103 protein-coding genes, 1 tRNA gene and 4 pseudogenes (2 of these 108 cut by a window edge) are annotated in these 113757 nt (G+C 63.9%); 55 read left to right on the top strand and 53 right to left on the bottom strand.

Annotated features, from left to right (window positions below; all coding sequences use genetic code 11):
• From M0D43_RS13720 to M0D43_RS13730, 3 genes are all read right to left on the bottom strand, one after another.
• Positions 1–2902: the 5' portion of an efflux RND transporter permease subunit gene (locus M0D43_RS13720; protein WP_252161837.1), read on the bottom strand. The gene continues 239 nt to the left of window position 1, outside the view; only the first 2902 of its 3141 coding nucleotides appear in the window; its start codon is at positions 2900–2902; the stop codon falls past the left edge of the window.
• Positions 2903–3035: 133 nt separating this feature from the next.
• Entirely contained in the window at positions 3036–6284 is a 3249-nt protein-coding gene (locus M0D43_RS13725) for an efflux RND transporter permease subunit (RefSeq protein WP_252161838.1), read from the bottom strand.
• Positions 6285–6376: 92 nt separating this feature from the next.
• On the bottom strand, positions 6377–7621 hold the full coding sequence (locus M0D43_RS13730; RefSeq protein ID WP_252161839.1) for an efflux RND transporter periplasmic adaptor subunit: 1245 nt from the start codon (positions 7619–7621) through the stop codon (positions 6377–6379).
• Positions 7622–7880: 259 nt separating this feature from the next.
• On the opposite strand from M0D43_RS13730, the gene M0D43_RS13735 reads away from it, so the two are divergent.
• The 5 genes from M0D43_RS13735 to M0D43_RS13755 all read left to right on the top strand — a co-directional run bounded on the left by M0D43_RS13735 (position 7881) and on the right by M0D43_RS13755 (position 13834).
• Positions 7881–9197, top strand: coding sequence for a M20 family metallopeptidase (locus M0D43_RS13735; protein WP_260807258.1), 1317 nt, complete (start codon positions 7881–7883; stop codon positions 9195–9197).
• Between the two features lie 173 nt (positions 9198–9370).
• Positions 9371–10186 (top strand): NADPH-dependent 7-cyano-7-deazaguanine reductase QueF, encoded by an 816-nt coding sequence (gene queF / locus M0D43_RS13740; RefSeq protein WP_252161840.1) that lies wholly within the window; start codon positions 9371–9373, stop codon positions 10184–10186.
• A 101-nt stretch (positions 10187–10287) separates the two neighbouring features.
• Positions 10288–10581 (top strand): LysM peptidoglycan-binding domain-containing protein, encoded by a 294-nt coding sequence (locus tag M0D43_RS13745; RefSeq protein ID WP_252161841.1) that lies wholly within the window; start codon positions 10288–10290, stop codon positions 10579–10581.
• Between the two features lie 105 nt (positions 10582–10686).
• Positions 10687–11241 carry a hypothetical protein gene (locus M0D43_RS13750; protein WP_252161842.1) on the top strand — a complete coding sequence of 185 codons (555 nt, stop codon included), beginning with the start codon at positions 10687–10689 and terminating at the stop codon, positions 11239–11241.
• Positions 11242–11602: 361 nt separating this feature from the next.
• A complete protein-coding gene (locus M0D43_RS13755; RefSeq protein ID WP_252161843.1) occupies positions 11603–13834 on the top strand; it encodes an NADP-dependent isocitrate dehydrogenase in 2232 nt (743 codons plus the stop codon).
• A 78-nt stretch (positions 13835–13912) separates the two neighbouring features.
• On the opposite strand, the gene M0D43_RS13760 is transcribed toward M0D43_RS13755, so the two are convergent.
• Positions 13913–14158, bottom strand: a complete 246-nt coding sequence (locus M0D43_RS13760; protein ID WP_252161844.1) for a hypothetical protein — start codon at positions 14156–14158, stop codon at positions 13913–13915.
• A gap of 102 nt (positions 14159–14260) precedes the next feature.
• Between M0D43_RS13760 and M0D43_RS13765 the strand changes: the two genes are divergently transcribed.
• Genes M0D43_RS13765 through M0D43_RS13775 form a run of 3 tightly spaced genes read left to right on the top strand, consistent with a single transcriptional unit; the run spans position 14261 to position 17891 of the window.
• Entirely contained in the window at positions 14261–15223 is a 963-nt protein-coding gene (locus tag M0D43_RS13765) for a LysR substrate-binding domain-containing protein (RefSeq protein ID WP_252161845.1), read from the top strand.
• Positions 15220–16959: a bifunctional isocitrate dehydrogenase kinase/phosphatase gene (gene aceK, locus M0D43_RS13770; protein WP_252161846.1), complete on the top strand. Its 1740-nt coding sequence runs from the start codon at positions 15220–15222 to the stop codon at positions 16957–16959. Before M0D43_RS13765 ends, aceK begins: the two co-directional genes overlap by 4 nt.
• A 59-nt stretch (positions 16960–17018) precedes the next feature.
• Positions 17019–17891, top strand: a complete 873-nt coding sequence (locus M0D43_RS13775; protein WP_252161847.1) for an energy transducer TonB — start codon at positions 17019–17021, stop codon at positions 17889–17891.
• A 243-nt stretch (positions 17892–18134) separates the two neighbouring features.
• Here M0D43_RS13775 and rho read toward each other — a convergent pair whose 3' ends face one another.
• Together rho and trxA are read right to left on the bottom strand one after the other, a co-directional pair.
• The gene (gene rho, locus M0D43_RS13780; RefSeq protein ID WP_252161848.1) at positions 18135–20024 is read right to left on the bottom strand and encodes a transcription termination factor Rho; all 1890 of its coding nucleotides are present in this window, start codon (positions 20022–20024) and stop codon (positions 18135–18137) included.
• 216 nt (positions 20025–20240) lie between these two features.
• Positions 20241–20582 (bottom strand): thioredoxin TrxA, encoded by a 342-nt coding sequence (gene trxA, locus M0D43_RS13785; RefSeq protein WP_046964286.1) that lies wholly within the window; start codon positions 20580–20582, stop codon positions 20241–20243.
• A 198-nt stretch (positions 20583–20780) separates the two neighbouring features.
• Here trxA and rhlB point away from each other — a divergent pair, with 198 nt between their 5' ends.
• The 6 genes from rhlB to rpoH all read left to right on the top strand — a co-directional run bounded on the left by rhlB (position 20781) and on the right by rpoH (position 26857).
• Positions 20781–22502: an ATP-dependent RNA helicase RhlB gene (gene rhlB / locus M0D43_RS13790; RefSeq protein WP_252161849.1), complete on the top strand. Its 1722-nt coding sequence runs from the start codon at positions 20781–20783 to the stop codon at positions 22500–22502.
• Positions 22503–22577: 75 nt separating this feature from the next.
• Positions 22578–23264, top strand: a complete 687-nt coding sequence (gene ftsE, locus M0D43_RS13795) for a cell division ATP-binding protein FtsE (protein ID WP_003484499.1) — start codon at positions 22578–22580, stop codon at positions 23262–23264.
• The gene (gene ftsX / locus M0D43_RS13800; RefSeq protein WP_252161850.1) at positions 23261–24211 is read left to right on the top strand and encodes a permease-like cell division protein FtsX; all 951 of its coding nucleotides are present in this window, start codon (positions 23261–23263) and stop codon (positions 24209–24211) included. The genes ftsE and ftsX overlap by 4 nt, the downstream gene beginning before the upstream one ends.
• Positions 24212–24219: 8 nt before the next feature.
• Entirely contained in the window at positions 24220–25062 is an 843-nt protein-coding gene (locus tag M0D43_RS13805) for a response regulator (protein ID WP_162300956.1), read from the top strand.
• Positions 25059–25784, top strand: a complete 726-nt coding sequence (gene ung / locus M0D43_RS13810; protein ID WP_252161851.1) for a uracil-DNA glycosylase — start codon at positions 25059–25061, stop codon at positions 25782–25784. The genes M0D43_RS13805 and ung overlap by 4 nt, the downstream gene beginning before the upstream one ends.
• Positions 25785–25981: 197 nt before the next feature.
• The gene (gene rpoH / locus M0D43_RS13815) at positions 25982–26857 is read left to right on the top strand and encodes an RNA polymerase sigma factor RpoH (RefSeq protein WP_252161852.1); all 876 of its coding nucleotides are present in this window, start codon (positions 25982–25984) and stop codon (positions 26855–26857) included.
• Positions 26858–27003: 146 nt separating this feature from the next.
• Here rpoH and M0D43_RS13820 read toward each other — a convergent pair whose 3' ends face one another.
• Positions 27004–27618 carry a trimeric intracellular cation channel family protein gene (locus M0D43_RS13820; protein WP_101362348.1) on the bottom strand — a complete coding sequence of 205 codons (615 nt, stop codon included), beginning with the start codon at positions 27616–27618 and terminating at the stop codon, positions 27004–27006.
• A 52-nt stretch (positions 27619–27670) separates the two neighbouring features.
• Positions 27671–28963, bottom strand: coding sequence for an NAD(P)/FAD-dependent oxidoreductase (locus M0D43_RS13825; protein ID WP_260807259.1), 1293 nt, complete (start codon positions 28961–28963; stop codon positions 27671–27673).
• 118 nt (positions 28964–29081) lie between these two features.
• On the opposite strand from M0D43_RS13825, the gene M0D43_RS13830 reads away from it, so the two are divergent.
• Genes M0D43_RS13830 through M0D43_RS13840 form a run of 3 tightly spaced genes read left to right on the top strand, consistent with a single transcriptional unit; the run spans position 29082 to position 31119 of the window.
• Positions 29082–29633 carry a hypothetical protein gene (locus M0D43_RS13830; RefSeq protein WP_252161853.1) on the top strand — a complete coding sequence of 184 codons (552 nt, stop codon included), beginning with the start codon at positions 29082–29084 and terminating at the stop codon, positions 29631–29633.
• Complete coding sequence (locus M0D43_RS13835) at positions 29630–30460, top strand: NYN domain-containing protein (RefSeq protein WP_252161854.1); 831 nt, start codon at positions 29630–29632, stop codon at positions 30458–30460. Before M0D43_RS13830 ends, M0D43_RS13835 begins: the two co-directional genes overlap by 4 nt.
• Positions 30461–30495: 35 nt before the next feature.
• Positions 30496–31119, top strand: coding sequence for a glutathione S-transferase family protein (locus tag M0D43_RS13840; protein ID WP_286365608.1), 624 nt, complete (start codon positions 30496–30498; stop codon positions 31117–31119).
• A gap of 169 nt (positions 31120–31288) precedes the next feature.
• Here the strand turns inward: M0D43_RS13840 and M0D43_RS13845 are convergent, their stop codons facing one another.
• The gene (locus tag M0D43_RS13845; RefSeq protein WP_252161856.1) at positions 31289–33511 is read right to left on the bottom strand and encodes a primosomal protein N'; all 2223 of its coding nucleotides are present in this window, start codon (positions 33509–33511) and stop codon (positions 31289–31291) included.
• Positions 33512–33979: 468 nt separating this feature from the next.
• On the opposite strand from M0D43_RS13845, the gene M0D43_RS13850 reads away from it, so the two are divergent.
• Both M0D43_RS13850 and M0D43_RS13855 read left to right on the top strand, forming a co-directional pair.
• On the top strand, positions 33980–35014 hold the full coding sequence (locus M0D43_RS13850) for a hypothetical protein (RefSeq protein WP_252161857.1): 1035 nt from the start codon (positions 33980–33982) through the stop codon (positions 35012–35014).
• Complete coding sequence (locus M0D43_RS13855; RefSeq protein ID WP_252161858.1) at positions 34998–35600, top strand: DUF3106 domain-containing protein; 603 nt, start codon at positions 34998–35000, stop codon at positions 35598–35600. The genes M0D43_RS13850 and M0D43_RS13855 overlap by 17 nt, the downstream gene beginning before the upstream one ends.
• 290 nt (positions 35601–35890) lie before the next feature.
• Here M0D43_RS13855 and M0D43_RS22190 read toward each other — a convergent pair.
• A pseudogene (locus M0D43_RS22190) lies at positions 35891–36457 on the bottom strand (DUF3667 domain-containing protein); the annotation flags it as partial.
• A gap of 12 nt (positions 36458–36469) precedes the next feature.
• Between M0D43_RS22190 and M0D43_RS13865 the strand changes: the two are divergent.
• On the top strand, positions 36470–37846 hold the full coding sequence (locus M0D43_RS13865) for an MATE family efflux transporter (RefSeq protein ID WP_252161859.1): 1377 nt from the start codon (positions 36470–36472) through the stop codon (positions 37844–37846).
• Positions 37847–37930: 84 nt separating this feature from the next.
• Positions 37931–39832 (top strand): signal peptide peptidase SppA, encoded by a 1902-nt coding sequence (gene sppA / locus M0D43_RS13870; RefSeq protein WP_252161860.1) that lies wholly within the window; start codon positions 37931–37933, stop codon positions 39830–39832.
• 181 nt (positions 39833–40013) lie between these two features.
• Here sppA and M0D43_RS13875 read toward each other — a convergent pair whose 3' ends face one another.
• Positions 40014–40229 carry a hypothetical protein gene (locus M0D43_RS13875; protein WP_101362340.1) on the bottom strand — a complete coding sequence of 72 codons (216 nt, stop codon included), beginning with the start codon at positions 40227–40229 and terminating at the stop codon, positions 40014–40016.
• Positions 40230–40335: 106 nt separating this feature from the next.
• On the opposite strand from M0D43_RS13875, the gene M0D43_RS13880 reads away from it, so the two are divergent.
• Positions 40336–41112 (top strand): SDR family oxidoreductase, encoded by a 777-nt coding sequence (locus tag M0D43_RS13880; protein WP_252161861.1) that lies wholly within the window; start codon positions 40336–40338, stop codon positions 41110–41112.
• Between the two features lie 160 nt (positions 41113–41272).
• Here M0D43_RS13880 and M0D43_RS13885 read toward each other — a convergent pair whose 3' ends face one another.
• The 9 genes from M0D43_RS13885 to M0D43_RS13925 all read right to left on the bottom strand — a co-directional run bounded on the left by M0D43_RS13885 (position 41273) and on the right by M0D43_RS13925 (position 51141).
• Positions 41273–41920 carry a DUF4124 domain-containing protein gene (locus M0D43_RS13885; protein ID WP_260808271.1) on the bottom strand — a complete coding sequence of 216 codons (648 nt, stop codon included), beginning with the start codon at positions 41918–41920 and terminating at the stop codon, positions 41273–41275.
• 23 nt (positions 41921–41943) lie between these two features.
• On the bottom strand, positions 41944–42717 hold the full coding sequence (locus tag M0D43_RS13890) for a DUF4124 domain-containing protein (protein WP_260807260.1): 774 nt from the start codon (positions 42715–42717) through the stop codon (positions 41944–41946).
• Positions 42718–42937: 220 nt separating this feature from the next.
• A complete protein-coding gene (gene tsaC, locus M0D43_RS13895; protein WP_260807261.1) occupies positions 42938–43501 on the bottom strand; it encodes an L-threonylcarbamoyladenylate synthase type 1 TsaC in 564 nt (187 codons plus the stop codon).
• Between the two features lie 10 nt (positions 43502–43511).
• Positions 43512–46004 carry a DNA topoisomerase I gene (locus tag M0D43_RS13900; RefSeq protein WP_260807262.1) on the bottom strand — a complete coding sequence of 831 codons (2493 nt, stop codon included), beginning with the start codon at positions 46002–46004 and terminating at the stop codon, positions 43512–43514.
• Between the two features lie 182 nt (positions 46005–46186).
• A complete protein-coding gene (locus M0D43_RS13905; RefSeq protein ID WP_252161865.1) occupies positions 46187–47464 on the bottom strand; it encodes an RDD family protein in 1278 nt (425 codons plus the stop codon).
• A gap of 41 nt (positions 47465–47505) precedes the next feature.
• Positions 47506–48228, bottom strand: coding sequence for a pilin (locus M0D43_RS13910; RefSeq protein WP_260807264.1), 723 nt, complete (start codon positions 48226–48228; stop codon positions 47506–47508).
• A 40-nt stretch (positions 48229–48268) separates the two neighbouring features.
• On the bottom strand, positions 48269–48742 hold the full coding sequence (locus M0D43_RS13915; RefSeq protein ID WP_003484452.1) for a DUF494 family protein: 474 nt from the start codon (positions 48740–48742) through the stop codon (positions 48269–48271).
• Between the two features lie 42 nt (positions 48743–48784).
• Positions 48785–49933, bottom strand: a complete 1149-nt coding sequence (gene dprA, locus M0D43_RS13920; protein WP_260807265.1) for a DNA-processing protein DprA — start codon at positions 49931–49933, stop codon at positions 48785–48787.
• Positions 49934–50004: 71 nt separating this feature from the next.
• A complete protein-coding gene (locus M0D43_RS13925) occupies positions 50005–51141 on the bottom strand; it encodes a LysM peptidoglycan-binding domain-containing protein (RefSeq protein WP_252161868.1) in 1137 nt (378 codons plus the stop codon).
• Between the two features lie 132 nt (positions 51142–51273).
• On the opposite strand from M0D43_RS13925, the gene def reads away from it, so the two are divergent.
• The 5 genes from def to M0D43_RS13950 all read left to right on the top strand — a co-directional run bounded on the left by def (position 51274) and on the right by M0D43_RS13950 (position 57638).
• Positions 51274–51786, top strand: coding sequence for a peptide deformylase (gene def, locus M0D43_RS13930; RefSeq protein ID WP_252161869.1), 513 nt, complete (start codon positions 51274–51276; stop codon positions 51784–51786).
• 394 nt (positions 51787–52180) lie between these two features.
• Positions 52181–53104, top strand: coding sequence for a methionyl-tRNA formyltransferase (gene fmt / locus M0D43_RS13935; RefSeq protein ID WP_260807266.1), 924 nt, complete (start codon positions 52181–52183; stop codon positions 53102–53104).
• Positions 53104–54414: a 16S rRNA (cytosine(967)-C(5))-methyltransferase RsmB gene (rsmB, locus tag M0D43_RS13940; RefSeq protein WP_252161871.1), complete on the top strand. Its 1311-nt coding sequence runs from the start codon at positions 53104–53106 to the stop codon at positions 54412–54414. The genes fmt and rsmB overlap by 1 nt, the downstream gene beginning before the upstream one ends.
• A gap of 50 nt (positions 54415–54464) precedes the next feature.
• Complete coding sequence (locus M0D43_RS13945) at positions 54465–56186, top strand: ArnT family glycosyltransferase (protein ID WP_252161872.1); 1722 nt, start codon at positions 54465–54467, stop codon at positions 56184–56186.
• Between the two features lie 165 nt (positions 56187–56351).
• A complete protein-coding gene (locus M0D43_RS13950) occupies positions 56352–57638 on the top strand; it encodes an O-antigen ligase family protein (RefSeq protein WP_260807267.1) in 1287 nt (428 codons plus the stop codon).
• Between the two features lie 201 nt (positions 57639–57839).
• Here the strand turns inward: M0D43_RS13950 and M0D43_RS13955 are convergent, their stop codons facing one another.
• Positions 57840–58664, bottom strand: a complete 825-nt coding sequence (locus tag M0D43_RS13955; RefSeq protein WP_260807268.1) for a glycosyltransferase family 2 protein — start codon at positions 58662–58664, stop codon at positions 57840–57842.
• On the opposite strand from M0D43_RS13955, the gene M0D43_RS13960 reads away from it, so the two are divergent.
• Positions 58665–59723: a CDP-glycerol glycerophosphotransferase family protein gene (locus M0D43_RS13960; protein WP_252161875.1), complete on the top strand. Its 1059-nt coding sequence runs from the start codon at positions 58665–58667 to the stop codon at positions 59721–59723.
• A gap of 160 nt (positions 59724–59883) precedes the next feature.
• Here M0D43_RS13960 and M0D43_RS13965 read toward each other — a convergent pair whose 3' ends face one another.
• The 3 genes from M0D43_RS13965 to ribA form a co-directional block, all read right to left on the bottom strand.
• The gene (locus tag M0D43_RS13965; protein WP_252161876.1) at positions 59884–61389 is read right to left on the bottom strand and encodes a PH domain-containing protein; all 1506 of its coding nucleotides are present in this window, start codon (positions 61387–61389) and stop codon (positions 59884–59886) included.
• Positions 61386–61862 carry a PH domain-containing protein gene (locus M0D43_RS13970; RefSeq protein WP_101362507.1) on the bottom strand — a complete coding sequence of 159 codons (477 nt, stop codon included), beginning with the start codon at positions 61860–61862 and terminating at the stop codon, positions 61386–61388. Before M0D43_RS13970 ends, M0D43_RS13965 begins: the two co-directional genes overlap by 4 nt.
• 138 nt (positions 61863–62000) lie before the next feature.
• Complete coding sequence (gene ribA, locus M0D43_RS13975) at positions 62001–63134, bottom strand: GTP cyclohydrolase II RibA (RefSeq protein ID WP_252161877.1); 1134 nt, start codon at positions 63132–63134, stop codon at positions 62001–62003.
• A gap of 244 nt (positions 63135–63378) precedes the next feature.
• Here ribA and M0D43_RS13980 point away from each other — a divergent pair, with 244 nt between their 5' ends.
• Positions 63379–63900 carry a GNAT family N-acetyltransferase gene (locus M0D43_RS13980; protein ID WP_252161878.1) on the top strand — a complete coding sequence of 174 codons (522 nt, stop codon included), beginning with the start codon at positions 63379–63381 and terminating at the stop codon, positions 63898–63900.
• Between the two features lie 48 nt (positions 63901–63948).
• On the opposite strand, the gene M0D43_RS13985 is transcribed toward M0D43_RS13980, so the two are convergent.
• Entirely contained in the window at positions 63949–64965 is a 1017-nt protein-coding gene (locus M0D43_RS13985; RefSeq protein ID WP_252161879.1) for a lauroyl acyltransferase, read from the bottom strand.
• On the opposite strand from M0D43_RS13985, the gene dtd reads away from it, so the two are divergent.
• The 4 genes from dtd to M0D43_RS14005 all read left to right on the top strand — a co-directional run bounded on the left by dtd (position 64964) and on the right by M0D43_RS14005 (position 68424).
• Positions 64964–65404, top strand: coding sequence for a D-aminoacyl-tRNA deacylase (dtd, locus tag M0D43_RS13990; protein ID WP_252161880.1), 441 nt, complete (start codon positions 64964–64966; stop codon positions 65402–65404). The two genes, M0D43_RS13985 and dtd, sit on opposite strands and share 2 nt — an antisense overlap.
• Before the next feature lie 108 nt (positions 65405–65512).
• Positions 65513–67387, top strand: coding sequence for an RNA polymerase sigma factor RpoD (rpoD, locus tag M0D43_RS13995; RefSeq protein ID WP_252161881.1), 1875 nt, complete (start codon positions 65513–65515; stop codon positions 67385–67387).
• A gap of 220 nt (positions 67388–67607) precedes the next feature.
• A complete protein-coding gene (locus M0D43_RS14000) occupies positions 67608–67901 on the top strand; it encodes a hypothetical protein (RefSeq protein ID WP_243391048.1) in 294 nt (97 codons plus the stop codon).
• 447 nt (positions 67902–68348) lie between these two features.
• Positions 68349–68424: transfer RNA gene (locus M0D43_RS14005), tRNA-Ile, on the top strand.
• Between the two features lie 66 nt (positions 68425–68490).
• Here the strand turns inward: M0D43_RS14005 and M0D43_RS14010 are convergent.
• From M0D43_RS14010 to M0D43_RS14070, 13 genes and pseudogenes are all read right to left on the bottom strand, one after another.
• Positions 68491–68724, bottom strand: a complete 234-nt coding sequence (locus M0D43_RS14010; protein WP_252161882.1) for a site-specific integrase — start codon at positions 68722–68724, stop codon at positions 68491–68493.
• A 4-nt stretch (positions 68725–68728) separates the two neighbouring features.
• Positions 68729–69129, bottom strand: a pseudogene (locus M0D43_RS14015) (bifunctional DNA primase/helicase); the annotation flags it as partial.
• 9 nt (positions 69130–69138) lie between these two features.
• The gene (locus M0D43_RS14020; RefSeq protein WP_252161883.1) at positions 69139–69348 is read right to left on the bottom strand and encodes a hypothetical protein; all 210 of its coding nucleotides are present in this window, start codon (positions 69346–69348) and stop codon (positions 69139–69141) included.
• Positions 69345–69623, bottom strand: a complete 279-nt coding sequence (locus tag M0D43_RS14025; protein ID WP_252161884.1) for a hypothetical protein — start codon at positions 69621–69623, stop codon at positions 69345–69347. The genes M0D43_RS14020 and M0D43_RS14025 overlap by 4 nt, the downstream gene beginning before the upstream one ends.
• A gap of 895 nt (positions 69624–70518) precedes the next feature.
• Entirely contained in the window at positions 70519–71019 is a 501-nt protein-coding gene (locus tag M0D43_RS14030) for a hypothetical protein (RefSeq protein ID WP_252161885.1), read from the bottom strand.
• Positions 71013–71456 carry a hypothetical protein gene (locus M0D43_RS14035; protein ID WP_252161886.1) on the bottom strand — a complete coding sequence of 148 codons (444 nt, stop codon included), beginning with the start codon at positions 71454–71456 and terminating at the stop codon, positions 71013–71015. Before M0D43_RS14035 ends, M0D43_RS14030 begins: the two co-directional genes overlap by 7 nt.
• Positions 71457–71866: 410 nt before the next feature.
• The gene (locus M0D43_RS14040; protein ID WP_252161887.1) at positions 71867–72322 is read right to left on the bottom strand and encodes a hypothetical protein; all 456 of its coding nucleotides are present in this window, start codon (positions 72320–72322) and stop codon (positions 71867–71869) included.
• A 120-nt stretch (positions 72323–72442) separates the two neighbouring features.
• Entirely contained in the window at positions 72443–73636 is a 1194-nt protein-coding gene (locus tag M0D43_RS14045) for a HEPN-associated N-terminal domain-containing protein (RefSeq protein WP_260807270.1), read from the bottom strand.
• 133 nt (positions 73637–73769) lie between these two features.
• On the bottom strand, positions 73770–75833 hold the full coding sequence (locus tag M0D43_RS14050) for an XVIPCD domain-containing protein (RefSeq protein WP_260807271.1): 2064 nt from the start codon (positions 75831–75833) through the stop codon (positions 73770–73772).
• On the bottom strand, positions 75752–76597 hold the full coding sequence (locus M0D43_RS14055) for an AHH domain-containing protein (protein WP_260807272.1): 846 nt from the start codon (positions 76595–76597) through the stop codon (positions 75752–75754). Before M0D43_RS14055 ends, M0D43_RS14050 begins: the two co-directional genes overlap by 82 nt.
• A 44-nt stretch (positions 76598–76641) precedes the next feature.
• A complete protein-coding gene (locus M0D43_RS14060; protein WP_260807273.1) occupies positions 76642–77304 on the bottom strand; it encodes an imm11 family protein in 663 nt (220 codons plus the stop codon).
• 691 nt (positions 77305–77995) lie between these two features.
• Entirely contained in the window at positions 77996–79027 is a 1032-nt protein-coding gene (locus M0D43_RS14065; RefSeq protein ID WP_260807274.1) for a DUF4238 domain-containing protein, read from the bottom strand.
• Between the two features lie 280 nt (positions 79028–79307).
• Entirely contained in the window at positions 79308–79694 is a 387-nt protein-coding gene (locus M0D43_RS14070; protein WP_260808316.1) for a hypothetical protein, read from the bottom strand.
• Here M0D43_RS14070 and M0D43_RS14075 point away from each other — a divergent pair.
• The 7 genes from M0D43_RS14075 to map all read left to right on the top strand — a co-directional run bounded on the left by M0D43_RS14075 (position 79626) and on the right by map (position 83476).
• A complete protein-coding gene (locus M0D43_RS14075; protein WP_260807275.1) occupies positions 79626–79997 on the top strand; it encodes a cysteine hydrolase family protein in 372 nt (123 codons plus the stop codon). The two genes, M0D43_RS14070 and M0D43_RS14075, sit on opposite strands and share 69 nt — an antisense overlap.
• Positions 79998–80115: 118 nt before the next feature.
• Complete coding sequence (locus tag M0D43_RS14080; protein ID WP_252161890.1) at positions 80116–80565, top strand: DUF2946 family protein; 450 nt, start codon at positions 80116–80118, stop codon at positions 80563–80565.
• Positions 80566–80636: 71 nt separating this feature from the next.
• Positions 80637–80852 carry a hypothetical protein gene (locus M0D43_RS14085; RefSeq protein WP_260807277.1) on the top strand — a complete coding sequence of 72 codons (216 nt, stop codon included), beginning with the start codon at positions 80637–80639 and terminating at the stop codon, positions 80850–80852.
• Positions 80853–80896: 44 nt separating this feature from the next.
• Positions 80897–81499, top strand: coding sequence for an SCO family protein (locus tag M0D43_RS14090; protein ID WP_260807278.1), 603 nt, complete (start codon positions 80897–80899; stop codon positions 81497–81499).
• A gap of 99 nt (positions 81500–81598) precedes the next feature.
• Positions 81599–82141: a copper chaperone PCu(A)C gene (locus tag M0D43_RS14095; RefSeq protein ID WP_252161893.1), complete on the top strand. Its 543-nt coding sequence runs from the start codon at positions 81599–81601 to the stop codon at positions 82139–82141.
• A gap of 349 nt (positions 82142–82490) precedes the next feature.
• On the top strand, positions 82491–82703 hold the full coding sequence (locus M0D43_RS14100) for a ParD-like family protein (protein ID WP_252161894.1): 213 nt from the start codon (positions 82491–82493) through the stop codon (positions 82701–82703).
• Positions 82652–83476 (top strand): type I methionyl aminopeptidase, encoded by an 825-nt coding sequence (gene map, locus M0D43_RS14105; protein ID WP_260808273.1) that lies wholly within the window; start codon positions 82652–82654, stop codon positions 83474–83476. The genes M0D43_RS14100 and map overlap by 52 nt, the downstream gene beginning before the upstream one ends.
• A gap of 30 nt (positions 83477–83506) precedes the next feature.
• Here map and M0D43_RS14110 read toward each other — a convergent pair whose 3' ends face one another.
• Positions 83507–84052, bottom strand: coding sequence for a hypothetical protein (locus tag M0D43_RS14110; protein ID WP_252161896.1), 546 nt, complete (start codon positions 84050–84052; stop codon positions 83507–83509).
• A 268-nt stretch (positions 84053–84320) separates the two neighbouring features.
• On the opposite strand from M0D43_RS14110, the gene M0D43_RS14115 reads away from it, so the two are divergent.
• Together M0D43_RS14115 and M0D43_RS14120 are read left to right on the top strand one after the other, a co-directional pair.
• Positions 84321–86078 (top strand): chloride channel protein, encoded by a 1758-nt coding sequence (locus M0D43_RS14115; protein ID WP_252165067.1) that lies wholly within the window; start codon positions 84321–84323, stop codon positions 86076–86078.
• 265 nt (positions 86079–86343) lie between these two features.
• Positions 86344–87821: pseudogene (locus tag M0D43_RS14120) on the top strand (SulP family inorganic anion transporter).
• Here the strand turns inward: M0D43_RS14120 and M0D43_RS14125 are convergent.
• The gene (locus M0D43_RS14125) at positions 87774–88019 is read right to left on the bottom strand and encodes a hypothetical protein (RefSeq protein WP_252161897.1); all 246 of its coding nucleotides are present in this window, start codon (positions 88017–88019) and stop codon (positions 87774–87776) included. The pseudogene M0D43_RS14120 and the gene M0D43_RS14125 sit on opposite strands and share 48 nt — an antisense overlap.
• A gap of 197 nt (positions 88020–88216) precedes the next feature.
• Here M0D43_RS14125 and M0D43_RS14130 point away from each other — a divergent pair, with 197 nt between their 5' ends.
• The 3 genes from M0D43_RS14130 to M0D43_RS14140 all read left to right on the top strand — a co-directional run bounded on the left by M0D43_RS14130 (position 88217) and on the right by M0D43_RS14140 (position 89310).
• On the top strand, positions 88217–88399 hold the full coding sequence (locus tag M0D43_RS14130; RefSeq protein WP_252161898.1) for a hypothetical protein: 183 nt from the start codon (positions 88217–88219) through the stop codon (positions 88397–88399).
• A 272-nt stretch (positions 88400–88671) separates the two neighbouring features.
• Positions 88672–88902 carry a DUF1653 domain-containing protein gene (locus M0D43_RS14135; protein ID WP_252165068.1) on the top strand — a complete coding sequence of 77 codons (231 nt, stop codon included), beginning with the start codon at positions 88672–88674 and terminating at the stop codon, positions 88900–88902.
• A gap of 54 nt (positions 88903–88956) precedes the next feature.
• Entirely contained in the window at positions 88957–89310 is a 354-nt protein-coding gene (locus M0D43_RS14140; RefSeq protein ID WP_252161899.1) for a hypothetical protein, read from the top strand.
• A 57-nt stretch (positions 89311–89367) separates the two neighbouring features.
• Here the strand turns inward: M0D43_RS14140 and M0D43_RS14145 are convergent, their stop codons facing one another.
• Entirely contained in the window at positions 89368–90105 is a 738-nt protein-coding gene (locus tag M0D43_RS14145) for a DNA/RNA non-specific endonuclease (RefSeq protein ID WP_252161900.1), read from the bottom strand.
• 470 nt (positions 90106–90575) lie between these two features.
• A complete protein-coding gene (locus tag M0D43_RS14150; protein ID WP_252161901.1) occupies positions 90576–90977 on the bottom strand; it encodes a Rid family hydrolase in 402 nt (133 codons plus the stop codon).
• A gap of 113 nt (positions 90978–91090) precedes the next feature.
• Between M0D43_RS14150 and M0D43_RS14155 the strand changes: the two genes are divergently transcribed.
• Complete coding sequence (locus M0D43_RS14155) at positions 91091–92029, top strand: LysR family transcriptional regulator (RefSeq protein WP_252161902.1); 939 nt, start codon at positions 91091–91093, stop codon at positions 92027–92029.
• Positions 92030–92049: 20 nt separating this feature from the next.
• Here the strand turns inward: M0D43_RS14155 and M0D43_RS14160 are convergent.
• Positions 92050–93899, bottom strand: a pseudogene (locus M0D43_RS14160) (M14 family metallopeptidase).
• 251 nt (positions 93900–94150) lie between these two features.
• On the opposite strand from M0D43_RS14160, the gene M0D43_RS14165 reads away from it, so the two are divergent.
• From M0D43_RS14165 to M0D43_RS14180, 4 genes are all read left to right on the top strand, one after another.
• Positions 94151–94873, top strand: coding sequence for an ABC transporter ATP-binding protein (locus tag M0D43_RS14165; protein ID WP_252161903.1), 723 nt, complete (start codon positions 94151–94153; stop codon positions 94871–94873).
• A gap of 10 nt (positions 94874–94883) precedes the next feature.
• Complete coding sequence (locus tag M0D43_RS14170) at positions 94884–96320, top strand: ABC transporter permease (RefSeq protein WP_252161904.1); 1437 nt, start codon at positions 94884–94886, stop codon at positions 96318–96320.
• Positions 96320–97588 carry a DUF3526 domain-containing protein gene (locus tag M0D43_RS14175; protein ID WP_252161905.1) on the top strand — a complete coding sequence of 423 codons (1269 nt, stop codon included), beginning with the start codon at positions 96320–96322 and terminating at the stop codon, positions 97586–97588. The genes M0D43_RS14170 and M0D43_RS14175 overlap by 1 nt, the downstream gene beginning before the upstream one ends.
• Before the next feature lie 80 nt (positions 97589–97668).
• A complete protein-coding gene (locus M0D43_RS14180; protein WP_252161906.1) occupies positions 97669–99810 on the top strand; it encodes a TonB-dependent siderophore receptor in 2142 nt (713 codons plus the stop codon).
• Between the two features lie 374 nt (positions 99811–100184).
• Here the strand turns inward: M0D43_RS14180 and M0D43_RS14185 are convergent, their stop codons facing one another.
• The 4 genes from M0D43_RS14185 to M0D43_RS14200 are packed head-to-tail and all read right to left on the bottom strand — an operon-like array spanning position 100185 to position 104923.
• On the bottom strand, positions 100185–100850 hold the full coding sequence (locus M0D43_RS14185) for a DUF2894 domain-containing protein (protein WP_252161907.1): 666 nt from the start codon (positions 100848–100850) through the stop codon (positions 100185–100187).
• Positions 100847–101521: an OmpA family protein gene (locus M0D43_RS14190; protein WP_252161908.1), complete on the bottom strand. Its 675-nt coding sequence runs from the start codon at positions 101519–101521 to the stop codon at positions 100847–100849. Before M0D43_RS14190 ends, M0D43_RS14185 begins: the two co-directional genes overlap by 4 nt.
• Positions 101518–104175 carry a DUF802 domain-containing protein gene (locus M0D43_RS14195; protein WP_252161909.1) on the bottom strand — a complete coding sequence of 886 codons (2658 nt, stop codon included), beginning with the start codon at positions 104173–104175 and terminating at the stop codon, positions 101518–101520. Before M0D43_RS14195 ends, M0D43_RS14190 begins: the two co-directional genes overlap by 4 nt.
• A gap of 10 nt (positions 104176–104185) precedes the next feature.
• A complete protein-coding gene (locus M0D43_RS14200; RefSeq protein ID WP_252161910.1) occupies positions 104186–104923 on the bottom strand; it encodes a DUF3348 domain-containing protein in 738 nt (245 codons plus the stop codon).
• A gap of 337 nt (positions 104924–105260) precedes the next feature.
• On the opposite strand from M0D43_RS14200, the gene M0D43_RS14205 reads away from it, so the two are divergent.
• On the top strand, positions 105261–105518 hold the full coding sequence (locus M0D43_RS14205; protein WP_252161911.1) for a hypothetical protein: 258 nt from the start codon (positions 105261–105263) through the stop codon (positions 105516–105518).
• A 375-nt stretch (positions 105519–105893) separates the two neighbouring features.
• Here the strand turns inward: M0D43_RS14205 and M0D43_RS14210 are convergent, their stop codons facing one another.
• Together M0D43_RS14210 and M0D43_RS14215 are read right to left on the bottom strand one after the other, a co-directional pair.
• On the bottom strand, positions 105894–106115 hold the full coding sequence (locus tag M0D43_RS14210) for a hypothetical protein (protein ID WP_252161912.1): 222 nt from the start codon (positions 106113–106115) through the stop codon (positions 105894–105896).
• A gap of 9 nt (positions 106116–106124) precedes the next feature.
• Positions 106125–106481, bottom strand: a complete 357-nt coding sequence (locus M0D43_RS14215) for a YkgJ family cysteine cluster protein (RefSeq protein ID WP_313905078.1) — start codon at positions 106479–106481, stop codon at positions 106125–106127.
• Positions 106482–106797: 316 nt separating this feature from the next.
• On the opposite strand from M0D43_RS14215, the gene M0D43_RS14220 reads away from it, so the two are divergent.
• On the top strand, positions 106798–106998 hold the full coding sequence (locus M0D43_RS14220; RefSeq protein WP_252165170.1) for a hypothetical protein: 201 nt from the start codon (positions 106798–106800) through the stop codon (positions 106996–106998).
• A gap of 92 nt (positions 106999–107090) precedes the next feature.
• Here the strand turns inward: M0D43_RS14220 and M0D43_RS14225 are convergent, their stop codons facing one another.
• On the bottom strand, positions 107091–108254 hold the full coding sequence (locus M0D43_RS14225; RefSeq protein WP_252161913.1) for a zinc-dependent alcohol dehydrogenase: 1164 nt from the start codon (positions 108252–108254) through the stop codon (positions 107091–107093).
• Between the two features lie 269 nt (positions 108255–108523).
• Here M0D43_RS14225 and M0D43_RS14230 point away from each other — a divergent pair, with 269 nt between their 5' ends.
• The gene (locus M0D43_RS14230; RefSeq protein WP_260807282.1) at positions 108524–109138 is read left to right on the top strand and encodes a DUF4142 domain-containing protein; all 615 of its coding nucleotides are present in this window, start codon (positions 108524–108526) and stop codon (positions 109136–109138) included.
• Between the two features lie 392 nt (positions 109139–109530).
• On the opposite strand, the gene M0D43_RS14235 is transcribed toward M0D43_RS14230, so the two are convergent.
• The gene (locus tag M0D43_RS14235; RefSeq protein ID WP_260808275.1) at positions 109531–110397 is read right to left on the bottom strand and encodes an SDR family oxidoreductase; all 867 of its coding nucleotides are present in this window, start codon (positions 110395–110397) and stop codon (positions 109531–109533) included.
• A 226-nt stretch (positions 110398–110623) separates the two neighbouring features.
• Between M0D43_RS14235 and M0D43_RS14240 the strand changes: the two genes are divergently transcribed.
• A complete protein-coding gene (locus M0D43_RS14240) occupies positions 110624–111265 on the top strand; it encodes a DUF6766 family protein (protein ID WP_260807283.1) in 642 nt (213 codons plus the stop codon).
• Between the two features lie 172 nt (positions 111266–111437).
• Positions 111438–111623: a hypothetical protein gene (locus M0D43_RS14245; protein ID WP_260807284.1), complete on the top strand. Its 186-nt coding sequence runs from the start codon at positions 111438–111440 to the stop codon at positions 111621–111623.
• Positions 111624–111711: 88 nt separating this feature from the next.
• On the opposite strand, the gene cydB is transcribed toward M0D43_RS14245, so the two are convergent.
• Together cydB and M0D43_RS14255 are read right to left on the bottom strand one after the other, a co-directional pair.
• On the bottom strand, positions 111712–112734 hold the full coding sequence (cydB, locus tag M0D43_RS14250) for a cytochrome d ubiquinol oxidase subunit II (protein ID WP_260807285.1): 1023 nt from the start codon (positions 112732–112734) through the stop codon (positions 111712–111714).
• Positions 112725–113757, bottom strand: the 3' portion of a protein-coding gene (locus M0D43_RS14255; RefSeq protein WP_260807286.1) for a cytochrome ubiquinol oxidase subunit I. 377 nt of this gene lie beyond the right edge of the window; 1033 of the gene's 1410 nt are visible here — the last part of the coding sequence; its start codon lies beyond the right edge, outside the window; its stop codon occupies positions 112725–112727. Before M0D43_RS14255 ends, cydB begins: the two co-directional genes overlap by 10 nt.

The following is a 113757-nucleotide window of genomic DNA, read 5'->3' on the forward strand; positions in this document are numbered from 1 at the left end:
TCGCCACCATCGTGGTCATCATGATCGGGCGGAAGCGCACGATCGACGCCTCGCGTGCGGCCGCGCGCGCATCCATGCCGTGCACGCGCTGCGCCACCAGCGCGAAGTCGATCATCATGATGGCGTTCTTCTTGACGATGCCGATCAGCAGCACCAGCGCGATCATCGAGATCACCGACAGTTCGGTATTGGTGATGAACAACGCCAGCAGCGCGCCGACACCGGCAGCTGGCAAGGTGGACAGGATGGTGACCGGGTGGATCAGGCTCTCGTAGAGCATGCCCAGCACGATGTAGACGGTGAGCACCGCCGCCAGCAGCAGAATGCCCATCGAATTGGGGCTGAGCTGCACGTTGAAACTGTCGTCACCACTGAGGCGGATGCCGTCGGGCATGCGCAAGCCGTCCACAGTGGATTTGATGATCAGATCCGCCTCGCCGGTGCTGACGCCCGGCGCCAGGTTGTAGCTCAGATCCATCGTGGCGTACTGGTTTTCATGAATGATCTGCGGCGGCGCCAGGCCCGGGACCTGAGTGGCGACGGCGGTGATCGGCACCATTTGCCCTGCACGGTTGGGCACGAAGATCTGGTCCAGCGCCTTGGGCGTGGCCGTCTGCGACGGCAGGGCATTGACCACCACGCTGTACTGATTGAGATCGGAATAGATGGTGGAAATGGAGCGCTGGCCGAACGCGCCATACAGCGCGCCATCGATGGCGCCGACCGTAATGCCCAGACGCGCGGCCTTGGCGCGGTCGATCACGATGTTCTGGCGCAGGCCCGAGGTATCCACATCGGTGCCGACATCGCGCAGGCGTGGGTTCTTTTTCAACGCCGCCTGCAGTTTGGGCAGCCATTCCTGCAATTGCGCCAGGTCGTTGCCCTGCAGCGAGACGCGGTATTGGGCGCCCTGGCTGGTGCCGCCGCCGCCGTCGCTGGGCAGGTCCTGGATCGCACGCAGGCGCAGGTCAAGATCCGGGTAACGGTCGGCCTTGGCGCTCAGACGTGCAACCACGTCCGCGGTGGTGTCACGACGGCCTTCATCGCGCTTTTTCAGCTGGATATTGAACGATGCGCTGGAGCCCTGACGGCCGGAGCCCAGGCGTGCGCCGACGGTTTTCACCGCCGGATCGGCCATCAGCATGTCGGTGATGCGGCGCTGGCGGCTGACCATGTCGGCGAACGACACCGTGGCGCTGGAATTGGCGCGGCCCCAGATCAGGCCGGTGTCCTGTGCGGGAAACGAGCCCTTTTTGACCGCACTACCCAGAAAGATGGTGGCGGCGATCAGCAACAACGGCGTCAACGACAGCAGCAGCGCGTGGCGTAGCGAGAAATCCAGCGCCACCGTGTACACACGCAACATGCGCTCGTGCATGCGGTCCAGCCAGGCGCCGAAACGGCTCGGTTTTTCCAGCTCGCTGTGCGCCGACAGGAAGCGGCTGCATAGCGCAGGCGTCAAGGTCAGCGACACCAGCATCGAGAACACGATCGCCGCCACCAAGGTCACGGTGAACTCGCGGAAGAACGCACCGACCATGCCGCTGGCGAACAGCATCGGGATAAACACTGCCACCAGCGAGGCCGTGATGGAGACGATGGTAAAGCCGATCTCGCGCGCACCGGTTAACGCCGCTTCCATGCGCGACATGCCTTCGTCGAGATGGCGCATGACGTTTTCGATCACGACGATCGCATCGTCGACCACGAAGCCAATGGCGATCACCAACGCCAGCAGGCTGAGGTTGTTCAAGGTGAAGCCGAGCACGTACATCACCAGCGCCGAGCCAGCCAGCGACAGCGGCACGGTGATCGCCGCGATCAGCGTCGGCGCCAGGCGGCGCAGGAACAGCGCCATGGTCAGGATCACCATCACCAGACTGATCATCAGCGTGGCCTGCACCTCGTGCAGCGAGGCGCGGATGGTGGGGGTGCGGTCGAAGTAGGGCGTGAGCGTGGTGCCGGGTTGTAGGTAGCTGCGCAGCTCGGGAATCTGCGCCTTCACCTGGTCCACGGTTTCGACGATATTGGCGCCGGCGCGGGTAAAGGCATACATCACCACCGCCGGTTTGCCGTTGAACCAGGCGGCTTGATAGGCATCCTGCTGACCGTCGTAGACGGTGGCCACATCGCCCAGCCGGACGATGCGTCCGTTGGACTGCGTGGCGATCGCCAGCTGCGCAAAATCGGCGGCCTTGGACACCGAATCGTTGGCGATGATGGCCATGGTGGTGTTGCCGTCGGACAGGAATCCGGTCGGCGAGGTGACATTGGCTGCGCGCACCGCATTGCGCAGATTGTCCGGGGTCAGGCCTAGCGCGTTGAGCGCGCGCAGGTCCACATCTACGCGCACCGCAGGCGTGGAGGCACCGGCGATGTCCACCGAGCTGATGCCGGTGATCTGGCGTAGCCGCTGTGCAAGCAGCGAGTCGGCCACGTTGTAGAGTTCATCGGCCGATTGCGTGTCCGAGGTCAACGCGATGGCGATCACCGGGTCGTCGTTCGGGTTGGCCTTGGAGTACATCGGCGTACTGAGTCCGGAGGGCAGGTCCGACTGCGATGCATTGATCGCGGTCTGGATGTCCTGCGCGGCCGAATCGATATTGCGACTGCTCTGGAACACCAGCACGACCAGGCTGCTGCTCTCCGAACTGGACGAGCGCATGCGGTCGATCCCGGGCAATTGGCCCAGGTGACGTTCCAGCGGTGCGGTGACCGTGGAGGCCATGGTGCTGGCGTCGGCACCGGATTGGGTGGCGTGCACGAAGATGATCGGAATCTGGATGTTCGGCAACGACGCCACGCCCAGCCGCAGGTAGCACATCAATCCAATCACGAACAAACCGATCGCCAGCAACGAGGTGCCGATCGGGCGCTTGATGAAGGGCGCGGAGATGTTCATGAGGTGACTGCCGGGAATCGTGAATCGGGATTCGGGAATCGGGAAAGGCAATAGCCAGCGCAGCCGCCATACGCGCGTGCGGGAAGGCGATGCCGCAGGCAGGCAGACCGATCGGCGATGACGCCATCGGTGGTCATGCCGAGCGCTCCGATGCGGATGCCGCAGTGACGCCGTCACGGCGCGCCGCCCGCTGCGCACGCCAGGCACGCAGCCGTTCGCCGCCGCGTTCCATGTACAGATAGATCACCGGGGTGGTGTACAGCGTCACCAACTGCGAGAGCAGCAGGCCGCCGACAATGGCGATGCCGAGCGGGCGGCGCAGTTCCGAGCCGATGCCAGTGCCCAGGGCCAGCGGCAAGGCGCCCAGCATGGCCGCAGCGGTGGTCATCATGATCGGACGGAAGCGCAGCAGGCAGGCGCGCCGGATCGCATCGTGCGCGTTCGCCCCTTCGCGGCGTGCGTCGATGGCGAAGTCGATCATCATGATGGCGTTTTTCTTGACGATGCCGATCAGCAGCACGATGCCGACGATGCCGTCCACCGACAGGCTGAGCCCGCACATCATCAAGGCCAGCAACGCACCGACACCGGCTGGCGGCAGCGTGGAGATGATCGTCAACGGGTGGATGTAGCTTTCGTACAACACGCCCAGCACGATGTAGATCACCACGATCGAGGCCAGCAGCAGCCACACGATGTCGGTCTGGCTGCCGGTGAATTCGGCGGCCTTGCCGACGAACTGCGCATGCACCTGGGTCGGGATCTTGAGCTCTTCGCGCGCTTTTTCGATCGCCGCCACGGCCTGCGACAGCGAATGGCCTGGCGCCAGATTGAACGAGATCGTGACTGCGGGCAGCTGCTGCTGGTGGCTCACCACCAACGGTGTGTTGGTGACCTTGGCTTCGGCCAAAGCGGCCAGCGGAATGATGCTGCCGGCGCCGACCACGATGCCGGTGTTCTGCGCGCCCACACCGGTGGCCGTGGACGAGTTGGACGAGGTCACCTGGCCGAAGCTGGTGGCGTTGGTGCCGGTCAGCGCGCCGCTGCCGTTGCTGGCCACGGCCAGCTGGTTCATCAATGCCGTGCTGCTGCGGAATTCCGGCGCCACTTCCAGCACCACGCGGTACTGATTGAGCTCGGTGAAGATGGTGGAGATCTGGCGCTGGCCGAACGAGTCGTACAGCGTGTCGTCGATGGTCTGCATCGGCACGCCGAGCATGCTGGCCTTGTCGCGGTCGATGTTCAATTCCAGCGCACGCCCCTGGTTGGCCAGGTTGTTGTCCACATCCGCCAGCTCGGGCAGTTGGCGCATCGCCTCGGTCATGCGCCCGGCCCAGGTCGCCAGCTCGCTGCTGTCCACGTCCGAGATCGAGTACTGGTATTCGGTCGCGGCCACACGCGTGTCCAGGGTGACGTCCTGGACCGGCTTGAGGAACAAGGCCACGCCCGGAATGCCGGCCACGGCTTTCTGCAGGCGCGGCAGTACCTCATCCAGACCATCGCGGTCACCGCGCGTCTTCAGCACGATCGACAGCTGGCCCTGGTTGAGGGTGGGGTTCATGGTGCCGGCGCCGATGAAGGCCGCCACGCCGGTCACCGCCGGGTCTTTCCGCAAGGCGGCAGCAACCGCCTGGGTGCGCTGCTCCATCTGCGGGAACGCCACGTTCTGGTCGGCCTGTACCACGCCGGTGATCAGGCCGGTGTCCTGCTCGGGCAGCAAACCCTTGGGGATGACCACATACAGCACCACCGTCAACGCTACCGCGCCGATCGCCACCGCCAGGGTCAGCGGTTGATGGGCAAGCACCCAGTCCAGGCTGCGCTCGTAAGTGCCCACGGTGCGCGTCCACAGATTGCGCTTGCCGGTGGCGGTTGCGCGCTCGTGCGCGTCTTCGCCTTCGGGCAAGGCATCGGGCTTGAGCAGGTAGGCGCACATCATCGGCGTCAGCGTCAGCGACACCAGCATCGAGATCACCACCGCAATCGACAGCACCCACGCAAACTCGTGAAAGAGTCGCCCGGTCACGCCGGGCATCAGCAGCAGCGGCAGGAACACCGCCACCAGCGACACGGTCAGCGACAACACGGTGAAACCGATCTGCTTGGCGCCGATCTCGGCCGCTTCCGGCCCGCTCTTGCCCTGCTCGATGTAGCGCACGATGTTTTCGATCATCACGATCGCATCGTCGACCACGAACCCGGTGGCCACCACCAGCGCCATCAGCGACAGGTTGTCCAGCGACATGCCCGCAAATGCCATCACCGCGAAGGTGCCGGCCAGCGACAGCGGCACCGCCACCGAGGGAATGATGGTGGCCCATAGCCGGCGCAGGAACACGAAGATCACCGCCACCACCAGCGCAATGGTCAGCACCAGGGTGAACTTCACTTCGTGCACCGAGGCGCGGATGGTTTCGGTGCGGTCGGAGAACACCTCCAGATGCACATCGGCCGGCAACACCGACTGCAACTGCGGCAGGATGCTGCGGATCTGCTCCACCGTCTGCACGATGTTGGCGCCCGGCTGGCGGCGGATCTCCAGCAGTACCGCCTGCTTGCCGTCGGCCCAGGCGGCAAGCTGGTCGTTTTCCACGCCATCGACCACGTTGGCCACATCCGCCAGCCGCACCGGGCGGCCATCCTTGTAGCTGATGATGGTGTCGCGGTACTGCGCCGCATCGGTGAGCTGGTCGTTGGTGCCGATGCTGTAGGACTGGGTCTTGCCGTTGAGCGATCCCTTCGGCGCGCTGACGTTGGTCTGGGTCAGCGCGCTGCGCAGCGACTCCATGGTCAGGCCCATGTTGGACAGCTGTGCCGGATTGACCTGGATGCGCACCGCAGGGCGGACGTTGCCGGCGATCGAGACCAGGCCCACACCCGGTACCTGCGACAGACGCTGGGCCAGAATCGCATCCGCGTAGCGGTTGACCTCGCGCAGCGGTAGCGAATCGGAGGTGAGCTTGAGCGTGAGAATCGCCGCGTCGGCCGGGTTGACCCGGTTATAGACCGGCTGGTACGGCAGCGAGGAGGGCAGGGTGGCCTGGCGGATCGCCGCCTGCACATCCTGCGAGGCGATATCGATATCGCGCTCCATCGAGAACTGCAGAATGATGGTGGACAGGCCCGCCGACGAATCGGAGGTCATCATCTGCAGGCCGGAGATCTGCCCGAACTGGCGCTCCAGCGGCGTGGTCACCAATGAGGCCATGGTGGTCGCATTGGCACCGGGGTACTGGGTGGTGACGACCAAGCTGGGGGCGTCGATTTCCGGCAATGCAGAGACCGGCAGTTGACGGTAACCGAGAATGCCTAACAGCAGGACGCCGGCCATCAACAACGAAGTGGCGATCGGGCGGCGGATGAAGATGGTCGAAAAGCCCACGGGGGTGTCCTTGCTGAAGACGTCAAGCGAAGCCGGCGCATGCAGCGCCGACGCACATCGGCGACGGAAGGTCCGTCGCCGGTGGTCGAGGATTAGCGTGGACCGCCGCCACGACGGCCGCCGGTGCCACCCGCACGGCCCTGTTTGTCGTGCGCAGCCTTGAGTTCGGCCTCGGTCGGCTCCGGCGGCGTCTGGCCTGGTTTGAGCGCGCTGACCTTGCTGCCCGGCTTCAGGCGGAACTGGCCTTCGGTCACCACGCGCTCGCCGGGATTGAGGCCCTTGGTCACCTGCACATGGCTGTCGTCCACCTCCACGCCCTGCACCACGGTGCGCATCTGTGCGGTGTTGTCACTGCCCACCACATAGACGTAATCGCCGTCCGGGCCGCGCTGTACCGACTGGGTCGGCACCACGGTGCCGCCGGCGATGGTGCGCAGCTGCAGGCGTACGTTGACGAACTGACCCGGCCACAGCGCGTTGTCGGTATTGCCGAAGATCGCGCGCGCGCCGAAGGTGCCGCTGTCGGCGGAAATGCGGTTGTCGATCACATCCAGCTTGCCGTCGCCGCTGATCACATGCGCATCGCCGCGGTCCAGTGCTGCCACGGACAGTGGCGTCGCCGCCTGGCCGGCGCGCACGGCCTGCAACTCACGCTCGGGCAGGTTGAAGGACACGTAGATCGGGCGGATCTGGGTCAGTGTGACGATGGTGGAGGTGCTGCTGACGATGTTGCCCACGTCCACGCCGCGGATGCCGGCGATGCCGTCGATGGGTGCGGTGATGCGGGTGAACTGCAACTGCACCTGCGCCGAGCGCATCTGCGCATCGTTGGCAGAGACCGCGGCCTCGTACTGGGCAACCTGATTGCGTTGAGTATCCAGGTCTGTGCGCGAGACGTACTGCTTGTAGGCAGGGTCGTTGGAGCGCTGATAGTTGACCCGCGAGGTTGCCAACAGCGCCTGGTTCTGGCGCTTGGCCGCCAACGCCTGGTCGTAGCTGGCCTGCAGCGTGCGTGGATCGATCTGCGCCAGCAGATCGCCCTTCTTCACTTCCTGGCCTTCCTTGAAATTCAGGCTCATGAGCTGGCCGCCGACCTGCGGGCTGACCGTAACTGTATTGAGCGCGGTGACCGTACCCAGCGCGCTGGCATAGACCGGCACATCCTGCGTGGTGGCCGCCACCACTGTGACCGGCACCGGACCGCTGTTTTCGGGGTCGTTGCCGTCCTGTGCGCCTGCACGCTTGCCGTGGTGGCTCTCACCCATCATCCGCATTGCGACGAACACCACGACGAGCACCGCTACAACCAGCAGTGTGATCTTCCAAAAACGCGACATGCGACAACTCCTGAGGGGCGGGCCGGGCGCTTGGGTGCGACCGTGGGGCGGCTGTGCGAAGCATATCGTTGCGTCACACCAATTGAGCGTTACTGAAGTAACGGCTCGGCCGGCGAAACGACAGCAATGGTCACAGTTGCACCCCGGAAGCAACGCACCATGCCTGCCACGGTTGACCGCCTAGCTGAATCGGGGCCCACTGCAGCCCATCCAGCATGCGCCTGAACTACATTAGGCAACCATCTTCAGAGGATTGCCGATGCGCCCCTCCCGCCTGCTGACCAGCGCGCTGCTGCTCGCCCTGCCCACGCTCGCCGCCGCGCAGACCGCGCAACGGCCCGAAGTTCAGGCCGCCGCTGCCCCGCTGCAGGCCAAGGTGGTGCAATGGCGCCGCGACTTCCACCAGCACCCCGAGCTCTCTAACCGCGAGGAGCGCACCGCCGCCGCCGTGGCCGCGCAGCTGCGCAAACTCGGCCTCAAACCGCGCACCGGTATCGCCCATCACGGCGTGGTGGCCATCATCAAGGGCGGCAAGCCGGGGCCGAAGATCGCCCTGCGTGCGGACATGGACGCGCTGCCGGTGAAGGAGCAGACCGGGCTGCCGTTCGCCTCCAAGGTCACCGCCGAGTACCGCGGCGAGCAGGTCGGTGTGATGCACGCCTGCGGCCACGACGCCCACACCGCCATCCTGCTCGGCGTGGCCGAGGCGCTGGTCGGTATGCGCGATCAGTTACCGGGCGAGGTGATGCTCATCTTCCAGCCCTCCGAAGAAGGCGCGCCCGGTAATGAAGAGGGTGGCGCCTCGCTGATGCTGAAAGAGGGCCTGTTCGTCGACTTCAAGCCGCAGGCGGTATTCGGCCTGCATGTGTTCTCCAGCGTGCAGGCCGGCAAGATCGCCGTGCGCGGGGGGCCACTGATGGCGGCGTCGGACCGCTTCGCAATCAAGATGATCGGTCGACAGACCCATGGCTCGGCACCGTGGAACGGCATCGACCCGATCGTGGCCAGCGCCGACATGATCGGCGCCGCGCAAACAGTGATCAGCCGCCGCGCCAACCTGTCCAAGCAGCCGGCCGTGCTGAGCTTCGGCGCGATCAAGGGCGGCATCCGCTACAACATCATCCCCGACGATGTAGAAATGGTCGGCACCATTCGCACCTTCGACGAGGGCATGCGCCAGCAGATCTTTGCCGATCTCAAGAATGTGGCCGAACACACCGCTGCTGCGCATGGGGCCAAGGTCGAGGCGCAGGTGCCGGATCAGCCAGGCAACCCCGCCACCGTCAACGACCCGTCACTGACTGCCAAGATGCTCCCCAGCCTGCAGGCCGTGGTGGGCGCCGACAATGTCTACGAGCCGCCGTTGCAGATGGGCGCCGAAGACTTTTCGTTCTACGCCCAGCAGGTGCCGTCGATGTTCTTCTTCGTCGGCTCCACCGCCAAGGGCATCGACCCGGCCACCGCGCCCAGCAATCACTCGCCGCAGTTCCTGTTGGACGAGTCGTCGCTCGATGTGGGCTTGCGCGCCCTGTTGCAGGTGTCGCTGGATTACCTGCATCAGGGCGAGGCTGGCTGAATCGGGAATCGGGAATCGGGAATCGGGAATCGTGTGCAGTTGCGCGGGTTCCGCTGAGCGTTGGTGATCGTGTGGGGCGGCGGGTCGCTTGACGGCCCGCTGCTTCTGTTGCCAGCTCGCTCCAGCGTCCGCTATACACCTCACGGCCAGCCCGCTCCGCCTAAGATGGCGCGATGAATACTCCAGAAGAGTCCACCCTCGGTCGTGAGGTTGCCTATCCCAGCGGCTACGACCCGTCGCTGTTGTTTCCGATTCCGCGCTGGGCCGGGCGCGAGGCGATTGGCCTGACCGGCGCCTTGCCCTTCATCGGGCACGATCGCTGGCACGCCTACGAGCTGAGCTGGCTCGATGCGCAAGGCAAGCCCTGCGTGGCGACGGCCACCCTGCATGTGCCATGCGACTCGCCGTCGCTGATCGAATCCAAATCGCTCAAGCTGTATCTCAATTCGCTCAACGCTACCCGCTTCAACAGCGCCGAAGCGGTGCGTACGCGCATCGCCACCGATCTGTCGACGCGTGCCGGTGCCGATGTGGCGGTGGAGTTCGGCCTGCCGCCGATCGACGCGGTGGGTGAGGGCGAATCGATCGACGCACTCGACGTCAGCATCGACGATTACGGCCCACCGAATGCCGCGTACCTTTCCGCACAGGCGCAGCCAGTGGTGGAAGAAGTGCTGACCTCGGCCTTGCTCAAATCCAATTGCCCGGTCACCGGTCAGCCGGATTGGGCCAGCGTCACGCTGCGTTACCGCGGCGCACCGATCGACCGCGAAGGGCTGTTGCGCTATCTGGTGAGTTTTCGTGACCACGCCGAATTTCACGAGCAATGCGTCGAGCGTATTTTCAACGACGTACTGACGCGGTGCGCACCGGAGTGGTTGGTAGTAGAAGCACGCTATACACGTCGTGGCGGCCTGGACATTAATCCGCTGCGCAGCTCGCCGAGCGTTCCGAGGTCGCTGTCGATTTTTCGCGACCTGCGTCAGTAAGCCTACGCATACGGGATCGCGCCGGCTTCACGGCGGCGCGATCCACGCTTAACGGCACCCCGCGCACCCTGCTGCTACCGCGATGCACAGGGGTTGCAGCAATGAGTGTCGACAAGAAAGCAGATTTTTCCAACGTCACCTCTTCGGTCGACAGTACCGCCGATGTCACGCCTGCACCGGATTTTTCCAACGTGCGTACCAGTGTAGAAAGCACTGCCAAGCTCGTCGAAGAATCGGTCACCGTCCAGGCCGGCGATAGCCTGTCCAGTATTGCCAAACGCCACCTGGGCGACGGCAATCTATGGCCACGTATTTTCGAAGCCAACCGCGAAACGCTGAAAGATCCGGACAAAATTTTTCCGGGCCAGGTCCTGCGTCTTCCTGCCAACTCATGAAAGCAGCTGGTTTCTAAGAGCTAGTGCTTGCCGATTACCCATTGTCTAAACCCACAAAACATCCAAACACCAAGTGCGGGTGTTTCGTTATCGGAGAACTTATTCATGTCCACTAAGTGCGTTTCCAGCAGCCTCGTTATCGCGTTGGCCGGCGTCCTGGCATTGTCCGGTTGCAGCAAGAAGACCGATGACAGCGTGTCCAAGGACCCAACCTCCGGCGCCCCCACCGAAGCAATGCCCGGCCCGGCAGCCACACCGCCGGCCAGCGATCAGGCGGGGCAGAGCAGCACGACTGGCGCAGCCAGCACCGATGGCGGCGCTGCAATGGGTGGCGCGGTGACGGTTTCCAGCGTGGTCGTCGGCACGAAGGCCGCAGCTGATAAAACGGTCACTCCATCGTCCAACGTTGGCACCAAGGACACCATCATCGTGTCGGTCAAGACCGATGGCAGTGCCAGCAATGTTGCCGTGTCGGCCAAGCTGACCTATCAGGATGGTCAAGTGGCAGGCGAGCAGAACGCCACGTTGAACACGACCGGCGCTGATACCACCAACCTCAGCTTCAGCAAGCCAGATGGTTGGCCGGCCGGCACCTACACCGCGCAGGTGATGGTGGACGGCAAGCCCGCAGGCAACCCGCAGACCATCACGGTCAAGTAAGTTTGCGTGACGCAGTGACGACGGTCGATCTTGGCCATGTGCAACCTCACTGCCGTCAGGAAGTAGCGCGATAGTTCATCGAGCCATCCAGGAGGGGCGCGACCATCAGGCTGCGCCCTTCTTGCTGTGTCCCGTATTCGTTACAGCTGCATCCATGTCGATGGGGCGTGTGACGTGACGAAGCATCCGCCTGTGGTCGCTTTACCCGGGCGCGGCTCAGACGCGACAATGCCGTGCTGATCCATCGCCGCATCCAACGTGCTGGCCAACTGGTGTGCCATCAACGACCCCTGTCGCGCGCACCACTGCCATCGTCCGTGAATGCCGGCGCTCCTCCCGACCACAAGAGCCATCGCACCTCATGTCGAAGACACCGAAGATCCTCTACACGCTCACCGACGAAGCACCCTACCTGGCCACGCAGTCGCTGCTGCCGATCATCGATGCCTACACCGATACCGCCGGCATCGTGGTCGAAACGCGCGATATCTCGTTGGCTGGGCGCATCCTTTCGCTGTTTCCCGAGTATCTGAGCGAGGAGCAGAAGATTGCCGACGATCTGGGCGAACTCGGTGAGCTGGCTACCACGCCAGAAGCCAACATCATCAAGCTGCCCAACATCAGCGCCTCGGTGCCCCAGCTCAAGGCTGCGATCAAGGAGTTGCAAGGCCAGGGTTATGCGCTGCCGGCATATCCGGACGAGCCCAAGGATGCAACCGAAAAAGACGTCAAGGCGCGCTACGACAAGGTCAAGGGCAGCGCGGTGAACCCGGTGCTGCGCGAGGGCAATTCCGATCGCCGCGCACCGCTGTCGGTGAAGAATTACGCACGCAAGCACCCGCATCGCATGGGCAAGTGGAGTGGCGATTCCAAGTCGCACGTGTCGCACATGGAGTCTGGCGATTTCTTCGGGAGCGAGCAGTCCACCACCCTGGCCGATGCCGGCACGCTGAAGATCGAATTCGTCGGTGCCGACGGCAGCAGCACCGTGCTGAAAGACAAGGTCGCGGTCAAAGCCGGCGAAATCGTCGATGCCGCCGTGTTGAGCAAGCGCGCGCTGGCCAGCTTCATCGACGCGCAGATTGCCGATGCCAAGGCCCGCGACGTGCTGTTCTCGGTGCATCTGAAAGCCACCATGATGAAGGTCTCCGACCCGGTGCTGTTCGGCGTCGTCGTCGGTGAGTTCTACAAGGACACGCTGAGCAGGCATGCCGATGTGCTCAAGTCGGTCGGCTTCGATCCCAACAACGGTATCGGCGATCTGTACGCCCGCATCGGCACGCTGCCGGAAGCGCAGCAGGCGCAGATCAAGGCCGATATCCAGGCCGAATACGCGCAGCGTCCTGGTCTGGCGATGGTCAATTCGGACAAGGGCATCACCAACCTGCATGTGCCTAGCGACGTGATCGTCGACGCCTCCATGCCGGCGATGATCCGCGACTCCGGCCAGATGTGGAATGCCGCCGGCAAGTTGCAGGACACCAAGGCAGTGATTCCGGACCGCTGCTACGCCGACGTGTATCAGGCGGTGATCGATGACTGCAAGGCGCATGGCGCGTTCGATCCGTCCACCATGGGCTCGGTGCCCAACGTGGGCTTGATGGCGCAGAAAGCCGAGGAATACGGCTCGCACGACAAGACCTTCCAGCTGTCGGCGGCCGGTACCGTCAAGGTCACCGATGCCAACGGCAAGATGGTGTTCGAGCACGCGGTGGAAGCCGGTGATCTGTGGCGCATGTGCCAGGTCAAGGACGCGCCGATCCAGGACTGGGTGAAGCTGGCGGTCGAGCGCGCACGTCTGAGCGACACCCCGGCGGTGTTCTGGCTGGACAAGGCACGCGCGCACGATGCGCAGGTGATTGCCAAGGTCGAGCAGTATCTGAAGGATCACGACACCAACGGTCTGGATATCCGCATCCTGCCGCCGGTGGAGGCCACCACCTTCTCGCTGGAGCGCATCCGCAAGGGCCAGGACACCATCTCGGTCACCGGCAACGTACTGCGCGATTACCTCACCGACCTGTTCCCGATCATGGAGCTGGGCACCAGCGCCAAGATGCTCTCCATCGTGCCGCTGATGGCCGGCGGCGGCCTGTTCGAGACCGGTGCCGGCGGTTCGGCGCCCAAGCACGTGCAGCAGTTCGTCGAAGAGAACTGCCTGCGCTGGGATTCGCTCGGCGAATTCCTGGCCCTGGCCGCGTCGCTGGAGCATCTGGGCAACCGCTATAACAACCCGTCGGCCACGGTGCTGGCCAAGGCGCTGGATGTGGCCAATGGCCAGTTCCTGGACAACAACAAGTCGCCGGCACGCAAGGTCGGTGAACTCGACAACCGCGGCAGCCATTTCTATCTGGCGATGTACTGGGCGCAGGCCCTGGCCGCGCAGACCGAAGACGCCGCATTACAGGCCAAGTTCGCACCGCTGGCCAAGGCGCTGACCGAGAACGAAACCACGATCGTGGCCGAGCTCAACGGTGCACAGGGCAAGCCGGTGGAGATCGGTGGCTACTACCATCCTGATCTGGCCAAGGTCAGCGAAGCGATGCGCCCGAGCAAGACCTTTAATGATGTGCTGGCCATGCTGAAGGCCTGATCCCGCGCACCGCGTGCCGGTGCGTTCAGTCGGTACGCTCGTCAGGGCCCGCCTCGCCAACAGGCGGGCCTTGTCGTTTCAGCGAAAGGGCGACAGTGCGGTCATCGCCCGCACCAAGTGGCGCGCACGCCGCGCCATGCGTTTCTCGGCGCGCCGTCGAGGCGCAGCCTTGCTCGCTTCCGGCCTGCTTTGCGCAGTTTCGGCCGGTTCGGGCGTAGCGTCCGTCGCCACATCCGCCGCGATCTCGGGCTCGGCCAGCTGCCGTGCAAGCGCCGCGTCGGCAATGTGTCCATGCTGGAACAGTAACTCGGTAAAGATGCGCATGATCCTGCTCCCACTTGAGTGGAAGCCACGGTAGGCGCAGGCTTGGCCCTGCAAAAGCGAGGGTTTTGCAAGTCTATGTTGAATTTTATTCAAGGGTGAGCCATGTCGCGTCCGCCGCTCCACGCATTGCAGGGCTTCGTCAGTGCGGTGCGTCTGGGCAATCTGTCGCGCGCTGCCGCGTCGATGCATCTGACCGTCAGCGCGCTCAGCCATCAGGTGCGTGCACTCGAACAGCGCCTGGGCTATCGGTTGTTGCAGCGGCATGCGCGCGGCGTCAGCGCCACGCCGCAGGGGCAGCAATTGCTCGACCGCATCGCGCCGCATCTGGATGCGATTTCCGAGGCGTTCCAGCCGTTCGCTGCGCGCCGCGAAGACACGCTCACACTGAGCATTACACCGTCGATGGCCTCGGCGTGGCTGGTGCCGCGCCTGAGCGATTTTCTGGCAGCCCATCCCACCATCGAGATCAATCTGTTTTCCAGCGAGCGATTGGTGGACTTCGAGCGCCAGCCGCAGGTGGATGCGGCCATGCGCATCGGTGCCGGACAGTGGCCGGGGGTGATCGCCGAACCGTTGTTCGACGAATGGCTGGTGCCGATGGCGAGCCCGGCGCTGATCGCACGCATGGGCGGCATCGATGCGCAGCCGCTGCAGCGATGGCCGCTGCTGGGCGACCCGGATGGCGACTGGCTGCGCTGGTTCGCGACCTTCGGAGGCGAGCCGCCGCGACGGTATGCCGCGGTGCTCGACGAGTCCGAGTCCCATCACCGTGCCGCGCTGGATGGCGTCGGGGTTGCGATGGGGCGGGTGACGCGCGCGCGCCTGTTGCTGGCATCCGGTCAGCTGGTGGCGCTGTCTGCGCAACGGCTCAAGACCACTTGGTCGCATTACCTGGTATACCCGCAGCGTTCGGCCACGCACACCGGCTTTCTTGCGTTTCGCCAGTGGCTCACGGCGCAGGCGCGCGAACATGCCGAGCACGCGCAGCAGGGGATGGCCGCGCCGTCTACCGTGCTGCCGCCCACCACGCGTCGCCGCAAGCGCGCAAGGACACTGCCGCCATGAACCAGCTGCCGTTACCGCCCCAATCCGAACGCCGCGCGCTGGCGATCGCCCACGCCGTGTACGAAGCGTTCGAGGATTACCACGCGCGGTTTTCCGAGATCACCGCACGCGCCAAGCAGCGCTTCGAAATGCGCGACTGGAGCGGCGCGCGCGATGATGCCGTCGCACGTATCGCGCTCTACGATCAGTACATCAGCGAATGCATGCTGCGCCTGCGCGCCGTGCTGCTGGGGCAGGCGCACGATCGCGCGTTGTGGATGCGCGCACGCAGTCATTACGCTGCGTTGCTGGCCGGGTTGATCGATCAGGAGTTGTACAAGACCTTCTACAACACGCTGACGCGGCGTTACTTCGGCACCCACGGCGTGGATGCCGATATCGAATTCATCGCGCTGGATATCGAACCCACCGACGCCATCACCGTGCCGGTGGCGCGGCATACCTACGCCGTGTCGCCAGGTTGGCTGACCGACATGCTGGTACGCGTGCTGGGCGATTACGTATTCGCGGTGCCGTATGCGCACCGCACCCGCTGCGCGGCGGCCATTGCGGTACGTCTACTCGACGATCTTGCGCATTGGGGCGAACACCCGGTGCGCAGCGTCGAATTGCTGGAGACGGTGTTCTATCGCGAACGTCGCGCCTATCTGGTCGGGCGCGTGTTCGGCGAGCACCGGTTTTCGCCGTGCGTCATCGCATTGATCAACGACGATGCCGGCTTGCGCGCCGAAGCGGTGTTGACCAAGCGCAGCGATGTCGCCCAACTGTTCAGCAATTCGCGCAGTTATTTTCAAGCCGACCTCTCGACGGTGGGCGATGCGGTGGTATTCCTGCGCAGCCTGCTGACCCACAAGCCGGTCGATGAGCTGTACACCATGCTGGGCCGCGCCAAGCAGGGCAAGACCGAACGCTATCGCACGTTTTTCAGCCATTTCCAGGCACAGCCGTCTGAGCAGCTGGTGCACGCCGATGGCACGCCCGGCATGGTCATGGTGGTGTTTACGCTGCCCAGCTATCCGCTGGTGTTCAAGCTCATTCGCGACCGTTTCGCCTATCCCAAGACCATGAGCCGCGCGCAGGTGGAGGGCAAGTACGAACTGGTGTTCCAGCTGGATCGCATCGGCCGGCTGCTCGACGCGCAGCCGTATCGTTTCCTGCGCTTTCCCAAATCGCGCTTTTCGCCGGCGCTGCTGCAGGAACTGCAGACCAGCTGCGCGATGAGCCTGAGCGAGGATGGCGAGGATGTCTTGATTGCGCTGTGCTACGTGCAACGGCGCCTGCGTCCGCTCAACTTGTACCTGCGCGAACAACTGCCCGAGGCCGCGCATGCGGCCGCGCTGGACTATGGCCAGGCCATCAAGGACATGGCGCGCAACAACATCTTTCCCGGCGACATGCTGCTGAAGAACTTCGGTATCACCCGTCATCAGCGTGCGGTGTTCTACGACTACGACGAGCTGTGCCTGATCACCGAGTGCACCTTTCGCGACTGGCCCACGCCCACCACCTACGAAGAACAGATGGCCGCCGAACCCTGGTTCCATGTCGGCCCACGCGACGTCTTCCCCGAGCGCTTCGCATTGTTCATGGGGCTGCCGTCCTCGCAACTGGAAGCGGTCAAGCACATCCACCCGGAACTGTTCGACCCGCAGTGGTGGCGCGACCTGCAGGCAAGGCTGCGCGAGGACGATTATCCGGACACGCCGCCCTACGCAGAATCGCGCCGGCTTGCCTAGACCGTTCCGTTTGCAGCGGCAGGCTGGTAAAACGTGCGATCAACCAATGGAGTACGGCAATGCAGTGGAAGCAACGTGTAGGTCTGGGCATCCTCTTCTCGCTGGCAGCGATGGGCGTTGCGCACGCCAAGCCGGACGCTGCGCGTCTGCAGATCGAAGCGAGCATGAATGTCACCGGCGCGTTGACGCTGACGCCAGACGGCACCGTGACGGCGGTGGCGCTCGCCGACGAGGAGCGTTTGCCTGTCGCTGTTCGCGAGCGGATCAAGCATTCGGTGGCGGCGTGGAGGTTCGATCCGGTCAAGGACGACGGCAATGCCTTGCCGGCGCGGCTGCCGATGAGCTTGTTGCTGGTCGCCAAGCCTGCCGACGACAATCAGTACCAGGTGTCGATCCGCAGCGCGCATTTCGGCGGTCAGGCCGAGCAAGGGGATGGCGCACAGGCCAAGGACATGGCGCCGCCGCCGTATCCGGTCAATGCCTTCAGGGGCGGGGCGACCGGCGTGGTCTATCTGCTGCTCAAGATCGGACGCGACGGCAAGGTGGAGGATGTGGTTGCCGAACAGGTCAACCTCACCGCACTGGTCCCCGAGTCCAAGCGTGCGCGCTGGCGCAAGGAATTTGCCGATGCCTCGATGGCCAAGGCGCGCAGCTGGACGTTTACCCCGCCCACGGCCGGGCCCGAGCGCAATGCGCCGTTCTGGGAGATGCGCGTGCCGGTGACATTCGACATCGCCGCGTCCGAGAAGGACCTGGATGCCAAGCAGAAAAAATGGCAGTCGTATCTGCCGGGCCCGCGCCAAAGCGCGTCCTGGCGAGCGCAGGACGAGACGACTGCAGCCACCGACAGCCCGGACGCACTGCCGGGCTCAGGATTGTTTTCCGTACGCGGCGAAGGCGTGCGCCTGATCACGCCGCTGCAGGAAAGCTAAAGGTTCACCCAGGACTCTACCGGCGGAGTCGGATCGTGATGGCGCGTATCGCGCATCCGGTCCGGCAGGGAATCAACAATCCGATGGTCACCTGCACAACGAGCACCCACAGCGCAGTCGATCCGCAACGACCGCAATAGTGCGATCAAACGCGGGCAACCAAGCGCATTGCCTGACGCAAAAGCCGCCCACAAAAAAGCCCCGCAATGCGGGGCTTTTTCGTACCGATAAAGCCGACCGAAATCAGCGCTTCATCGAACTGAAGAACTCGTCGTTGGACTTGGTGGTCTTCATCTTGTCCAGCAGGAATTCCATTGCCGCGATTTCGTCCATCGGGTGCAGCAGCTTGCGCAGGATCCAGATCTTCTGCAGCAGCTCCGGCTCGATCAACAGATCTTCGCGACGCGTGCCCGAGCGGTTGATGTCGATCGCAGGATAAACGCGCTTTTCGGTGATGCGACGGTTCAAATGCACTTCGCTGTTGCCGGTGCCCTTGAACTCTTCGTAGATCACCTCGTCCATCTTGCTGCCGGTCTCGACCAGCGCGGTGGCGATGATGGTCAGCGAGCCGCCTTCCTCCACGTTACGTGCCGCGCCGAAGAAGCGCTTCGGACGGTGCAGCGCGTTGGCGTCCACACCACCGGTAAGCACCTTGCCGGAGCTGGGCACCACGTTGTTGTAGGCACGTGCCAGGCGGGTGATCGAGTCGAGCAGGATCACCACGTCCTTCTTGTGCTCGACCAGGCGCTTGGCCCGTTCGATCACCATCTCGGCGACCTGCACATGGCGCGCAGCCGGCTCGTCGAACGTGGAGGAGATGACCTCGCCGCGCACGGTGCGCTGCATTTCGGTCACCTCTTCCGGGCGCTCGTCGATCAGCAGCACGATCATGTGCACTTCGGGATGATTGGTGGTGATGGCCGTGGCCACCTGCTGCATCATCATCGTCTTACCGGCCTTGGGCGGAGAGACGATCAGTGCGCGCTGACCCTTACCCTGCGGCGCCATCAGATCCAGGATGCGGCCGGTGATGTCCTCGGTGGACCCATCGCCACGTTCCAGACGGAACCGGCGACGCGGGAACAGCGGGGTCAGGTTCTCGAACAGCACCTTGTTCTTGCTGGCTTCCAGCGGCTCGCCGTTGATGGTGTCCACGATCGACAGCGCGAAATAGCGTTCGCCGTCCTTCGGGAAGCGGATGCGGCCGGACAGGTGATCGCCGGTCCGCAGGTTGAAGCGGCGGATCTGGCTGGGCGAGATATAGGTGTCGTCCGGGCCGGCCAGATAGCTGGCTTCTGCGGCACGCAGGAAGCCGAAGCCGTCCGGCAGGATTTCCAGCACGCCATCGGCGGCAACGCCTTCGCCATGACGGGTGAGCACCTTGAGCAGGGCGAAGATGACGTCCTGCTTGCGCGCGCGCGCCACGCCTTCCTGGATGTTGAGCTGGTCGGCGATATCCAGCAGCTTCTGCGCCGGCATCCGCTTGAGATCGCTCAGCGAGTAGACCGGGAAGCCTTCCGGCACGGCCGGATGCGGGCGTGCGATAAACGGTTCGTTGCTGCCATCGGACGATGGCATGCCGCCGCCTTCGTTACCGAAGCGGTCACGCGGGCCGCGGTCGCGGCGGTTGCGGAACCGGTCGCGGCGATTGCCCTGCTGGTTCTGGCCTTGCTGGTTTTGCCCCTGACCTTGACCGCCCTGGCCTTGCTGATTCTGGCCGGCGTTCTGGTTCTGGCCTTGTGCCTGGGCTTGACCCTGCTGCTGGCCTTGTCCCTGGCTCTGGGCCTGATTCTGGTTCTGCTGTTGCTGCGCCTGGTTGAAGCGCTGCTGCTGCGACTGGCCGCCCTCGCGGGACTCGCCGTGGGTGTCGCCGCCGTGGTTGGCGCTGGGGGCCTGACTGGCGTGTGCGCCATCGCTGGACGTCTGCGCTGGTGCCGGATCGGCAGTGCGCGACGGTGCCTGCGGGGCACGAGGTGCTTCGGGTGCGGGGCTGGCGGGCAAGGGCAGATTGGGCTGCTGTGCGCCGCCGTCTTCATTGATGACGGCGGTCTTGCTCACGCGCGGCTTGCGCACGCGCTTCTCGACGGGAGCGTCAACGCTGCTCCCAGTATCGGAGGAAGGATGATCGGACAAGTGCGTGATTCCTCGCTAAGGTGCGAGCGCCCAGCTAGGGGGCGAACTATTGGTAGATGGGAGTCTAGAAGAGTTTCTAGAGGGGTACGGCGGCGCACGAACGTGTGCCGGACCGACTGACACTATCACCGCGGCGCGTGACCGCGCAAGCGTCTTCCGGCGCAGGATTTAACTGCCGGCGCATCATCGGGCGCCCATCGCTGGACGCCCGTCTGCTCAGGCGGCCGCGCCGCCCAGGGTCTTGTCGATCATCTGGGTCAACTGGCCCTTGCCGACCGCCCCGATCTGGCTTGCCTGCACCTGCCCGTCCTTGAACAGCAACAGCATCGGGATCGAGCGCACGTGGTACTTGATGGCCAGCGCGCGGTTCTGGTCCACATTGACCTTGGCGACCTTCAGGCGGCCCTGGTAGGTGTCGGCCAGATCGTCCAGCACCGGTGCGATCATCTTGCACGGGCCACACCACTCGGCCCAGAAATCCACCAGAACCGGTTCGCCGGATTGCAGTACCGCTGTATCGAAGTCGGCATCGCCGACATGTTGAACCTTATCGCTCACGTTGGGTCTCCTGGAAACCAAAACGGCCCACCCGAACGGGCAGGCCGCTACATTGCGTTAAACTGGGGCATTGCGCGACTCAATCAAGTGTTGGTCCTGAAGCCGCGCTGTCCGCCACAAGAGCCGCAGTTTGCGACGCTGTCGGCATCGATGCAAGCCGCGCCCGGGCTGCCCAGGGCGCCTCACGAAGACGGAATAATGAGCGACAAACCGCTAACCGATTTGACTTTTTCCTCGTTCGACCTGCATCCGGCGTTGGTCGCCGGGCTGGAGAGCGCAGGGTTTACCCGCTGTACCCCGATCCAGGCGCTGACCTTGCCGGTCGCGCTGCCGGGCGGCGATGTCGCCGGCCAGGCCCAGACCGGCACCGGCAAGACCCTGGCCTTCCTGGTGGCGGTGATGAATCGCCTGCTGAATCGCCCAGCCCTGGCCGACCGCAAGCCGGAAGACCCGCGCGCGCTGATCCTGGCCCCGACCCGCGAGTTGGCGATCCAGATCCACAAGGACGCAGTGAAGTTCGGCGCCGACCTGGGCCTGCGCTTTGCGCTGGTCTACGGCGGCGTGGACTACGACAAGCAGCGCGAACTGCTGCAGCACGGTGTGGACGTGATCATCGCCACCCCGGGCCGGCTGATCGACTACGTCAAGCAGCACAAGGTGGTGTCGCTGCATGCCTGCGAGATCTGCGTGCTGGACGAAGCCGACCGCATGTTCGACCTGGGCTTCATCAAGGACATCCGCTTCCTGCTACGGCGCATGCCCGAGCGCGGTACCCGCCAGACGCTGCTGTTCTCGGCCACGCTCAGCCACCGCGTGCTGGAGCTGGCCTACGAGCACATGAACGAGCCGGAAAAGCTCGTGGTCGAAACCGAGACCATCACCGCCGCGCGCGTGCGCCAGCGCATCTACTTCCCGTCCGACGAAGAGAAGCAGACGCTGCTGCTGGGCCTGCTGTCGCGCAGCGAAGGCGCGCGCACGATGGTATTCGTCAACACCAAGGCGTTCGTCGAGCGCGTGGCGCGCACCCTGGAGCGCCATGGCTACCGGGTCGGCGTGCTGTCGGGCGACGTGCCGCAGAAGAAGCGCGAGTCGCTGCTCAATCGCTTCCAGAAGGGCCAGCTCGAAATCCTGGTTGCCACCGATGTGGCCGCGCGCGGTCTGCACATCGACGGCGTCAAGTACGTCTACAACTACGATTTGCCGTTCGACGCCGAAGACTACGTGCACCGCATCGGCCGCACCGCGCGTCTGGGCGAGGAAGGTGATGCGATCAGCTTCGCTTGCGAGCGTTATGCGATGAGCCTGCCGGACATCGAGGCCTATATCGAGCAGAAGATCCCGGTCGAGCCGGTGACCTCCGAGCTGTTGACGCCGTTGCCGCGTGCAGCACGCGTGCCGGTGGAAGGCGAAGAGGCCGACGACGACGCTGGCGACAGCGTGGGCACGATCTTCCGCGAAGCGCGCGAGCAGCGTGCTGCCGAAGAACAGCGTCGTGGTGGCGGGCGCAGTGGCCCCGGCGGGTCGCGCAGCGGCAGTGGCGGCGGTCGTCGCGATGGCGGCAGCGCCGGTGCCGATGGCAAGCCGCGTCCGCGCCGTAAGCCGCGGGTGGAAGGGCAAGCGCCTGCAACTGCGGCGCCGACCGAACATCCGGTGGTTGCGGCAGCAGCGGCCCAGGCACCTTCCACCATCGTGGCCGATGCCGAGCGCGCACCACGCAAGCGTCGGCGTCGCCGCAACGGTCGTCCGGTCGAAGGTGCCGAGCCGGCAGTGGCCTCCACGCCGGTTGCCGCGCCTGCCGCGCCGCGCAAGCCCACCCAGGTGGTCGCCAAGCCGGTGCGTGCCGCGACCAAACCGTCGGGCAGCCCGTCGCTGTTGAGCCGGATCGGCCGCCGACTGCGTTCGCTGGTCTCCGGCAACTGACCGTTTGCGGCACTGATCGCATCGCCGCGCATCGGCGATGCGACGCAAGCACTGGCGCTCCGGCATAATCGCTGAATGACCGTTCTGCGTTTCGACAACGTCAGCAAGCACTACGCCGGTGGCCACCAGGCGCTGACCGATGTCAGCTTCGAAGTGGCCGATGGCGAGATGCTGTTCGTGACCGGCCACTCCGGCGCCGGCAAAAGTACCTTGCTGAAACTGATCCACCTCAGCGAACGCCCGAGTCAGGGAGCGGTGCTGCTGGGCGAACGCAACCTGCTCAAGGTGCGTGGCCGGCAGATTCCGTTGCATCGGCGCCAGGTGGGTGCGGTCTATCAGGACCACCGCCTGCTCAACGACCGCAGCATCGCCGAGAACGTGGCGTTGCCGTTGATCCTGCGCGGCACTCGGCGCGCCGAGATCGGCAAGCGCGTGCGCTCGGCACTGGAACGTATCGGTCTGGCCCATCGCGAGAAAGCCCTGCCGTCGCAGTTGTCTGCGGGCGAGCAACAGCGGGTGGGCATCGCGCGTGCCATCGTCGGCGAGCCGCGCCTGCTGGTGGCCGATGAGCCCACTGGTAACCTCGATCCGGCACTGGCCGCAGAAATCATGCAGTTGTTTGCCGAACTTCCTGCGCGCGGCACCAGCGTGCTGGTGGTCAGCCACGACCTCGCCCTGCTAAAGCAGATGCGCAAACGCGTGCTGATTCTGGATCACGGCCGCCTGGTCGACGACATCTCGCCGCAGGACCTGGCCGAATGAGCAAGCCCACCAATACCGAAACCGTCGCGCCGTCGCGATTGGGCGTATGGATCGACCACCATCTGCACAGCATCGCCTTCAGCCTGGGCCGTGCGATGCGCAAGCCGTGGGCGACCTTGTTGACCATCGTGGTGATGGCCTTGGCGCTGGCGTTGCCGTTGGGGCTATCGATCGCGCTGGACAACGTCAAACTGCTGGCCGGCAGCGTGCAGCAGTCGCGCGAAATCAATCTGTTTCTCAAGGTCGAGGTGGCCGCCGATGCGGCGCAGGCGCTAGCCGGCGAGCTGCGTGCGCGCCCGGACGTCGCCAAGGTCACCTTGCGCACGCCCGAGCAGGGTTTGGCCGAGCTGCGCGAGAGCGCCAAGCTCGATGAGGCCGCCGATGCGCTGGGCGATAACCCGCTGCCCACCTTGCTCATCGTCACCCCCGCCGATGCGGCCGACGACGCGCAACTGGCCGGTGCCCTGCAGGCGCTGCCGCAGACCGATCAGGTGCAGCACGATGCGCTGTGGCGTAAGCGCCTGGATGGCTGGTTGCACTTCGGCGAGCGCCTGGTGCAGGTGCTGTCGGCCTTGCTTGGCATCGGTGCGGTGTTGGTGGTTGGGAACACCGTGCGCCTGGACATCCAGTCGCGGCGCGAAGAAATTGGCGTACTGCAGTTGCTCGGTGCCAGCGATGGCTTTATCCGTCGCCCGTTCCTGTATCTGGGGGCGTGGTATGGGCTCGGTGCCGGCGCCGTTGCGCTCGCTCTGATTGCCGCCTCGGGCCTGGCGTTGCGTGCGCCGCTGGCGACATTGGCCGACAGTTACGCCAGTTCTTTTACCCTGCACGGGCTGGATTTGTTGCATTCTGCGATGGTGCTGGTCGGCACACTCGTGCTGGGATGGTTGGGTGCCTGGCTGGTGACCGGCCATTTCCTTCGCCAGACCCGTCCCACCGAGACCTGAGACCTGCCATGCATCCACCAGATCTCAAACACCTGATCAGCGACGCGCCGCGCGTGATGGTGGTCGATGGCTCCAAGCTGGTGCGCAAGCTGATTGCCGACGTGCTCAAGCGCGACCTGCCCAACGTGCAGGTGATCGGCTGTTCCAGCATTGCCGAAGCGCGTGAGGCACTGGAGGCCGGCGCAGTGGATCTGGTGACCACCTCGCTGTCGCTGCCCGATGGCGACGGCCTGACCCTGGCGCGCAGCGTGCGCGAGACTGCCGGGCAGGCGTATGTGCCGGTGATCGTGGTGTCCGGCGATGCGCAGCAGCATCTGGTGGAGCGCCGCTTCACCGAGTACGTCACCGATTATTTCGACAAGGCGTTGGGGCATGAAGCCCTGGCCACATTCATCCGCGGCTACGTGCAGCCCGAGCCGGTGGTGGGTGCAACCGTGCTCTACATCGAAGACAGCCGCGTGGTGGCCGAGGCGACCAAGCGCATGCTCGAGCGGCAGAGCCTGAAGGTGGTGCATGTGCTCACCGCCGAGGATGCCTTCGCGCTGCTCACCGCCGAATCGCTGGGCCGCACCGAGCGCCGCATCGATGTGGTGCTGACCGACGTCACCCTGAAAGGCGAGCTCAACGGCCGCGACGTGGTCGAGCGTATCCGCATCGATTTCGCCTATGGCAAGCGGCGCCTGCCGGTGTTGGTGATGACCGGCGATACCAACCCGCGGAATCAGTCCGAATTGCTGCGCGCCGGTGCCAATGATCTGGTGCAAAAACCGATCGAAGAGCGCCTGCTGGTGACCAAGGTGTTGTTCCAGCTGCGCTTGGCGCGCTTGGAGGATCAGGCTGTCACGCTATGACTGAAGTGGAAGCACGTATCCAGCTGGAACCGTCGTGGAAGGCAAAGGTGGGCGACTGGCTGCTACGCCCGGAGATGCAGGAGTTGTCCGCCTTCCTGCGCCAACGCAAGGCGGCCGGCGCGCGAGTGTTTCCGCCCGGCCCGCAGATCTTCGCCGCTTTCGACGCCACCCCGTTCGAGCAGGTCAAGGTGGTGATTCTGGGCCAGGATCCGTATCACGGCGAAGGCCAGGCGCATGGGCTGTGCTTTTCGGTGCTGCCCGGCGTGCCGGTGCCGCCGTCGCTGCTCAACATCTATAAAGAGATCCAGGACGATCTGGGTATCGCGCGGCCGGATCACGGCTACCTGATGCCCTGGGCGCGCCAGGGTGTGCTGCTGCTCAATGCCGTGCTGACGGTGGAGCAGGGCCGCGCTGGCGCGCATCAGAACAAGGGCTGGGAAGGCTTCACTGATCATGTGGTGGACACCCTCAACCGCGAGCGCGAAGGGCTGGTGTTCCTGCTCTGGGGCAGTTACGCGCAGTCCAAGGGCAAGGTCATCGACCAGGCGCGCCACCGCGTGTTCAAGGCGCCGCATCCCTCGCCGTTGTCGGCGCACCGCGGCTTCCTGGGCTGCCAGCATTTCTCCAAGACCAACGCGCATTTGCAGCGACGCGGGATCAGCCCAATCGACTGGTCGCTGCCGCCGCGCAGTGCGCTGCAGACCACCCTCGCCAGTGCCTGAACAGCGCTGCCGGCAGCCCGTTTCGCAACCAAATTGTCACGGTTTACAGCGGGGCTGGTGGTAATGTAAGGATCGAATTTTGAATGCCGGGCTGTAGAACACCAATGTCTTCAAAAGCTCTAACGTTCTATAAATAGAATTCTGGGAACTCTTTCTATACCCGGCAGTCCAATAGCTCGACTGCTAAGATGGTGCCTATGAACCAGACTACCTCGACTGCCCTTGTGGCAAACAATCTCCCGATTCCCAGTGCGCTCGGTTCGCTGGACGCCTACATCGGTGCCGTGCACCAGATTCCGGTGCTGTCGGTCGATGAGGAACAGGATCTGGCCCGCCGCTTCCGCGACGAGCTGGACCTGGACGCAGCGCGTGAATTGGTCCATTCCCACCTGCGCTTCGTGGTGCATGTGGCCCGCGGCTACAACGGCTACGGCCTGCCGCTGGGCGACCTGATCCAGGAAGGCAATATCGGCCTGATGAAGGCGGTCAAGCGCTTCGACCCTGAGATGGGCGTGCGCCTGGTCAGCTTCGCAGTGCACTGGATCCGTGCCGAAATGCACGAGTTCATTCTGAAGAACTGGCGCATCGTCAAGGTCGCCACGACCAAGGCGCAGCGCAAGCTGTTCTTCAACCTGCGCAAGTCAAAGACCCGCCTGGGCTGGCTCAATGCGTCGGAAGTGACTGCGGTCGCCAAGGACTTGAACGTCTCCGAGCGTGAAGTGATGGAGATGGAATCGCGTCTGTCCGGTCGCGATATCGGTTTCGATGCGTCGTCGGACGAAGACGACGATCACGGCCCGCCGTCGCCGGTCAGCTACCTGGTGGCCAACGAGGAAGATCCGTCGCAGGCCTACGAGCGTCACGACAGCGAAGACAACCAGCTGCAGTTGCTGCGCGAAGGGATGGCCGGTCTGGATACGCGTTCGCGCGACATCGTCAAGCGTCGCTGGCTGGATTCGGATTCGAAGGTAACGCTGCAGGAGCTGGCCGATGAGTACGGTGTGTCGGCCGAGCGTATCCGCCAGATCGAAGCGAACGCGCTGAAGAAGATGAAGGCGCTGTTCGTCGCCTGATCGGTTGCACCAAGCGCGACATGGTGCAAAAAACGGCCCGGTTCTCCGGGCCGTTTGCGTTGCAGGCGTGTAGGATTCAGGTCCTTCTAGACGCTGACGAACTGTCCGAAGCATGCGGCCGGGATCGTCGCTTTGGCCGACGGCGGCTATTCGGGCAGGCGCGCCACCGGCAAATGCCAGCCATAGCGGATGGCCATGAAGCGCAGGCCGAAACACACACCGGCGCCGGTCGCCAGCGACCAGGCTTGCGGCACGCCGAGCACATGGCCGATGGCCACCAGGCCGCCGCCGGCAAGCGCGGCCACCGCATACAGTTCGGCCTGCAACACCACTGGCGTGCGTGCCACCAGCAGGTCGCGCGCGATACCGCCGCCGATACCGCTGAGCATGCCCAGCAGCGTCGCGCTGAGTGGACTGAGGTGATAGTCCAGCGCCTTGCTGGTGCCGTAAACCGCAAACAGCGCCAGCCCGGCCGCGTCGAAGATCTGCACCGGGTTGCGCAGACGCTCCACCGCTGCGTGCCAATAGAACCCGGCAACGCCGGCCAGGCAGGCGACCAGCAGATACTGTGGATGCACCAGCGCGGCCGGTGGGGTGGCGCCGATCAGCACATCGCGCACGATGCCGCCGGACACCGCCGCCGCGCACGACAGCACCAGCACGCCGAACAGATCCAGGCGGTTGCGCACTGCCACAGTCGCGCCGCTCAGGGCAAACACGAAGGTGCCGAGCAGATCCAGCAGGAACAGGACAGTTGCCACGATCAGGTCGTCGAATCAGGCCGCACAGCATCGCGCACGGCCTGCGCCGCTGTCACCCGTCCTTGCTGCTGGGCGGCGGGTCGTCGGTGGCGCCACCGAAGATGATGCGGGCGGCGCGCTGATAGCTCCAGTACGCCATCGCCCAGTTCACCAGCACTACGAAACGGTTGCGGAAGCCGATCAGGAAGTAGACGTGTGCGGCCAGCCAGAACCACCAGGCGACGATGCCGGAGAGCTTGAGTTTGCCGACATGCACGATGGCGGCCATGCGGCCGATGGTCGCCAGGTTGCCGAAGTCCTGATAGCGGAACGCGGCCGCAGTCTGGCCGCGTTGACGTGCGCGGATCGCCTTGGCGATGTGCTTGCCCATTTGCTTGGCCGCCGGCGCCACGCCCGGCACCGGGCGACCGTCCTGCAGCACCGACGCCAGATCGCCGCCGACGAAGATCTCCGGGTGGCCGGGCACGCTCAGGTCCGGCTCCACCAGCACGCGGCCGGCGCGATCCAGCGGCACGCCCAGCGTGCGCGCCAGCGGTGAGGCCGCCACGCCGGCGGCCCATACCACGGTGCGCGCCGGCACGAACGTGTCGCCAAGCTGGTAGCCCAGTGCATCGATATGCGTCACCGGCGTGCCGGTGTGCACTTCCACGCCCAGTCGCTCCAGCTGCTTGCGCGCCTTGTCGGTGAGATCGTGCGGGAACGACGGCAGTACGCGCGGGCCGGCTTCGACCAGGCGCACGCGCGCCTGGCGCGGGTCGATATGACGGAATTCGTTCTTGAGCGTGTGGCGGGCGATCTCGGCCAGGGTGCCGGCGAGCTCGACCCCGGTGGGGCCGCCGCCGACCACTGCAAAGCTCAGCCAGGCCGCGCGGGCGGCGGGGTCGGATTCGGCCTCGGCGCGCTCGAAGGCCAGCAGCAGCTTGCGGCGCAGGACCAGCGCGTCGTAGAGGGTTTTCAGGCCGGGCGCATGCTCGGCCCACTGGTCGTTGCCGAAGTAGGCATGGGTGGCGCCGGTGGCCAGCAGCAGCATGTCGTAGCCGAGCGTCTTGCCATCGGCGAGCAGCACTTGACGACGGGTTGGAACGATTTCGGCCACATCGCCCAGCAGCACTTCGACGTTACGTTGCTCGCGCAGGATGTGCCGCAGCGGTGCGGCAATGTCCGGCGCTGACAGGCCGGCGGTGGCGACCTGATACAGCAGCGGCTGGAACAGATGATGATTCTGACGGTCGATCAGGGTGATGCGGATGTTGGGGTCATCGAGCGCACGGGTCGCCCATAAGCCGGCGAAACCGCCACCAACCACAACAAGATGCAGCGGAGCTTGGGAGGGGGGAGAGGTCATCGTAAGGTCCGATGGATTGCCACGCGGGCTCGACAGCATGCCGCATCGGCAATGAACACGCCGCGTCAGCGCGGCCCTGCTGCGGCATCATGTCGCATCTCCCGCTTCCGGTTACCGCATGTCGTCGCTACCGCCCCCGTTGCTGCCACTGTCGTCTGTGCCGCCCGCTGCGCCGCCGCTGGCTTCATCAGCGCCTGCCGCCAAAAAGTCACTCAGTGGCGTTGCGATCGGGCTGATCGGCGTGGTGACCTGTGTGGTGCTGTTCGGGATGCTGGTGCTCGGCGCACTCATCTGGCTGATGGCGATCGGCTGGTCGTTGTTTGCCGATCAGGCACGTAGCGCGCTGCAGGCCGATGCCGTGGTGCAGGAACATATCGGGCAGATCCGCGACATGCGGGTGGATCTCTATCGCACCAGTCTGACACCGGGTAGTGACGAGTTTGTATTCGATGTGGAAGGCGATCGCGGCACCGGGCGCGTGCATGCCACTTGGATCAGTGACGGCGCAGAACGCGAGATCCTGAGCACGGGTGTGCTCACGCTGCGCGATGGCACCGAGTACACCTTGCCGGCAGAGGCGGACGTCGACGCCGACGAAAGCGACATGGAGACAGACGCCGACGGCCAGACCGATATCAAGACCGAATCTGCTGAATCACTGGAGCAATGAGCATGATCGACAATCCCGACAAACGCATCGCGCTGCTGATCGACGCCGACAACGCGCCTGCCGGCAAGATCGACGTGGTGCTGGCCGAAGTGGCGCGCTACGGCGCGGCCAACGTGCGCCGTGCTTACGGCAACTGGAAGAGCCCGCACCTGAAAGGCTGGGAAGCAGCGTTGCACGATTACGCGATCCGGCCAATCCAGCAATTTGCCTACAGTTCCGGCAAAAATGCCTCGGACATGGCAATGGTGATCGATGCGATGGACCTGTTGTACGCGCGCAATCTGGATGGATTCGCAATCGTCTCCAGCGATGCCGATTTCACGCCGTTGGTCATGCGGCTGCTGACCGACGGCATGAAGGTGTATGGCTTCGGTGAGAAGAAAACACCGGCGCCGTTCGTCAATGCGTGCTCCAAGTTCACCTACGTCGAAGCGCTCGGCGAACAGGATGCTGCTGCCAGCGAGACCGCCGCTGGCCGCAAGGACGCCACCGCATTACGCAGCGATACGCGCCTGGTGCAGATGCTGCGCAACGCGATCGTCAGTGCCTGCGAAGACGATGGCTGGGCACTGCTGAGTGCAGTCGGGAAACAGGTCGCCAACCAGGCCTCGTTCGATCCACGCAACTACGGCTATCGCAAGCTCAGCGATCTGGTGCGCGCGATCGGCTTGTTCGAAATCAAGCAAGACGAACAGGCATTGTGGGTGCGCGACACGCCCAAGGGTGGGCGCGCCACGCCAGTGCAGCCCGCCGCTGCGAAGGCGCAACCGGCAACGGCTGCCAAGCGTCCGGCGCGCGTGCCAGCCAAACCTGCAGCAGAGAGCTGAGCATGACGCAGAACGCACATGTGCCCACCGCAGCGATGCCTGCCATCACGATCTGGGGTCGGCGGAATTCCAGCAATGTGCGCAAGGTGGTGTGGTGCGCCGAAGAAGCCGAGGTGGCCCATACCTCGATCGAAGTGGGTGGCGCGTTCGGTGGCAACGACACGCCTGCGTATCGCGCATTGAATCCGAATGGCGTGGTGCCGACGTTGCAGGATGGCGCGCTGGTGCTGTGGGAATCCAATGCGATCGTGCGCTATCTGGCCGCGCAGTACGCGCCGGCGCTGTATGCGCACTCGCCGGCCGAGCGTGCGCTGGGTGATCGCTGGATGGACTGGACCACCTCCACCTTCGCAGGCGTGTTTCGCGATCTGTTTTGGGGCGTGCTGCGCACCCCGAAGGCCGAGCGCGATCACGCACGCATCGCTGCGGCGCTGACCCGGTCGGGCGAGTTGCTCGCACGCGCGGATGCGGCACTGGCGCAGCAGCCGTATTTATCCGGCGAGCAGTTCGCGATGGGCGATATTCCACTGGGGAGCTTTATCTACGCGTGGTTCGAAATGCCGATCGAGCGTCCCCAATTGCCGCATCTGCACGCATGGTACGAACGCTTGCGCGCGCGGCCGGCGTACCAGCGCGCAGTGATGACGGCATTGACCTGAACCGGCAAACAAAACGTGCTGAGCAGTCGCCGGTAGGAGCGCATTCGTGCGCGAAGGCATTGCAGCTAACGCGGTAACGCTGCATCGCAGGCAAGCGTGCGCCTACAACACGTGAGCACACCGCACACGTGCGCGTGGCGACAGCGCACGGTAGTCAATACGCCGTGCGCTAATACAAATCGATCGGGTCCACGTCCAGCGACCAGCGCACGCGGCGGGCTTGCGGTAGCGCATAGATCGCCGGCAGTTGCGTATCGAGCAGGCGATGCAATGCCGAGCGTTGTTGTGCCGACAACAATAGCTGGGTGCGCTGGAAACCGGCGCGGCGCGGCATCGGTGCCGGCATCGGGCCGTAGCATTCCACTGCGGCCAATGCCGGCGATTGCGGACTGGCGTCGGCGCTGGTCAAACCACGCACCGCCAGCAGGAACTGATTGGCCGCCGCCACATCCTTGGCTTCGGCACGGAACAAGGCCAGGTGCGCGAACGGCGGAAATCCGGCCGCTTCGCGCTGCTGCAGTTCGGCATCGGCAAAGGCGTGGTAGCCGCCGTTGACCAGGGTCTGCAGCAAGGGGTGTTCGGGGTGATGGGTCTGCAGCCAGACCTCGCCCAGGCGATCGGCACGCCCGGCGCGTCCTGCCACCTGGATCAACTGCTGGGAGAGCTTTTCTGCGGCGCGGAAGTCGGCCGAGAACAGCCCTTCGTCGATACCGACCACCACCACCATGGTCAGCCGTGGCAGATCGTGGCCTTTGGCCAGAATCTGCGTGCCGACCAGGATGCCGGCTTCGGTGCCGAGCCGGGCGAGCTGGGTTTCCAATGCGTCTCGGCGCTGGGTGGTGCTGCGGTCGATGCGCACGACCGGGACGTCGGGAAACGCCTCGGTCAGGCGTTCTTCCAGCCGCTCGGTGCCGATGCCCTGCGGCTGCAAGGCCAGGCTGGCGCAGGCCGGGCAGGCCAGCGGGGCCTGCTGGCGCGCACCGCAGTGATGGCACTGCAGGCGCCGGCCGCCGGCATGCACGGTCATCGGGGTCTGGTGCAGCGGCGTGCTGCAGCGCTGGCAGGCCGCAGTCCATCCGCAGTCGTGGCAGAGCAGCACGGGCGCATAGCCGCGGCGGTTCTTGAACACCAGGACCTGTTCGCCGCGCTCCAGGGTCGCGCCGATACCTGCCAGCACCTCCGGCGACAGGCCGTCCTTGAGCGGCCGCTTGCGCACATCGAGCACGCGCACACGCGGCGGGCGCGCCTCGCCGGCGCGCTGCGACAGGCGCAGATGCTGATAGCGGCCGGAGTAGGCATTGTGCAGGCTTTCCAGCGACGGCGTGGCGCTGCCCAGGATCACCGGCACATCCAGCGCCTTGCCGCGTACCAGGGCAAAGTCGCGGGCGTGATAGCGGATGCCGTCCTGCTGCTTGTAACTGCCGTCGTGTTCCTCGTCGATCACGATCAGGCCGGCGTTGGGCAGCGGGGTGAACACGGCCGAACGCGTGCCGACGATCAGCTTGGCTTCGCCACGCCAGGCCGCCGCCCACACCCGCGCCCGTTCGCCGTCGGACAGCCCCGAATGCAGCGCGTGCACCGGCACGCCCAGGCGCGCGCGGAAGCGGCCTAATGTCTGCGGGGTCAGGCCGATCTCCGGTACTAGCACCAGCGCCTGCTTGCCGGCGGCCAGGCAATCGGCGATCGCCTGCAGATAGACCTCAGTTTTGCCGCTGCCGGTGACGCCATCGAGCAGATAGGTGGCAAAACCGCTCTGCGCGCGGATCGCGGCGGCGGCGGCCTGTTGTTCGTCGTTGAGCTGCGGGCCGCTGCCGGGGCGGGGCGGGATGCTGTGGGCCGGCACCGCTACGCGCTCGGCATGGCCGCGCTTGGCCAGACTGCGTGCGGCCTCGCGCCACTGCGGCAGCAGCGGGTCCAGTTGCTCTTCGCCCACGGCACCGGTGAGTAGAAGAGCGGCCAGCAGGGCAGGGCGGCTGCCAGCGCGCAGGCTGGCGGCACCGCTGCGGCCGGCTTCGGTCAGCTGCCAGGCCCAGGCGTGGGTGTCGGCCAGCGGCTCGCCGCGACGCAGGGGGCCGGGCAGGGCGCTGGCCTGGGCCTCGCCGAGCGGGGCGTGGGTGTAGCGCGCCAGCCACTGCAGCGAGCGCGCCATTTCATCGACCAGCAGCGGCGTCTGGTCGCACCAGGCCAGTGCCGGGCGCAGGCCGTCGGCCGCGGACGGCTGGCCGATCTCCACCACCACCCCGACCAACTCGCGCGGCCCAAACGGCACCCGCACCCGGCAGCCAACCCGCCCCGGGTCGGTCAGCGGCGCATCGGCCGGGGGCAGATAGTCGAATAACTGGGGCAGCGGCACCGGCAAGGCGACGCGCAAGATGGCGACGGTCGAAGACATCCGACCAGTCTACCGACCCTGTCCAGAGGCGGGCAGCCGACCCAAACCTGGTCAAATCGGCGCCGGCCCGGCGGACACGTTTCTGTGACGGAAGTGATAAATCCGACGTAAACCTATGTGAGGGTTAAGGAAACAGGTTTATCCACACCGCCTGTGGATAAGGCTGTGAATTAGTCTTGTGCTCCACGCTGTGACGATGGATTCACTAGCCTCTGCAACCTCTTGGACATTTTTTAGCCAACATCCATAAGTTCATAATTTTCAATTACTTAGGCGTGAAACACGATTGCAATAAAGAAAAAACAACAGTTGACAGACGCCTGCGTATCGGCATATCTGCCGCTGTGCACAACCCACGGCAGCGACCGGCTCGGGTTGTGTGAAGGCGAAGCGCGGCCGGGCCGATCTGTCAAGCCATCGGCGGGGGCCAATCGCGTCGGTATCATGCCGGCCGATGCTGGAGTTCTCATGACCGTAGTCCCCGACGCCCCCGTGACCCCTGCCGCGCTATCTGCCTTCTTGCGCGGTGTTGAACGCCGGGGTCTGGTGCTCGCACAGTTGCAATGCGGCGACGTGGCCGCCGCCGAGCGCGCCCTTGCAGCGGCCCTGCGCGCCTTTAGCAGCCAGGCGGCAGGCCGGCCGATGGCTGGCTGGCCAATGCGCTTCTGGAGCTTGCTGGCCACCGCGCCACCGCTGCGACGCGAACCGATGCCGGGCACCTGGCTGCCCCCATTCACCGCGTTGGGCCGAATGCAGACCGCTGATCGCCTGGCCCTGCTGCTGCGGATCGTGGCCGGGCTGGAAGAGGACGCCGCCAGCGAAGTGCAGGGTGTCGAGGCGGCGGACTACCGGCAGTCGCTGGCCCGTGCCTGCCCGCGCGATGCTGCCGGCAACCCGGATGCACAGGCATGGCGGGCCCTGGCCGAGGCAGCGCAAGTGGAACTGCGCGACCTGACCCCGGCCCAGTTGACCCGGCTCAGCCGGCTACGCGATTCGGCCCTGGCCGGGATGTCGCTGCAGACGGCCGTGCCTGCCGCCTCAGCACCGGCGCCGCAGCGTCCGGCCGCTGCACGCACGCGCCCCAGGCGGCAATGGCAGTGGCCGCAGCTCGAGCGTCGCCACGCAGGCATGGCGTTGGGCGTGCTGGCCTTGGCCCTGTTGCTGGCCGTGCTGGGCTGGTGGTGGACCCACCGCCGGCCGGCGCTACCGCCCGAACCCGTCTCGCAGGCACCTGCCGGCGTGCTGCATGTGACCGACGCGGCGCCGGTCCTGGTGGAAGAACTACCCGCGGCCGACCTGCCGGATGCAGTGGCCAAGCCGAGCCTGGACCCGCGCGACCAGACGATGCTGGCCGACCCAGATCTGGAGCTGGCCCGCTCTGCGGACTTCTATGCCTGGTATGCCGCCGGCCACCCGGTGCCGGTCGATGAATCCAGCGCGCATGCCACCGCGGCCGAGCAGTCTTCCGCCCCTCTGGAGACGGTCGATGATGAAACCAACTAACTGGTGCAGCCTGTTGCTCTGCGCGATTGCCGGCGTTGCCGGCGCCCAAACCTTGCCGACACCGCTGGAAGAATCCGCCGCTGCGCCGTCCGCATCCACGGCGGTTGCCGCAGCGCCGAGTACACCCCCGAGCGCTGCGCAGCAACGCGCGCGCTGGGAGGCGATGACGCCCGCGCATCAGGCCGAGTTGCGTGCCCGCTACGCAGCCTGGAAGGGACTGACTGCCACCGATCGCGTGGTGCTGCGTCAGGCGCGCGAGCGCCTGCAGGCTTTGCCTGAGGATCAGCAACGTGCGTTGCGCACGCAGTTCGGCGCGATGGATCGCCTGCATCGCGACGGCTGGCGCCTGGGCTCGCAGGTGGGTGCGTTCTATGCGCAATTGCAGCCGCTGATCGGCTACGTGCCGCCCGCGCAGCGCGACGCCATGCTGGCCGCGCTGCGCAGCCTGGATGCCGGTCAGTTGGAGCAACTGGCGGTGCTGGCACAGCGCACCCCGCCCCAAGAGCGCGACGGTTTACGCGATGCCTTCCTGGCCGAAGCGCCTGCCACGCGCAGCGCGTGGTTGAAGCGGCAACTGGCGCGTTGATCGGCAGCGGCACGATGTCGGCGCTGTCGGCGTACGCGCAATGTTTCCAATTGCGCGCGGTATTGGTTCAAACGGCTGTTGGTGTCAGATAGCGCAGCCACATACTGCGCACCATGTGCACGCCCCCAGCATCCATGCGTCGCGCTGCAACGTGGGTGTTGGCGCCCAGACGCATCCGAATTTGCCCGCATCAAAGACGCGCCAGGCGCGCCACCATCAACAGCGCGGCGGCAACCGTCGCGAACGCGAGATACACCGCGCCCAGGCCGATGTGCTTGGGCACGGTAATGGGCATTGGTGCGTGCAATCCCGGCGTCCACGCTGTCGCGTGCGATGCCGGTCGGCACCACCGTGCGCGTCTGCATCAGCGGGTCGACCAATTGCCTGCGTAGCGCTTCGACCTGCGTCGGCGCGCCTGCATGTACGACATCCTTGGGCACTGCGGTCTGGCGGGTAGCGGGCGCCGCGGCGATATCGCTGTCTGCATCGGAGGTATCACGGCGATGCGCGCGATGAAAAACCTCAATCGGCTCAGCACCAGGAATCGCCGCACCGGCGCGACGTAACGCACGCGTTGGGCGCTCAGAAAACGCAGCGCCAGGCCTCCGGGCACCAGCAACTCGCGCACGGTGCGGAAGATGCGCCCCTCCAGATGCCAGAACGATGGCGCACGCGTGCAACCGTATCCCGCGCTGGCCCGGTGGCCGCCGCCTTCGCGTTTTCTGCCCGCACGCGCTCGGGCGCGCGTCAGGCTCTGCCCGCGTGCACGACAAGGCCGCAGTCGGAAAGTAGGCGTAAGATAGCCAGCCCACGCGACCCGGTGCCAGCGCCTCCCGGCACGGCCGTAGTCCGCGCAGCGATTGGTTTTCATGTCTGCTTCTTCTGCACCCCCGTCCGCGACGCCAGGCTTCGCCTCGGAAGTGCGCACCACCGGCCTGCTTGCGTTGCCGCTGGTGCTCGGCCACGTCTCCACCGGCCTGATCGGTTTTGTCGACAACGTCATCGCTGGCCACCACGGCACCGCCACGCTGGCAGCGGTGACCATCGGCACCTCGTTGTTGTGGTTGCCGATGCTGGTGCCGATCGGCACATTGATCTCATTGACCGCCTCGGTTTCCCAGCTGATGGGCGCCGGCCGCGAGCGCGAGATCGGGCCGCTGTTCCGGCAGGCGCTATGGCTGTCGCTAGGACTGAGTGCATTGATGTTCACGTTTCTGAGCGTGGTGCCGCCGCTACTGCCCACGTTCGGGATTGCGCCGGACATCGTGCCCGGCGCTACCGATTTTCTGCATGCGGTGCGCTGGGGAGTGCCGGCGCTGACGTTTTACTTCTGCATGCGCTACCTCAGCGAGGGCATGCACTGGACGTTGCCGACCATGCTGCTGGGCTTTGGCGGTTTGCTGGTACTGGCACCGCTTGGCTATGCGCTGACCTATGGCAAGTTCGGCTTTGCCGAGCACGGTGCCGAAGGGCTGGGCATGGCCTCGGCCATCACCTTGTGGGTGCAGGCGAGCGTCTTTGCGCTGTACCTGTGGCGCGCGCAGCGCTTTGCGCATCTGCAATTGTTCACCCACCTGGAGGGCCCGCGCTGGCGCGCCATTGGCGAGTTGCTGCGCACCGGCTTGCCGATCGGCATCACCGTGTTGATGGAAGGTGGGTTGTTCATCGTCACCGCGTTGTTGATCGGCCGGCTGGGCTCCACCGAAGCGGCCGCGCACCAGATTGCCATCAATGTCGCGCAACTGTGCTTCATGATCCCGATGGGCGTGGCCGAGGCCACCACCGTGCGCGTTGGCCATGCGGTGGGACGCGGCGACCCGCTGGGTATGCGGCGTGCAGCATGGGCCGGCTATGCCATCGTGCTGGGCACCCAGGCGCTATCGGCCAGCGCATTGCTGGTGGGCCACGATGCCATTGTCGGCGTCTATACCGACGACGTGGCCGTGGCCGCGCTGGCTTCGGTATTGCTGCTGTTTGCCGCCACGTTCCAGTTTCCCGATGGCATCCAGGTGCTCTCTGCCGGCGCGCTGCGCGGGCTCAAGGACACCCGCGTGCCGATGTTCCTGGCGATGTTTTCGTACTGGGGCGTGGGCATGCCGATCGGCGCCGGGCTCGGCCTGGGGCTGGGCTGGGGACCGAAGGGCATGTGGGTCGGCCTGATCCTGGGCCTGACGGTGGCATCGATCCTGATGGGGCTGCGCTTCCGCCAGACCAGCCGCCGGCTGACCGCCACCGCGATACCCTGACTTTCAGCGCATGCCGCGCGCGCTGCGCAGCCGGTATGCTGGGCACCATCGATCTGTATGCAGCGTCTTTCGACGGAGTTTTCCATGAACCACCCCGTGCGTCGCAGTCCCATCGCCAGTTTCTTCGTCGGCCTGTGGGATGTGATGAATTTCACCCGGCGCCTCATTTTCAACCTGGTGTTCTTCGGTTTCCTGTTTTTGCTGCTGCTGTTGTTCGTGGTGGCGCTTGCGCGTGGCGACGGCACCAAGCCGCTGGCTGAGCGCACCACCTTGGTGATCAACCCGGAAGGCACGCTGGTCGAGCAGTTCAGCGCCGACCCGGTGAGCCGGTCGCTGGCCAAGGCAGTGGGCGACAAGAGCGCCGAAGAAGTGCAGCTGCGCGATCTTGTGCGGGTGATCGAGGCGGCCGGCAAGGATCGCAAGATCGAGCGCGTGTTGTTGAATCTGGACAAGTTCCAGCCGTCCGGTTTCGCCTCCCAGCGCGAGGTGGCCGCTGCGCTGCAGAAGTTGCGTGCCTCCGGCAAGCAGATCGTGGCCTTCAGCGAGAGCATGAGCCAGGGCCAGTATCTGCTCGCCGCGCAGGCCAACGAGGTGTATCTGGATCCGATGGGCAGCGTGCTGCTGGAAGGTCTTGGCCGTTATCGCCAGTATTTTCGCGAAGGCCTGCAGGACAAGCTCGGCGTGGACGTGCATCTGTTCCGCGTGGGCGAGTACAAGTCCGCGGCCGAGCCGTACATCCTCGACGCGGCCTCGGCCGATGCCAAGGAAGCTGACCTGTTCTGGATGAACGACGTGTGGCAGCGCTATCTGGCTGACGTTGGCACCGCGCGCAAGCTGAGCCCGGCGCAGCTGACCGCCGGTATCGACACGCTGCCCGAAGGTGTGGCTGCGGCCGGTGGCGACCTTGCCAAGTTCGCGCTGCAGCAGAAGTTGGTGGACGGGCTCAAAACCCGCGAAGAAGTCGATGCATTGCTGGTCAAGCGCGGCGTGGCCGACAGCGATGCCGACAGCGGTTTCCGTAATATCGGTTTCAACGACTATCTGAGCCAGTTGCAGGCACAGGGTTCGCCGATGGACAGCCGCCCGCAGGTGGCCGTGGTGGTGGCGACCGGGGAAATCAGCGGCGGTGAACAGCCGGCAGGACGCATCGGTGGCGAGTCCACTGCGGTGCTGCTGCGCCAGGCGCGTGACGACGAGAAAGTGAAGGCGGTGGTGCTGCGGGTGGATTCGCCCGGCGGCGAAGTGTTCGCCTCCGAGCAGATCCGCCGCGAAGTGGTCGCCCTCAAGCAGGCCGGTAAGCCGGTCGTCGTGTCGATGGGCGATCTGGCGGCTTCCGGCGGTTACTGGATCAGCATGAATGCCGATCGCATCTATGCCGACCCGTCGACCATCAGCGGTTCCATCGGCATTTTCGGCATGGTGCCGAATCTGACCCGCGCGCTGGACAAGATCGGCGTGCACACCGATGGTGTAGGCACCACGCGGTTCGCCGGTGCGTTCGACATCACCCGTCCGCTGGATCCGGCCGCCGGCCAGGTCATCCAGGCGGTGATCAACAAGGGCTACGCCGACTTCACCGGCAAGGTGGCACAGGCGCGTCGCCAGTCAGTGGACGCGATCGACAAGGTTGCGCGTGGTCGTGTGTGGAGTGGCGCACAGGCCAAGGAGCGTGGGTTGGTGGACGCGTTCGGCGGCATGCAGGAAGCGGTGGCCGATGCGGCCGACCGCGCCAAGCTGAGCCGCGGCAAGTTCCGCGTGCGTTACGTGGAAAAGCCTGCCACGCCGTTCTCGCAGTTCATGAGCGGGTTTGCCGGCAGCCGCATGGGTGCCTGGATGCTGAGCGACTCGGGCATGGCGCGCGCATTGGTGGCCCGCTCGTTGCCGGAAGTGGACACGCAGCTGCGCTTTGTCGAAAGCGCCGTGCACGACGGCAAGGCAGGCGGTACGCCGGTTAAATCGCTGGCGTATTGCTTCTGCGGATTCTGACCGAGCGCGTTTAAGCAGTACCTGATGCATCGACGACGCCGGCCATGTGCCGGCGTTGTTGTTTTGCAGGCGGATGCTGCAGCGTGCGACGGCCGAACGAAGCAAGCAGACGGCAGAATGCTCGATTCAATCGTCCGGCGCTCACATCAGGGCACGAGGTCACCTGATTGCTGACGGTCTGCTACTGCGTGGCTGCGTCGATCGCCTTGCGCTGATCTTCGGCCGCCTGATCGGTCGCAGCCTGCACCGCGTGCGCCTTGTTCAGCGGTGCCTGAATGTGGTCGCGCAGAGCGGTGGCCTGCGGGTCGGGCTTCTGTTCGGTGGGCGCGGGCTGCGGCCGCTGACAGGCGCTCAGCGACAACGCCAGGCTGGCTGCAAGCATGCAATGCATCTTCATCGTCGTGACCTCGCTCGGGGTGGCGGTATCCTAACGCTCAGGCCAGCTCTGCGCGTCAACTGCGCAGCAGCGGCCGTTTTCCTGCGGATTGAAGAGGATCACCCACGTGACAATGCACCGTTGGCGGCTGGATGGACAGACCGCCCTCATCACCGGCGCCAGCGCCGGGATTGGCCTTGCCATTGCACGCGAACTGCTCGGCTTCGGCGCCGATCTGCTGATGGTGGCGCGCGATGCCGACGCCCTGGCGCAGGCGCGCGATGAACTTGCCGAGGAATTTCCCGAGCGCGAACTGCATGGGCTGGCCGCCGATGTCTCCGACGATGAAGAGCGCCGCGCGATCCTGGATTGGGTGGAAGACCATGCCGATGGCTTGCATCTGTTGATCAACAATGCCGGTGGCAACGTCACCCGCGCCACCATCGATTACACCGAGGACGAGTGGCGCGGCATCTTCGAAACCAATGTGTTTTCGGCATTTGAATTATCGCGTTATGCGCACCCGTTGCTGACGCAACATGCTGCGTCGGCCATCGTCAATGTCGGCAGCGTCTCGGGCATCACGCATGTGCGTAGCGGCGCGCCGTACGGCATGACCAAGGCGGCGTTGCAGCAGATGACGCGCAACCTGGCGGTGGAGTGGGCCGAAGACGGCATCCGCGTCAACGCGGTGGCGCCGTGGTACATCCGCACACGCCGCACCTCCGGGCCGTTGTCGGATCCGGATTACTACGAGCAAGTGATCGAGCGCACCCCGATGCGTCGCATCGGCGAACCGGAAGAAGTTGCCGCCGCGGTGGGGTTTCTGTGCCTGCCCGCTGCCAGTTACATCACCGGCGAATGCATCGCGGTGGATGGCGGATTCTTGCGCTACGGGTTTTAGCGCGGGCAACAAACCACCGGCGACGCGATGATCGAAGGCGCAGGAGAGTCGAGCGGCCTGTTCTTGCACATGCTGGTACGGCGCGCGTCTGGCGGAGTAACGCTGGCGATTGCTCGCCATTGGTCCAGCGCCCGCTGCCTCAATCACAGCAGAGATGTGCTTAGGGCGTTGCGGCCGGATTGGCGCAGCGACTTTCGTCGAGTACCCGGCGCATCTGATCAAAGCGCTGTTTGCGTTCGGCCGATTGCGCTTCGTCGGAGAAGCGCCAGGTGGATTCGGCCTGCTCGGCGCGTTTGCGCCACGCCTCGCACAGGCTCTGGTCCGGTACCGGCGCGCAGCGGTCTGTGACCACTTCACACGCGCTACCGCCACCGGTCGCCGGGCCGCCTGCGAGGTTGGTGGTCTGCATCGGCAGGCAGCGCGTGGCTGGCTCGCGATCTTCAGTGAAGTAACGCCCGTTGTCGTGCGTGGTGCACTCAAACAGCGGTGGGGGCGGCAGCGTCGAGGTGGAGGTCACCGCCGGTGCGGGTGGTGCGGCGGGCGTGGTTGCTGCAACTGGCGCCGATGCAGCGGCTGGCGCAGCAGCCCGTGGTTGCGCCGCTGGGCTCGCGCGTACCGGCGATGCGGTTGCTCCGCCCGGCGCGAATGGCACCGCCGCCGGTGCGGTCATCAGTTTTTTCTGTTGTTGCATGCCTTTCGGGCACGGCATGTTCTGCACCGTCAGCGCGCCGGTGGGATCGGTACAGCGGTAGATCGTCACGTCCTGTGCGTCGGCTAGCGAACCCATCGCGGTCATGCTCAACGCCATCATGCCCAACAGCAGACGGCGCCTCATGCGCCGCCACAATCGCGTTGCTGGCGCGCTTCGATACCGCGCTGTTCACGGCTGAGATCCTCGCGCTCGCTCTGCAGCGCGCTGTTATAGCGGCGGATCAGCTCCCAGCGGCGGTCGGCCAGGCGCGCGCAGACTTCCTGTGCAGGCAGGGCATGGCATTCGTCGCGGATCTGCACATTGCCGTACGGCACGATCACCGTGCCGCCGTAGCCGCCGCCGTTGTAACCACCCTGATAGTCCCCCTGGTAAGTGTCTGCGCCGAAGCTTGCGCTGCCGCGGATGCTTCCTCGTCCAGAGCCGCCCTGCACCGATATTGCCGGGCGCGGGCGCACCGAAATCGGTGGGCGCTGGATACCGCCGCCGCTCACCGAGGGGGCAATGGCATTGCCCACATAGGCCGGCCCCCAGGTCGGCACCCAGCGCGGATTGCCTTCCGGGCTGTCGCTTGTGTAGCGGTTGCCGTCTTCCGTGGTGCACTCGTACATCGGCTGCGGCGGTTGCACGGTGACAATGCGGACCTCGTGCGCGGGCGCTGCGGCGACCGGTGCCGGTGGCTCCGCACGTGCCGGACGCGGGGGTGGGTCTTGTGGGCGCTGCATGTCCAGCACCTGCTGGCGACCGCTGCTACACGGCGCATCCTGCAGGGCGACCGTGCCGGTGCTGCTCACGCAGCGATAGACCCGCACATTCGGGTCGGGTTTGCTCGCAGAGGTGGCGGCCGACGCAGGCAGCGCCGCGGCCAGCAGCAGAAGAGTCAGGACGGTACGCATGGCCGCAGTGTGCGCGCCTGTGCGGCTGCCGCAAAGTGGCATGGCTGAATGGTGTACGGGATAGAGGCGATAAGGCGCCATTTGGCGTAGGACCGCTGCCGTAACGGCAGGCCGTCGTCGGGCGGGGATGACTGCACGACGACCGGGATGTGCGAGCGACATGCTGCACCGAACAGGACCACACGCAGCGCTTGGCTGCGCCGTCGTTCCTCAGTTGCACTCAGTCGCGCAGGATCTGGCCACTGCGCGCGTCGCGGATCTGGGTTGGCTGCGCCAGCGCACCCACCTCGCCGTCCATCACGCCATCAATCGTTGCCAGCAAGGCAGGATCCAGCGCAGCGCGGCTGCGCGCTGGCGGCTCGCCGGCCAGGTTGGCGCTGGTCGACACCAGTGGCGCCCCCCAGGCCGCGCACAGCGCTGCCACGACAGGATGTGCGCTGATGCGTACCGCCAGTCCGTCATGCTCGCCGGTGACCCAGCGCGGCGCCCGTGCGGTGACCGGCAAGATCCAGGTATGCGGGCCGGGCCAGCTGGCCAGCACGTCCTGCCGGCGTGCCGGCTCCAGCGCGTCGATGTCGACCCAGTCGCGCAGCACCTCCACGCTCGACGCCACCACGATCACGCCCTTGTCGACCGGGCGCCGCTTGATCTCCAGCAGTCGCAGCACGGCCGCTTCTTGGCGCGGATCACAGCCCAGACCCCACACCGCTTCGGTGGGGTAGGCGATCACGCCGCCCTGGCTCAGGGTGGCGACAGCGTTATCCAGGGGGAGCGTGTGGGTCATGCTGCGCCTCTCAGCCTGCCGTCTTGCTCACGGTCTTCTTGACCACGCGCTTTACTGCTTTCTTGGCAGCCGCCTTCTTGGCCGGCGCTTTCTTTGCAGCGGTCTTGCTGGCCGCCGTCTTGGTCGCGGTCTTCTTGACTGCAGGCTTCTTCGGCGAGGAATCCTTGACCGTGTTCTTCTTCAGCGTGGCCTTCTTGGCGCCAAAACCCTTGCGCACCGGCTTGCCGGTATCGGCCAGCAGCTGCTGCACTTCTTCGAACGTCAACGACGCCGGCTCGCGATCCTTGGGGATCTTGCCATTGAGCTTGCCGTCGCTGATGTACGGACCGAAGCGGCCATTGAGCACCTGGATGTCGCTGCCTTCGAAGTCCTTGATCACCCGGTTGCGCGCAATCTCTTCCTTCTCTTCGATCAGGAACACCGCACGCGCCAGGTCGATGGTGTACGGGTCGTCTTCTTTCTTCAGCGACGCATACACGCTGCCACGGCGCGCGAACGGGCCGAAGCGGCCGATGCCGACGCTGACGTCCTGGTCTTTGTCCTGGCCCAGTGCGCGCGGCATCTTGAACAGTTCCAACGCGTCTTCGATGGAGATCGAATAGATGCTCTGGCCCGGGCGCAACGAGGCGAACGTGGGCTTGTCCTCGTCTTCCACGGTGCCGATCTGCACCATCGGGCCGAAGCGGCCGATGCGCGCGCTGACTTCCTTGCCGCTGACCGGGTCGGTGCCGAGCACGCGTACGCTGCCGGCATCGGTCTTGTCCAAGGAGTCTTTTTTGTCTTCGACCAATTCCTTGAACGGGCCCCAGAACTTCTCCATCAACGGAATCCACTCGGCTTCGCCGCGCGAGACCGCATCCAGATCGTCTTCCAGATTGGCGGTGAAGTCGTAGTCCACGTAGCGGGTGAAATGCCCGGACAGGAACTTGGACACCGCACGGCCCACGTCGGTGGGGCGGAAGCTGCGGCCTTCCATTTCCACGTACTTGCGGAACTGCAGGGTCTGGATGATCGAGGCATAGGTGGAGGGACGGCCGATGCCGTATTCCTCCAGCGCCTTGACCAGCGCCGCTTCGGTGAAGCGCGGCGGCGGCTGGGTGAAGTGCTGGTCGGTGACGATGCGGTCCAGCGGGATGTTGTCGCCGGCCTTCATCAGCGGCAGTTTGCGGCCTTCGTCCTCGTCCTCGCTGCTCTTGGTGTCCTTGCCTTCCTCATAGACCGCCAGAAAGCCCGGTACCACCACGGTGGTACCGCTGGCGCGGAACACGTGCTCGCTGCCCGCCGAGAGATCCACGCTGACGGTATTGAGCGTGGCCGGAATCATCTGGCAGGCCACGGCGCGGCGCCAGATCAATTCGTACAGGCGGCGCTCGTCGTCGGACAAGAAGCGCGCCACCTGCGCAGGCGTGCGCAACGCGGAGGTCGGGCGCACCGCTTCGTGCGCTTCCTGCGCGTTCTTGGATTTGGTGGTGTAGGCGTTGGGCTGGTCCGGCAACGAGGCGGTGCCGAAATCGCGCGCGATCACATCGCGGATTTCCGACAGCGCGTCCTGCGACAGGTTCACCGAGTCGGTACGCATATAGCTGATCAAGCCGACCGAGCCTTCGTCGCCCAGCGCCACGCCTTCGTACAGCTTCTGCGCCACCTGCATGGTCTTGCGGGTGGTGAAGCCGAGCTTGCGCGAGGCTTCCTGCTGCAGCGTGGAGGTGGTGAACGGCGGGGCAGGGCGACGCTTGCGCTCCTTGCTGGCCACGTCGGTGACATGCAGCACGCCTTGGGCGGCCTGCTGGATGCGCAGCCGCGCGGCCTCAGCAGTGTCGCCGTCGGTGACGGTGAACTGCTCGAACTTCTGCCCGTCCAGCTTGATCAGACGCGCATTGAACGCTTGCGACGGATGCCGGCAATGCGCATCGATGGACCAGTATTCGCGTGCGATGAAGGCTTCGATCTCTTCTTCGCGCTCAACGATCATGCGCAACGCCGGCGACTGCACACGGCCGGCGGACAAGCCGCGCTGCACCTTGCGCCACAACACCGGCGACAGGTTGAAGCCGACCAGATAATCGAGCGCGCGGCGCGCCTGTTGCGCATCCACCAGGTCGGAGGCGATCGCGCGCGGCTTGAGCATGGCTTCCTTGATCGCGCGCGGTGTGATTTCGGTGAACACCACCCGCTGCATCGGCTTGTCCTTGAGCAGGCCGCGCTCTTTCAGGATCTCGGCGATGTGCCAGCTGATCGCCTCGCCCTCGCGGTCCGGGTCGGTCGCCAGAAAGATGTCGTCGGCGCTCTTGGCGGCACGGGCGATGGCTTCGACATGCTTCTCGTTCTTCTCGATCAGGTCGTAACGCATCGCAAAGCCGTTGTCCGGATCGACCGCGCCTTCCTTGGGGACCAGGTCGCGCACGTGCCCATACGAGGCCAGGACGGTGAAGTCCTTGCCGAGGTATTTATTGATCGTCTTGGCCTTGGCGGGCGATTCGACGATGAGCAGGTGCTTGGGCATGGTGGCAACTTCTTGGGGCGGAGCCCGGGGGGCGGGTAGCGTGGCCTAATTGGCCGGTCGAGGGAAGCAGATCGGCCGTTTCCCACACGTTAACGCCCGGGAAATGCTCCCGGGCGTTCAGTTCTCTTATTAGAAAGATCACGGCGGACGCCGCCGTGTCAAGCGGCCAGCGCCGCGAACTGTTAGCTCTGGCTCATTCCGATCGCCGCCAGCATGAAGGCCACGACCACCACCGACAGCACCAAGATCACTCCGTAAATGGCTAGAACCACGATGGAGACGGTATCCAGGCCCCTGGATTGCCGTTCCGGATATTCGGTGAAGGCCCAACGGTCCACGACCAGGGTGTCGCAGACCTTGTCGTGCGGAGCCTGCTTGCGCTCGGTCATGCCGGCCATGAAGGCGGCCACGATCACGCCGATACCCAGGGTGAGCACGCTGATCAGCATGTAGGCCAGATAGCGCAGCACATTGCGCCAGAATCCGACCCGGCCGCCATTGCTGTCGGCGCGCACCAGCTTGATGCCACAGGCGAGCTTGCCCAGGCTGGCCTGGTGCCGGCTGGACTGCATCCAGGCGAAATACAGCGTCGGGATGGCCAGGCCGATGCCGTAAGACATCACCACGATCGCGATGCCGAGCGCACTTCCGTCATCCAGCGCCGAACCCGAATCGCCGTGTGTGGTCGCCAGCGCGATCACGAGCACCAGCGGGATCACGATCAGATACACCGCAAAGGTGGTGATCAGACTATCGAGAATGCTGGCGGCCACGCGCCGCCACAGGCCGGCGTAGACCACCGGCGCATCGTGCAGCGCGACGCCTGCCGCGGGCGCGGCGAGGACGGGAGCGTCCCAGGCGCTTGGAAGCGACGCGGTCGCTGCTGCCCGGGGGGATCCCGGTGCCGATGTCGCGTCCGGGGGTGTGCTAAGGGCCGGACCTGACGTCAGCGGCGTGGTCGCCGTGTCTGTCGGCGCGGTGGACCACGCCGACGAATCCGATGCTGAGCCCTGGTCGCCTGGCGGGTGCAGCGGGGAGTCGACGGCTGGGTGGTGGTTGGCACGGTCAGTCGCCGCGGCATCACTGGCACTGGCAGTGATGCCGCCGCCAGCAACTGCCGGCTGCCACGGCGATGTCTCAGCAGCATGGTCGTGTGGCTGTGAGGTCGCAGCTGGCGATGCTGTGGCTGGGACGCTGTCGCCGGAATGCCCAGCCGACAATGGCGCCTCGCTCGGCGCGTCCGCAGGTGTCGGCCCGCTGGCCTCTGCTGTCGCCGACACGGCGCTGTCCAGGCCCAGTTCGGCCTCGATGTCGTGCAGCGCCACCCATTGCACCAGACCTTCGCGCCAGACCAGGCTGGAACGGTCGATGATGCCTTGCGCCAGGCGCGCGCAAAGCGTGTCCGTGTCCACCGGCCCCTGGCGCTGCCGCTGTGCGTCGGCGTAATACCACTGCGTCATGTTGTCCCCTTAACGTGTAGCGATCGGCATGCAGCTGGCGGTCAGCCGCGGCAATTGGGTGGAAGTTGGGTGTCGTCGATTTCGGAACTGCAATGCCAGCTGCCGGCATCTGCATCCAGCTCCAGCCACAGCGCCTTGCCATCGATTCTGGCCGACTTGGGCGCATGGATCACGGCTTCGATACCGCATTTGCTGCTCTCGAAACGGCCGATGCGCACGCTGCTCAACCGCTCGCTCGCATACTGCTCGGGCGGCTTGAAGCCGGGGTCGCCATTGACCGGGCAGCGGCCCTCGCTCGCGAGAAATTCGGCGATCTGCGGCTTTAATGGCGTCAACTCACTCATCACCTCGGCCAGCTTGGCGCGGCCCAGATAATCGTTGTAAGCCGGAAACGCGATCGCGGCGAGGATGCCGATCACGCCCACCAGCACAAAGACCCCGACCACCGCGCCGAGCACCGCAACCAGCGGCCAGCCAGGGCGGTTGCCGCGCGGGTGCGCTGGACCTACGGACGAAGGAGTAAGCGGAGTGTGCGCCGCAGCAGGCGGCAACGGCGGCGGAACCGCGGCTGCACGCACATCAGTGGAAACGGGTGGGCCAAGCGTGTCGGCGCAGGCAGACAGTGGCAACCAGTGGTCCAGGCCTTCCCGCCAGACCAACGTATCCAGGGCGATCGCGCGATCGCGATACAGACCCCGCAACGTGTCGTCGGCCACCGGACCGTGCCGATGGCGGTGGCCATCGGCGTAATACCAACTGCGCATCCCCGTCCCCTTGCACGCACATCCGTGGCGGCTTCAACGCTCAGTGTACGGGTTCAGGCTCGTCCAGGAACATCTGGGTTTCCATCCAGGCGTAGGCCGCTTCGGCGCCGGGCTGGTTGAACAACACCATCAGCACCACCCACTTGAGGTCGTCCAGATCCAGTTCGTCCTGGTCCAGCGCCATGGCGCGGTCCAGGACCAACTCGCGCTGGTCGGCGTCGAGAATGCGGTGTTGCTCGAGGAACAGCAGAAATCCGCGGCAGTCCACATCGAGTTTGTCCAGCTCCGGCCCGTGATAGATCCGCACCGGTCCATCGACATGCGGGCGCGCAACGCTGGGCCGCTGCTCGGAAAGCGCGTCCAGCCAGTCGAAGGCTTTGCTGATTTCCGCGGGACTGAAACCTGCCTGGATCAGGCCATTTTGAAGCGAGTCACGGTCACGGACCAGGTCCGCGTCTTCGCTGAAATAATGTTCAAACAGGTACAGCAGTACATCGAGAATGCTCTCTTTCATTGCCCTCGGCCTGCGTCGCGCGACGCTGTGGAGGTGAAGAAACTAAGGATTGCGGGTATAGCGACCGTGCTCGGTGACCACGTCTCCCTCGAGTTCCATGATGAGCAGCATGGATGACAGCGCGGCGGCCGTCAATCCGGTGCGCTGCACCAATGAATCCATAGGGGTTGGGTCGTGGCCCAGCGCTTGCCACAAGCGCTGGTAGTCAGGATCGGAGCGGGCAGGACCGGCGCCAGCGCTGGTCGTTGTCTTCCTGGGCACCTCAGTGGGGGCGGCCAGGCGCTCGCGCAAGGCGCTGGCCAATTCGCCCGACAGCTGGCCCAATCCCTCAATGACCTGTGCGGGCTCCTGCGCCAGCGTGGCGCCCTGCCGTATCAGGTGATGGCAGCCGCGTGCGAGCGGATTGTGCAAGGAGCCGGGTAGGGCGAACACCTCGCGGCCTGCTTCGGCCGCCAGTCGCGCTGTAATCAGTGCGCCCGAGCGCATTGCCGCTTCGACCACCAGCGTCCCCAATGCCAACCCGGCGATGATGCGGTTGCGGGCCGGAAAGTGCGCCGCGACCGGGGCGGTGCCCGGTAGGTACTCGCTGACCACCGCGCCGCCTGGTTCGGCGATGCGATCGCGCAAACCCTGGTGCCGCTCGGGATAGGCCACATCGGTGCCGGTGCCGACCACTGCCACGGTGATGCCATCGCGCTGGGCCAGTGCGGCTTCGTGCGCGATCGCGTCCACACCTGCGGCCATGCCACTGACGATGCTCAGCCCTGCACTGGCCAGGCTGGAGGCGAATGCGCGGGTGTGGTCGCGGCCGCCGGCAGTGGCCGAGCGGCTGCCGACCACCGCCACGCCCGGATGCCAGAGCGCATTGGGGTCGCCGTCCACGAACAACGCCATTGGCGGGTTGGCGATATGGCGCAACAAGACCGGGTAATCCGGATCGTGCCAGCCGATCAGGTGGTGCCCGGGTTGCTCGCACCAGCGCAGCGCTGCGTCCAGCGCATGCGGGTCAGGAGTTTGCAGCAGCGCAGATTGCAACGCATCGCAACCGGCGAAGCGCCACGCCTCAGGTCCGGCTGCCAGCATCTCGGTCGCTGATCCGAACGAGCTCAGCAGTTTTCGCCGCGGTGAGCTGCGGCCGCCTGCCAGCAGCAGGATCAGGAATGCGCGCACGTCGGGAGCGGTCAGGGCCATGCATCCAGGCTAGGCCGCAAACGACGACGGCGCCCTCGGGCGCCGTCGCGTTGATGCATCGGAACTTTCGCTTACTGCGCGTCAGGATGCTTGACGAAATAACCCAGGCCGGTCGGCTTGACGCTTTCCATCACCAGCGCATAGCTGACCTTGTCGAAGGTGCGGAACACCATCGCATGCGAGGCGTATTCGTCGGGCAGGCCCACGGTGGAACCGGCCGGGCCGCTGAAATCGTCGTCGGTCCGCGAGAAGCGCGAGTGCTTGACGCGGTCGCTGACCGTGCGGCCCTTGCGCCAGATCGAGAACACCGTGCCGTTGTTGATGCCTTCGCGGGCGCCGCCGGAGATGGCGATCACATCGCGGCTGCCGCCGACGGTGAAGGCGTCGGAGATGGCCAGCACACGCAATTCGGTCTGCAGCGCCTGTTCCGACGGCGGATGCGGAATGAACTGCAGGTCGTACGGCTGCGCTTCGACCGCGACGATGCGATCGCCGGCCCGCACTTCGCGGCCGCTGTCCTGCAACAGCAAGGTCGCTGCCTTGGAGTTGCCGCCTGCCGCGCTGCGGGTGATGGTGCCAATGTTGACCTGCGCCAGCTCATAGCCGAGGAACTCACGGCGCGTGCTCGGCGCGATGAAGCTCTTCCAGATGTTGCCGGAGCCGGCGGTGATGTTGCCCGCCATATCCAGGTCTTCGTTGTGCTTGGGCAGGCTGAACTTCACGGTCGGGCGCACCACCGCAAAGCGTTGACCCGGCTGTGCGTTTTCCAGCCCGACCACATAGGCGAGCTGGCCCGTGGTGGCGCGCGAACGCCCGCCTTCCAGACCCACCACATAGGGCAGTTGGTCGAAGTCGTCGACCACCCGCAGGTTCTTCAGGAACGGCTCGACGTCTGCCAATGGAATGGCATTGATCGGCGCTTCCTGGCGCGGGCCGGGCTGGATCGTGCCTTTGCCGACACGGTCCAGGTAGGCCAGGCTGATCACGTCACCCGGATAGATCAGGTGCGGATTCTGGATTTGCGGATTGGCTTGCCAGATTTCCGGCCACAGCCATGGTTTTTGCAGGAAACGCCCAGCGATGTCCCACAGGGTATCGCCCTTGCGGACCACATAGGTGTCTGGATGCTCGCCCACCGCTTGCGCGGCAGCGTAGGTCGCGACGGTCAACATCGCCGCAGCGACGACCGTACGAAGTCGGATTAACATTGAGTACCTTCTTGCCTGATTCCCCAACAGGTCCGCGCACTATAGTCCAGAACCAGGGGCGCCACGCAAGCATTGCGCTAGAATGACACCGTCTTGCCGGCGCCGCGCCGGTGTTTCCAGACGGGTAACCCCATGGCATTGCTCCCAATTCTCGAGTTTCCCGACCCGCGGCTGCGTACCAAGGCCGTGCCGGTCGATGCTGCCGAGCTCACCAGCCCGGCGTTCCAGGCGCTGCTGGATGACATGTTCCAGACCATGTACGAGGCGCCGGGCATCGGCCTGGCTGCCAGTCAGGTGGACGTGCACAAGCGTTTCATGGTGATCGACGTCAGTGACGAGAAGAATCTGCCGCAGGTGTTCGTCAACCCGGAGATTGTGAGCAAGCAGGGCGAGCAGCTGTATCAGGAAGGCTGCCTGTCGGTGCCGGGCATCTATGCCGATGTCAGCCGCGCCGATGCGATTACGGTGCGCTATCTCGACCGCCAGGGTCAGGCGCAGGAACTGCACACCGCTGGCCTGCTGGCCGTTTGTATCCAGCACGAGATGGATCACCTGGACGGCAAGCTGTTCGTGGATTATCTCTCGCCGCTCAAGCGCGAAATGGTGCGCAAGAAGCTGGCCAAACAGCGCAAGCACGTGGCTTGAGGGCTGGTGGTGGGGATTCGGGAATTGGGATTGGCAAAAGCGGATGTTTGCAGTGCTTTGACTGCGCTGGAGTCGACTCTTCGAATGCGCGGTCTGCTGCGATCTGGCGCATGGGCTTTGCCGGCGCATCGCGATGCCGGCCAGTCTGCAGACGGATGGTCTTGAAGGTCGGGATTCGGCATTGGATAAGGCATTGCCGTCGCAGGCATCCAATTGCCTGCTGGGACTTGCGCCTTTCAATTGCGCTCGTTGATGACGGGCAACGCCGGTTCTGGCGCCAAATTTCCGAATCCCGCACAAATCTGCTTCCACCTTTCAGCTCCACGCCGCTCTCGCCCCGGCCAGCACACCCGTCGTTGCGACTCCCCACTCCCGAATCCCGACTCCCAGCCCTATGAGAATCATTTTTGCCGGTACGCCGGATTTTGCTGTCGCTTCGTTGCGCGCTGCCGCGCAGCGGCATGAGGTGGTGGCGGTCTACACCCAGCCGGATCGGCCCGCCGGGCGCGGCCGTGGGTTGACGCCCTCGCCGGTCAAGATCGAGGCGATTGCGCGCGGCATTCCGCTCTTCCAGCCGCAGACGCTGCGTTCGCCCGAAGCGCTAGCCACGCTGCGTTCGCTCAATGCGGACCTGATGGTGGTGGTGGCCTACGGATTGATCCTGCCCAAGGCGGTGCTGGCCGCGCCAACCCATGGTTGCTGGAACGTGCATGCCTCGCTGCTGCCGCGCTGGCGCGGCGCTGCGCCGATCCAGCGCGCGATCGAAGCCGGCGATACCGAAACAGGGGTGTGCCTGATGCAGATGGAAGCCGGGTTGGATACCGGACCGGTGCTGCTGTCGCAGCGGATCGATATTGGCGAGCAGGAAACCGGCGGCCAGCTGCACGACCGTCTGGCCGCGTTGGGCGCGCAGGTGTTGTCCGACGGCCTGGGTCTGTTGCGCGCCGGCATTCGCCCGGTGCCGCAACCGCAGCCGGACGAAGGCGTGACCTACGCGCACAAGCTGGACAAGGCGCAGGCGCGGCTGGATTGGGCGCAGCCGGCGCAGGAACTGGCGCGGCGCGTGCGTGCGTTCAACCCGTGGCCGGTCGCCGAGGCGATCCTGGCGGGTGAGCGCGTGCGGCTGCATGGCGCAGTGGCGTTGGAGTTGGCGCATCAGCAGCCGCCCGGCACCCTGCTGGCCGCCAGCAAACAGGGTATCGATATCGCCTGCGGTCAGGGGGCGCTGCGGGTGCGGGTGCTCCAGCGCGAGGGTGGCAAGGCGATCACCGCCGCCGATTACCTCAACGCGCGGCGCGACTTGCCGGCGCTGCGCTGATGTCGGCCGACACCGCGACCGCCGGCGTCGCCTCGCGCCTGGCAGCCGCACACGTGCTGACCGCGGTGTTCGATCAGGGGCGCTCGTTGAAGGCCGAACTGGCCGCGACCCTGCCCGGTATCGGTGATCCGCGCGACCGCGCACTGGTGGAGGCGATCTGCTTTGCGGTCATTCGCCGCCGCCCGGCGTATGACGTCGCGCTGCGGCAATGGCTGGAACGTCCGTTGCCGCCACGCGATGCCGAACTCAAGGCGCTGCTGATGGTTGGTTTCGCTCAGCTCGATGTGCTGCAACTGCCCGCACACGCCGCGTTGTCGGCCACGGTAGATGCGTGCCGCGCGCTGGGGCGGCCGCGTCAGGCCGGCATGGTTAACGCAATCCTGCGGCGTGCCCAGCGCGAAGGATTTCCGGCGGTATCAGATGACGCCGGCTGGCCGTCGTGGCTGCGCAAGCAGTTGCGCGCCGACTGGGGCGATCGTGCCGAAGGCATTTTTACCGCGAGTGCGCAGATGGCGCCGATGTGGCTGCGTGTGCAGCACGCGCGGATTGACCCAGCGGCCTACGTCGCACGGTTGGCCGAATTGGGCATCGCCGCGCAGCCCGACGCGGTATTGCCGGATGCGGTGCGCCTGGACAGCGCAGTCCCGGTGAGCCAGTTGCCAGGCTTTGCCGAAGGCGATGTTTCGGTGCAGGACGGCGCTGCGCAGCAGGTAGCCGATGCGCTGATGCTGGCGCCGTCGGCACGCGTGCTCGATGCCTGCGCCGCACCCGGCGGCAAGGCCGCGCATCTGCTGGAGCGTCAGCCCGGGTTGCAGCTCACCGCGTTGGATGTGGATGCGCGCCGCCTGGAGCGCGTGCAGCAGACCTTGCGGCGCACGGTGCCAAACGCCACGGTCGCCTTGCATGCGGCCGACGCTGCCGATACGGGTGCATGGTGGGACGGCCAGCCGTTCGATGCGGTGCTGCTGGACGCGCCCTGTTCGGCTACCGGCGTGGTGCGCCGTCAACCGGATGTGCTGCTGCACCGGCGGGCCGACGATATCGATGCACTGTGTGCGCTGCAGGCGCGGTTGCTGGATGCGACCTGGCGCACGCTGCGTCCGGGCGGGCAGTTGCTGTACACCACCTGCTCGCTGTTGGCGCGCGAGAACCAAACCCAGGTCGACGCATTCCTGCAACGCACCGTCGACGCACAGGCGCAGCCCTTGGGTGCGCAGTTCGGGCATGCGGCCGGCCCCGGACGTCAGCGGTTTCCAGGCGAGCAGCACTGCGACGGATTTTTCTACGCGCTTTTGCTAAAAGCCTCCTGACCACGCGCGACGTTCAGCGCTCCACCCTCTGCGTCCGACTGCCGCCCGACATGCTCAAAAATCGCGCTTCCACCGATGTCTGGTTGCTGGCCATTACCGCCGTGCTGGTGATCGGTGCCGGCCTGGGGTTGCGTGACCCGTGGCCGGCGGACGAGCCGCGCTTCGCGCTGGTGGCCAAGCAGATGGTGCTGAGCGGCGATTGGTTGTTCCCGCATCGCGGCAACGAGCTGTATTCGGACAAGCCGCCGATGCTGATGTGGCTGCAGGCGCTGTTCTATACGCTGCTGGGCAACTGGCGGGTTGCGTTCCTGCTGCCGTCGTTGCTGGCCGCGCTGGGCACGCTGGCCTGCGTTTACGATCTGGGCCGGCGGCTGTGGACCCGCCGCGTCGGCGTTTACGCGGCCTGGATGCTGCTGTTTACGCTCCATTTCACCTTTCAGGCCAAGAAGGCGCAGATCGATCCGCTGGTGGTGTTCTGGATCACCCTGGCCAATTACGGACTGCTGCGCCATCTGCTGATGGGCCCGGCCTGGCGCTGGTGGACGCTGGGCTGGTTCGCCGCCGGCTTGGGTGTGATCACCAAGGGCGTGGGCATCATCGCGCTGCTGATGCTCATCCCGGCCGGGATTGCTGCAGCACGTGGCTGGCCGGGCGTGGGCGTGCATGTGCGCGACCGGCGCTTCTGGTTGGGGCCGCTGTGTTTCTTTGCGGCGATCCTGTTGTGGTTTGTGCCGATGATGGTGACCGCGCTGACCGCCGGCCAGCCCGAATACCGCGTGTATCTCAACGACATCCTGCTGCGTCAGACCGCCAAGCGCTATGCCAGCTCCTGGGATCATGCGCAGCCGGTCTGGTACCACCTGCAAAGCATGGCCACGATGTGGCTGCCAACCATCCTGCTGTTGCCGTGGGCGATCCCCGCGTGGCGACGCCGGCTCAAGCGGCACGATCCGCGCTATCTGTTGCCGCTCGCCTGGTGGCTGCTGGTGCTGGTGTTCTTCACCATTCCCAGCGGCAAGCGGGATGTGTACATCCTGCCGGCGCTGCCGATGTTCTGCCTGGCGCTGGCGCCGCTGGTGCCAGGCCTGCTGCGCCGGGCTGGCGTGCAGCGGCTGCTGTTCGCGTTCGGGCTGTTGCTGGCCGTGGTGTTCAGTGCGGGTGGCGCTGCGATGCTGATCGGCCATCCGGGCTTCGAGCAGAAGATCATGGACAGCCGCGGGGTGGGCAGCGAAGCCACCGATCCGCTGGGCTGGCTGCTGCTTGCGGTAGGCACCTGGGGCATCGCCAGCCTGTTGCTGATGCACGTGCGTCGCTCCGCGTTTGCGCTGGTTTCGCTGCTGGGTGCGTGGTGGGTGGCGTTCGGGCTGGTCTGCTACCCGATCTTCAACGATTCCAGTTCGGCTGGCGCGGTGATGCGCGAGGCCGGGCGCCGCATCGGCCCGGATGCGCAACTCGGCCTGGTGGCATGGAAGGAGCAGAACCTGCTGATGGCCGACCGCCCGGCGCAGACCTTTGGCTTCAAGGTGCCATGGGAAACCCAATTGCAGCGCGGCGTGGCCTGGCAAGCCGAGCAACCTGGCCGGCGCTGGCTATTGGCGCAAGAGACCGCACTGCTGGCCTGCGTGGATCGCAGTCGCAGCCAGTTGGTGGGCGTGGCCAACCGCCGGCGCTGGTGGCTGGTGCCGGCCGACGCGGTGCATGGCCAGTGCGTGGCTAGCTCCAGCGAGCGCGCGGTGGAAGCAAAGGAACAGGGAAACCTGGACACCGAATGAGCCAGCGGACCTGCAAGCACGCGCACATAACCAGGCGCCATCGGCGTGGAAACCATGCCGTTGCCAGTGGCTGTCTAGCAGGGATTCATGCGTCGCATCGTTAGCTTGGTCGGCGTTGCCGAAGCCCGGCCACTGCGGTGCCTCCCTTTTCCCACCGATCTTTAGATGAATTCCTTGCACCCCCAACCTGCTTCGCTGTCGCCCTCTGCCCCGACGACCTCGCGGGCGGGCGTGCGCATTGCCGAGCTGGGCGCCTTCGCATTGACTGCGCTGGTAGTGAGCATGCCGAGCGGGCTGCTGCCGTTCGGCCTGTGCCTGCTGCTGGGTTCGCTGGTCGGTTGGCGTCACCTGCGTGAGGGCATTGCGGCGCGCGACTGGTCGTTGCGCGTGGTGGGCTGGCTGACGGTGGCGGTGATTGCAATGTCGCTGCTGTCGATCGGCTTGTTCGAACACGGGCTGCGCGATGTGGGCAACCGCTCGCGCTTCCTGGTGCTGCCATGGGCGGCGCTGTGGGCGTATGCATTGCAGCCGCGCCAGATCTGGCTGTGGCGTGGCGCCTTGGTCGGCGTGTTCGCGGCCATGCTGATCGCGCTGCTGCAGGTGATGAACGGCGCCGACCGCGCCGAAGGCTTCACCAACGCAATTGTGTTTGCCGACATCGTGCTGATGTTGCTGGTGGTGGCGGTGTTCTCCCGCCCGGACGGCAATGTGCGTTGGCTGCTGGGCGCTGCGGTTGCTACCGTGGTGGTGATCGTGCTGAGCGGAAGCCGCGGGGTGTTGTTGGCGTTGCTGGCGACGCTGGGCGTGCTGATCTGGGGGGCGCCATGGCATAGCGCACGCGCGCGCTTGCTGACCTTTATCGGCGGCGCGGTGCTAGCGGTGGGTATTGCGCTCAGCGTGCCGGCCCTGACCGACCAGATGCGCCTGGGCGAATTGCAGAGCGACCTGCAACGTTACGAAGTAGGCGACACCGATTCGTCGGCCGGTGCCCGCATCGAACGCCTGCATGTGGCTTGGGACACCGTGAAGGCGCATCCGCTGACCGGTGTGGGCGTTGGACGTTTCGACGATGCGATGCACGACCTGCCGGCCTGTGCCGCCGACCCGTCGTTGTACCGCTGCCAGCTGGGGCACGCGCACAACGATCTGGCCGAATGGAGTGCCACCCAGGGCGTGCCTGGCCTGTTGCTGCTGATTGCCGTATATGGCGTGCCGCTGTGGATGTTCGTGCGGCTGCATCGGCGCAGTGGGCAGAAGCAGTTCCGTGGCCCGGCTGCGGCCGGAGTGATGCTCGTGGTCAGTTATGCGTTGTGCGGGCTGACGCAATCGATGTTCGCCCACCAAGTGGCGGCGAGCTTCTACACGGCCATGGTCGGCGTGTTGACGGGTCTGGCGGGTCTGGCGGCGCGGCAGGCGCAACAGTCCGAGCCGGGTGTGGCGAGCACTCGGTAGCGGCGGATGCGCCAATGGCTGCATGTGGCGCATGCGCCAATGGCATGTGCTTTGAGTGGCCGATCCAATACATGCGCACAATCAAAAATGGGTGCAGTCGTTGCTGGAATCGGCGTGTGTCACTCGGATATGCCGGCCTCTAGGCAGCGTCCGCGCCCTTCGGAGTCGCTTTAAGGCAGCTCTCGACGTTTCCATCCGAACTTATTCGCTGCGCTGATCCGGCGCGCGTGGCGGGTCCTGCACCGGCTGGTGGTGCTGCAGCAGCCACAGCATGATGGTCTTCTGGCGCACGTAATTGGCGCGCACATAGGCGTAGATCAGCCCATGCCAGCCATCGCGAAAGCCGCCGCGCAGCAGATAACCACGCCAGAAGCGCCAGGCCGGCGCCAACACCAGCTTGCTCCAGGTCGCGCGCTTGCCGCGTGCGTGTTCGTGTTCGGCCATCATCTGCGCGTAGCGCTGGGTCTTGGCGAGTTGCTGCATCAGGGAGCGGTACGGGTAATGGATCAGATCGCCCGCCAGTGTCGTTACGGCGCCATCCACGCTGGCCGCCTCGTGGATCTCGCGCTTGCCGCGCCAGCCGCCACGGCGACGGTCGAACAAGCGCAGCACCCGGTCCGGATATGCATTGCCGTGGCGCAGGAAGCGGCCAAAGTAGTCCGATAAACGTGCAAAGCGATAGCCGGCCGCAGTGGCGAAACCGGCATCGCGCGCAGCGATGATCGAGGCGCGCAGGTCATCGCTGACGCGTTCGTCGGCGTCCAGACACAACACCCAGTCATGGCTGGCCTGTGCCACGCAGAATGCCTTCTGGCTGCGGTAGCCATCGAAGGCGCGTTGCAGCACGCGCGCGCCGTGCGCGCTGGCGATGTCCGCAGTGGCGTCGGTGGAACCGGAGTCCACCACCACGATCTCGTCGCAGAACGTCAGTGAGGTCAGACAGTCGCGTAGGCGATCGGCCTCATTGAACGCGATAATGCAGGCCGAAATGCGAGGCCGTTCGTCGGGTGCGGTCGAAGAGGACATGTGATGGCCGATTACCTGCTGTTCGCAACGGAGCGTTACGCGTTGCCTATTCTGGCGCCATTGGCGCAGGCATTACAGGCCTCCGGGCACGCGGTGTCGGCCTGGTTCGAAGGCGGCGCGCGCGGACTGGCGCTGCCGGGCGTGCGCGAGGTTGGCCTGCGCGAGGCGCTCGCCTTGCGTCCGCGCGCGGTATTTAGCGCGGCCAACTGGGTGCCGCCGTTTGTGTCGGGCGCGAAAGTGCAGCTGTTCCACGGCTTCAATGTGCAAAAGCGCGAGGACAACCGCGGCCATTTCCGCGTGCGCGGCCTGTTCGATCTGTATTGCACGCAAGGCCCGGCCACCACAGCGCCGTTCCGCGCGCTGGCTCAGCGCGAGGGCCATTTTGCGGTGGTGGAAACGGGCTGGCCCAAGCTCGATCCGGTCTTTCGCGACGATGGTGGACACAGCGCCGCCTTGCGCGCGCCAGCCGCTGGCCGCCCGGTAATCCTGTTCGGTTCCACCTTCACCGAGCGGCTGAGCGCAGCGCCTGCGCTCTATGACCAGATCGCTGCCGACATCGCGCGCGGCGCGCACTACTGGCTGCTGACCTTGCACCCGAAGTGCGCTCCGGCGTTGTTCGAGCGCTATCGCGCACTGGCTGGTGCCAACGCACGCTTCATCGAGCCCGAAGAAGTCATGGCGGCGCAGCGTGCGGCCGACGTGCTGGTCTCGGATACATCCTCGATCGTGTCCGAGTTCGTGGTGCAGCACAAACCGGTGGTGACCTTTCGCAACCGCGTGCCGCAGCCGCACATGCTCGACTTCCAACAGGCCGAGCAGTTGCCGCAACAGCTGGCGCGCGCGCTGGCCCCGGATGCAGCATTGCGCAGCGCACTTGCCAGCTACGCCGATGCGATCCATCCGTACCGCGACGGGCGTTCCTCCGAGCGCGTGATTGCAGCCACCGAGGACTTTCTTGCCGGCAAGCTTGGCAAACTGCGGCGCAAACCGCTGGGCGCGGTGTGGCGCGGGCTGCAGATCCGTCGTGAGCTGGGCTACTGGGGACCGGCGCAACGCTGAGCATGATCAGCGGTCACGAGCGCGGGGATGACGATCGGCGACGCCTTGCCGGACCTGGTCGTTGTCATCGAAAAGTGCAGTAACGCGCGTTGCCGAAGCCGCTCAACAGCACGGCTGATCGCCGATGTTGATCAGTGCAACCACTGATCGCGAGCGTTGATCACCAGCGCAACTTGCGCCGCGCCAATGCGGCAGCGAGTTGCGCCTGCAATGCCTGCGCTTGGGCAAACGGCAGGAAACGCAGCCGCAATGCCGGGCCGGTTGCACTGGCGCCGGCCGTATCCAGCCATAGCGTGGCAGTGCCGGAAAGCCGATCCAGCGGCGAGCGTTGCAGTTGCAACGCCTGCAGCTTGTCCAGCTCGGCCAGCCGCCACCAGCGCTTCCACCAGCCACCGCGCACTGCGACGAAACGCGCATCCACTGCGTAGGCCATGCGCTGCACCTGGCGCTGCGCCTTGAACGCGCTCCACGGCAGCCACGTCAGCAACCACAAGGCCTGGCTGCCGAACTGCCACGCCAGGGCCGCCACCAGGGGCAGGAGCATCAGCGCTGTGGGCAGACTCAATCGCCACCAGCAATGCGTGGCGATCGACTGCCACTGCGCCGGCGGCCATGCGATACCCGGCAGCAGGCGTTGCAGCAAAGCATCGCAATGCTGCGGGTCGGCAATGGGGGCGAGCTCCTTCAGTGCGCTGCCTTCGTTATCGCCTCTGCCGGCCACTGCGGTATCCACCCGCAACTGGCGACGACCGAACAGGCGGTGCAGCAGTCCTTCGTACAACGTCCACGACTGGATCCGCCGCAATGCCACGCTGCTGCGAATCCGCGTCAGCAGCCCGCGCTCCACGGTGAGGCGGCGCTCGGATTCGCTCAGATGGAAACCGTGGTACTGCGTCACCGCCAGGGCCACCGACAGCGCGCGCATCGCCACAAGCACGGCAAGCGTGGCGATCGTCACCAGCGTTGCCGTGACCGCGACGCCGGGATGAGTCTGGCTGACATAGCGATAGGCTAGCTCGCCATTGTGCTCGACGAAGTTGGACACCGTGCGGCGCGGAATCATCTGGTAGATCACGCCGAAGCTGGCGGCCACCACCACCATGCCGCGATTTGAGATCAGCCCCAGCCGGATCACCTCGGCCATCGGCAGGCGCAACAAGCTGCCGCTGTCTTCTTCGATGTGCGGTGCCGGGACATCCGCGTCCGTCGCGCGGCGGCGGATCAGATCTTCCAGCGCCAGTGCCTGATCCAAACGCAGCACGCGCATCTCCGCTTCCGGCTTGTGCCCGCCGGCCGATTCCAGGCGGACCTCGGCCACGCCAGCCAGGCGGTGCAGCAGCGATTGATGCACCACCACGTTATGGATGCGCGCAAAGGGGATATCGCGCCGGCTGCGTTCCAGCAGACCACTGCGAATCGCCACGCCATCGCTGCCGATCCGGTAGCGGTAGGTGAAGTAACGCAGCACCGAAATCGCCACCAGCACCGCAATCACCACGCCGGTGGTGATCTGGTCGGCAAAATCGCTACTGCCGTCGCGGCTGCCGAACAGGATCAGTGCAGCCAGCGGAATCAGGAACTGCCGGATCTGCTGCAGCAAGACGAACACCCACGACAACGGATGCAGACGCTGTTCGTCGTTATCGGGGTGTTCGATGGCGCTCATAGCGCGTCGTCGTCGTGATCGAGCTGGCGGGCCAAGCGATCACGCAGGCGTTCGGCATCGTCCTGATCCAGCCCCGACAGCGCCACGGCATTGAGGCGGCTGCCGGCGGTATGTACCACCAGCGTGGTCAGGCCAGTAGCGCGTTCGATCGGCCCGCGGCGGAGGTCCACGTGCTGCACGCGCGAGATCGGAACGCGTGTATCGCTTTGCCACAGATGGCCGCGCTGTAGCGCCAGACCATGCTGATCGAGTTTCCAGTGCGTCAGCCGGTGTCGTTTGACCGCAAACCACGCACCCAGCAGGGCGATGACCGCGGTTACGCCCAGCACCGCCGGCCACTGATGCCAGGCGTGCAGCCAGACAGCCGTGACGCCGCCTGCGATCAGGCCCGCACATCCGCCGCCGAGCGCGCCGTTGGCTGCGGCCACATAGGCACCGCGACGCGGCAGCGACTGCCATTGGCTGTGGTTCACGGCTGGCGCTGCTGCCGGAGCAGGCTGGACGATGACGTCGGGGTGCGGCGGTGGAGCGTCGTGCACGAGGCTAGCCTGCAGAAGCGGTTCGCAAGCATAGCCGGCCGCCGAGTGCAGGCGCATCCGGCGCCGGGCGCGCTACTGCGCAGCCAGGATCAATGCATCCACATCCAGCGCATGTCCGGCGCGTGCGGCCTTGGTGCGCAGGTACTGCTCGTTTTCAGCGGTGATGTCGCCGGTAATGGCGATGCGATCTTCGACCGCGATGCCGGCCGCGCGCAGGCGCTCGGCCTTGGCCGGGTTGTTGGTCAACAGCCGGATCCGGCTAATGCCCAGCCCGCGCAGCATCGCCACCGCACTGCCGTAACGGCGCTCGTCCGGGCCGAAGCCCAGCTGCGCGTCGGCATCAATCGTGTCCAGGCCAGCATGCTGATAGCCGTAGGCGCGCATCTTGGCGGCGATGCCGGTACCGCGTCCTTCCTGATCCAGGTACAGCAGCACGCCGCCGCCGAGTTCTTTCAGCTTGGCCAGGCCGTGTCGCAGCTGGTCGCCGCAATCGCATTTGAGCGAGCCGAACAGGTCGCCGGTCAGGCACGACGAATGCACACGCACCGGCACGGCACTCGTCAGGTCCGGCTGGCCGACCACGATTGCCACCTGGTCGCGCTGCGCCACGCCGCCACGAAACACCACAAATTCGCTCATGCCCAGGCCGCGCAACGGGACCGGGGTGCGGGTCACCAATTCGTAGCCGGCGGCCGCGGATGTGGCGCAGCCGCGGCTCAAATCGTCCAGCGCCAAGGACTGGCAGCCGGCGAACGCGGCATGGTCGTGCACACCGCGCAGTTCCACCGCCAGCAATGCCGGCAGCAGCAAGCCAAGCCGCGCGATCTCCACGCCGCCGGCATCCAGCGCATCGCCGGCCGTCCATTGGGTGGGCACCGGGGTGTCGCGCAGGTAGGCCAGCGCGGCGAGCCGGTCGTAGCTGTGATCGATCAAGCCCACGCGTGCACCCTGTGGCGCGCTCAAGCCCAGCACCTTGGCGCGGGTGGGCGTCACGAACAGATAGTGGCGGCCCTGTGCGGCGCGGGCGAACGCGGCGTACGACTTCGCCGTGCTGCTGTCCACTGCCAGCACCGCCCGCGCTTGCCCATCCGCCGCCGTCAGCAGTACCGGGCGCCCGGCGCGCAACTCGGAAGCGGCGCGCTCACAGCGAATCGCCGCCGGATCGCCGAAGGCCTGTGCGCTGGGGGAGGGGACGAGGCTGCTCATGCACGACTCCAAATGGGGATTGCCACGGCCGCTTCAAGGCGGACGCCGCTGCGGTCACTATGTGATCGCGTCTGCCCATTGTCGCGCGCCTGGCAACAGGCAGTCGCCACGACCGGGTAGAACGCTGCATCCAGCCGCTGCCGGTTGAGTGGCGCGCCATGCGCCGATTGGTTGCCTACGTCCTGCGTTGTTCAGCGCCTGGCAATGCTTTCTAATCGGGCCACCTCCACGGTCGTCGGGCCCCATGCATATTGTCGATTGCAGCCACGCGCGCCACGCTGGCGCCATTCTGGACATCTTCAACGAAGCCATCGCCAATTCCACGGCGCTGTACGACTATCGCCCACGGCCACCGGAAAGCATGGTCGGTTGGTTCGCCATCAAGCAGGCGGGCGGCTTTCCGGTGATTGGCGTGGAGGACGCCGACGGCACTCTGATGGGCTTCGCCAGCTATGGCACCTTTCGCGCCTGGCCGGCGTTCAAGTACAGCGTCGAGCATTCGATCTACGTGCACCGCGACCATCGCGGTAAAGGCCTGGGGCGCCTGCTGCTGCAAGCCTTGATCGCAGCGGCGCTAGCGCGCGGCGTGCACGTGCTGGTGGGCGGCATCGATGCCAGCAATCAGGCCAGCATCGCCTTGCACGAACAGTTCGGCTTCACCCATGCCGGCACCGTGCGTGAAGCTGGTTTCAAGTTCGGGCGCTGGCTGGACCTGGCGTTCTACCAACGCATTCTGGCCACGCCCGCAGACCCGCACGACGACTGATGCACCCAACCCGGTTGCCGCGCTCGATCAGGTTGCGCGGTGCGGCGATCAATGCGGATGCCGCTCGGTGGCGTACGGGTTGGGCTCGCTGCTGCCGGGCGGGCGCAGCGTGTAGCGCTTGTAGGTCCACTGATACTGCGCCGGGTCGCGCCGGGCGATCTGTTCGATGCCGGCGTTGAGCGCGCTGGCGGCACGTACCGGGTCGGGGTCGGCCACCGCCGGGTCGGCCGGTTGCACATGCAGCGCGAACTGCAGGTCGTCCCCGGCGCGTTCGCACCAGCCGTACAGCACGGTGGCGCCGGTGCGCTCGGCCAGCCGATTGACCAGGGTCATGGTCAAGGCCGGGATGCCGAAGAACGGTGCGAACACGCCATCGCCCATCTTCGGTTGCTGGTCGGGCAGGATGCCAACCGCGCCGCCGTCCTTGAGCACCTTGAACAACTGCCGCACTGCAGGGCCTTCGGCACGCACCTGGCGCACGTTGTCGCCGCCGCGCGCCAGCTGCAGGAAACCGTCCACCGCCTCCGACTCGGGCGGCCGGTAGACAATCGCGATGGGCCCGCGTTCGGACAGCCACTGGTTGAGCAGCTCCCAGTTGCCGAAGTGCGGCGCCGCCACGATCACCCCACGCCCGGACGCCAGTGCCGCGTCGTAGAGCTCTTGCCCATTGCGTTGCAGGCGCGCGAGATTTTCGGCCGGCGGGCGGGTCCAGGTGCGCAGGACCTCCAGTATTTGCCGCGCAGTCGATTGCAGAATATGTGCGTGCAACTGTGCGCGCTGCTTGGCACTCAGTTCCGGATACGCCAGTTCCAGATTGCGGCGCGCCACCCGGGCTTCGCGCGCATTGAGCTTGCGCCAGCTCCAGGCCAGCGCATCGGCCATGCGCTTGAGCACCGACCACGGCAGGCGGCCCACGGTGGCGGCGGTGGCATAGAGCAGTCTGGCGCGGACATCGGATTTCATCCGCACAATTCTAAACAGCGCAGCCGGCGAAGGCCCGCGCGTGACAGTGCGAACAGCGCTAGGCATGCTGCGCGACACAGTTTGCTGCCCGTCCATGCCCATGCTTGCACTGATCCAGCGCGTCACCCGCGCCAGCGTCACGGTCGATGCCCAGATCGTCGGGCAGATCGGTCCCGGCCTGCTGGCCCTGATCGGCGTGGAGCCCGGCGACAGCGACGCGCAGATCCGGCGCCTGGCCGAGCGCCTGCTCAGCTACCGCGTCTTCGGCGACGACGCCGGCAAGATGAATCGCTCACTCACCGATACCGGCGGCGGACTGTTGCTGGTGAGCCAGTTCACGCTCGCGGCCGACACCAGCTCCGGCAACCGGCCGGGCTTCAGTACCGCCGCGCCGCCGCTGGAGGCTGAACGGGCGTTCAATCAATTGGTGGCGATCTGCCGGCAAAAGCATCGCGGCGGGGTGGAAACCGGGCGCTTCGGTGCCCATATGGTTGTCGACCTGGTCAACGATGGCCCGGTGACCTTCCTTCTGAGACCCTAGAAACACCACGTCCACCAGCGGTCCTGTCTTGATTCCGGCAGACCGGGCTTCACGCTGGTATAATGCTAGGTTCTCTTTCCAATCTCAAAGCCGGTGGCGCGAGCACTCATGGCCAACGAACGTCCTGCCCAGCAATCCGACATCAAGCTACTGATCAGCAAGGGCCTGGAACAGGGCTATCTGACCTACGCCGAAGTCAATGACCATCTGCCCGACGACCTGGTCGACCCGGAGCAGATCGAAGACATCATCAGCATGATCAACGGCATGGGCATCGATGTCCATGAAGTTGCGCCCGATGCTGAAACCCTGTTGCTCAATGATGGCAACACCGGCAACCGCGAGGTTGACGACACCGCAGCCGAAGAAGCTGCCGCCGCGCTGACCGCGCTCGACACCGAAGGTGGCCGCACCACCGACCCGGTGCGCATGTACATGCGCGAAATGGGCACGGTCGAGTTGCTGACCCGCGAAGGCGAAATCGCCATCGCCAAGCGTATCGAAGAAGGCCTGAGCCAGGTCCAGGCAGCGCTGGGCGTGTTCCCGCTGTCGACCGAAATGCTGCTGGCCGATTACGAAGCGCACAAGGAAGGCAAGAAGCGTCTGGCCGAGATCGTGGTCGGCTTCAACGACCTGATCGAAGAAGCCGACGCCGCCGCTGCTGCGCTGGCCGCCGCCGGCCCGGTCGCCGTCGACGAAGACGCGGTCGATGAAGACGACGACGAAGACGGCGATGACGACGCTGCCGAGGAAGAGGCCGGCCCGACCGGTCCGGACCCGGTGGAAGTGGCCACGCGCATGGAGAACCTGGCCAACGAATACGCCAAGTTCAAGAAGATCTATGCCAAGAACGGCGCCGAGCACAAGCTGGTGGTCAAGGCGCGCGAGGACATGGCCGCCATCTTCACCACGCTCAAGCTGCCGCTGCCGCTGACCGACGCACTGGTCACCCAGCTGCGTGGCGTGGTCAATGGCATCAAGGATCACGAGCGCAAGGTGCTGCACCTTGCCACCACCGTGGCACGCATGCCGCGCAAGGATTTCATCCGCTCCTGGGAAGGCAACCAGACCAACCTGGAATGGGTGGAAGACGCACTCAAGCGCAAGCAGAAGTGGTCGTCGGCACTGCGCGACGTCAAGGACCAGATCGTCTCCGAGCAGCAGGGCTCGATCGAGATGGAGAAGACCAGCTACCTGACCCTGGGCGAGATCAAAGAAATCAGCCGTGCGATGGCCTATGGCGAAGCCAAGGCGCGCAAGGCCAAGAAGGAAATGGTCGAGGCCAACCTGCGCCTGGTCATCTCCATCGCCAAGAAGTACACCAACCGCGGCCTGCAGTTCCTTGACCTGATCCAGGAAGGCAACATCGGCCTGATGAAGGCCGTGGACAAGTTCGAATACCGTCGCGGTTACAAGTTCTCGACGTATGCAACGTGGTGGATCCGTCAGGCCATCACCCGTTCGATCGCCGATCAGGCGCGCACCATCCGTATTCCGGTGCACATGATCGAAACGATCAACAAGTTGAACCGCATTTCCCGCCAGATGCTCCAGCAGTTCGGCCGCGAGGCCACGCCGGAGGAGCTGGCCAAGGAAATGGACATGCCCGAGGACAAGATCCGCAAGGTGATGAAGATCGCCAAGGAGCCGATCTCGATGGAAACCCCGATCGGCGACGACGAGGATTCGCATCTGGGCGACTTCATCGAGGACACCAATGTGGAGTCCCCGATCGACAACACCACCAACATCAATCTCTCCGAGACGGTGCGGGACGTGTTGGCAGGGCTGACCCCGCGCGAGGCCAAGGTGCTACGGATGCGCTTCGGTATCGACATGAATACCGATCACACGCTGGAAGAAGTGGGCAAGCAGTTCGACGTCACGCGTGAGCGGATCCGTCAGATAGAGGCCAAGGCGTTGCGCAAGCTGCGTCACCCGAGCCGTTCGGAACAGCTGCGCTCGTTCCTGGATATCGACTGACACCTCGGTCTTGTCCGTGCAGTGATTACCCAGCAGCCCCGCTCATGCGGGGCTGTTGCGTTGTGGGCGCGGCAGTTGCCTGTGCTCGTCCTTTAGGCTGCGGCGACATGCGATGCACCGCGCACCGGTGACGCGGGCGCTGAGGCGTTCACGCAATGGCGACGAAGCCACACGGCCATGCAACATTAAACAGATGTTTCCGTAACCCTCACGTCGCGTTTTGACCGCGACTTCTAACGTGACGGACGAACGGAAACGGAATCGTCTTATGAGTAGGCAAAGCCGCTTCGAAACAACCACGTATCGCGAGCACGAGATACGCGTACGCGTCGAGCAGGCTTCCCCGGATGCCAAGTGGACGCTGTGGGTAGATGTGTACGCACTTGGCGGCAAGCGCCAGCCGCGCATCGCCGTTAACGGGCCAGGCCATGCGACGTACAAGGAGGCCATCGCGCACGGGTTTCGTGCGGGTCGGCAGTTGATCGACGGTCAGTTCGAGACGATGGATGCGTGAGAGGCAGGAATTCGGGATTGGTGATTTTGGGAGCAGGAAGTTCTGCCGGTTGCTTCTGGATAGCGCGTTTGCCAGCGCCACCCCGCGCGTTATCCCGATCATCGCGCTCGCCGCCCCAGCGTACTGATCGCCATGCTGCGATCCACTGCCAACCAAGCCAGCCTCGGCAACACCAAGCTCCCACACCGTGCCGCAATCTGCTCGGGTGCGTCAGTCCGTTGGAGATATCTGTACAACGGTGGCGCAACGGAACTCTGAAATGTGATGCGCAAAGCCCAGCCGCTGCTGGGCTTTTTCGTTGTAGCCGCCGCTACCTGATCTCAAGGCTATAGATACCTGGATCGCTGCAGGTACACGCGACCTAGCAGACAGGGGCACGCACAGACGGGTAAACTTTCGCGTCCGCTGCACGGCCCGACAGGCTTGCCATCTCGCCGCCGCACACACGGGCCTATAGCTCAACGGTTAGAGCAGAGGACTCATAATCCTTTGGTTGAAGGTTCGAATCCTTCTGGGCCCACCATAAAATCAAGGCTTAGCTTGTGCCAAGCGCCCTGATTTGAGGCTGCCGGGAAAATTGCCGGGAAAATTAGCTGCGCTTTGGCGGCTTTACCGCTGGCAGTGCATGGTCATAGCGACCTGTCGTTGCGGGTGTTACGTGCCCTGTAGCATCTTGTTTGTCGCCCCGGTTGCCAACTGTGTCGGTAACGCCGCGATGCTTGAGGCCATGCAGAGAAAAGCGCTCCTGCTTCGTGATGATCCCTTCGGTCATCGCGAGCGTGATGAATCGCCGCCAGGCACTATCCAGAGATGACTTAGCCATGGGGCCTGACCAGCGCAAAGCGCACCGTCGCGGTATCGGTGCTGATCTTGCGATCGTAATGGCTGTCTTGTGGGTGTAGAGGCCTTTCGGCGGAGCCAGGTCGAAACCACGCGAGAACTGCAGGTAGGCATCGGCCGCAGCGTTGGGAGCCGCAGCCGTTGGCTGGAAGCGCTTGGACCAGTCGTCGAACAGGTCGTCGTACAGATCTTTGACGTGCAGTTCGCGCCCGCACTTGGATTGCCGGCCGCACTTCACCACCCATGGCTTGAGGTGGTTGGTATAGAGCTCTTTCTTGCTGCATGACGGGCATTTGCCACCGCGCATGTACTTGGTGCCGCTCCGGTGCTTGAGTCCGTAATCCCGCTCTAGTCGGGACAGCACCTGTTGTCGCAGATCCTCTTGCATCGAACTTCCTTAGGCGCGGAGCCAGCGCCGAGGCGCGTGCGCAGATGGGGCGTTGTCGATCACGACATAAGCGCCGCCGGCACGGCGGTGTGCGTCAACGGCGGCAGCGAGCAGGCGTACCTCTTCGTGCTTGTGCGGCGCGACGCGCTGCGACACATTGCTGGCCGCATCGACGAATCGCGGCTCCTGTGCGGTGAACCAGCTGTTGGCATTCCTCACGAACCGACCTCGGTGTTTGTGCGTTGGAAATGGAACAACGCGGTGGCGGCATCGGTCAGCACGACAAGGCTCTCATTGGCGCTGTCAGACGTTACAAGTCCTTCGCGCATGAGGGTGGCTACCACGACCGCACCGAAGCGCTGCGCTGTCAGTGGAGGCGCAGTGCGGCCGATGTAACCGTGCTCGGTCTTCACCAGGCCGCCGTGGACGCGCGCAACGTCCAGGCAAAGCTTCGCCGTGGGCGGCAATGCCGCCCAATCAAGGGTCTTTTGCATTAGGGGTGCCTCAGAGGTGAGGGAAGAACGGCTCGCCGCCGACGGGGAGCAGATCCAGCTAACGGTCGCCGAGCGACTCGCGGTAGGCCTGCAGCGCTTGGGCGCGCTGATATGCCGGTGTGGGTGGGAGCTCGCTGTGTGAGGTGGGCGCGCCGCTGGGGCTGGCAATACCGGTCAACTCCGAATGGCCTGTATACGTCGCGCCACACATGGGGTTCTCGCAGACATAGGAGTCATGCCGCAGGAACTTATGTGCGAGGATGCAATTCACATAAGCTGCGCACTTCGACGGCAAAGCTGTGGCAGCGGATGTTTGCCGGATGCATCGGCTGGCCCCTAAAGTAACTTGCGCTGGCGAGCACGTAGCTCTGCGGGAGATGGCTTACTGGCACCGACAGCTGATAGAGGAATGCAGCAAGCCTGCTCTTCGCCGATTTAAGCCTCAGGCTTAAATCCATTGGTCGCCAGGCAACCGGCGTTCTGAATGCCTTTTAAGTAAGTCAAATTATTCAGAAAGAGTGGGGCCATTACGGCCCACTAGTCACACATTAATCATGGTGGCGGCCGCGATGTGCGCGGCTGTGGGGCGCTACATCTTTAAGGTCTTACATTAAAAAGCGCAGCAGCAGCGCAGTGAGTCCGCTGCCTAATGCTAGCAGGCTCATAAACAATAAAAACTTGGCGTAGCTATAGTTTACGAAAGGCTTTAGCTTATCCAAAGATTTTAGATAAAAAAGTACGCATGCGGCATACGTGATGACCATGCAGGCATATGCCGCGAATTTCTGCCAATCGACCTGGTCGGTTGATTGCCATCCAATCCACGCTATAACTGTGGAAAATATCAAAAACAGGAGTGATCGAAATAAGGGTATATTGCCAATAGGAATTGTATTCATCGTGTAAGGGTCTCAATTGTGCATCGAACGCCGGAGGGATTAGATGCACATGCGATTATAAATCCATTGTTGACTGGAACGCCTGGCGGTGTGGTCCAGCCCACGTTTAGGCCAGTTAAGTGATCAACCATTTCTCCACCTGCCGCCATCCCCTTTGCGGTGTTTGGGTACACATAGTTGATCTTTCCGGTAGCGCCCCCGCCCGCGTCATTAGTTGTCTCAGGTATCAAGTTGCCCGCGGCATCAGTGGCAAATCCCTTCACGTACCTGTATTGCCTGGTCTGGTAATCCCAGCTTACCATAAAAGAGGATCCATCAGGAAACTGAATCGTATTGGATAATGTAAAGGGGGTTTTTATGAGGGTTATTGACGCAAAATTAGTGAAGGTGGCCAGGGCTACGCGTGCTCTATCCTGTAGCCAGTAAAAAGGCCCTAAGTTATTTATATTGAAAACCAAGTCAATAACCGATTTCTGATAAACTGGCGTGTTTACCATGTCAAATGCTGTGGCTTGGTGGTCGTAGCAGCAGCCATCACGAATTTCGCTTGCGCTGCGTTCGCAGGAATGGTGTAGCCGGTTTGGAAAGTGTTAGTTATTCGAGTGGTTCCGGTTGAATCGAAAAGATCCAGCCCGTAGCTAAAAAGTTGCATTTCGTCAGATGTCAACGGTATTAGCTGAATTGACCCTCTGTCCGAGGCGGCTCTGTCTGCCTTGAAACTGGCGGGCGGGATAGTTTGTCCCTGTGTGAGGTAGTGCGTCAGCCGGCGGGTGGTGAAGTCCCAAAAATAGTGATGTCCATTGCCCAAGTCACGCGCCCTGAATCTCATAGCTTGGTCGGCGCATGCGTTACAAACAGTGACAGTGTCATCTGCGCTGGCTTTAAAGGAGAGGGCGATGAGTAATAAAGCTGCACATCCAAGTGATCTGTTCATTAAGTTTCCTTATTTCCCTAATGGTTTTTTGAGTGGTTTTTGGTGTACCCAGGCTCGCGCTCATAGACTAGCTTCCGCCGACATTAGGCTAGTTGCGCTTCATCCACAGCGTCAACATTTTCTTATTGAAGGATGAGTGCATGCATTTTTACTTGCGTAAAGAAATGCTGCATCCTAATCAAGGCGCCCGTGGTCCGGGGTGGCAAGGTTATTAATTATTGTCTTTATATCTATTAAGATAAATTCTCTTTTTGAGACTTTCATCTGACTCGCGGGCGTAGCCGCGTTGAAGTGGCGCGGACTATCTGTAGCGCTTCTGGTTAGCATCCTATATCCGTGTGATGACCCATCCCCAATAAACCCGATCGCTACTCAGGGCGGAGGGGCGTCGTCATGGGCGGGCCAGTCAATTAGATGGCCTGCACAGGGGGAAGTAGTAGCAAACGCTTTTCAGGCGGTAGAAGCGAGCGTGCGAAGCTGCTCCAATCGATGCCCGCCGCCTCGCATCGCTCATCAATCTCTTGGGCGAGCCATTGCGAGAAATGCAACCTGCTTGTGTTGCCAGTCGCCAATCCATCTACTGCGACGTTTAAAAGCATGCCAAGCGCAACAATCTCATCGCTAGTGCCTGAAACTGGGTTGTCCTCGACAATCAAAGTCCATTCATTTCCATCGCCTTCTACGTAAGCGAAAAGCGCTCCATCTTCAGTAACGAGCTCAGCCATTATGTTGGGCTCGGCATCGTGAGCCGCAAACCATTCCCCAACCTCGCTAGGTGCAGCGAAGGTCTTTGACTGAGCCGCTTCTGCCTGTTTGCGGCGCTCCTTCAATTTCGCCTTTCGCTTCGCATCTGACTTCTTCGCCACAGTGATATCCGTGTTTGAACTATTGGTAGAAATTACCGTGGAAAAGCATTTTTTCACGCATAAATAGAGTCTACATTCGATCCATGAATCAGGGTGTGTATTTAGATGTTGAGATGTGATTTAGCCTGCAGGACCTAAAAAATCAAGTCCTTTGAATCGGTTTGGATCAGACCAGTGGCCTGACGGAAATACTAGAAGATTGGTCCCGCTAGGATTGGCAGCGCTAGGATAAATTATTCCATCGAGAGTAGATCCATCATTCAACAGGAAGGCCTGTGCCAAGAATTCGCATACCACTTGAGATGGCACATAGTCGATGTGCTCTCGCCCGTCCTTCTCAACAGGTTTAGTGATGGATTTCACGAACTCTATCAAAAATAGCGCTTTTGTACGTTCCAATTTTTGATCTATAGCGAGTATCGATGGGGGCTCAGGCAGTGCATTGAGATCTACAACGTTCAATGAGCGCTTGACCTCAAAGGCACATGCCGAAGCTAAATACTCGGCAGGAGGTGGGCCTATTTCAGCGACAGCAGTTGTTCTATCGAATGCAGCGTAAAAGTAAGGTATCCCTGCTGGATTCATCCTTCCTGCCGTTGCCAAATTCTTCGGTGGTGGTCCCATCATTGACCCATCCATCATCTTGGCCTCAGATTGTTTGAGGTGCCTGGCACGATAAAGAATTGTTCCGCTATTGAGTACTCTAATAAGTGGTCGCAATTCCTCTCCGACCACATCAAGCATCTCAGTAACGTGAACTTCTTGCGGGTCGATATCCTCGGTAACTCGCTGAAAGTTAAAGCGCGTCTGATGCTTGATCGTTCTTGTAAAATTAGACCAAGAATGGAGCAGTATCTCGTCTTCTTGAATGTCCGCCCAGTGTCCGTTGGCCGCTTCGACCCAGTCGCCAATTCGGTCGGCGCCAACGATGTCGTCTCGTAGATCATCTGTGGGGTAGAAGCCAAGCTGTGCGAGCACTTCGTCCGTATCAACGGTATCTACGATCCACGCCCCATCACTGTGGGGTGTGCCTGCGTTCGCAGGCTCAGCATAGTAAGTTTGTATGATTCTATACAGCGTCTCTTGCAGGCATCCTACCGGAACGACCAAGTAGGCATCTTTTTCGCAATAGCTGCAGGTGCCGGGAGCTGCTGTAGAACAGCACTGCCTCCAAACATCGGGGTCATTGATGCATTGACCGCACACAATCTTCTCAACCTCGACCCACCCCCTTTCTTCTGCTTCCATCCATTCTCTCTTCGCGATGCCCATTGATGCCCCGAAATCGTCAGTTAATTGGATTGCTCGGATCATGAAGAAAAAGATCCTTTGCCTCTCCAAGGCCATGGCTTGGTGATGCCTTTGGATCAGGATCCAACCATGAATGCCCTGTTGCGGTTCCTTGAATATTCAAATTCGGTCAGGAAGACCGTGCGGCCTGAGCTAGTCATGCCATTCTTGGGCCGCTCTTACTAGGGTCATCTTGGCTGTGATCGCGTGCTTGCACGAGCTCCTGCAATCGCGCTTGTTCCTGCGTGTCGCGTGCCTGGTTAGCCGCCAGATACTGTTGTTCGGGAGCCGCTGCCAGTGCCTCGCTGGTCGGCATGTGTGCGCGGTTGGCATACGGATCCGGGGACGCTCCTGGGCCTGAGCGCATCACGAACATCGTCACCCCGCCTGGAAGCTTGTCGGTCGGTACGTTCAGTGCGACATCGACCTTGTCGCCGGGCTTGAATCCCGCCTCCACGGCTATTTTGTAGGCGCTCGCAACCATGCGATCGCTGCGCTCATCCCACGGTTTGTTGGCGCTTTCATCTAGCCTTGCGATGGAAGAGCGTAGCTGCTCCACCAATGCAGCATCTTGTGGCTTCGGACCGGCGGCGCTCTGATGATTCACTGATGGCTGCTCGTCTTCCCGACGGTCTTGCGATGCAACAGAACCCGCACCCATCTGCATTCCCGGCACGCTGACCTGTGCTGTGGTCGTGCCCTTGGACGCTACACGCCCTTGCACGTGGTCGTCATCCAGCGCAGATGCACGTCCCGGCGCTGTCTGCGTCGACGGTGCGCTCGGCACGGGCGCTTGCGGTGCTGCGGGCTGTTGCGTCTGGGGCGATTGCGCAGGGGGACCGGGCGAGGTGACGTTGGCAGGCATGGCTTGCTGCCGTTCTGCTTGCGATATCTCTGCTGCCGTCGTGGTCGCCCTGATCTCCATGCGGTCGTCGTTCTGGCCGACCACCGTGGCGATTGAGCCATCTTTCTGCAGCTGCAGGAAGAAGGGCATCTGCTTGCCCGTATCGCGTGCATGGTCTTGTGCAACCGCCGCCGTGGCGGCATCGATCTGCGCGTCGGTGCGCGTAATGCCGGCGCGGGCGTACATTCCGGCCACCTGGCTATGCAAGTCGCTCTGCGTCGGCGTGGGATTGCTGCGGGCGACCTCCGCCATCGACGCAAGATCTTGAAGTCCGGCCTGTTGGCTTTGCCACGTGCGGTTCAATTCCTCGCGCGTGTTGCCGGTGGCCGGATTGCTGCCATAGAGCGTGCCGGGCGTGGTCCATTCGCCGCTGGCGGCGCGAGTATAGGAGTGGCCGTCAGAAGCCTGTAAGGGCTGCGGTTGCGTGCGCGCGTTCGTGATGGCCTGGGGCACCGGTTCGCGATTGGCGAACTCATTCCAGCCGAACTGGTTGTAGGCGATCTGGTAGCGGGCCGCTGTTGCTTCCGGCGTGTTAGCGGCGTTCTGCGCAATGATCGTCTGCGACTGCTGCTCCAAGCCACTCGCACGCTCCGCACTGACCGGCGCGTTACGCGTGATTGGTATCTTGCCGTCAATGTTTTCCCTGATTTCAAGCTGCCACCCGCCCGTCTGCGCATCGCGCACATAGTCGCGGCCAGTTTCGAATGGCTCACGCGGTGGATGCGTTTCGGCCTTGGCATCCAGGCGGTATGGATCCTGCGGCTTTGGTGGATTTGCCAGCCCGAGTGAGTACGAGTCGTTGGCCGCGCGGTAATTCAGCTCGTCGGCAAGACGGCCAGCAGCAACCAGCCGCGTTTCCTGAAAACCGCCGTTTGGCATCGGTGCGCTCACCTTGCGTGACCAGGTGCCTTGGGGATCTTCCGGGTTGCGCGTCCACTCGTTGCCGCTGCGGTCTGGCTGTGTGTAGATCCGGTTGATGTCCTGCTTCTCGGCCCAACGTTCGCCAAGGTAGGCGCCCGCCACGCCGCCGACCAAGCCAGTAGCCAGCGCCCCAGGCCCCGTCCACGACCCTGTGACGGCACCGTAGCCTGCACCAAGCAAGAAGCCGCCTGCGATGCCGCCTGCATTGCGGCCGACGAAATGCGTGGCTGCCGACGCGGCGCCGGTGTCATTGCCTTGCGTACTTAGCTGCACGACGCGGTGGCCGGTCACGGCGAAGTCGTAGGCCATGAGCGCTACGCCGGCCGCACCCGCGACACGAGCACCAGAAAGCCCCCGTGCTCCGGCAGCCTCCGCTGCAAGCCCCTCGCCCGCCACGATGCCGCCTTCGCCTGGAGCGCCTGGAAGAGCCGCGGCCCAGCTGATGGCCGTGCGATAACCGGGGGCATCTCCTGGGCAAAGGCAAGGCGTAGGCGCGCTTCTACCGGTTCGGTGATTGGCAGGCGACCGGCTTGGTTTGCTTCGGCAATCGCTGTGCCGAGAGATTGGCGGCCGCCCCATCCATCACTGAGGGTGGATGTTCCTGGCTGATCGATCGCGTCCAACGCTAGTTGGACATTGCCTTCAGACCGCGTCACGCCGGCCCAGCGCGCCTCTGCTGCGGCCATCTTTCCCACATCGGCAATCTGCCCAGCATGACTTTGTTGGTAAGCCGCGAGATCGCCATGAAAAGCACGGATCTTTGCGTTTGCCTGCTGTGGGGTCATGCCCTGCGGTGTGTTGCTTACAAGGTCGCCATTGACCAGGCCCACCTTGAGTGTGTCGGTCAGGCCATTGACTCTAGCCGCGATGCGCTGTGCTGCGGCTTGATCGCCGCGCAGCGTTGCTTGTCCGTCGGGGGACAGTTCCAATCTTTCAAGCCGATTCGCAAGTTCCTCTGAGTACGCCCCAAGCGGTCCACCGGGGTGAGGCGACAAACCCATCCTCGCGGCCAGTGCTTGGTCCGCAGGAAGATTGAGGATGTTGCGTGGACCATGCAGCTCGAACAGGCCGCTTCTTGAAAGCGACCGCAGCAAGCGGCTTTCACTGAAAGCCGCTTGCTCAATGACATGGTGCCCTTGGAAAGCCGGTGTGTCAGCCATCGGTGCAACTCCCGCTCAGAAATCCGTATCGAGGGTTTGGCGCGTCACAGGTCTGCGGCGTCTCGCAGTGAAGGGCCGCTTAGTTGGGCTGCGCTCAATGCATCGAACAGAACGCGATCACAAATGGCCTCGGTTCCTAGGCGTGACTGACGGAAGATGTGAGCGTTACCAACGACTTCCCGTTTGAATACAAGGCTTGCACCGCCGGATACGCTATAGAAGTTGAGGTCTTCTCCGGTCTCGTAATCGTGTTCGATCTCGATCTGGACCCGCGATTCACTCTCATCAAGCGCATCAAGCCAACGCGTCACGCTGCAGAGGTAGTACTGAGGACCCTGCGTGCCGTCGGCAAGGGTGAAGTCGCAAGCCGCAAAGGCGAAGCCTTCCGTATCGACGGCGTCGAACACCTGCTTTAATGCTTCCGAAACGATCCAGATGCCCGCCAGCTTCTCGAAATCACGCGGCATCTCTTGCTGTCCCGGCACCTGCACTAGGTGTGGCCTCACCGGATACTGCTTTGGATCACCATTGGGTGGATCCATGGTGTTCATGCCAGGGGGCAGAAGCAGTTCTTCGTTGGCGATCTTCAACCCAGCGCTCTGACCATTGCCCCGGAAGCTTGGCCGGAGGACAAAGAATTCCCCAAGGTGGGAGTCGTTCGCGACGGTGACGGGGATTGCTGCCTCATCGTTCATGGTGATTTCCATCGTGGACGGGTGCGCCGCAGATCGCGGCTGATTCCTTTGGTCTGAGGGATTCTATGGCAATGGGCGGCATGCCTGTAAGGCAGGTGGCTGAGCATGCGCTAGGAAGACCTCCGCTCCTGAAACGCCGTTACCCATGTTACGGCTTGTTACCAGGCGGCCGGGACGAAGGTCGCGAGCGTAGATCTTTGATATCAAAGGAATTCGGCCTGCCGGTTACGGCGTTACCTCTGTTACCAGCTAAAGCTGCATGTCGGAGATACGGCTCAGGCGACAAGAAGGTGCCGGCCGTTGGAGATGGCCCACTTCACAAGGCAGCAGGGCATCTCACTACAGCTCAGCCCGTCTGGTTGGGTTTGAGCAAGCGTTACCGAAATGGTGATACTGATCCGCCATCCATAGCGTTGGTCAAACTCAGTAAGTAGAGAGAGTTTTTCTTATTGAACGCGCTTGGACGGCGGTTCTTAGGTCTGCCGCCAACCTGGCATCCATTTGCTGGCTGGGTCTAGCGTTCCGCACGCCTAGCGGGTGCAGGGATCCGCAGGGATATCGTCACCCCTGGAGTGCCACCCATAGCGTTGCTGCGGTTGCGTCTGCGTGCATTGCAGGTGGTGCAGCAAAAGCACCATCCGAAGCGTGCAGGCGTGGCGGGGCGACGATTGCGCGCGCTCAGGGAGGGCTCACGGGGCTTGGGTCAAGACGGCTTTTCATCTCGGTCATAGCCAACCTCTGCCTGCGCCTGTTCTGAGTGCCAGTTCTTCCATGTAGCCTGCTCTTCCTTCAAAATCTTCCCATCGACGATCCTCTTGCGGGTGCGTTCGATTCTGAATTCTTGCTGCGCGAATACATAACGATCAGCATGCTCAACGATGATGCGGATGATCTTCTCGGTCGTATCGACATCAAGCCGATGCCCTCGAGCAGGAGGCCGCACGCCTCCGCATCTATGAAGCAGGTGAGTAGGTGAAAGAGGAAGCAATACATCACCATTTGGTACCTTCCATCCTCCGCCAAAGTTGTAATCAAGTTCGTCTCGGTAATTGAGCCTGATTAGTGGATTATCCGAAGTTGGCCAGGTGTAGCCGTGTGCAGGCTTGCGGATGGTCCAGCCATTCATAGGGACCTTTGCTATGGTGTTTGTGAGCGTTTGGCGAATCGCCCAGTGCCACAAAGACCTCCCTATCAGCGTCTCTGCGCGCAGTACTCCGTATTCTTGGTCGTCTGACGGCTCAACCGAGACCCTTAGCGGAATGCGGCTATTTTCGCTTTTCTCTTCTGATCTATCTGAAATTTCGCCGTTTATAAGTTTTTCTGCTGCTGTCTTTACAACATTGTCCAACAGGTTCGGGAGTAGCTCATTTTGCCGCTTCACGGATTTGCGCAACCATGCAGGAGTTCTAACGTCCTGGGCAAGCGCAAAGCGTACGAGCTTGTGCCAGTCATCGGGACTAAGGCGACAGTCTCTGGTCGCCCGCGATATTGGGTCTTCTGCGGGCGCTTCAAACTCGCTGTCAAGCCATCGTTCTAGTTCATCGCTCTGTTGCCCGTTCACGACGCTTGTGTAGAGATGTTGGTGGAATGCGATCGACTTGGGGGAGTGTGATTTCCACGGACGGACGTTGTCGTGCGCGACGAGCAAGCTGTGCGTGCAAATTTGCTCATCGACGGCCCACTGCTTGAGATACAGCTGTGGGACGTAGTGGTTGTCTCTGTGCAGCTGAGGCATAGCAAGCCTTTCGAAGTTGTGGCGAGAGCATCTTCTGCACTGCTAGAGCCCTATGCAACTGAAGGTGACGATGCGCGACGCCCAGCCTGCAAAAGCCTGGCCAAGAAGGCGGTAGATTTGGCGGTAACTCTGCTTCTTCAAATTGCGAAGCCATTGTTTTATCGAAGTTATTCTGTGCTTATGTGGTTGATGGTGGGCCCCAATAGAAGGTAGGCACTTGGACGCGCGTCCAAGTGCTTTTTTTGCGGCCTCGGGAAACTATCGAGAACGGTCTTCTTCTTCACTGATCGTGTAGTTGGCGTCTTCTGGATAAGCGATTGCGGATGCGATGGTCCTTGTGCGGCTCTGTCGCCGTGCGCTTGCTTGCGCAGCCAAGTGAGGACATCAACTTCCGGGTCCTCTCGCATGCAGACATGCAGACATGCAGCCGGCCCAGCACCACGCTCTGCGCATCGCTGCCTGGCAAGACGTCGTCAAAGCCCGTGGCTTCGCAGGCGATGAGGACCTGCGGCAGATCAGGATGCGCGTGGGAATACAGCATGGCCAGCACTCGCAAGGCGCGCAGATCCATGATGCGGTCGCGCCACAGGAGGGCGCAGTGGTCATCGCCAAGCAGCACGTCAATGCCTTTCGCGAGACGCCGCTTGCGCAGCAGCTGCAGCAGCACAGTGTCGCGGGCATGGCGGTTGTCGGCGCGATGAGCCGCATGTGCGTGGATGCCTGCCTGCGTGCGCGCTGCCGCCGGCCTGGGCGATACGGTGACGGTGCTGCACGATGCCTGCGCCACGACGGACCTGGATTTCGACGGCAGCAAGGTGCCGGCGGCCCATGTGCAGACGACGATGATGACGGCGTTTCAGTTCGGCCATGCGGCGGTGCGATCTACACAGGCGTATCTGCAGCGTCAGTGAGACAGCGGCGCGCATGTGGCGATGGGTGCCAGTGGCGCAGGCCGATTGCCGCGCAGTGAGCAGTTGGGCCGGATGCGGTGCGCGGTGCATGCAGCGCGCTGCAGAGTACGAACCCGGGTGTCAGGCTGCGACGAAGGGTCGCAGGTGGCGTGGCGTTTTTTCATTACACTTTGCCGTGTGCGTTTACGTTCCTCGCCCTTGTTCAGCATGATGCAGCGCCTGGCTTGCCTGGCGCTGCTACTGTTGCTGGTCGCGCCGTTGGTAAGCCGCACGCTCGAGAACGCCGCTAGCGTTCTGGACGGGCCGCTTTGCCATAGCCAGCCCTGGCAAGCTGGCGAGGCCCTCGATGCCGTGGGTGGCAAGGCACACGCCGCGCAGCGCTCGGCAGACGTGCTGACCGCTACAGCCGAGCGATGGCTGGGCGACAAGCAGGATCTGCGTCATGCCGATGGTGGTCATGCGGTCGCCTGCGATTACTGCCTGCTCGCCGCCCGGCTGCTGCCTTGGCTGCTGCTGGCCTGCCTGCTGTGGGCGCTGAGTCGGTGCCGGCTTGCGGTCGCGCGTCTTGCCATTGCATCTCCCATCGCGGCACGCTGGTGGGCACACGCGCCACGCGGTCCGCCGTGATTGGCCTGAAACATCGTGTGTGGAGCCGCATCCGTCAGCGGGTGTGACGTGAGATGTTCTGGAGCGTGTAGATGACGTACTTTGCCTTGCCGCCCCGCGCGGCGGCGATGCCTTGCCTTGCCCTTGTCACGCTGGTGCCGACACTGGCGCTGATGACCCCCGCGCAGATGCGCTGGCTTGCTGCTGGCGAACCGCAACACCGGTGTCGATCCGTTTCGAGCAATGACGCATCGAACCTGGACAGCTGCGATCAGGCAGTTGGCTTACAACTGCAGGATCGGCGGTGAACGGCATGCGCAAGGCCGCTCCGCGCGGAAGGATGGGAATCAGGATGCAAACGCTGCGATCTGTGTGGAAGCGACGACTGTCGCAGGTGATGCTGGGGTGCCTGGTCTGCATCCTGGCGGGGTGTGGGCAATGGGGCAGCGGGTTCGGTCCCGATGGCGCAGACCTCAGCCCGATGGCGCGCGGAACGGATTTTTACCTCTACGACACCGAAGGCGCGCCGCGGCCGTTGCGCAGTTTCCGTGGCAAGGCCTTGGTGCTGTTCTTCGGTTTCACCCATTGCCCGGATGTGTGCCCGACAACACTGGCGCGTGCGGCGCAGGTCAAGCGCAAGCTGGGGGCGGATGCAGCCAAGGTGCAATTCGCGTTCGCGACGCTTGACCCGCAACGCGATACACCCAACGTGCTCAGGACCTACGTGAAGGCATTCGATCCGGACTTTATCGGCTTGACCGGTAGCGAAGGAGATATCCGGGTGGCGGCGGGGAATTTAAAAGTGAGCTATGCAAAGGTGCCGATGGGGCCGACGTACACCATCGATCACTCCACGCGCAGTTTTCTCTTCGACCGCGATGGACAGCTGCGCGTGGGCCTGGCACACGAGCAGACGGTGGATTCGGTTGTGCATGATATCCGGCAAGTGCTCTAACTGACGCAAGAGCGCGTTGCCGGCTTCCCTATGATCAACGTCGATGACCGCTATGCACGGCGCCATGGCGCCCGCACGGCTCGACCCAAGGAGAACGAAATGAAATTGCATCTGCTGCTGGTGAGTGCGTTGTCTGCCTTGTCGATGGTGGCTTGTGAGCGCACGCCTGCGCCCGAGGCCACGGCGCCGGCTGCTGCGGCATCTGCTGCGACCACGGCGCCGGCTGCTGCCCCTGTGGTGGTGGCGAGCGGGGCGTGGTCGCGCGCAACGCCGCCGGGCGCGCCGGTGGCGGGCGGCTACCTCACCTTGCGGAATCAGGCGGCAACGCCGGATCGCCTGGTGGCGGTGGAATCGCCGGCCAGTGCACAGGTCGAAATCCATGAGATGACGATGGATGCTGGCGTCATGAAAATGCGCCGTCTCGAGCAGGGGCTGGTCTTGCCGCCGGGTAAGGACGTGGTGCTTGGGACCGGCGGGACGCATTTGATGTTCATCGCACCGGCTGCGCCATTCGAACAAGGCAAGCCGGTGGTGGCCACGCTGGTGTTCGAGCATGCGCCGCGCGTCGAGGTGCATTTCGACGTTCGTCCGATGGGCGCATCGGCGCCCGATGCCGAATCGCATGACCAGCATATGCATTAGATCGCGTCAGTGGGACATCAATGCGCCAGCACCACCACGTGCGATGCCGCCATCAGTGGTTCACGACCCGGATCAGGTAATGCCAAGTTCTGGGTAGGCGTTTTGCAGAGCGCCACGGCGCCGTTCGTGGATGCGGGCGATGTCGTGGCGATGTTGCAAGGATTGATGCACTGACGGCTGCAAGCCTGAAACATCCGGCACAGCGCACATCGACCAATCTGCCCGCGCGCAGTGTGTGGCCGGAGCGCCGCCACCCAGCTGCACCGCCTGCGCGTGCTAGCGGCTGGCTTGTCGTCCAATATACGATTCGTATACGATGTGTATATTCGGCAACAAGCCAGGAGCCACGATGGGCATCGTCAATATCGACGACGACCTGCACGACCAACTGCGCCGTGCGTGCACGGTGAGTAGCCGCTCGATCAATGCGCAGGCCAATTTCTGGATCAAGGTCGGCATGCTGTGCGAGATGCATCCGGACATCTCGTTTCAGCAGATCGTGGCCGAACAATTGCGCGCGGCGGGCGTGCGGCCGCAGGCCTTGAAACCAAGCCGAGCGTAATCAAGTCGCCCGACGAGATCGCGCTGATGGCGGTGTCTGGTCAGCTGCTGGCGCAGGTATTCGATGCGCTGGATCGCTTGCCGCTGGAAGGCCGCAGCACGCTGGAGCTCAATGATCTTGTCGAGCGCATGATTGTCGATACGCTCGCCGCACGGCCCGCGAGCAAGGGGCAATACGGCTTCGAATTCGTGCTCAATGCCTCGATCGACGACGTGGTTTGCCACAGTGTGCCGTCGGCGGACGATGTGCTGCGCAGCGGACAGATCGTCAATCTGGATATCACGCTGGAAAAGAATGGCTTTATTGCCGATTCCAGCACGACGTATCTGGTGGGCGAGGTGGCCTACCCGACGCGTCGGCTGGTGCAGACCGCGTACCAGGCGATGTGGAAAGGCATTGCAGCGGTGCGCCCGGGCGCGCGGTTAGGCGATATCGGCCATGCCATTGCGCGGCATGCGCGTGCGCACGGCTACAGCGTGGTCAAGGACTATTGCGGGCACGGCATCGGCCGTGAAATGCATGAAGATCCGCAAATTCTGCATGACGGGCACGCAGGCACAGGGTTGCAACTGCAGGAAGGCATGGTGTTTACCATCGAGCCGATGATCAACCAGGGCCGTGCGGCGATCCGTTCGCAGCCGGATCAGTGGCCGGTGCACACGCGCGATGGCAAGTTGTCGGCCCAGTTCGAGCACACGGTGGCGGTGACGCGGACCGGCGTGCGCGTGCTGACCTTGCGGCCAAACGAAACACCGCTGTGCGCGGTGGATTGACGCACAGCAACGTATGGCGGCCGGCAGCTGTCAGTCCGCCGATGCGCGCCTGGACGCATCAGGCCAGCGCGGGATCAGCGAGGTGGTGTTGGTCTGCAGGAGCAAGCGCACCGCTATTTCGACACTGATGAAACGGCTGCGTTGGAGCAGATAGGACAGCCCGAGACATCCCGCGAACATGAGCGTCGCCCCCGGCCTGATGGCGGCTGCCGGAACCAAAAACCCAACGACCATCGCTACCACGGTCCAGTTGCAGAAACCGGTCATGATGATCTCGCGTTGCCGACGGTCGATCACGATGCGCCCGCGCATGATCATCGGAGAGACACCGCCGACGAACAGGAATGTTTCGCGGAATGCATAGACGTTCTCGGACTGGCGATGGAACCGCAGGTCCGGCCAGCACGATTGCTCGACCGCATTTTCCACCTGCGCCAGCGAAAAACAGGCCAGCGCGTCGCGGGTCACCGCAATGCGCCGCGTAAACACCGGCAGCCCCCAGCTGAAGGAGGGGCGGTTCCAGGTGATCAGCAAAATGCCTTCGATGACACTCAAGCCCAGCAGCAGGTAGAGCATCGTGCATCCCTGTTCGAGTGGCCCAACAATCGCATGCGCAGGGTCTGATGACTGTGCGCCGCGTGCCGGTAACGATTCTGGCGTGTATGCACGGCCCTGCAATCACGCATGCGGCGCGGCTATCTTCTATCACCGCGCCAGATTGCCTCAGGTCAGCGGCGCTCATGCACACTAGGCACCATAGAGATGCCGGCTCTGCCGGTGTGCTGATCCCGCAATCACTGGTCCCATGCAGCTACCTTCCCAAACCCTGCCGGCAGCGCACGCCCTGGCTGCGCAACTGCGCCGGCCACTGGACGGCTTGCGCAGGCAGCTGCGCGCCAACGATCTCTGGTTCATTGCCCTGGCTGCGCTGGTGGGGCTGATCGCGGCTGGGTTGATGGTGCTGCAGGCCGGCATCGCGCACAGCCTGCAGAGCTGGCTGTACGCGCTTGCACCAGAGCAGCGGCTCAGCACGGCCACCTCGATGACGGCCACGCAGTTGCTGGTGTTGCCGCTGGGTGGATTGCTGGTCGGTCTGGTGACGCTGATGGCGCGGCGGCGCAAGCGGCCGCTGGTGGATGCGGTGGAAGCCAATGCGTTGCATGGCGGGCGCATGTCGATGCGCGACAACCTGATCGTCGCGGTGCAGACCTTGTTGTCCAACGGCTTCGGCGCCTCGGTGGGGCTGGAGGCAACCTACACGCAGATGGGGTCGGGTGCCGGCTCGCAGCTGGGGCGCGTATTGCGGGTGCGGCGTGCGGACATGCGCACGCTGGTGGGCGCCGGCGCGGCCGGTGCGATTGCCGGCGCCTTCGGTGCGCCGCTGGCCGGTGCGTTCTATGCGTTCGAGATCGTCATCGGCGCCTACACGCCATCGGCACTGGCACCGGTGGCGGCTGCCGCATTGGCCGGCGCGTTCATGGCCAACGCCCTGGGTGCGGCGCCGTACTCGTTACCCGCTGCGGTGGCCTACCAATTGCAGCCGCGCGACTATGCGGTCTACATCGCGCTGGGTTTGCTGTGCGCGCTGATCGGCATTGCGGTGATGCGTCTGGTCGCCGGGATCGAACGCGGTGTGGGACGCATCAATCTGCCGCTGTGGGGGCGCCCGGTCATCGGTGGGCTATTGCTGATTCCGTTGGCGATGTATTCGCCGCAAGTGCTGTCGTCGGGGCATGGCGCGTTGCATTTGGATCTGACCAGCAGCAGTACCTTGCAGGTGCTCGCCATCCTGTTGGTGCTCAAGTGCATTGCGTCGGGAATTTCGCTGGGTTTCGGCTTCCGCGGTGGCCTGTTCTTCGCGTCGTTGTTCATGGGCTCGCTGGTGGGCAGCCTGTTCGCGGTGGGCCTGAACTTGTTGCTGGGCACTGCGGTGGTCGATACCACCAGTGCATCGCTGGTGGGCATGGCGGCACTGGCGGCGGCCATTGTCGGCGCGCCGATGACCATGGCCATGTTGATCCTGGAAGGCACGCACGATTTCGTGCTGGCCAGCGCGGTGATGGTGGCGGTGCTGGTGGCCAATACCGTGGTGCGGCAGGTGTTCGGTTATTCGTTCTCGACCTGGCGGCTGCATCTGCGCGGCGAAAACATCCGCAGTGCGCGCGATGTGGGCTGGGTGCGCAATCTGTCGGCTGGCAAGATGATGCGCAAGGATGCCAACCACACTGCGCACGACATCAGCGTGGGCGAATTCCGGCGACGGTTCCCGTTGGGCTCCACCCAGCGCGTGGTGCTGGAAGATGCAGCCGGGCACTATGCCGGCGTGGTGCCGTTGGCCGTGCTGTACGCCGACAATGTGCAACTGGACGCACCGGTCGGCGACTACGCAAAGCACCGCGATGCGGCGCTGCTGGCCAACACCGACATCGTGGCGATCATGAAGGTCTTCGATGCGACCCAGGCCGATGAGTTGGCGGTGATCGACAGCGACCGCAAGGTACTGGGCGTGCTGTCGGAGGGATTCGTACGCAAGCGCTACGCCGAAGAACTGGAAAAGCGCGAGCGCGAACTGATGGGCGAGCGTGTGGTCAGCGACGACTAACACGTTCGTTGCCAGCAACAGCTGCGTTCACGCGTGCGCATCGTTGCCCCCTTTTTTGATGTTCGATGCGATGTGCAAGCGTGCGCCCCCGGGTTGTTCGGTTCGGCCTGAGCGCGTTAGTATCGCCACTCGTCAAAAACGATCTCCTTCAACACATGACACCACCCTGACCCAAGGCATCACGCGCTCGCAGTTTCTGCGAAGGTCCAGGTGTTTGACGTGCATGTCTTGCGCCGTGTGTTTGCCGGCGCACGGAGGTAGTTCAATGTCCAGAAGTTTCCCGTTGCGCCAGCAATGGCTCGGCAACGTGCGTGGCGATGTGCTCGCCGGCATCGTCGTCGCGCTTGCGCTGATTCCTGAAGCCATCGCTTTTTCGATCATTGCCGGCGTCGATCCCAAGGTCGGGCTCTACGCGGCGTTCTGTATCGCAGTGGTGACCTCGATCGCTGGTGGCCGTCCAGGCATGATTTCTGCCGCCACCGGTGCAATGGCGTTGTTGATGGTGGACTTGGTCAAGGACCACGGGGTGCATTATCTGCTGGCGGCGACCGTCCTGGCGGGCATGCTGCAGCTGATTGCGGCGGCATTGCGTCTGGGCGCATTGATGCGCTTTGTCTCGCGCTCAGTGATCACCGGCTTCGTCAATGCATTGGCGATTCTGATCTTCCTGGCACAGCTGCCGGAGTTGGTCGGCATGCCATGGCCGGTCTATGCGGTGTGTGCAGCGGCATTGGCCATCATCTATCTGCTGCCGCGCTTCACCACGGCGATTCCTTCGCCGCTGGTCGCGATTGTGGTGCTGACGGCGGTGTGCGCGTACCTGCACCTCGATATCCGAAACGTGGGCGATATGGGCCATTTGCCCGACAGCCTGCCGGTGTTTTTGCTTCCGGACGTGCCATTGACGTGGGACAGCGTGCGCATCCTGCTGCCGGTGTCGACGACGCTGGCGGTCGTTGGTTTGCTGGAGTCGTTGATGACTGCGCAGATTGTCGAAGACCTGACCGATACCCCGTCGCAGCCTAACCGCGAATGCGCCGGTCAAGGCTTGGCGAACATGGTGTCAGGTTGCTTCGGTGGCATGGCTGGCTGCGCGATGATCGGGCAGTCGGTGATCAATGTGCGCTCGGGCGGACGCGGGCGCCTGTCATGCCTGGTGGCCGGCGTCGTCCTGCTGTTGATGGTGGTGTATGGCGCGGCCTGGGTACGTCAGATTCCGATGGCGGCATTGGTGGCGGTGATGATCATGGTCAGCATCGGCACCTTCAACTGGGGGTCGCTACGCGATCTTCGCACGCACCCCGGGAGTTCGTCGGTGGTGATGCTTGGCACTGTTGTGGTCACGGTCTGGACGCACGATCTGGCTCGTGGTGTGTTGGCCGGAGTCCTGCTGTCGGCACTGTTCTTCGCGCGCAAGGTCGGGCGCATGCTACAGGTGCAGGCCAGCGATGGCGACGACGGGTGCGCGTGTATGCGGTGCGCGGCCAGGTGTTCTTCGCATCGGCCGGGCAGTTCGTCGCCAGCTTCGATTTCCTCGGTACGCCGCCGAAGGTGCTGATCGATCTGACCCACGCGCACTTCTGGGACATCAGTGCGGTGGCAGCGCTGGATCGGGTGGTGCTCAAGCTGCGCGCGCACGGCGCCGAGGTCGAGGTGGCTGGCGTGAATCAGGCCAGCGACACGCTGATCGAAAGCCTAGGAACCCATCGGCGCGATGGCGCACGGCTGCAGCTCGGTCACTGAGCCCTGCTGCTCGAGCCCAGCCAGCTCGGCTGTCGGCGAGGCTGCCTGGCATACATGGTCATCCAGCAACGCAGACAGGCGGCGATGGCAGTCGCGGAAGGCCAGCGCGGAGGCCGGCATGTCGCAGGCGTCGAAGGCGCGGGCCTCGGCTTTCCAGGAGGCGAGCAGGTCTTCCAGAGCGCAGATCAAGCTCGGCATGGTGTTTCCTTGTTAGGCGTTCTGCTGTTTACGGGGCAAGGCAAGGTGCGGATGCAGGCCGACGAGGGTGGATCCGGTCTCAAGTGCGAATGGTTCAGATCCTGCGACGGCCGCTGCATCTGCCGCGTGCGGCACACGTTCGCCTCACATGGCCGGGAGGAGGGTGGTGAGGCGGTCTTCTGCCGCGGGAGCTGACCATGCGCAACAACCAAAACGGCAATCGGGGTATTGACGATCCGACTCCACCCAACGGCGTCAAGGCGCCTGGCAAGAATGAGGATCTCGCTGAGGACGAACCTGCGCAGGAGAGCGAAATCGATGACGACGACCGCATCGAGGATGAGCTGGATGAAGACGACGATGACGAAAAGGATGCCTGAGCGTTGTTCTGCTTCGGCCCCGTGATGTGTGCGAGCCTTGATGAAGCAGGCCAGACATGTCGCGCTATTTGGCGACATGGTCGTGGTTGGATTGGACGCAGGCTTGCACTGTCCACTGCAAGCGCCGAGCGGCACAACGGGCGCGGCTGGCTAATGAATGCGATGGCTGTGCCCGCCAGGCATCACCGCTGTCAGCATGCGGCATCAACGAAGATCACTTGCCCACAGTGCCTGGCGTTTTAAACTCCAGGCCCCCGATCGCGTTGAATGCCATGGACACCTTGCCGCCATTACCTGTCATTGCACTGGGCCATTACCGTCACTTCAAAGGCGGCCGCTATGAAGTCCTTGGCGTGGTGCGCAGCAGCGAAACGCTGGAGCCGCTGGTGCTCTATCGGCCGCTGGATAGCGACATGGGTTTGTGGGTGCGCCCGTATGCGATGTTCGTCGAGCACGTGGACGCGGATGGTGTTTCCCGCCCTCGCTTCGAACGTGCGCAGTGAGCACCGTGCGCATCAGTGCGATGCGACAACATCGCGCAGCACCTTGAGTGTGCGATGACGGTTTCGACTACACCCATCACGACGCCAGACGGCCGCTATCTGATCGTGCGTAGGCGGCTGTGGCGCACCAGCAACCCGCAGATGAGCGAAGAGGCACGCGCCACGTTAGTGAGCGCTCTCATGGATGCACGGCGCGCGGTCAAGGCCGCCAGGCACGATGACGCTATGCAGCGCCTGGTGGACGCGCGCCGCGCGGTCGACGCAGCCAAGGTCGCATTGGGCGAGCGCGGACCGGTGTGGTGGAGCGATGGCGCCGAGGACTTCAATCGGCATCTGGTCAAGAACACGCCGTACGCCGAGTGGTTTGCCGTGCTGGAGCCAACCGCTTCGCAGGCAAGTGTCGAATAAACGAAGGCCCGGAGAGCCCGGGCCGTACGTGTATGCGTCCTCGTGTATGGCACCCGATCAACTCAGGTCGCAATTGCTCGGCTGCGGCCAGGTGGTGGACGGTAGCATCGCCTTCACGGCGGCCGGTGCGCTGATGCCGATGGCGCTGGCGCCATAGAGGTCTTCGAGTTCGTCGATGCTGACGATGTAGCTGTCCAGCGAACTCAGGTTGGCGCTGTTGGGAATCAGCCAGCTGATGGCGCGCGTGCCGCCGCCCGGGTTGGCGGTGATGATGGTCTTCCAGAAGAAATCCGGCGTGCGAATGCCGTGGCTGGAGAGAAAGTAATCATTGCTGGTGTCGCTGTAGATCACGCCGCCGTAGACCTGCACGCTGGCGATATCGCGGTAGCATTCGGCCACGTTTTCCGCGCGCACCCAGATGCCCTGATTGAAGCTGGATACCTGCGGCACGATGTTGCTCATGAGGTTGGCGCGGCGGATATAGGTCGCGTTGTAGTCCATGTGGTTGGACGTCACCAGATGGCCGCGGTCGTAGCCGGAACGCACGCTGGCATACGACGCCGTGGAGGTCTGCCCGGCGCAGCCGCTGGGCAATTCGGTATCCAGGTTGAAGCTGGACGGGCGCGCAGCCGAGCCCGTATCGGCCTGCAGTACGTATTCGTAACGCAGTGCGGTGCGGTTGGTGCAGTCGTACGTCAGCGTATACCCGCCCTTGTTGAGGGTGACGACCTGCGCCTGTGCTGCGGCGCTGAAAGCGGTGAGAAGCAGAACGACGAAGACGGTCCTGAAGCGCATGGGAGTGAATCTCCTTGAAATCATTTGGACGCACGAGACCACCGCCGGCTGTGCACGGGCACAGCGACGTTGCAGCGAACGCGCGCTAAGGGGAGAACAGAGGGCTCGCTAGGTGACGAGCGCTACAGCTATCGCATACAAATGTTGCTTGTTGGTGACGCAGACCGGAGGAGCCTGCAGCCGCCCAGCGTTTTGTTTTGGCGTGTGGCAGCGCGCTCAGCGTCCGGCCTGGAGGCGATGCCCTTGATGATGCTGATGCTCTTGGCGATCTTTCGATGGTTTCGAGACCAGGCACGCTGCTGTGTGCACTTCGCGCGGCGTGGATACAGCGAACGCCACGCGCTGGCAAGCCAGGCGTGGCCGATCAACTGCGAGGCATAAGCCTGTACGCACTGGTTCCTTCATTAAGGCGCAGATCTGCTGCAGGGCGGGGCGGAGCGCGATTGATGCCGCGCGTGCAATTGAAGGCGTTATGCAGCCGTCGCCGGCAGCTTGACCACCACCTTGATCTCGAACTGGAAACCGGCCAGCCAGGTCACGCCGACCGCGGTGACGGTGGGGTAAGGGGCCGGGCCCCAGTAGCTGACCCACTTGCCCCACATTGCCTCGAACACCACGTCGGGGTTGACCATCAACAAGGTGACGTCGACGACATCCTGCGAGGTGCACCCGGCTGCAGCGAGAACAGCATCCAGATTGACGAAGGCGCGGGCGATCTCTGCATCCAGCTCGGGCTCGGGCGAGCCGTCTTCGCGGCTGCCGACCTGGCCGGCAACGAACAGCAGGCCATCGGCGCGTACCGCTGGCGAGTAATGGTGGCGCTCGTACAGGGCGTGGCGCCCTTGCGGGAAAACAACGTCGCGTGTGGCCATGGGACTCTCCATCGAAGTGCATCAGAACGCAGGTCCACGTTAGGCGCGTGCGCGGCGGCGATAAATCGGCAGCATCGACCAACACTGTTTGTAGAATCCAAACAATCTGGGGAATGGGAGTAGTGGTGGATCGATTTGATGCAATGCAGGCGTTTGCACGCGTGGTCGAGACCGGCAGCTTCACCAAGGCTGCCGAACACCTGCACATGAGCCGCGCCAGCGTGACCCAGTTGGTGCAGCAACTGGAGGCACGCCTACGGGTGACATTGCTCAACCGCACTACGCGCCGGGTACAGGTCACTGCCGATGGCGCGGCGTATTACGAGCGCGTGCTGCGTTTGCTTGCGGACATGGATGATGCCGAAACCAGTCTGTCTGCTGCAGCGACGTTGCCACGCGGGCGCTTGCGCGTGGATGTGCCCAGCCCGTTGGCGCGGCTGATCCTGATGCCGGCAATGCCGGCTTTTCATGCACGATATCCGGATATCCAGCTGGACATGGGCGTGAGCGACCGACGCGTGGATCTGATCGGCGAAAACGTGGATTGCGTGATACGCGGCGGCACCATCACCGATCAATCGCTGATCGCGCGCCATGTGGGCGACTTGCAGGCAGGCGTGTATGCAGCACCCGCTTACCTGCAGCGGCTAGGTATCCCGACGCACCCGGCGGAGCTGGAAAATACCCAGCATCGCTGCGTCGGCTTTATGCGCTGGGGCAGCGGCAAGACCGTGCCGTATGTGATGCAACGCGGCGACGAAGCGGTACGCGTACACGGGCACCATGTGGTGGCCGCCGACGATGGCAATGCGTATCTCGCCGCCGGTCTGGCCGGCATGGGGGTGCTGTGGCTGCCGGTGTATATGGCCAACGCGCATGTTGCCAGTGGTGAGCTTGTGCCGATCTTTCAGGACTGGTGGCTGGAAGCCATGCCGTTGTCGATTGCCTTTCCGTCCAACCGCCACGTCAGCGCCAAGCTGCGTGTGTTTATCGATTGGGTCATCGCGCTGATGGCCGAGCATGCGCCCTTGATACCGCGCGCGCCACGCTAGCGCCGCGCATGTGCGTGGCGCTATTGCACCGTTTCGCGCCGCACCGGATACCGCCAACCAGTGATTGCCGCGTAGGGCGAGCGTGCATAGATCCACTGCAGGCGCGCATCGCCATCGGCGCGGAATGCAGCATCGTTGGCGAGTTTTTGCTCAAATGCGCTACGTAATGCGGCATCGCTGCGCAACACGCGTTCGCTGAACTGGACCAGCTCGGTGGCATACAGCCCGCTGTCGGGGCTAACGGCATGGCGGAAACGTCCGCTGGCCAGTAGCGAATCGCTGCTGCGCGGTTCCAACAAGGCCGCGGCCAACATGCGCATCGGTTGATCGGCAGGCACGCGGATGCTGCCGGCAGGAAAGACTTCCTCCGCATCGTGGGTCTGCGGGATCTGGTTGCTGTCTGCCTTGATGATGCGAATCTGCTGGACCGTACGCTGGGTCGGCTGCTGCAGGCGTTCGTAGTGGATGCCATGCGCATCGAGCAAGGCGAGCACGTCGTCGTTGCCGGGCGGAATCCACCACGCCACCGGGTACTGCACCGCCTGCGTTTGCCGGTAGCCGATCACCGGCATCGTCCAGGTTTCATCGCGGCCTTCCCAGCGCAATTCCGGCCGGCCGGAGACTGGCGACCGGGCGCGGGTATAACTCACGCCTTTGAACCGGATATGGTCGATCGGCTGCGGTAGGCGTTCCCACGCCACCATCAATTCCTGCGGACGTGCGGCGCGATCTACACGCTTGGCTGCAGCGATTTTCCTTGCATCGCGACCAACCAAGCGCAGCGCTTCCTCGAGCAGGACGTAATCGCCGAGCACGCGCTGCCGGTACGACTTCAAGCGATGATTTTCCACCAGCACGGTGGGAATGCCGGCAAAGTCGCCGTAGCCAGTGGAATAACGTGGGCCTTCCGGCGAATAGCGCAAGCCCGAGCGCGGCCCATTTTCGTCGATCAGGCTGGGGTAGATCGCAGGCTCATGGCCCTGGCGGCGCAGTGCGGCGTTGATGGCCGGGGTGAAGCGCTGCTAGTGGCGCGGGAGCGCGCGTAGGTGCCCCAGCCGGCGAAGGTAAAGGTGATGTCGTACTGGTGATCGAGCCCGCCGCTGACATGCAGGTCGACATAGAGCGCCGGGTCGAGCGTGTGCAGCAGCTTGACGATCGCGCGCGTTTCCGGCGTTTCCGGCGTTTCCAGGTTGAGGTAGTCGCGATTGAGGTTGATGCCGCGCGTGGTGGTGTTCCAGCCCATGTGTTGCGGGCCACCCAATGCGGCGCCGATCAGCGGGTCGCGTTGTTCGTGGCCGTCGCTGTTGAGGATGGGCACGAACACGAAATCTACCTCGTCCAGCAGATCGTCTTTGCCGCGTTGTGCAATACCGCGCAGCAACATCAGGCCGGCATCTTTGCCATCGATCTCGCCGCCGTGGATGCCGGCCTGCGCCAGCACGACGGGTTTGCCGGGCGTGCCCTTGTGCGCGCGCACCAACAATAGGTCGCGTCCTTCACTGGTCTTGCCGAACACCTCCAGCGTCAGCAGCGGCGAAGCGTCAACCAGACGTTGCAGCCACGCACGCGTTTCGTCGTAGCTGGGCGTGCTGACGAAATCGCTGCGCTCCACCGGTGTGATCCACGGATCGTCTGGCGACACGATCAAGGCCTCGCTCGCACCCTGCCACGCGCGTACCGGTGGCAAAGGCGCGCGGGTATCGATGGGCTGGGCGTTGAGGTGTGTGGCGGCCAATACCGTTACGGCAAGCAGGATGGCGGCGCGTCGAGTAGCGCGCGATGTGTTGCATGCATTGGTGCTGGCGAGGGCGTGCGGGTCGAATGCGTGGAGAGCGTCGTGCGGGAGTAGGCTGCGCATATTGGAAGGCATGTGGGGCGTGAGTGTCTCGCGTGGGGATCGCAGTTGGTTGCTGGTGTCGGCGTGCCGCATTGATGCGCATGACGCCCGGCTGGGCGTGTCTGTTGCTAGGCGCTGGCTGCTCGCCTGCAGGAGGCACAAGCAGCGCCATCCCAGTGGCGTCCGGGCCGGCGGCAACGGGCACTTTGCCAAGTCTGGCCTTTGCGCAATGTGATAACGTATCATTTGCATCTCATTTCTCAGTCGTGCCTGCCAGTTCTCCGATGACCCCCGCGATTTCAATCTCCGACTTGCACGTCGCCTACCGTGACCGCGCTGTGCTGCAGGGGTTAAACCTCGACGTCGCGCCCGGCACCGTCTATGCCTTGCTGGGCGGCAATGGCGCTGGCAAGTCGTCCACGCTGTCCACGTTGTTGGGCTTCGTCAAACCCACTTCCGGCAGCTTGCGGGTGGACGGCGTGGACCCAGTCGCCGACCCCGGCACGGCGCGTGCACGGCTGGCTTATTTACCGGAAAACGTGGCGCTCTACGAGCATCTGAGCGCGCTGGAAAATGCCGACTATCTGCTCGCCTTGGCCGGCCAGCGCCGCAGCCAGGCGGCCATCGGCGAGGCATTCGCGGCCGCTGGTCTGCAGCGCGATGCCTGGGCGCAGCGGCTGGCACGGTTCTCCAAAGGCATGCGGCAAAAAGTGGCGATTGCCGTGGCCACGCTGCGCGAGGTGCCGGTGCTGCTGCTGGATGAGCCCACCTCCGGGCTGGACCCGCGTGCCATCGCCGACTTCAATCGCCTGCTGAGCAGCGTGCGTGAACGCGGCGGTGCGGTGTTGATGGTCACGCACGATCTGCTCGGCGCGGTGGATGTGGCCGACCGTATCGGCTTTCTCGAAAACGGCCGGATTGTCGACGACATCGGTGCTGGCGATAGCGGCTTCGATGTGCGCACCCTGCATGCGCGTTTCGCACGCCCGCAGGATCATGCTGCATGAGGCTGTCCGCATGAGTCCCGTGTTGTTGGTCGCGCGCGAAGAATTGCGCTTCATGGCGCGCAACCGCTCCGCTGCCATCGGTGTAGTGTTGTTGATGTTGCTCACCCTGGTGGCGGCGTTGACCGCTGCGCACCATCAACGCGAAGTTGCCGATTTCCGTGTGCGTCAGCAACACGCCGCACAGCAGGCATTCGAAGCGCAGCCGGACCGGCATCCGCACCGCGTGGTGCATTACGGCCATTTCATCTACCGCCCGTTGCCTGCGCTGGCCGCATTCGATTCGGGCGTGGATGCGTTCACCGGCAACAGTATGTTTCTGGAAGGCCATCGCCAGAACACCGCCAACTTCGGCGATGTGCGTCAGAGCTCGTTGCTGGTGCGCTTCGGGCAGTTGACGCCTGCTTTTGTGTTGCAGGTACTGGCGCCGTTGATGCTGGTGTTTCTCGGCTATGGCGCAGTCGCGCGCGAGCAGGAAACCGGTACCTTGCGCGCGCTGTTGCTGCAGGGCGCCACGCGCCGGCAATTGCTTGGCGGCAAATATCTTGCGCTGGCGGCTGTGGCTGGCGCCTGCCTGCTGCCGGCCTTGGTCGGCCTGGCACCTATCGCGATGTTGCCGGGCCAGGCAGTGCTGGTCGCGCTGCTGGTGCTGGCCTATAGCGTGTATCTGCTGGTGTGGTGTGCGTTGGTGCTTGCGATATCGATGTTGTGCCGACGCGGCCGCGATGCGCTGCTGGTGTCGCTGGCGGTGTGGGTGTGGCTGGCCTTGCTGGTGCCGCGCGTCGCACCGGACGTGGCCAGTGCCGCCTACCGGCTGCCGACTCGATTGGCAACCGATGTGGCGATTCAGCGCGACCTGCGCACGCTCGGCGACAGTCACAACCCGGACGACCCGCACTTTGCGCAATTCAAGCAGCAGACGTTGGCCCATTACGGCGTGCAGCGCGTGGAAGACCTGCCGGTGAACTACAAGGGCTTGCTGGCGCTGGAAGGCGAGCGGCTGACCGCAAGCCTGTTCGAGCGCTATGCAGGCCGCGATGCATCCATCCAGCAGCAGCAGAATCTGCTGGTACGCGCATTTGCGTTGCTTAGCCCGACGGTGGCGCTGCGCGAGGTGTCGATGACGCTGGCAGAAACCGATCTGCGCGCGCATCTGCGGTTCCTGGCGCAGGCTGAGCAGTATCGTTACACGCTGGTGCAACAACTCAATCAGTTGCAGGCCGATGCAGTGAGTATGGCAGACGACACCGCGCAGGATGCCGGTGCCGACCGCCGTAAGCGCATTTCGTCCGAGCATTGGCACGAGATTCCAGTGTTCGCCTTCCAGCCCGCGTCCACCACCGAGGTGATCGGCACGGCAAGCGCGGCGCTTGGCCTGATCGGCGCCTGGTTGCTTGTTGCGTTCTGCATGCTGGTCGCAGCCGGGCGACGTGTGGGAGTCGCGCGCTGATGGTGCTGTGGAAATACGAACTGCTGTTGCTGCTGCGCGCACGTGCGGCGCTTGCCGGCCTGTTGTTGCTTGCCGTGCTGACCATCTGCAGCCTGTTGTCCGGCCAGCGCGTGATTGCGGCGCAACGCGACAATATCGCGAAGATTGCGGCGCTACAGCGCGAAGACAGCGCAGCGGTGGAAGACTATGTCGCGCGTTCCAACGATGCCGGCAGCGCGGCCTATTACAGCTTTTACCCCACCTGGGACACGCCATCGCCGTTAGCGTTTGCAGCGGTGGGCATGCGCGATGTTTCGCCCTACATTTTGCGCGTGCGCGCGTTGGGGCTGGAAGCGCAGATCCATGATGGCGACAGCTACAACCCCGAGCTCGCCCTGGCCGGCCGTTTCGACTATGCGTTCGTGCTGGTGTTCCTGCTACCCCTGTTCGTGATCGCATTGCTGTTCGATCTGCGTTCGGGCGAGCGAGACGCAGGCCGGGCGCGCATGCTCGCCGCACTGCCGGGCGCAGGCGCCGCGCTGCTGGTGCGGCGTGTGGTGGTTCGTGCCGCAGCGGTACTGTTGTGCTTGAGCGTGCCGTTCGTCATTTTCGCCACGCTCAATGCGGTGCCGTTGCTGCAGCTTCTGGCAGTGCTGGCGCTGGGCGCAGGCTATCTGCTGTTCTGGGTAGTGTTGTCGGTGCTGGTGGGGCGCATCCAGTGGCGGCCTGCGGCGCATGCAACCGCATTGGCCACCTGCTGGGTGGTGCTGGCGTTGGTGGCTCCTGCGCTGGCGCATGTGGCGATCAATCAGGCGGTGCCAGTCAATCAGGGCATCGAGATTGCGCGGCTGCAGCGCGAGGCGGTCAACCATGCCTGGGATATCCCGCGCCAGGACACCATGCAGGCGTTCTATGCGCGCAATCGGCAATGGGCCGATTCGGCGCCGTTGACCGCGGCATTCCACTACAAGTGGTACTTCGCATTCCATGAAAATGGCGACCAGCAGGTGGCGCCGCAGGTGGCAGCGTATCGCCATGGTCTGCAGCGTCGCCAAGCGCTGGCGCAGCGCGTGGCCAGCGTGCTGCCGCCGGTTGCGCTGCAGGCCGCGCTGACGCGCCTGGCCGACACCGATCTGCAGGCGCAGCTGGCGTATCAGGACCGCGTTCGCGCGTATCACCGGGTGCTGCGCACGTTTTACTATGGCTATCTGTTCCGCGACCGCCCGTTTACGCGCGACGACTTCGAGCGTGCGCCACGTTTCGATGCAACCGCCGATCCTGCTTCATAGCGATAGCCGCGCTTTACCTCTCGCTTCTTTTCACTTGCGATCCAGGCGTGCTGCGCCCAGGTCTTTCAGGAGTTTGCCCGATGCCCGTGTTCTCGCGCCGCCGCATGCGGCACACGCCGCCCCTGCTCAGCCTACTGGCCTGCGCCTGCAGCATTGCCTGCGGGCAGGCCGCCGAGTTGCAGGCGCCCGATCTGGACGCGGTGCAGGTGCGCAGCCTGTACACGCCGTACCGCGCACTGAGCATTACCGGTGCTACCAAGACCGATGCGCCGCTGCGTGATTTGCCGATCAGTGCGCGTGTGCTTGATCGGACCTTGCTGGACGATGCCGGCGTTACCGATCTGGCCGGTGCACTGGAACTGGCCAGCGGCATCACCAAGGCCAACAACCTGGGTGGGCTGTGGGACAGCTATTCGATGCGCGGCTTCACCGGAGACCCGAACTTCAGTTCGGACTATATGGTCAACGGCTTCAATGCCAGCCGCGGTTACAACGGCCTGCGGGATGCGGCCAACACGCAGAGCATCGAAGTCATCAAGGGGCCGGCGTCGGCCTTGTACGGCCGTGGCGAGCCGGGTGGGGCGGTCAACATCATCACCAAAAAGCCGCTGTTTCAAGCGCAGAACAGCGTGGATGTGTCGGCGGGCCGCTTCGACAATTATCGCGCCGCGGTCGACAGCACCGGCCCACTGAGCGAGAGCCTCGCGTACCGCTTGAACGTGATGCACAAGGATCAGCACAGCTTTCGCGACACCGTCGACAGCGATAACACCTTGCTGGCGCCGTCGCTGTTGTGGATGCCGACACCCGAGACCACGGTGTCGTATGAACTGGAAGCCGTGCGGATCCATGCGCCGTTCGATCGTGGCGTGACTGCCATCGACGGCGATGCCAACCGGCTGCCGGCGTCGCGTTTTCTGGGCGAGCCGCGCGATGGCGATATCGACCTGCATTCCACCGGACACCAGCTGTTCGTGGTGCATGGTTTGAATCAGACATGGTCGTTGCAGGGTGGGGCGACCTACCGCGATAGCGGCATGCACGGGTTTTCCACCGAACCCTGGACGCTGCAAGCCGACCAGCGCACCTTGCGCCGCGAACGCCGGTATCGTGATTACCAGGGCCGCGATATCGCCGCGCGTGCAGAACTGCTTGGCAGCCTGCAGGCGGGTAGGGTCACGCATAACGTGTTGTTCGGCATCGACGGCAACCGTTTCGACGACAGCCGCTTTCAGCAACGCGCCCGTTCTGCGGCCACGCCATACAGCATCGACGTGCTGGCGCCGCGTTACGGCGTGGCACAGCCGGGGCGGCTGGCCACCATCACCGATACCGATGAGCGCCAACAGGTGTGGGGCGTATACGCGCAGGATCAGATCGATCTGGGCGCGCGCTGGAAAGCCTTGCTCGGCCTGCGCTACGACCACTACCAGCAAGACCTGGACAATCGCTTGCGCGGCACGACCCAGCGCGCATCCGACGGCGTGGTGAGCCCGCGTGCAGGTCTGACTTTCCATGTCGACGATGCGCTTTCGCTGTATGCGAGTGCGGCAGCGGGCTTTCGCCCCAACAGCGGTGTCGGCGCCAACGGGCAAAGCTTTGCACCGGAAAAGAGCCGCTCGCTGGAGACAGGCTTGAAATACGTGCAGCCCGGCGATGGCCTGGAAGCCACGCTGGCCGCGTTCCGCATCGATAAGAAAAACGTGTTGAGCCTGGACCCGGCCGACACCAGTTTTTCGCTTCCGGTGGGCGAAATGCGCAGCCAAGGCGTGGAGCTGGATCTGCTCGGGCGATTAACCCCGCATCTGGCCGCATCGGTGGGCCTGGCTTACACCGATTCACACGTCACGCGCAGCAGCGCGGCTGCCGCCGGCACCGGACTGGCCGAGGGGCGGCGATTTCCGAATGTGCCGCGTTTCAGCGGTAACGCATTCTTGAACTACGAGCAGCCATTGACGGGCAAGCGTAGCGCGGCGATAGGGCTGGGCGTGTCGCACACCGGCGAACGACTAGGCTCGGTGGATAGCAATACCGATTTTGTGTTGCCGGCATACACCGTGTGGCGCGTGGTCGGCCATTACGATGTGAGCGACCGGCTACGCCTGTATGCCAAGGTCGAGAACCTCACCGACCGCCGCTACGCTGCATTTTCGTACAGCGAGCAGTGGGTGTATCCCGGAGCGCCGCGGAGTTGGACGGTGGGTGCGCATTTGCGGTTCTGATTGAGGTTCCAGCGCAAGCAGAACCGGCGATCGACACCTGAGCCACTGCGGGGGATGCAGGCGGTAGTGATGGCAACGATGCTCGGGCCGAGGGCGTGCGGCACTCAAGGTTATCGCTGCGCGCCGTTCGCTGGTTCCATGAACTCGTCCGTGCGTCCGTGCGTCCGTGCGTCCCTGCGTCCGTGCGTAATCGCAGTTGCAGTTGCGATAGCAATTGCAATTGCACATTGATTCAAACGCAGCAGACGTTGCCGCAGCACAGACGCGCAAGCAAGGTCATGCTCAACACGCTGGTGTCCAGCCAAGCCCTGTGCCGAGATGCAGCTTTGAAAACAGGCTGCCTTGCGCGTATGCCCGATATGCAGTGTGCCGTTCTAACCGCGTCGCTTCGAGGGGCTTTTGTTGCGTTTCTTGCCAGAGGTCACCGGCACGGCCTCTTGGTTGGCCAACGCGCCGCCGGTATGCAGCTGCTCCAGCCACGACAACGCGTCGACATAGCCCAGGAAATGCTGCAAATAGCCGGGCGAACACTCACGCATCAGCGTGATGCAGCGGTGCACCAGTACGCTGGAATTGAGTGGGCCGGCATCCTTGGGGGCATCCTGCAGCGACTGTCGCACCTGGCTGGCGGTGCGCACGGTGGTCCAGGTGCGGCGGAAATCGTCCAGTGCCGGCAGCTCCGGAAACAGCATGGCATCTGCGCTGGCGGTCTTGCGGCTGTCCACTTCCATCAATGCCGCATGCCCGGCCATCTGCGCGGTGAGTGCACCCAATGCGCTGGCCTGCGACGACGCTGGCGTTGGCGCCGCCGCCGCACCCCTGCCGGCACGGCGAGGCGTTGTCTGCTGCAGTGCTGCCGCATAACCATCGACTAACGCGCCGAGCTTGTGCTCCAGCACCTCTCGCACTGCATCGGCCTGCGCATCGGCACGCGCTGCCAAGGATTCCATCAGATGGAATCGCACCGGATCCAGCTGATCGGCGCCCTGGCTGCGCCAGCGCTCCAGTTGGGTGCGTGCGGAGAGTGCTGATTTGCTCATCGCGGTGCAGCGGTTGCTGCGGGCCGAGTCGATGCCCCTTTGCGCGACGATGACGGACGCGCGATCGGTGCGATCTCCACGCGTCGGTTCTTTGCGCGGCGGGCTTCGTCGGCGTTGGAATCTACCGGTTGCTGCGAGCCGAATGCGGCCGCAAACACAGATGATGCGGGTACGCCTTCGGCGATCAAGGCACGCGTCACCGTGAGCGCGCGTTGCGCGGACAATTCCCAGTTGTCGGCGTAGCGACGGTTGCCGCCCAGCACCGGGCGGTCGTCGGTAAAGCCGCTGACCATCAGGATCTCTTCGCGCGCGCGCAGGTATTGCGCCAATGGCGCGGCGAGCGACTTCAACACCTCGCGTCCTTCGGGCTGCAGTTCATCGGAGTTGAACGCGAACAGCACATTGCCGCGAATGCCGATACGGCCATCGACCAGGGTCACGCGGCCGGCGGCCAGCGGTGCGGCCAGTGCCTGTTCCAGCGTCTGGCGACGTTGCGCTTCGGCCTGACGTTGTTTGACGGCTTCGTCCAGGCGGCTAGACAGCTGCAACTGCACACCGATCACGCCGACCAGGATCAGCATGAACGCGCCAAGCAAAACCGACATCAGGTCGCCGAACGCTGCCCAGATGGGGGTGCCCAGCTCGCCGTCGTTTTCGATCTCGTCGCTCATGCTGTTTCTGCTTCGCCGGTCTCGCTACGTCCGCGATCGAGCTGGCGCAGTTCTTCGATGATTTGCTTCTGCGACAGCATGCTGAGGTCGACCACTTCGCGCGCCTGCGCAACGTAATAGGCAAGCTGCTCGTCGCTGCGTGCCAGCGACGCATCCAATGCAGTGGCGACATGCTGTAGCCGCTCGTTGAGCTCGCTGGTGGTGCCACTGAAGAGCTGCACCGCCATGCCGAAGGCTTCGCCCAGGCTGGCGACTTCCACCGCACTGCCGCTGACATGTGCGGCCACCGCGCCGAGCTTGCCGGTTTCGCTGCCGATCTGCTCGGTGAGCTGGTTGCCCACGCGCTGCAGTAGGTCGGCCGAGGTGGTGACCAATGCATCCACCGCTTCGCGTTGCTCGGTCGAGGCGTGATTGACCGCGTTGAGCAAGGTGTCCAAGGTCGCAAGCAGCTTGCTGCGTTCTTCCAACATGGCGGCGTCGCGCACCATGCTTTCGGACAGGCTTTGGCGTAGCTCGGCGACGACGTCGGCTGCGGCTTTCGGCGCTTCGGAGGCGATCTGCATCAGGCGCGACACTTCGGTGATCGTCGCGCTGGCCTGTGCCTGCGCCTGCGTCGACAGCTCGCTGGCGGTGCGGGCCAGGGTGTCGCAGATGGCTTGCTGTTGCTGGGCGACGCGCTCGCCGGTCTGTTCCCACTGTGTGGTCAAGGCGGTGCTCATCGCGCCGAAGCGCTCGCTCCACAACGCCAGGCGCTCGGTGTCACGGGTTTCCAAGGCCGTCTGCAGGTCGGTGTGCGATTGCTGCAAGGTGCCGACCAGGGCCGCCGCATGCGCGTCGAAGCTGGCGGTGGCCGCGGCCAGTGCGCTGTGGTGTTGGCTGGACAACGTCGCGCTGGCCTGTTGTTGCTGGGCCAGTGCATCGCTCCACGCGCTGGCGGTGTCGCTGCTGGATTGTTCCATGCGCTGTGAGACCGCATCCACCAACGCGGTGGAACGTGCCTCGAAGGTGCTGGCGAATTGCGTGAGCGTGTTTTGCAAGTCCTGGGTGAGCGCGTGATTGGCGCGCTGCTGTTCGGTCACCGCGGTCGTCCAGGTTGCCGCTGCAGTGGCGGTGCTGGTTTCGAAGCCGCTGCTCAACCCGTCCAGCTGCTGCTGCACGGCCTGCTGCACGCTGTCGTGCAATGCACTGGTTTGCTGCGCCAGTTGCTCGAGGGTGGCGTGCAGTTGTGTACTGAGCGCTTCGGTGGCGCGTTGCTGTTCGGCAAGCACGGCGGCCCAGGTGTCGGCAGTGGCCGCGGTGCTGCGGGCAACGCCATCGTTGAGTGCGCTCAATTGCTGCTGCACGGCCTGGGTGACGCTGTCCTGCACGGCAACGCTGCGCTGGTCGATCTGTTCCAGCATGCTCTGCAACTGCTCGGTCAATGTGTGCTGCGTGCGTTCCTGCGCGGCCAACGCCACCTGCCAGTGTTCGGCGGCCGTGCGTGCGCTCTGCTCGATGGCTGCACTCACCCCGTGCAACTGCTGTTGCACGGCGCTGCCCACGCCCTCCTGCAAGGCAACACTGTGCCCGGCAATCTGTTCCAGCGTGGTCTGCAGCTGCACGTTGTGGGTCTGCTGGGTGCGCTCCTGCGCAGCCAGTGCCATGCTCCAGTGCTCGGCTGCAGTGCTGGCGCTGGTCTGGAAGCCGTGGGTGATGCTGTCCAACTGTTGCTGTACGGCTAGGGTGACGTGCGCCTGCAATGCGGCGGTGTCGCGCGCGATGCTGGTCATGGTGGCTTCCATCGCCGGCTGCAACGCCGCACCGACGGCACGTGCGCTTTCGGCGACACCGGCCTGAAGCGATTGCTCCAGTGCGGTGGCCAGCCGCGCATACGCCGCTTCGCTTTTTGCGTGAAAGTCCGCCTGCTGTGCGGCCAGGCGTTCTTCGGCAGCAATGCTGTGCTGCTCGATGTCGTGCATCAGCGCCTGCAGCCGGTCGATCAAGGCCGGCATCAAGGCGCTTTGCTGCTGCTGCAGCTTGAACGCTTCGCCACGTTGATGCGCATCCGAATGCGGATGCAGCTCGGAGGCGATTTTCAGATCCAGCCGCTGCACCGCCTGCAGGCGCTCGCGCCGGCACAGTGCCGACAGCAGACCCAGCATGGCCGATGTCGCCACGCCGGCAATCGAGGTGCCGAATGCAAATGCCAGGCCTTCCACCGGTGCGGCGAGCGAGCCGCGGATGGCCTGCAGGTCGGTGGCGCTCTGCAATGCAAAACCGGTACCCTTGAGCGTGGCCATCATGCCGAGCAGCGTTCCGAGCATGCCGAGCAACACCAGCAAGCCGACCAGATACGGCGTCAGCGCCGGTGCCGGCAACGCGACGCGCTCGCCCTTGATGCGCAGGCGCACGGCATTGCGCAGGCTCGGGTGAACCGCCTGCAGCCATTCGCTTAGTGCCGAAGGTGCAGTGATCAGTCCGTCGACTGCCGCTTCCAGCGTCGCAGTGGCCTGGCGGTAGCGATACAGCTCCAGCGCGCCGGCCACATAACAAGCGCCGATCACCGCCACGACGCAGGCGCCGAGCGGGTTGGAGCCGAGATAACCGATGCCGACCCAGCAAACAGCCAACAGGCCGACGAGAAACACACACACGTGTACGAGAGTTCTGAACATGACGTCCCAGTTAGCGGGTACGAAGCGCTGCAAGCAGGCCTTCGATCGGGTGAAAACGAACATCCAGTTCGGCGAGCAACACGCTCTGCATGTCTTTGCGAAAGACATCCAGCCAGCCATCGGACACCGCGCGTGGGGCGGCATCGTCATCGGCTGGCGGGTTGTGCGCCTGCGCCGCATCGCGCAAGCGTTCGAAATGTGCGCCGAGCAGGCTCGGCACGGTGTTCAACAAGTTCTGCTCGCGCGGGCTCAGGGTCAGCTCCATCACCGCGTCCACTTCGGCCAGCCGAGCCATGTCAGTGGAGGCCACTGCAAGCAGATCACGCAGGCGCCCGCGCAAATCGCCGGTGGCGGTGCGCATGGCGCGTTGCATGGCCAGGTAATGCTGGCGGAACGGCGCGTAGTCGGGCGAAGCGGCGGGTGCATCTGCGCCTACGGCATTGCGGGTCTCAGCACGCACGCGCACAACCAGCGCGTCCAACTCGGCCACGCTGCTGGTGGCCAGCCCGTTGCGCACGCGTGCGCAAGCCTGCGCATCGAGCGGGCGCAGTTCGGGCAGGTCGTCGGTGTCGGGGAGCTTGCCGTCTAGCGCCTTGGACACAGCAACCGCCCGTGTCCAATCGATCCACTGGCTCAGCCTGTCGGCCAGCACGTGGTTGGATTGGGCGATGTGCCCATCGCTGAGGCGAGCAAGCAGGCGAATGAACGCCGGGCCCGACAAGGGCGCCCGTGGAGAAACTTTCGCCATTCTTCCGTTCAAAACCGGGCATTTTACACGGGAATGCGCACAGCTCGGCCTGGTGTGCGGCAGCTGCCGACAAACCGCAGGGTCCATCTGTGGTGGCATTCAGCCGAGCTGGTGTGGGGCGGCGAGCGGACATGTGGCGGCCGGCTCGCCGCCTGCGCGACACTCAGCCGGCCCGCACAGGCGGTGGTATAAGCAGCCCCAACCGCAAGGCGCCGCGGCAAGCGCCTGTGAGCTCCGTAACCAATTCAGGTTCAGATGCGCCGCCGTCTGGCTGACCCGGTTTTGTAAGGTGAACGGGTATAAGCTGCGGTCCGGGAAATCCCAATGAGGTAACACAATGGACCGCTCCGACATACAACTGTCCGATCTGCTGGTCTTGGAGCTGCAAGGGTTCCACGATGCCTATGGCAATGGGCCGGACTTCTGGGACGCATATCAACGCATCATGGGCATCGCGGCGCAGGCCGGCGGCAACATGATCGCACTGGCCAACGAAATGGCCTCTCTGGCGCAACGGCTTGGCGCGATCAAGCGCGCAGAGCTGCTGTCACCGTCGATTCCTTCGCGAGATGGCTGCGCCTACACCGAAGCATGACGTTTGAGTTCTGGCTGCTGCGGTAGTGGCGTGCTCGTGCAGGTGCCTGCAGGGTGACGCAGATCAGCAGCTGCCGTCGTCGCGTTGTTGTGGTGATCGCCGTGCCTCTCGGATCTGCTCTGCGATCGCGGCGGGATGCGACTACGTGGCCGAGATGCACCCGGTGACGCAGCACGTGATGCGCCGTATCGATCTGAATGCAGCGGCAATACGGGGCAGATGGCCAATCGCCAACGTCCCTGTAAGGCAGGCATTCGACCAATTGATCTTGGCGCTGCATGGGCGCTGCGATCCCTGCAGTCGCCCAGCCGGTTTTGTGCTGCAGATGGTGCAGCTGAAGCGACCGGCGCAGCACGCCTGCTACCCCTGCGCTGCTTACTTGGCGTCGGCTTCGACGGCCGGTTTGATTGCAGCTGCCGGCGCAGAGTCTGGCGCGTCGCGCTTTTTTTCGCGACGCAGCGGTGTATCGCCTAATCGTTCGATTGCGCCACCGGATTGCTGAAACGCTGCCAGATCGGCGGCTAAACGCTGTTCCGACAAGCGCGGCTTGCCTGGCTGGTTACTGACGGTCATCGACTGGCGGCGGGAATTATTCATCGCGAATCCTCATGCGTTGTACAGCGTCAAGGGAATGCCCCGGCGGCGTTGGTCGTCGTAGGTGGCACGCACGTCGCGGCAATACGGGCCGGACATGACGAAACGCCGACAGATCGCCGGCCGCGTCTCGTAGATCGAGCAACACATGCGCGCAGCGTCGATGGCCACGCACCAGCCTTCCTCGTCGCGCGCCATCACGTGCCAGCCCTGTGGCGTCACGCTGGTGAGATGCTGTGGAATGCGGTCGGATGGATCGACCATGACGGTGAGCCGGCAACAGACGGCGTCGCAGCGTTCGCAGAGATTGTCGATGGAAAAGGCCAGATAGAATGAGGGCGACACCGGTTCCGGCCGCCTATGCACCATACACCCTGGACGCGTCAGGGTGTGAACCGACGCCGCGCAGCAGCAGGTGTGCTGGGCAACTGGATGGTCCGCGCTGTTGGGAGCCGGAATTTCCAGGCCATTGCTGCCTGCGGCAAGCAACATACCTGCAGGTGGCCGTCCGTGTGGAAGCACAGGCCAGCAACGCTGCGGCGTTTGTCCGAGATGGCCGCCTGGCTGTGCCGCATCCGGCGGTAATGCCTCGCCGCAGCGGTTGCAGTGCGTGTGGTGCATCACGTTGCCTTTGTCGTTGATGCGCGAAGACGCTTTCACCTGTGCCAACACGGCGCGCCGTAGCGTGGACATCCGCATCACTTATCAGGAAAGCGCAATGCGTACATCCGACCGGATTCCAACCACGCACGATCAAGCCACCGGTCACGATCAGGCGCAGCACGACAGGAAAAAGCAAGACGCGCTGCAAGACGAAGCGGTGGAAGAAACCTTCCCGGCCAGTGATCCTGTATCGCCCTTCGTGCCGGCCAAAGCGCTGGATTGAGCCTGTTCGGCAGCGCGCAACCGCAGCACAGAACAGAAACGCAGACGGCGCACTCGATGACCGCGCCGTCTGCATCTGCAACATCGCTGCGCTTACGGCGTGAGCACGACCTTGCGGCAATCGTCCTGTTTCTTTTCGAATAGTTCGTAGCCACGCGCTGCGTCAGCCAGCGGCATGCGGTGCGAAATAATCGAGCTCGGCTTGAGCTGACCATTGCCGATGCATTCCAGTAGATGCGGCATATGCTTTTGCACATGCGTCTGGCCCATCTTGAAGCTCAGGCCCTTGTCGAACGCATCGCCAAACATGAAGGCGTGGATGAAACCGGCATACACGCCCGGCACGCTCACCACACCGCAGCGACGGGTCGCGGCAATGCATTGCCGGATCGCAACGCCGCTGCTGCCTTCCAGCTTCAAATTGGTGAGCGCTGTTTCGATTGCGCTGCCTTCGGCTTCGAAGCCGACTGCCTCAATGCTGGCGTCCACGCCGCGGCCATCGGTTTGCGAGACGATCACATCGGCCGGATCGTCGATGTCGTCGAAGTTGATCGGAATCACGCCATAGGTCTTGGATGCGAAGTCGAGCCGATACGCGTGTCGGTCGACCATGAAGATACGTTCGGCCCCCAGCATGCGGCAACACGCTGCGGCCATCAGGCCGACCGGGCCTGCGCCGAAGATGGCAACGGTAGAACCCTGTTTGACGCCGGCATCGATCACCGCCTGGTAGCCAGTCGGCAGGATGTCGGACAAGAACAGCACCTGCTCGTCGTGCAAGGCATCCGGTATCACCAGTGGGCCGACATTGGCCTTGGGCACGCGCACATACTCGGCTTGGCCACCGGATAAACCACCGTACAAATGGCTGAAACCAAACAGCGCCGCAGGCGGGCGCATGTCCTTGTGATTGAGCGCAGCACCCTTGCCGGTATTGGTGGTTTCGCAGGCCGAAAATTCCTGCAGAACGCAATGGAAACAGCGCCCGCAGGCGACTACGAATGGAATGACCACGCGGTCGCCGGGTTTGACTGCCGTGACATCCGGGCCAACCTCTTCGACGATGCCCATGAATTCGTGGCCAAGGATGTCACCGGGACGCAGGTCGGGAATCTTGCCGCGGTACAGATGCAAATCCGAACCGCAAATGGCGGTGGCGGTAACGCGCAGGATCAGGTCGTCGCGTTCGACCAATAATGGATCGGGTACGGTTTCGACGCGCACATCGTGTGCGCCGTGGTAATTGAGGGCAAGCATATCTATTGTCTCCTGTAGACGTGAGGACGCGGCAACGACCTTTAGTGTTTGTGCGATCGCGTTAAGCCTGTCAGCACGGCACGTGGGCGCGGTGTGCACGCGCTCGCTCACCGACGCCCCGTTGATGCGCAGGTCACGTCTGGATAACTCCCGCGCTCGCAGGCTCATTCGACGTGCTGGGAACGCGGGCATTTAGCTGGCGCAAACCATGCGAACTCGACAATCACCGACCAAGCGCGAGGAAAGCGCGCGATCAACAGGAGACAGCAATGGGAATTTTCAAGATGGTGACTGCAGGCGCAGTGGGCTACGTCGCGTACAAGGCTTGGCAGCGTCGTCAGGGCCTGGCAAGCGATGCACAGGGCCGGCAGCAACATGCAGTAGCGGTGGTCGGTGCAACGCCACCGCACGGCGATCCGTTGCGCGACAGCGTGGACGACTCGCGCGACCGCAAGCACGCGCTGGGTGCGCTAGCCGTGTTCAATGAGAACGAGCGCACGCTCGCGCAGCTGGCGGTGGTGAAGGGAGTGGAAGGAGAGGTGCTTGCGTTCGCGCGCAAGATGGATGAGGCCCATGGTGCCGCGCTGACCGACCTTAGCCGTTTTGCTCCGGACCGTAATGGCACGCTTGCTCCCGCCGCCGCCGCAGGCGCAGAGGATGCGCGCAAACGTCTGCAAGATCTGCACGGGCAGCAGTTCGCATCGCAGTATCTGCAGTCCAGCGTGGAAAGCCACCAGCAGGCCTTGGCCTTGCTCGACACGCAGCTGAGCAGCGAGCCGGGCTCCAGCGACCTGGGCAAGGAGTTGCAGCGCGCACGCGAAACCATTGCCGAGCATCTGGAACACGCCAGGGCGCTGCGCGCCAAGCAAGGCCAGCCGCACTGATCGCGCGTCATGTCGGAGATCTGAACGATGGCGCAGCCTGCTATAAACGCGCTACCCGTACGCGCTGCGCAGATTCGGCAACGTGACCACTACGTTGCATGATGAACGACAACCGTGTTGAGTGATGTACGCGAGAACCAAGACAGGCAGCGAACGTTGCCTGTTTTTGGGTGAAAACCTGGCGAAATTACACGGTGGAGCTGTTCTTCACAGACGTCGAGCACAGCATGTTGCGTCTGCTTGCTCACCCGACACGCAACTGCGCTTGTACTGCTATGTAAGCAAGAGAAGGCGGCACCAACCATGCTCGTGATCGTCAAAGGTTAGACGCGCGAAGCAAAAAGCCCGCATCGCTCCAGAAGCGACACGGGCCTGGTAACAGTGCGGCGGCGTTACAGCGTCACCGCGCCACCAGAGATCGTCAGCAAGGTGCCCGAGGTGTAACTAGCCGTATCGGCTGCCAGCATGACGTAAGCCGATGCCAGTTCAACTGGCTGACCAGGGCGCCCCATCGGCGTTTGCGAGCCGAAGTTCTCAACCGACTCTTCATCCATGCCGGAGGGGATGAAAGGTGTCCAGATCGGACCAGGCAGCACCGCATTGACGCGGATGTTCTTCTCCGCCAACACGCCTGCCAGGCCGATGGTGAGGTTGGCCAGCGCGCCCTTGGTTGCGGCGTAGGGCAGGATATTCGGAGTGGGCTTCTTCGACTGCACCGAGGCGGTGTTGATAATGGATCCGCCGTCTGTCATCAATGGCACCGACAAGCGCACCAGGTTGAAGGCCGCATGCACGTTGGTGTCGAACGTTTTGCGCCACTCGTCCAGGGTGATGTCGTCGAAACTTTCGAAATACTTCTGGTAACCGGCGTTATTGACCAAAATATCCAGTCCGCCCAGTGTGCTATTGACCTTGTCGATCAAGGTTGCTGCCTGACCGGGATCGCTGATGTCGCAGCCCACCAACAGTGCCTTGACGCCGGCCTTTTCGATCAATGCGCCAATCTGCGCTGCATCTTCTTGCTCGTCAGGTAAATAGGCAATTGCCACATCGGCGCCTTCCCGTGCATAGGCAATGGCAACCGCGGCGCCAATGCCGCTGTCGCCGCCCGTGATCAATGCGCGCTTGCCCTTCAACTGGCCGTGGCCCACATAGCTATCCTCACCATGATCCGGGCGCGGTTCCATTCTTTTGGTGCGGCCGGGAAAGCTTTGTTGCTGCGGCTTGAATGGCGGGCGTGGATAGTTGGGTACAGGCATTGTTGTCTCCTGACGGTAGGATCGTTGATGAACATCAGTGTGGTCACGCAAACGTAAACATCCGGGCTAAGCGATGTCGGCGTCGCGTGTGTGCCATATCGCGGCATGCCCGCTGCATCCATCTCATCGAGGATGTGGGTGCGAGCGGTACAAGGTGGATGCACGTAAACTTCATGCGTTTTTGCCGACGACGCTCGATACTGCGCGCATTGTCAGGAGATCATCCATGTTCTTGCGTCGGAATGGGCTGTCGTTGTGTCTGCTTGGGCTGACCGTGTTCTTTATTGGGTGCCAAATCTACGCGGGGCTGCACGCGTACAACGATGAGTTACGCGAACAGGGTCAGCCAACGCTGTTGCTCTGTGCGTATCTGCACAGCCCGCATTTCATGTCTGCACTGTTCGAGAACTGGGAGAGCGAATTTTTGCAGATGGGCATGTACGTGTTGCTCACCGTGAAGTTGCGTCAGGTGGGCTCCGCCGAATCGCGTCCGCTCGATCCTGCAGACGCAACCTCCGAGATCAAACCCGGAACCACGCCCTGGCCGGTGCGCGTCGGTGGATTGTGGCGACGCCTGTACGACCACTCGCTGGCGATCGCGTTTGGTGCGCTATTCCTGATGAGCTTTGTGCTGCACCTGGTCGGGAGTTGGCGGCTGGAGGTGCTGGAAGATGCGCAGAAAGGGTTGCCGCCGATCACGATTTTTGCGCATTTCACCAGCGCTTCGTTCTGGTTCGAATCCATGCAGAACTGGCAGAGCGAATTCCTGGCGGTGTTTTCGCTGGTGGTGTTGACCATCTGGTTACGGCAAAAAGACTCTCCACAGTCGAAACCGGTAGAGGCGCCGCATTCGCAGACTGGCGGGTAGAGCGGCAATCATACCTGCAGCGCGGTCGCCAGACGCCCGTAGCAGGGCATCTGCCTTCATGTAAACACCACATCAGCAAGCACGCACTTCACGCCGCCACGTGGCTGCGTTCACCACGGTGCAATGCCTGCTCGCCTAGCGTTGGATCACAACGAACAGTCAGGAGAAGAGCGTGGGTAGCGAACCGAAGAAGCCGTGGGGTCCGGCGGATGATCAGAAAAAGCCGTTCACGCCGCAGGAGCGTCGCAATGAGGATGCCGAATGGAAAGCGCATGACATGCCCGACGAAGACCGTGACGTAAACAAGGCCGACCCCGAGCACGACTATGAGCGACCGGATGGCTCGGAAAAACGCTGACGCACATCAGCAGCATCGCCAGCGCCCGCATCTCTGCGTGTGCGCGCCAGCGTATTGCATCTTGCACGTGTCTCAGTCCCGCACCATCTCAGTGGTGATGGTGATAACCGACGTCGGCGGCGATCTTGCCGCGGAACACACGGTACGACCACACGGTATAGCCGAGCACCAGTGGTAGCAGGATCACCAGGCCCACCATCGGGAAGATTTGCGACGACGGTGGCGATGCTGCCTGCCAGATGGTGTAGCTCGGCGGCACCAGGTAAGGCCACATCCCCAGCACCAGGCCGATAAAGCCCAGCACGAAGATCGCCAGGGTGAGCAGGAATGGCGAGGCATCGCTGCGCGAGCTGTCGCTGCTGCGCCACAGTGCGAGCGCGACGCCTGCGGTGATCAGCGGAATTGGCGAGAGCCACCAAAAGTTGCCGTGTTCGAACCAGCGCGCCATCACATGCGAGCTCAGGAACGGCAACCACGCGCTGACCAACACCACGAACGTCACCACCACACCTACCAGCGGTTTGGTCAGTTGCCTCGCCAACGTGTGTGTGCGGCCTTCGGTCTTGAGAATCAGCCAGGTGCTACCGAGCAGCGCATAACCAAACACCAGCGCGGCACCGGTGAGGATGGTGAACGGGCTGAACCAGCCGAACACGCCACCGGTATAGCGCCCGTTCTCCAGCGGCATGCCTTCCACCAGCGCGCCCAGGATGATGCCGTGTGCGAAAGCGGTCAGGATCGAACCGGCAATAAACGACAACGTCCACAGCCGACGCGAGCGCTGCGCCTTGAAGCGGAACTCGAACGCCACGCCACGGAAGACCAGTGCCATCACCATCAGCAGCACCGGTAGATACAGGCCGGACAAGATCACCGCATACGCGGTGGGAAATGCGGCGAACAGACCAGCACCGCCAAGCACCAGCCAGGTCTCGTTGCCGTCCCAGATCGGTGCGGCCGTGTTCATCATCAGATCCACTTCCTGCTCGTCACGCGCGAACGGTGCCAGCATGCCCAGGCCGAGCACGAAGCCGTCCAGCACCACGTACATCAGCACGCCGAAGCCAATCACGCCGAACCACACCACCGGCAGCCAGTAACTCATTTCCATGGCGTGTTCTCCTGTTCCAGTGACGTGTCTGCCGCAGACAGCGGGCGTGCCGGCGTGTGCTCGCCACCTGCCACATCCGGACCGTCGCGGCTTGCTTGCGGCCCGACGCGCACCAGCTTGGTCAGATAAAAGATGCCGAAGCCGAACACGAAGGCATAGCCCAAGACGTACACCAGCAGCGACACCGCCACCGTCACAGGCGCCTGCGGGCCCACTGCATCGGCAGTGCGCAGCAGGCCGTACACCACCCATGGCTGGCGCCCGATCTCGGTGACAAACCAGCCAGCCACCAACGCCATGAATCCGGCGGGCAACATGAGGTTCCAGGCCAGGATCAGCGCCTTGGCATGCAAGCGTCCGCGCCACCACGCAAGGGCCGAGATCCAGGCCAGCACCAACATCGCCATGCCCAGACCCACCATGATGCGGAAGGCAAAGAACACCGGCGCCACCGGCGGCCGTTGATCGCGCGGCACCGAGGTCAGTGGCGCGATGTCGCCGTCTGCGCTATGGGTCAGGATCAGGCTTCCCAGTCGCGGGATGGCCACCTCGTAATCGTTGCGCTCGGCCTTGGCGTTGGGCAGCGCAAACACCACCAACGGCACCCCGGCACCATTGCCTTCGCTATGCCAGTGCGCCTCCATCGCGGCTACCTTGAGCGGCTGATGTTCCAGCGTATTGAGTCCGTGCTGGTCGCCCACCATGACCTGGATCGGCAGCACGATGGCGGCGAATGCCACAGACAAGCGCAACATGCGCGCGCCTGCATCCACATGCAGTCCCTTGCGCACGTAATAAGCGCCGACGCCGCCAACCACGAAGCAGGTGGTGATGAACGAACCCAGCGCCATGTGCACCAGTCGATACGGAAACGACGGGTTGAAGATGATCTGCATCCAGCTGACCGGCTGCACGATGCCGTTGACCAGCGCGTAGCCGCGCGGGGTGTGCAGCCAGCTGTTGGACGACAGGATCCAGAAGGTAGACACCAGCGTGCCGATCGCCACCATGCAGGTCGCGAAA

The sequence above is a fragment of the Xanthomonas prunicola genome (assembly GCF_025266575.1).
Lineage (GTDB): Bacteria > Pseudomonadota > Gammaproteobacteria > Xanthomonadales > Xanthomonadaceae > Xanthomonas > Xanthomonas prunicola.

What these genes read in the sequence shown, in the direction of transcription:
- M0D43_RS14060 (WP_260807273.1), bottom strand. Translation starts at nt 77,304, where the DNA reads ATGGAAATCACCATGAACGATGAGGCAGCAATCCCCGTCACCGTCGCG.
- rpoD (WP_252161881.1), top strand. Translation starts at nt 65,513, where the DNA reads ATGGCCAACGAACGTCCTGCCCAGCAATCCGACATCAAGCTACTGATC.
- M0D43_RS13890 (WP_260807260.1), bottom strand. Translation starts at nt 42,717, where the DNA reads ATGCGTACCGTCCTGACTCTTCTGCTGCTGGCCGCGGCGCTGCCTGCG.
- M0D43_RS13915 (WP_003484452.1), bottom strand. Translation starts at nt 48,742, where the DNA reads ATGAAAGAGAGCATTCTCGATGTACTGCTGTACCTGTTTGAACATTAT.
- M0D43_RS13775 (WP_252161847.1), top strand. Translation starts at nt 17,019, where the DNA reads ATGCAGTGGAAGCAACGTGTAGGTCTGGGCATCCTCTTCTCGCTGGCA.
- ung (WP_252161851.1), top strand. Translation starts at nt 25,059, where the DNA reads ATGACTGAAGTGGAAGCACGTATCCAGCTGGAACCGTCGTGGAAGGCA.
- M0D43_RS13885 (WP_260808271.1), bottom strand. Translation starts at nt 41,920, where the DNA reads ATGGCGTTGAGCATGACCGCGATGGGTTCGCTAGCCGACGCACAGGAC.
- M0D43_RS13980 (WP_252161878.1), top strand. Translation starts at nt 63,379, where the DNA reads ATGCATATTGTCGATTGCAGCCACGCGCGCCACGCTGGCGCCATTCTG.
- M0D43_RS13985 (WP_252161879.1), bottom strand. Translation starts at nt 64,965, where the DNA reads ATGGGCATGGACGGGCAGCAAACTGTGTCGCGCAGCATGCCTAGCGCT.
- M0D43_RS13845 (WP_252161856.1), bottom strand. Translation starts at nt 33,511, where the DNA reads ATGTCTTCGACCGTCGCCATCTTGCGCGTCGCCTTGCCGGTGCCGCTG.
- M0D43_RS14030 (WP_252161885.1), bottom strand. Translation starts at nt 71,019, where the DNA reads ATGGTAAACACGCCAGTTTATCAGAAATCGGTTATTGACTTGGTTTTC.
- M0D43_RS13735 (WP_260807258.1), top strand. Translation starts at nt 7,881, where the DNA reads ATGCGCCCCTCCCGCCTGCTGACCAGCGCGCTGCTGCTCGCCCTGCCC.
- M0D43_RS14135 (WP_252165068.1), top strand. Translation starts at nt 88,672, where the DNA reads ATGGACACCTTGCCGCCATTACCTGTCATTGCACTGGGCCATTACCGT.
- M0D43_RS13805 (WP_162300956.1), top strand. Translation starts at nt 24,220, where the DNA reads ATGCATCCACCAGATCTCAAACACCTGATCAGCGACGCGCCGCGCGTG.
- tsaC (WP_260807261.1), bottom strand. Translation starts at nt 43,501, where the DNA reads ATGACCCACACGCTCCCCCTGGATAACGCTGTCGCCACCCTGAGCCAG.
- rhlB (WP_252161849.1), top strand. Translation starts at nt 20,781, where the DNA reads ATGAGCGACAAACCGCTAACCGATTTGACTTTTTCCTCGTTCGACCTG.
- rpoH (WP_252161852.1), top strand. Translation starts at nt 25,982, where the DNA reads ATGAACCAGACTACCTCGACTGCCCTTGTGGCAAACAATCTCCCGATT.
- M0D43_RS13905 (WP_252161865.1), bottom strand. Translation starts at nt 47,464, where the DNA reads ATGACGCAGTGGTATTACGCCGACGCACAGCGGCAGCGCCAGGGGCCG.
- M0D43_RS13965 (WP_252161876.1), bottom strand. Translation starts at nt 61,389, where the DNA reads ATGAGCGCCATCGAACACCCCGATAACGACGAACAGCGTCTGCATCCG.
- ftsX (WP_252161850.1), top strand. Translation starts at nt 23,261, where the DNA reads ATGAGCAAGCCCACCAATACCGAAACCGTCGCGCCGTCGCGATTGGGC.
- queF (WP_252161840.1), top strand. Translation starts at nt 9,371, where the DNA reads ATGAATACTCCAGAAGAGTCCACCCTCGGTCGTGAGGTTGCCTATCCC.
- M0D43_RS13830 (WP_252161853.1), top strand. Translation starts at nt 29,082, where the DNA reads ATGTCGTCGCTACCGCCCCCGTTGCTGCCACTGTCGTCTGTGCCGCCC.
- M0D43_RS14145 (WP_252161900.1), bottom strand. Translation starts at nt 90,105, where the DNA reads ATGCGCTTCAGGACCGTCTTCGTCGTTCTGCTTCTCACCGCTTTCAGC.
- M0D43_RS14045 (WP_260807270.1), bottom strand. Translation starts at nt 73,636, where the DNA reads ATGATCCGAGCAATCCAATTAACTGACGATTTCGGGGCATCAATGGGC.
- M0D43_RS14025 (WP_252161884.1), bottom strand. Translation starts at nt 69,623, where the DNA reads ATGCAAAAGACCCTTGATTGGGCGGCATTGCCGCCCACGGCGAAGCTT.
- M0D43_RS14155 (WP_252161902.1), top strand. Translation starts at nt 91,091, where the DNA reads ATGGGAGTAGTGGTGGATCGATTTGATGCAATGCAGGCGTTTGCACGC.
- M0D43_RS14180 (WP_252161906.1), top strand. Translation starts at nt 97,669, where the DNA reads ATGCCCGTGTTCTCGCGCCGCCGCATGCGGCACACGCCGCCCCTGCTC.
- M0D43_RS13730 (WP_252161839.1), bottom strand. Translation starts at nt 7,621, where the DNA reads ATGTCGCGTTTTTGGAAGATCACACTGCTGGTTGTAGCGGTGCTCGTC.
- M0D43_RS13760 (WP_252161844.1), bottom strand. Translation starts at nt 14,158, where the DNA reads ATGCGCATCTTTACCGAGTTACTGTTCCAGCATGGACACATTGCCGAC.
- aceK (WP_252161846.1), top strand. Translation starts at nt 15,220, where the DNA reads ATGAACCAGCTGCCGTTACCGCCCCAATCCGAACGCCGCGCGCTGGCG.
- fmt (WP_260807266.1), top strand. Translation starts at nt 52,181, where the DNA reads ATGAGAATCATTTTTGCCGGTACGCCGGATTTTGCTGTCGCTTCGTTG.
- dprA (WP_260807265.1), bottom strand. Translation starts at nt 49,933, where the DNA reads ATGGCCCTGACCGCTCCCGACGTGCGCGCATTCCTGATCCTGCTGCTG.
- M0D43_RS14065 (WP_260807274.1), bottom strand. Translation starts at nt 79,027, where the DNA reads ATGCCTCAGCTGCACAGAGACAACCACTACGTCCCACAGCTGTATCTC.
- M0D43_RS14055 (WP_260807272.1), bottom strand. Translation starts at nt 76,597, where the DNA reads ATGGCTGACACACCGGCTTTCCAAGGGCACCATGTCATTGAGCAAGCG.
- M0D43_RS13910 (WP_260807264.1), bottom strand. Translation starts at nt 48,228, where the DNA reads ATGCGCAGTTGGTATTACGCCGATGGCCACCGCCATCGGCACGGTCCG.
- M0D43_RS14205 (WP_252161911.1), top strand. Translation starts at nt 105,261, where the DNA reads ATGGACCGCTCCGACATACAACTGTCCGATCTGCTGGTCTTGGAGCTG.
- ribA (WP_252161877.1), bottom strand. Translation starts at nt 63,134, where the DNA reads ATGAGCAGCCTCGTCCCCTCCCCCAGCGCACAGGCCTTCGGCGATCCG.
- rsmB (WP_252161871.1), top strand. Translation starts at nt 53,104, where the DNA reads ATGTCGGCCGACACCGCGACCGCCGGCGTCGCCTCGCGCCTGGCAGCC.
- M0D43_RS14140 (WP_252161899.1), top strand. Translation starts at nt 88,957, where the DNA reads ATGACGGTTTCGACTACACCCATCACGACGCCAGACGGCCGCTATCTG.
- M0D43_RS13855 (WP_252161858.1), top strand. Translation starts at nt 34,998, where the DNA reads ATGATGAAACCAACTAACTGGTGCAGCCTGTTGCTCTGCGCGATTGCC.
- M0D43_RS14240 (WP_260807283.1), top strand. Translation starts at nt 110,624, where the DNA reads ATGTTCTTGCGTCGGAATGGGCTGTCGTTGTGTCTGCTTGGGCTGACC.
- M0D43_RS13835 (WP_252161854.1), top strand. Translation starts at nt 29,630, where the DNA reads ATGAGCATGATCGACAATCCCGACAAACGCATCGCGCTGCTGATCGAC.
- M0D43_RS13865 (WP_252161859.1), top strand. Translation starts at nt 36,470, where the DNA reads ATGTCTGCTTCTTCTGCACCCCCGTCCGCGACGCCAGGCTTCGCCTCG.
- sppA (WP_252161860.1), top strand. Translation starts at nt 37,931, where the DNA reads ATGAACCACCCCGTGCGTCGCAGTCCCATCGCCAGTTTCTTCGTCGGC.
- dtd (WP_252161880.1), top strand. Translation starts at nt 64,964, where the DNA reads ATGCTTGCACTGATCCAGCGCGTCACCCGCGCCAGCGTCACGGTCGAT.
- M0D43_RS13950 (WP_260807267.1), top strand. Translation starts at nt 56,352, where the DNA reads ATGAATTCCTTGCACCCCCAACCTGCTTCGCTGTCGCCCTCTGCCCCG.
- M0D43_RS13900 (WP_260807262.1), bottom strand. Translation starts at nt 46,004, where the DNA reads ATGCCCAAGCACCTGCTCATCGTCGAATCGCCCGCCAAGGCCAAGACG.
- M0D43_RS14215 (WP_313905078.1), bottom strand. Translation starts at nt 106,481, where the DNA reads ATGGTGCATAGGCGGCCGGAACCGGTGTCGCCCTCATTCTATCTGGCC.
- M0D43_RS13765 (WP_252161845.1), top strand. Translation starts at nt 14,261, where the DNA reads ATGTCGCGTCCGCCGCTCCACGCATTGCAGGGCTTCGTCAGTGCGGTG.
- M0D43_RS13925 (WP_252161868.1), bottom strand. Translation starts at nt 51,141, where the DNA reads ATGTTAATCCGACTTCGTACGGTCGTCGCTGCGGCGATGTTGACCGTC.
- def (WP_252161869.1), top strand. Translation starts at nt 51,274, where the DNA reads ATGGCATTGCTCCCAATTCTCGAGTTTCCCGACCCGCGGCTGCGTACC.
- M0D43_RS14035 (WP_252161886.1), bottom strand. Translation starts at nt 71,456, where the DNA reads ATGAACAGATCACTTGGATGTGCAGCTTTATTACTCATCGCCCTCTCC.
- M0D43_RS14010 (WP_252161882.1), bottom strand. Translation starts at nt 68,724, where the DNA reads ATGGCTAAGTCATCTCTGGATAGTGCCTGGCGGCGATTCATCACGCTC.
- M0D43_RS13755 (WP_252161843.1), top strand. Translation starts at nt 11,603, where the DNA reads ATGTCGAAGACACCGAAGATCCTCTACACGCTCACCGACGAAGCACCC.
- M0D43_RS14090 (WP_260807278.1), top strand. Translation starts at nt 80,897, where the DNA reads ATGCAAACGCTGCGATCTGTGTGGAAGCGACGACTGTCGCAGGTGATG.
- M0D43_RS14085 (WP_260807277.1), top strand. Translation starts at nt 80,637, where the DNA reads ATGACGTACTTTGCCTTGCCGCCCCGCGCGGCGGCGATGCCTTGCCTT.
- M0D43_RS14175 (WP_252161905.1), top strand. Translation starts at nt 96,320, where the DNA reads ATGGTGCTGTGGAAATACGAACTGCTGTTGCTGCTGCGCGCACGTGCG.
- M0D43_RS14210 (WP_252161912.1), bottom strand. Translation starts at nt 106,115, where the DNA reads ATGAATAATTCCCGCCGCCAGTCGATGACCGTCAGTAACCAGCCAGGC.
- M0D43_RS13825 (WP_260807259.1), bottom strand. Translation starts at nt 28,963, where the DNA reads ATGACCTCTCCCCCCTCCCAAGCTCCGCTGCATCTTGTTGTGGTTGGT.
- M0D43_RS14190 (WP_252161908.1), bottom strand. Translation starts at nt 101,521, where the DNA reads ATGAGCGACGAGATCGAAAACGACGGCGAGCTGGGCACCCCCATCTGG.
- M0D43_RS13850 (WP_252161857.1), top strand. Translation starts at nt 33,980, where the DNA reads ATGACCGTAGTCCCCGACGCCCCCGTGACCCCTGCCGCGCTATCTGCC.
- M0D43_RS14235 (WP_260808275.1), bottom strand. Translation starts at nt 110,397, where the DNA reads ATGCCTGTACCCAACTATCCACGCCCGCCATTCAAGCCGCAGCAACAA.
- M0D43_RS13750 (WP_252161842.1), top strand. Translation starts at nt 10,687, where the DNA reads ATGTCCACTAAGTGCGTTTCCAGCAGCCTCGTTATCGCGTTGGCCGGC.
- M0D43_RS14200 (WP_252161910.1), bottom strand. Translation starts at nt 104,923, where the DNA reads ATGGCGAAAGTTTCTCCACGGGCGCCCTTGTCGGGCCCGGCGTTCATT.
- M0D43_RS14185 (WP_252161907.1), bottom strand. Translation starts at nt 100,850, where the DNA reads ATGAGCAAATCAGCACTCTCCGCACGCACCCAACTGGAGCGCTGGCGC.
- M0D43_RS13875 (WP_101362340.1), bottom strand. Translation starts at nt 40,229, where the DNA reads ATGAAGATGCATTGCATGCTTGCAGCCAGCCTGGCGTTGTCGCTGAGC.
- M0D43_RS13955 (WP_260807268.1), bottom strand. Translation starts at nt 58,664, where the DNA reads ATGTCCTCTTCGACCGCACCCGACGAACGGCCTCGCATTTCGGCCTGC.
- ftsE (WP_003484499.1), top strand. Translation starts at nt 22,578, where the DNA reads ATGACCGTTCTGCGTTTCGACAACGTCAGCAAGCACTACGCCGGTGGC.
- cydB (WP_260807285.1), bottom strand. Translation starts at nt 112,734, where the DNA reads ATGGAAATGAGTTACTGGCTGCCGGTGGTGTGGTTCGGCGTGATTGGC.
- M0D43_RS14125 (WP_252161897.1), bottom strand. Translation starts at nt 88,019, where the DNA reads ATGCCGAGCTTGATCTGCGCTCTGGAAGACCTGCTCGCCTCCTGGAAA.
- M0D43_RS13745 (WP_252161841.1), top strand. Translation starts at nt 10,288, where the DNA reads ATGAGTGTCGACAAGAAAGCAGATTTTTCCAACGTCACCTCTTCGGTC.
- M0D43_RS14225 (WP_252161913.1), bottom strand. Translation starts at nt 108,254, where the DNA reads ATGCTTGCCCTCAATTACCACGGCGCACACGATGTGCGCGTCGAAACC.
- M0D43_RS14195 (WP_252161909.1), bottom strand. Translation starts at nt 104,175, where the DNA reads ATGTTCAGAACTCTCGTACACGTGTGTGTGTTTCTCGTCGGCCTGTTG.
- M0D43_RS14165 (WP_252161903.1), top strand. Translation starts at nt 94,151, where the DNA reads ATGACCCCCGCGATTTCAATCTCCGACTTGCACGTCGCCTACCGTGAC.
- M0D43_RS13945 (WP_252161872.1), top strand. Translation starts at nt 54,465, where the DNA reads ATGCTCAAAAATCGCGCTTCCACCGATGTCTGGTTGCTGGCCATTACC.
- M0D43_RS14150 (WP_252161901.1), bottom strand. Translation starts at nt 90,977, where the DNA reads ATGGCCACACGCGACGTTGTTTTCCCGCAAGGGCGCCACGCCCTGTAC.
- M0D43_RS14095 (WP_252161893.1), top strand. Translation starts at nt 81,599, where the DNA reads ATGAAATTGCATCTGCTGCTGGTGAGTGCGTTGTCTGCCTTGTCGATG.
- M0D43_RS14100 (WP_252161894.1), top strand. Translation starts at nt 82,491, where the DNA reads ATGGGCATCGTCAATATCGACGACGACCTGCACGACCAACTGCGCCGT.
- M0D43_RS13840 (WP_286365608.1), top strand. Translation starts at nt 30,496, where the DNA reads ATGCCTGCCATCACGATCTGGGGTCGGCGGAATTCCAGCAATGTGCGC.
- M0D43_RS14170 (WP_252161904.1), top strand. Translation starts at nt 94,884, where the DNA reads ATGAGTCCCGTGTTGTTGGTCGCGCGCGAAGAATTGCGCTTCATGGCG.
- M0D43_RS14130 (WP_252161898.1), top strand. Translation starts at nt 88,217, where the DNA reads ATGCGCAACAACCAAAACGGCAATCGGGGTATTGACGATCCGACTCCA.
- M0D43_RS14110 (WP_252161896.1), bottom strand. Translation starts at nt 84,052, where the DNA reads ATGCTCTACCTGCTGCTGGGCTTGAGTGTCATCGAAGGCATTTTGCTG.
- M0D43_RS14230 (WP_260807282.1), top strand. Translation starts at nt 108,524, where the DNA reads ATGGGAATTTTCAAGATGGTGACTGCAGGCGCAGTGGGCTACGTCGCG.